94 protein-coding genes, 1 tRNA gene and 2 pseudogenes are annotated in these 115343 nt (G+C 64.1%); 52 read left to right on the top strand and 45 right to left on the bottom strand.

The window, feature by feature from the left end:
- Window positions 1–293: 293 nt before the first annotated feature.
- On the top strand, window positions 294–1262 hold the full coding sequence (locus XH84_RS08050) for an NAD(P)H-dependent flavin oxidoreductase (RefSeq protein ID WP_128922332.1): 969 nt from the start codon (window positions 294–296) through the stop codon (window positions 1260–1262).
- A gap of 145 nt (window positions 1263–1407) precedes the next feature.
- Window positions 1408–2181: a thioesterase family protein gene (locus XH84_RS08055; RefSeq protein WP_128922331.1), complete on the top strand. Its 774-nt coding sequence runs from the start codon at window positions 1408–1410 to the stop codon at window positions 2179–2181.
- Between the two features lie 480 nt (window positions 2182–2661).
- Here XH84_RS08055 and XH84_RS08060 read toward each other — a convergent pair whose 3' ends face one another.
- The gene (locus XH84_RS08060) at window positions 2662–4224 is read right to left on the bottom strand and encodes an AMP-binding protein (protein WP_128922330.1); all 1563 of its coding nucleotides are present in this window, start codon (window positions 4222–4224) and stop codon (window positions 2662–2664) included.
- Window positions 4225–4349: 125 nt separating this feature from the next.
- Between XH84_RS08060 and XH84_RS08065 the strand changes: the two genes are divergently transcribed.
- The 4 genes from XH84_RS08065 to XH84_RS08080 all read left to right on the top strand — a co-directional run bounded on the left by XH84_RS08065 (window position 4350) and on the right by XH84_RS08080 (window position 7368).
- Window positions 4350–5324: an NAD(P)H-dependent flavin oxidoreductase gene (locus XH84_RS08065; RefSeq protein ID WP_164936620.1), complete on the top strand. Its 975-nt coding sequence runs from the start codon at window positions 4350–4352 to the stop codon at window positions 5322–5324.
- A 140-nt stretch (window positions 5325–5464) separates the two neighbouring features.
- Complete coding sequence (locus XH84_RS08070) at window positions 5465–5713, top strand: hypothetical protein (RefSeq protein WP_128922329.1); 249 nt, start codon at window positions 5465–5467, stop codon at window positions 5711–5713.
- 135 nt (window positions 5714–5848) lie between these two features.
- Window positions 5849–6565, top strand: coding sequence for a hypothetical protein (locus XH84_RS08075; RefSeq protein WP_164936619.1), 717 nt, complete (start codon window positions 5849–5851; stop codon window positions 6563–6565).
- Between the two features lie 86 nt (window positions 6566–6651).
- Window positions 6652–7368 carry a hypothetical protein gene (locus XH84_RS08080; RefSeq protein WP_128922328.1) on the top strand — a complete coding sequence of 239 codons (717 nt, stop codon included), beginning with the start codon at window positions 6652–6654 and terminating at the stop codon, window positions 7366–7368.
- Window positions 7369–7428: 60 nt separating this feature from the next.
- Here the strand turns inward: XH84_RS08080 and XH84_RS08085 are convergent, their stop codons facing one another.
- Entirely contained in the window at window positions 7429–9000 is a 1572-nt protein-coding gene (locus tag XH84_RS08085; protein WP_128922327.1) for a winged helix-turn-helix domain-containing protein, read from the bottom strand.
- 304 nt (window positions 9001–9304) lie between these two features.
- Here XH84_RS08085 and XH84_RS08090 point away from each other — a divergent pair, with 304 nt between their 5' ends.
- A complete protein-coding gene (locus tag XH84_RS08090) occupies window positions 9305–10666 on the top strand; it encodes a class-II fumarase/aspartase family protein (RefSeq protein WP_128922326.1) in 1362 nt (453 codons plus the stop codon).
- Window positions 10667–10778: 112 nt separating this feature from the next.
- Window positions 10779–12035: an aminopeptidase gene (locus XH84_RS08095; RefSeq protein WP_128922325.1), complete on the top strand. Its 1257-nt coding sequence runs from the start codon at window positions 10779–10781 to the stop codon at window positions 12033–12035.
- Window positions 12036–12102: 67 nt separating this feature from the next.
- Here the strand turns inward: XH84_RS08095 and XH84_RS08100 are convergent, their stop codons facing one another.
- Entirely contained in the window at window positions 12103–12657 is a 555-nt protein-coding gene (locus XH84_RS08100) for a hypothetical protein (protein ID WP_128922324.1), read from the bottom strand.
- A 238-nt stretch (window positions 12658–12895) separates the two neighbouring features.
- On the opposite strand from XH84_RS08100, the gene XH84_RS08105 reads away from it, so the two are divergent.
- On the top strand, window positions 12896–13351 hold the full coding sequence (locus XH84_RS08105; protein WP_128922323.1) for a cupin domain-containing protein: 456 nt from the start codon (window positions 12896–12898) through the stop codon (window positions 13349–13351).
- Between the two features lie 83 nt (window positions 13352–13434).
- Here XH84_RS08105 and XH84_RS08110 read toward each other — a convergent pair whose 3' ends face one another.
- The 6 genes from XH84_RS08110 to XH84_RS08135 all read right to left on the bottom strand — a co-directional run bounded on the left by XH84_RS08110 (window position 13435) and on the right by XH84_RS08135 (window position 18676).
- On the bottom strand, window positions 13435–14487 hold the full coding sequence (locus tag XH84_RS08110) for an amidohydrolase family protein (RefSeq protein ID WP_128922322.1): 1053 nt from the start codon (window positions 14485–14487) through the stop codon (window positions 13435–13437).
- Window positions 14488–14598: 111 nt separating this feature from the next.
- Window positions 14599–15120 (bottom strand): hypothetical protein, encoded by a 522-nt coding sequence (locus XH84_RS08115; protein ID WP_164936618.1) that lies wholly within the window; start codon window positions 15118–15120, stop codon window positions 14599–14601.
- A 65-nt stretch (window positions 15121–15185) separates the two neighbouring features.
- Window positions 15186–16001, bottom strand: coding sequence for an MBL fold metallo-hydrolase (locus XH84_RS08120; RefSeq protein ID WP_128922320.1), 816 nt, complete (start codon window positions 15999–16001; stop codon window positions 15186–15188).
- A 94-nt stretch (window positions 16002–16095) separates the two neighbouring features.
- The gene (locus XH84_RS08125) at window positions 16096–16347 is read right to left on the bottom strand and encodes an AbrB/MazE/SpoVT family DNA-binding domain-containing protein (protein WP_128922319.1); all 252 of its coding nucleotides are present in this window, start codon (window positions 16345–16347) and stop codon (window positions 16096–16098) included.
- 56 nt (window positions 16348–16403) lie between these two features.
- On the bottom strand, window positions 16404–17930 hold the full coding sequence (locus tag XH84_RS08130) for a permease (RefSeq protein WP_128922318.1): 1527 nt from the start codon (window positions 17928–17930) through the stop codon (window positions 16404–16406).
- Complete coding sequence (locus tag XH84_RS08135) at window positions 17927–18676, bottom strand: ABC transporter ATP-binding protein (protein WP_128922317.1); 750 nt, start codon at window positions 18674–18676, stop codon at window positions 17927–17929. Before XH84_RS08135 ends, XH84_RS08130 begins: the two co-directional genes overlap by 4 nt.
- Before the next feature lie 262 nt (window positions 18677–18938).
- On the opposite strand from XH84_RS08135, the gene XH84_RS08140 reads away from it, so the two are divergent.
- The 6 genes from XH84_RS08140 to XH84_RS08165 all read left to right on the top strand — a co-directional run bounded on the left by XH84_RS08140 (window position 18939) and on the right by XH84_RS08165 (window position 25792).
- Window positions 18939–19814 (top strand): branched-chain amino acid ABC transporter permease, encoded by an 876-nt coding sequence (locus tag XH84_RS08140; protein WP_128922316.1) that lies wholly within the window; start codon window positions 18939–18941, stop codon window positions 19812–19814.
- Window positions 19815–19819: 5 nt separating this feature from the next.
- Window positions 19820–20971 carry a branched-chain amino acid ABC transporter permease gene (locus XH84_RS08145; protein WP_128922315.1) on the top strand — a complete coding sequence of 384 codons (1152 nt, stop codon included), beginning with the start codon at window positions 19820–19822 and terminating at the stop codon, window positions 20969–20971.
- Window positions 20968–21726, top strand: coding sequence for an ABC transporter ATP-binding protein (locus tag XH84_RS08150; protein WP_128922314.1), 759 nt, complete (start codon window positions 20968–20970; stop codon window positions 21724–21726). Before XH84_RS08145 ends, XH84_RS08150 begins: the two co-directional genes overlap by 4 nt.
- A gap of 3 nt (window positions 21727–21729) precedes the next feature.
- Window positions 21730–22518: an ABC transporter ATP-binding protein gene (locus XH84_RS08155; RefSeq protein WP_128922313.1), complete on the top strand. Its 789-nt coding sequence runs from the start codon at window positions 21730–21732 to the stop codon at window positions 22516–22518.
- Between the two features lie 94 nt (window positions 22519–22612).
- The gene (locus tag XH84_RS08160; RefSeq protein ID WP_128922312.1) at window positions 22613–24451 is read left to right on the top strand and encodes an AMP-dependent synthetase/ligase; all 1839 of its coding nucleotides are present in this window, start codon (window positions 22613–22615) and stop codon (window positions 24449–24451) included.
- A 141-nt stretch (window positions 24452–24592) separates the two neighbouring features.
- Window positions 24593–25792: an ABC transporter substrate-binding protein gene (locus XH84_RS08165; RefSeq protein ID WP_128922311.1), complete on the top strand. Its 1200-nt coding sequence runs from the start codon at window positions 24593–24595 to the stop codon at window positions 25790–25792.
- Between the two features lie 248 nt (window positions 25793–26040).
- Here the strand turns inward: XH84_RS08165 and XH84_RS08170 are convergent, their stop codons facing one another.
- Both XH84_RS08170 and XH84_RS08175 read right to left on the bottom strand, forming a co-directional pair.
- On the bottom strand, window positions 26041–27093 hold the full coding sequence (locus XH84_RS08170) for a lysozyme inhibitor LprI family protein (protein WP_128922310.1): 1053 nt from the start codon (window positions 27091–27093) through the stop codon (window positions 26041–26043).
- Window positions 27094–27209: 116 nt separating this feature from the next.
- Window positions 27210–27938: a transglutaminase-like cysteine peptidase gene (locus XH84_RS08175; RefSeq protein WP_128922309.1), complete on the bottom strand. Its 729-nt coding sequence runs from the start codon at window positions 27936–27938 to the stop codon at window positions 27210–27212.
- A gap of 619 nt (window positions 27939–28557) precedes the next feature.
- On the opposite strand from XH84_RS08175, the gene XH84_RS08180 reads away from it, so the two are divergent.
- Complete coding sequence (locus tag XH84_RS08180) at window positions 28558–34845, top strand: VCBS domain-containing protein (RefSeq protein WP_128922308.1); 6288 nt, start codon at window positions 28558–28560, stop codon at window positions 34843–34845.
- A gap of 164 nt (window positions 34846–35009) precedes the next feature.
- A complete protein-coding gene (locus XH84_RS08185) occupies window positions 35010–37241 on the top strand; it encodes a CHASE2 domain-containing protein (RefSeq protein WP_128922307.1) in 2232 nt (743 codons plus the stop codon).
- Window positions 37242–37650: 409 nt separating this feature from the next.
- Here XH84_RS08185 and XH84_RS08190 read toward each other — a convergent pair whose 3' ends face one another.
- Window positions 37651–39246, bottom strand: coding sequence for an ABC transporter substrate-binding protein (locus tag XH84_RS08190; RefSeq protein WP_128922306.1), 1596 nt, complete (start codon window positions 39244–39246; stop codon window positions 37651–37653).
- Between the two features lie 198 nt (window positions 39247–39444).
- Here XH84_RS08190 and XH84_RS08195 point away from each other — a divergent pair, with 198 nt between their 5' ends.
- The 13 genes from XH84_RS08195 (at window position 39445) to XH84_RS08255 (ending at window position 53599) form a co-directional block, all read left to right on the top strand.
- Window positions 39445–41103: an ABC transporter substrate-binding protein gene (locus XH84_RS08195; RefSeq protein ID WP_128922305.1), complete on the top strand. Its 1659-nt coding sequence runs from the start codon at window positions 39445–39447 to the stop codon at window positions 41101–41103.
- A 192-nt stretch (window positions 41104–41295) separates the two neighbouring features.
- Entirely contained in the window at window positions 41296–42249 is a 954-nt protein-coding gene (locus XH84_RS08200; RefSeq protein ID WP_128922304.1) for an ABC transporter permease, read from the top strand.
- A gap of 208 nt (window positions 42250–42457) precedes the next feature.
- Complete coding sequence (locus XH84_RS08205) at window positions 42458–43360, top strand: ABC transporter permease (protein ID WP_128922303.1); 903 nt, start codon at window positions 42458–42460, stop codon at window positions 43358–43360.
- Window position 43361: 1 nt separating this feature from the next.
- Entirely contained in the window at window positions 43362–44423 is a 1062-nt protein-coding gene (locus tag XH84_RS08210) for an ABC transporter ATP-binding protein (protein ID WP_164936616.1), read from the top strand.
- Window positions 44420–44617 carry a hypothetical protein gene (locus XH84_RS08215; protein ID WP_018321359.1) on the top strand — a complete coding sequence of 66 codons (198 nt, stop codon included), beginning with the start codon at window positions 44420–44422 and terminating at the stop codon, window positions 44615–44617. Before XH84_RS08210 ends, XH84_RS08215 begins: the two co-directional genes overlap by 4 nt.
- Window positions 44614–46029 (top strand): amidase, encoded by a 1416-nt coding sequence (locus XH84_RS08220; RefSeq protein WP_128922302.1) that lies wholly within the window; start codon window positions 44614–44616, stop codon window positions 46027–46029. Before XH84_RS08215 ends, XH84_RS08220 begins: the two co-directional genes overlap by 4 nt.
- Window positions 46026–47003: an ABC transporter ATP-binding protein gene (locus tag XH84_RS08225; protein ID WP_128922301.1), complete on the top strand. Its 978-nt coding sequence runs from the start codon at window positions 46026–46028 to the stop codon at window positions 47001–47003. Before XH84_RS08220 ends, XH84_RS08225 begins: the two co-directional genes overlap by 4 nt.
- Window positions 47004–47116: 113 nt before the next feature.
- The gene (locus XH84_RS08230) at window positions 47117–47386 is read left to right on the top strand and encodes a GlsB/YeaQ/YmgE family stress response membrane protein (protein ID WP_128922300.1); all 270 of its coding nucleotides are present in this window, start codon (window positions 47117–47119) and stop codon (window positions 47384–47386) included.
- A 258-nt stretch (window positions 47387–47644) separates the two neighbouring features.
- Window positions 47645–49393, top strand: coding sequence for a type I secretion system permease/ATPase (locus tag XH84_RS08235; RefSeq protein ID WP_128922299.1), 1749 nt, complete (start codon window positions 47645–47647; stop codon window positions 49391–49393).
- Entirely contained in the window at window positions 49390–50724 is a 1335-nt protein-coding gene (locus XH84_RS08240) for an HlyD family type I secretion periplasmic adaptor subunit (RefSeq protein WP_128922298.1), read from the top strand. Before XH84_RS08235 ends, XH84_RS08240 begins: the two co-directional genes overlap by 4 nt.
- 264 nt (window positions 50725–50988) lie before the next feature.
- On the top strand, window positions 50989–52458 hold the full coding sequence (locus tag XH84_RS08245; RefSeq protein ID WP_128922297.1) for an AMP nucleosidase: 1470 nt from the start codon (window positions 50989–50991) through the stop codon (window positions 52456–52458).
- 121 nt (window positions 52459–52579) lie between these two features.
- Entirely contained in the window at window positions 52580–53194 is a 615-nt protein-coding gene (locus tag XH84_RS08250) for a tetratricopeptide repeat protein (protein WP_128922296.1), read from the top strand.
- Window positions 53195–53323: 129 nt separating this feature from the next.
- Complete coding sequence (locus XH84_RS08255) at window positions 53324–53599, top strand: DUF1488 family protein (RefSeq protein ID WP_128922295.1); 276 nt, start codon at window positions 53324–53326, stop codon at window positions 53597–53599.
- 186 nt (window positions 53600–53785) lie between these two features.
- Here the strand turns inward: XH84_RS08255 and XH84_RS08265 are convergent.
- Window positions 53786–54268 (bottom strand): annotated as a pseudogene (locus XH84_RS08265) (CinA family protein).
- Window positions 54269–54412: 144 nt separating this feature from the next.
- Here XH84_RS08265 and XH84_RS08270 point away from each other — a divergent pair.
- From XH84_RS08270 to XH84_RS08280, 3 genes are read left to right on the top strand one after another with little or no spacing between them, the layout of a single operon-like run.
- Window positions 54413–55471, top strand: a complete 1059-nt coding sequence (locus XH84_RS08270; protein WP_128922293.1) for an amidohydrolase family protein — start codon at window positions 54413–54415, stop codon at window positions 55469–55471.
- 24 nt (window positions 55472–55495) lie between these two features.
- Window positions 55496–56605 (top strand): amidohydrolase family protein, encoded by a 1110-nt coding sequence (locus XH84_RS08275; protein ID WP_128922292.1) that lies wholly within the window; start codon window positions 55496–55498, stop codon window positions 56603–56605.
- Window positions 56605–57018, top strand: a complete 414-nt coding sequence (locus XH84_RS08280) for a Rieske (2Fe-2S) protein (protein WP_128922291.1) — start codon at window positions 56605–56607, stop codon at window positions 57016–57018. The genes XH84_RS08275 and XH84_RS08280 overlap by 1 nt, the downstream gene beginning before the upstream one ends.
- Before the next feature lie 120 nt (window positions 57019–57138).
- Here the strand turns inward: XH84_RS08280 and tcuC are convergent, their stop codons facing one another.
- The gene (tcuC, locus tag XH84_RS08285) at window positions 57139–58470 is read right to left on the bottom strand and encodes an MFS transporter (protein ID WP_128922290.1); all 1332 of its coding nucleotides are present in this window, start codon (window positions 58468–58470) and stop codon (window positions 57139–57141) included.
- 141 nt (window positions 58471–58611) lie between these two features.
- On the bottom strand, window positions 58612–59511 hold the full coding sequence (locus XH84_RS08290) for a transcriptional regulator GcvA (RefSeq protein ID WP_128922289.1): 900 nt from the start codon (window positions 59509–59511) through the stop codon (window positions 58612–58614).
- Window positions 59512–59621: 110 nt separating this feature from the next.
- Here XH84_RS08290 and XH84_RS08295 point away from each other — a divergent pair, with 110 nt between their 5' ends.
- Complete coding sequence (locus tag XH84_RS08295; RefSeq protein WP_128922288.1) at window positions 59622–59825, top strand: DUF1127 domain-containing protein; 204 nt, start codon at window positions 59622–59624, stop codon at window positions 59823–59825.
- A gap of 69 nt (window positions 59826–59894) precedes the next feature.
- Window positions 59895–60518, top strand: coding sequence for a GNAT family N-acetyltransferase (locus tag XH84_RS08300; RefSeq protein WP_128922287.1), 624 nt, complete (start codon window positions 59895–59897; stop codon window positions 60516–60518).
- 227 nt (window positions 60519–60745) lie between these two features.
- Here XH84_RS08300 and XH84_RS08305 read toward each other — a convergent pair whose 3' ends face one another.
- Entirely contained in the window at window positions 60746–61576 is an 831-nt protein-coding gene (locus XH84_RS08305; RefSeq protein ID WP_128922286.1) for an enoyl-CoA hydratase, read from the bottom strand.
- Between the two features lie 154 nt (window positions 61577–61730).
- Entirely contained in the window at window positions 61731–62432 is a 702-nt protein-coding gene (locus XH84_RS08310; RefSeq protein WP_128922285.1) for an SDR family NAD(P)-dependent oxidoreductase, read from the bottom strand.
- A gap of 230 nt (window positions 62433–62662) precedes the next feature.
- Between XH84_RS08310 and XH84_RS08315 the strand changes: the two genes are divergently transcribed.
- Window positions 62663–64450, top strand: coding sequence for an acyl-CoA dehydrogenase family protein (locus XH84_RS08315; protein ID WP_128922284.1), 1788 nt, complete (start codon window positions 62663–62665; stop codon window positions 64448–64450).
- A gap of 43 nt (window positions 64451–64493) precedes the next feature.
- The gene (locus XH84_RS08320) at window positions 64494–65582 is read left to right on the top strand and encodes a Zn-dependent alcohol dehydrogenase (protein ID WP_128922283.1); all 1089 of its coding nucleotides are present in this window, start codon (window positions 64494–64496) and stop codon (window positions 65580–65582) included.
- Between the two features lie 112 nt (window positions 65583–65694).
- On the opposite strand, the gene XH84_RS08325 is transcribed toward XH84_RS08320, so the two are convergent.
- The 9 genes and pseudogenes from XH84_RS08325 to XH84_RS08365 form a co-directional block, all read right to left on the bottom strand.
- The gene (locus XH84_RS08325) at window positions 65695–67212 is read right to left on the bottom strand and encodes a hypothetical protein (RefSeq protein WP_245471653.1); all 1518 of its coding nucleotides are present in this window, start codon (window positions 67210–67212) and stop codon (window positions 65695–65697) included.
- Window positions 67213–67388: 176 nt separating this feature from the next.
- Window positions 67389–67487 (bottom strand): annotated as a pseudogene (locus XH84_RS08330) (nuclear transport factor 2 family protein); the annotation flags it as partial.
- Window positions 67488–67573: 86 nt separating this feature from the next.
- Window positions 67574–69046: an amidase gene (locus tag XH84_RS08335; protein WP_128922282.1), complete on the bottom strand. Its 1473-nt coding sequence runs from the start codon at window positions 69044–69046 to the stop codon at window positions 67574–67576.
- Between the two features lie 235 nt (window positions 69047–69281).
- Window positions 69282–70253 (bottom strand): iron exporter MbfA, encoded by a 972-nt coding sequence (mbfA, locus tag XH84_RS08340; RefSeq protein ID WP_128922281.1) that lies wholly within the window; start codon window positions 70251–70253, stop codon window positions 69282–69284.
- Window positions 70254–70320: 67 nt separating this feature from the next.
- Window positions 70321–71469 carry an alpha/beta hydrolase gene (locus tag XH84_RS08345; RefSeq protein ID WP_128922280.1) on the bottom strand — a complete coding sequence of 383 codons (1149 nt, stop codon included), beginning with the start codon at window positions 71467–71469 and terminating at the stop codon, window positions 70321–70323.
- Between the two features lie 135 nt (window positions 71470–71604).
- Entirely contained in the window at window positions 71605–72474 is an 870-nt protein-coding gene (locus tag XH84_RS08350; RefSeq protein ID WP_128922279.1) for an MBL fold metallo-hydrolase, read from the bottom strand.
- Window positions 72475–72488: 14 nt separating this feature from the next.
- Window positions 72489–73100, bottom strand: coding sequence for a glutathione S-transferase family protein (locus XH84_RS08355; protein WP_128922278.1), 612 nt, complete (start codon window positions 73098–73100; stop codon window positions 72489–72491).
- Between the two features lie 184 nt (window positions 73101–73284).
- Window positions 73285–74127: a fumarylacetoacetate hydrolase family protein gene (locus tag XH84_RS08360; protein WP_128922277.1), complete on the bottom strand. Its 843-nt coding sequence runs from the start codon at window positions 74125–74127 to the stop codon at window positions 73285–73287.
- Between the two features lie 247 nt (window positions 74128–74374).
- Entirely contained in the window at window positions 74375–75223 is an 849-nt protein-coding gene (locus XH84_RS08365; RefSeq protein WP_164936625.1) for an MBL fold metallo-hydrolase, read from the bottom strand.
- A gap of 114 nt (window positions 75224–75337) precedes the next feature.
- Between XH84_RS08365 and XH84_RS08370 the strand changes: the two genes are divergently transcribed.
- Entirely contained in the window at window positions 75338–75814 is a 477-nt protein-coding gene (locus tag XH84_RS08370; protein ID WP_128922276.1) for a DUF3775 domain-containing protein, read from the top strand.
- 91 nt (window positions 75815–75905) lie between these two features.
- Here the strand turns inward: XH84_RS08370 and XH84_RS08375 are convergent, their stop codons facing one another.
- The 4 genes from XH84_RS08375 to XH84_RS08390 form a co-directional block, all read right to left on the bottom strand.
- Window positions 75906–76688, bottom strand: a complete 783-nt coding sequence (locus XH84_RS08375) for an SDR family oxidoreductase (protein ID WP_128922275.1) — start codon at window positions 76686–76688, stop codon at window positions 75906–75908.
- Between the two features lie 127 nt (window positions 76689–76815).
- The gene (locus XH84_RS08380; protein WP_128922274.1) at window positions 76816–77328 is read right to left on the bottom strand and encodes a CvpA family protein; all 513 of its coding nucleotides are present in this window, start codon (window positions 77326–77328) and stop codon (window positions 76816–76818) included.
- Window positions 77329–77638: 310 nt separating this feature from the next.
- Window positions 77639–79237 carry a GMC family oxidoreductase gene (locus XH84_RS08385; protein ID WP_128922273.1) on the bottom strand — a complete coding sequence of 533 codons (1599 nt, stop codon included), beginning with the start codon at window positions 79235–79237 and terminating at the stop codon, window positions 77639–77641.
- Window positions 79238–79357: 120 nt separating this feature from the next.
- Window positions 79358–80791: a coniferyl aldehyde dehydrogenase gene (locus tag XH84_RS08390; protein ID WP_128922272.1), complete on the bottom strand. Its 1434-nt coding sequence runs from the start codon at window positions 80789–80791 to the stop codon at window positions 79358–79360.
- A gap of 313 nt (window positions 80792–81104) precedes the next feature.
- Here XH84_RS08390 and XH84_RS08395 point away from each other — a divergent pair.
- Window positions 81105–81181, top strand: a tRNA-Met gene (locus XH84_RS08395).
- Window positions 81182–81302: 121 nt separating this feature from the next.
- On the opposite strand, the gene XH84_RS08400 is transcribed toward XH84_RS08395, so the two are convergent.
- Both XH84_RS08400 and XH84_RS08405 read right to left on the bottom strand, forming a co-directional pair.
- A complete protein-coding gene (locus XH84_RS08400) occupies window positions 81303–82196 on the bottom strand; it encodes a complex I NDUFA9 subunit family protein (protein WP_128922271.1) in 894 nt (297 codons plus the stop codon).
- A gap of 31 nt (window positions 82197–82227) precedes the next feature.
- A complete protein-coding gene (locus XH84_RS08405) occupies window positions 82228–83124 on the bottom strand; it encodes a DUF2189 domain-containing protein (protein WP_128922270.1) in 897 nt (298 codons plus the stop codon).
- A 542-nt stretch (window positions 83125–83666) separates the two neighbouring features.
- Between XH84_RS08405 and coxB the strand changes: the two genes are divergently transcribed.
- From coxB to XH84_RS08430, 5 genes are all read left to right on the top strand, one after another.
- Window positions 83667–84500 (top strand): cytochrome c oxidase subunit II, encoded by an 834-nt coding sequence (coxB, locus tag XH84_RS08410; RefSeq protein WP_128922269.1) that lies wholly within the window; start codon window positions 83667–83669, stop codon window positions 84498–84500.
- 74 nt (window positions 84501–84574) lie between these two features.
- The gene (gene ctaD, locus XH84_RS08415; protein WP_128922268.1) at window positions 84575–86350 is read left to right on the top strand and encodes a cytochrome c oxidase subunit I; all 1776 of its coding nucleotides are present in this window, start codon (window positions 84575–84577) and stop codon (window positions 86348–86350) included.
- A complete protein-coding gene (locus XH84_RS08420) occupies window positions 86347–87051 on the top strand; it encodes a cytochrome c oxidase subunit 3 (RefSeq protein ID WP_128922267.1) in 705 nt (234 codons plus the stop codon). Before ctaD ends, XH84_RS08420 begins: the two co-directional genes overlap by 4 nt.
- A gap of 15 nt (window positions 87052–87066) precedes the next feature.
- Complete coding sequence (locus XH84_RS08425) at window positions 87067–87789, top strand: heme-copper oxidase subunit III family protein (protein WP_128922266.1); 723 nt, start codon at window positions 87067–87069, stop codon at window positions 87787–87789.
- Window positions 87790–87797: 8 nt separating this feature from the next.
- Window positions 87798–88205, top strand: coding sequence for a cytochrome C oxidase subunit IV family protein (locus tag XH84_RS08430; RefSeq protein ID WP_164936615.1), 408 nt, complete (start codon window positions 87798–87800; stop codon window positions 88203–88205).
- 337 nt (window positions 88206–88542) lie between these two features.
- Here XH84_RS08430 and XH84_RS08435 read toward each other — a convergent pair whose 3' ends face one another.
- Both XH84_RS08435 and XH84_RS08440 read right to left on the bottom strand, forming a co-directional pair.
- A complete protein-coding gene (locus XH84_RS08435) occupies window positions 88543–89865 on the bottom strand; it encodes an MFS transporter (protein ID WP_347338783.1) in 1323 nt (440 codons plus the stop codon).
- Complete coding sequence (locus XH84_RS08440; protein ID WP_164936614.1) at window positions 89862–90839, bottom strand: 2-hydroxyacid dehydrogenase; 978 nt, start codon at window positions 90837–90839, stop codon at window positions 89862–89864. The genes XH84_RS08435 and XH84_RS08440 overlap by 4 nt, the downstream gene beginning before the upstream one ends.
- Window positions 90840–90934: 95 nt before the next feature.
- On the opposite strand from XH84_RS08440, the gene XH84_RS08445 reads away from it, so the two are divergent.
- The gene (locus XH84_RS08445; RefSeq protein ID WP_128922264.1) at window positions 90935–91555 is read left to right on the top strand and encodes a helix-turn-helix domain-containing protein; all 621 of its coding nucleotides are present in this window, start codon (window positions 90935–90937) and stop codon (window positions 91553–91555) included.
- A 479-nt stretch (window positions 91556–92034) separates the two neighbouring features.
- On the opposite strand, the gene XH84_RS08450 is transcribed toward XH84_RS08445, so the two are convergent.
- Together XH84_RS08450 and XH84_RS08455 are read right to left on the bottom strand one after the other, a co-directional pair.
- Window positions 92035–92874, bottom strand: coding sequence for a hypothetical protein (locus XH84_RS08450; RefSeq protein WP_128922262.1), 840 nt, complete (start codon window positions 92872–92874; stop codon window positions 92035–92037).
- A 462-nt stretch (window positions 92875–93336) separates the two neighbouring features.
- The gene (locus XH84_RS08455; protein ID WP_128922261.1) at window positions 93337–93828 is read right to left on the bottom strand and encodes a hypothetical protein; all 492 of its coding nucleotides are present in this window, start codon (window positions 93826–93828) and stop codon (window positions 93337–93339) included.
- Window positions 93829–94051: 223 nt separating this feature from the next.
- Between XH84_RS08455 and XH84_RS08460 the strand changes: the two genes are divergently transcribed.
- Window positions 94052–97108 (top strand): ATP-binding protein, encoded by a 3057-nt coding sequence (locus XH84_RS08460; protein ID WP_128922260.1) that lies wholly within the window; start codon window positions 94052–94054, stop codon window positions 97106–97108.
- Between the two features lie 142 nt (window positions 97109–97250).
- On the opposite strand, the gene XH84_RS08465 is transcribed toward XH84_RS08460, so the two are convergent.
- The 4 genes from XH84_RS08465 to XH84_RS08480 all read right to left on the bottom strand — a co-directional run bounded on the left by XH84_RS08465 (window position 97251) and on the right by XH84_RS08480 (window position 103643).
- Window positions 97251–98363, bottom strand: coding sequence for an ABC transporter permease (locus XH84_RS08465; protein WP_128922259.1), 1113 nt, complete (start codon window positions 98361–98363; stop codon window positions 97251–97253).
- Between the two features lie 2 nt (window positions 98364–98365).
- Window positions 98366–101137, bottom strand: a complete 2772-nt coding sequence (gene rbbA, locus XH84_RS08470; RefSeq protein ID WP_164936612.1) for a ribosome-associated ATPase/putative transporter RbbA — start codon at window positions 101135–101137, stop codon at window positions 98366–98368.
- Window positions 101134–102201, bottom strand: a complete 1068-nt coding sequence (locus XH84_RS08475) for an HlyD family secretion protein (protein ID WP_128922257.1) — start codon at window positions 102199–102201, stop codon at window positions 101134–101136. Before XH84_RS08475 ends, rbbA begins: the two co-directional genes overlap by 4 nt.
- Window positions 102202–102452: 251 nt before the next feature.
- Window positions 102453–103643 (bottom strand): ABC transporter substrate-binding protein, encoded by a 1191-nt coding sequence (locus tag XH84_RS08480; protein WP_430641882.1) that lies wholly within the window; start codon window positions 103641–103643, stop codon window positions 102453–102455.
- 227 nt (window positions 103644–103870) lie between these two features.
- On the opposite strand from XH84_RS08480, the gene XH84_RS08485 reads away from it, so the two are divergent.
- Window positions 103871–105484 carry an acyl-CoA synthetase gene (locus XH84_RS08485; protein WP_128922255.1) on the top strand — a complete coding sequence of 538 codons (1614 nt, stop codon included), beginning with the start codon at window positions 103871–103873 and terminating at the stop codon, window positions 105482–105484.
- Between the two features lie 14 nt (window positions 105485–105498).
- Window positions 105499–106506: a zinc-dependent alcohol dehydrogenase family protein gene (locus XH84_RS08490; RefSeq protein WP_128922254.1), complete on the top strand. Its 1008-nt coding sequence runs from the start codon at window positions 105499–105501 to the stop codon at window positions 106504–106506.
- 125 nt (window positions 106507–106631) lie between these two features.
- Here XH84_RS08490 and XH84_RS08495 read toward each other — a convergent pair whose 3' ends face one another.
- Window positions 106632–107834, bottom strand: coding sequence for an MFS transporter (locus XH84_RS08495; protein WP_128922253.1), 1203 nt, complete (start codon window positions 107832–107834; stop codon window positions 106632–106634).
- 175 nt (window positions 107835–108009) lie between these two features.
- Between XH84_RS08495 and XH84_RS08500 the strand changes: the two genes are divergently transcribed.
- The 3 genes from XH84_RS08500 to XH84_RS08510 all read left to right on the top strand — a co-directional run bounded on the left by XH84_RS08500 (window position 108010) and on the right by XH84_RS08510 (window position 110931).
- The gene (locus tag XH84_RS08500; RefSeq protein ID WP_128922252.1) at window positions 108010–108813 is read left to right on the top strand and encodes an MBL fold metallo-hydrolase; all 804 of its coding nucleotides are present in this window, start codon (window positions 108010–108012) and stop codon (window positions 108811–108813) included.
- A 136-nt stretch (window positions 108814–108949) separates the two neighbouring features.
- Entirely contained in the window at window positions 108950–109966 is a 1017-nt protein-coding gene (locus tag XH84_RS08505; RefSeq protein ID WP_128922251.1) for an alpha/beta fold hydrolase, read from the top strand.
- 17 nt (window positions 109967–109983) lie between these two features.
- On the top strand, window positions 109984–110931 hold the full coding sequence (locus XH84_RS08510) for a fatty acid desaturase (RefSeq protein ID WP_128922250.1): 948 nt from the start codon (window positions 109984–109986) through the stop codon (window positions 110929–110931).
- Between the two features lie 55 nt (window positions 110932–110986).
- Here the strand turns inward: XH84_RS08510 and XH84_RS08515 are convergent, their stop codons facing one another.
- The gene (locus tag XH84_RS08515) at window positions 110987–111229 is read right to left on the bottom strand and encodes a hypothetical protein (RefSeq protein ID WP_100180952.1); all 243 of its coding nucleotides are present in this window, start codon (window positions 111227–111229) and stop codon (window positions 110987–110989) included.
- A gap of 137 nt (window positions 111230–111366) precedes the next feature.
- Complete coding sequence (locus XH84_RS08520) at window positions 111367–112347, bottom strand: helix-turn-helix transcriptional regulator (RefSeq protein WP_128922249.1); 981 nt, start codon at window positions 112345–112347, stop codon at window positions 111367–111369.
- A gap of 90 nt (window positions 112348–112437) precedes the next feature.
- Here XH84_RS08520 and XH84_RS08525 point away from each other — a divergent pair, with 90 nt between their 5' ends.
- Complete coding sequence (locus XH84_RS08525) at window positions 112438–113082, top strand: glutathione S-transferase family protein (RefSeq protein WP_128922248.1); 645 nt, start codon at window positions 112438–112440, stop codon at window positions 113080–113082.
- A 221-nt stretch (window positions 113083–113303) separates the two neighbouring features.
- Here the strand turns inward: XH84_RS08525 and XH84_RS08530 are convergent, their stop codons facing one another.
- Entirely contained in the window at window positions 113304–114089 is a 786-nt protein-coding gene (locus XH84_RS08530; protein ID WP_128922247.1) for an enoyl-CoA hydratase/isomerase family protein, read from the bottom strand.
- 13 nt (window positions 114090–114102) lie between these two features.
- Window positions 114103–115209, bottom strand: coding sequence for a cyclic nucleotide-gated ion channel (locus XH84_RS08535; protein WP_128922246.1), 1107 nt, complete (start codon window positions 115207–115209; stop codon window positions 114103–114105).
- Between the last annotated feature and the right edge of the window lie 134 nt (window positions 115210–115343).

Consider the following 115343-nt stretch of genomic DNA (forward strand, 5'->3'; position numbering starts at 1 on the left):
CACCGCAGACACTCGGCTATCGGCTATATCAGCCCGGTCGAGATGGAGCTAAAATCGGCTTGAACCCTGTCCACTTTTTTGGGGGAAGATCAGGAGTGCTTCCGCGGAGACAGCCTGGATTGCTTCGCTGCGCTCGCAATGACGGAGGAGACGGATGGGCTAGAATTCCGCTGCTTGGAATTGCGGCCGCCGCATCCTCCCGGCGGCAAAACGCAATACTTGACAGTGGAAAGATTGCCTTGTTGGTATGGCGCCAACCTTCCATTGACCGACCAACAGAGGATCGTTTCGCAATGTCCATGCCTGCCTTGTTCAAGGGGCGACTGTCGATCCCCGTGATCGGCTCGCCGCTCTTCATCATCTCGGTGCCAGATCTCGTGATCGCGCAGTGCAAGGCGGGGGTGGTCGGTTCGTTTCCGGCGCTGAACGCGCGGCCGCCGGAGCTGCTCGACGAATGGCTGGCACGGATCACCGAGGAGCTCGCGGCCTATGACCGCGCGCATCCGGAACGGCCGTCGGCGCCGTTCGCGGTCAACCAGATCGTGCACAAGTCGAACAACCGGCTCGACCACGACATGCAGCTCTGCGCCAAGTACAAGGTGCCGATGATCATCTCCTCGCTCGGCGCCCGCGAGGAGCTGAACCAGGCGGTTCACGGCTGGGGCGGCATCGTCTTCCACGACGTGATCAATCAGAAATTCGCCCACAAGGCGATCGAGAAGGGCGCCGACGGCCTGATCCTGGTCGCGGCCGGCGCCGGCGGCCATGCCGGCACCATCTCTCCGCTCGCCTTCGTTGCCGAGACGCGAAAGTGGTTCGGCGGCCCGATCGCGCTGTCGGGCGCGATCGGCAACGGCAAGGCGATCCGCGCCGCGCGCATCCTCGGCGCTGACTTCGCCTATATCGGCTCGGCCTTCATCGCCACCAAGGAAGCCAACGCGGTCGAGAAATACAAGGAGATGATCGCGGGATCGAGCGCCGACGACATCGTCTATTCCAACCTCTTCACCGGGGTGCACGGCAACTACCTGAAGCCCTCGATCCTCGCCGCCGGCATGGATCCGGAGAACCTTCCGACCTCCGATCCCTCCAAGATGAATTTCGGCACCGACGCCTCCGGCGAGCGCGCCAAGCCGAAGGCCTGGAAGGAAATCTGGGGCTCGGGCCAGGGCATCGGCAGCATCGACGGCATCGTGCCCGCGGCCGAAATGATCGCGCGCTTCAAGAAGGAATACGACGAAGCGATCGATCCGCCGTTGTAGTTCTCGTGTCCCGGACGCGGTGCAATGCGCAGCATTGCTCCGCAGAGCCGGGACCCATCGCCGCGATGCATGGACCCCGGCTCAGCAGCGCGCCGCTACGCGCTGCGCAGCGTCCGGGGAACGCCAACCGAGACTGATTGAAACGATGACCGCCATCTACCGCGTCGACGGCAACAGCGTCGTCACCAGCCCGGATGCCGCCGGTCCCTGGGACCGGCGCATGCAGCACGGCTCGGCGCCGGCCTCGCTGGTGACATGGGCGGCCGAGCGTATCCCGACGCCTGCTCCGATGGACATCGCGCGCGTCACCATCGACCTGATGCGACCGGTGCCGGTGGCGCCGCTCACGATCGTGACCGAGGTCTTGCGCGAGGGCCGCAAGATCCAGCTCTGCAATATCAAGCTGCTGGCCGACGGCGTCCAGGTCGTCGGCGCCACCGTGCTCAAGATCAGGCGCCAGGCGCTGAACCTGCCCGACGACGTCGAGGACCTGCCGGTCACGCTGCCGTCGCCGGAGGATTCGCTGATCGAAGACGGCCACGCCGCCACCAGCCCGTTCGTGCGTTTGGTCTCGATGCGTGCTGCACGCGGCCGCTTCGGCCAGGCCGGTGCCGGCGCGATCTGGTTTCGCGTCGATCATCCGCTGATCGAAGGCGAAGCGATCTCGCAGGCCATGCGCGCCGTGGTCGCCGCCGATTTCTCCAACGGCACCGCCTCGACGCTGGACTTCCGCGCCTGGACCTACATCAATGCCGACCTCACCGTGAGCTTCGCGCGTCAGCCGGTCGGCGAGTGGATTTTGCTCGACGGTGAATCCTGGATCGGCCCTGATGGCTGTGGCCTCGCAATGTCGCGCCTCGCCGACCGCCGGGGCTATTTCGGCCGCGCGGTCCAGAGCCTGGTGATCGAGAAGCGGTGAGCGGCGAAGGTACGACGCCCGCGCCTCGTTCTCACTGTCATGCTCCGCGAACGCGGGGGCATCCAGTACGCCGCGGCCTCTCGATTCAATAACGACTGTCTCTGGAATGCTGGATCGCCCGGTCGGGGCCGGGCGATGACACCAACTGCGTGAGCGCCATGTCGCGCATTGCCAATTGAACGGCAGGCTTCCGCCGCCGCGGAAGGGATGCATGGTCGTGTTCGACCGGGGCATCCTGCCAGTTCACATTCCGTAGAAGATCTTGATCTCCCACAGCACCACAATGATAGCCGTGATCAATGTGACCGCGGCGACTGCACTTTCCAGGGAAGCGACTCTCATCTCTTACTCCGCTTCCCAGCCCCGTCAGCGGTCTAGGTGATTCCCCGATTCGCCGGCAATTGCGCGGGCACTGCGCGCGCACACTCCGTTGCTCTCTGTGGTGTCCGGGCCACAATGACACCGTAGAATCCCGGGGATTTATCCCACCATCCGGTCCTGGCCGCTCCAAAAGCCCGCGCGGAGCACCTTCTTGTCGACCTTGCCGACGCCGGTCATCGGCAATTGCTTGACGAACTGGATCTGCTTGGGCGCATGGGCTGAGCCTTTTCGCGTCTTGACCAGGTTGATCAGCTCGTCCGGATCAGGCCTTGCGCCCTCGCGCGGCACGACGATGGCGGTGACGGCTTCGCCCCATTTCTCGTCGGGTATGCCGACCACCGCGACCATGGCGACATCGGAATGTTGCGACAGCACGTCCTCGACCTCGCGCGGGAAGATGTTGAAGCCGCCGGACACGATCATGTCCTTCTTGCGGTCGAGGATGAACATGTAGCCGCGTTCGTCCTGGCGCGCGATGTCGCCGGTGTGGACCCAGCCGTTCTTCAGCGTCTCGGCGGTGATGTCGGGCCGCTTCCAGTACTCCGCCATGACATGCGGCGCGCGCACGCAGATCTCGCCGGCCTCGCCCGTCTTCACCTCCGCGTCGTTGTCGTCGAGGATCCTGACCTCGCAGGCTGCGATCGGGAAGCCGCAGGACAAAAACAGCTCCGGCGTCTTGGGATCGTGATCCGCCTTGCGCAGCACCGAGACCGGATAGCATTCGGTCTGGCCGTAGAGCTGCGAGAACACCGGTCCGATGCGCTCGATGCCCTCGATGAGCCGGCTCGGCGACATCGCCGATGCCCCGTAGAGCACCAGCTCCAGCGAGGAGAGATCGGTCTTATCCAGCGCGGGATGATCGAGCAGCACGTAGATCATGGTCGGCACGAACAGCGTGAAATTGATGCGTTCGCGTGCGATCGTCGTCAGCACCGCCTCGGGATCGAATCCTTTCAGCATGTGCACGGTGCCGCCGCGCATCAAGGTCGGCAGCACTTTCGTGCCGGCGACATGACTGATCGGGGCGACGGTGAGGTAGCGTGCCGCGTCGGGGATCTCGAAATCGGCGAGGATCGCGGCCGCGGCTCCGGCATTCTCGCGGTGATAGCGCAGCGCGCCCTTGGATTTTCCGGTGGTGCCGCCGGTGTAGTTCAGCGTGGAGAGATCGTCGAGGCCGGCGAGGTTCTGCGCGCTGGCGTGTCCCGCGCTCTCGACCGCCGCCAGCAGATCGACACCGTATCCGGCCGGCCCCATGGTGAAGATCGCTTTCAGCCGGGGCGCTCTCGCCGCAAGCTCGCCACCGCGATCGCGGAAGGCGGCCGCATCGACCACCAGCATTTCGGCCTCGGAATCCTCGAGCTGGAACAGCTGGTCCTCCAGCGATCCCAGCGGATGCAGCCAGGTGATGCAGAGCCGCGACAATTGCGAGGCGACGCCGGCGCACCAGGTGTCGGCGCGGTTCGCGGTGAGGAAGGCGACGCGCGCGCCGGCCTGCAAGCCGAGCCGCATGAACACGCCCTGGATGCGCCCGATGAGGTCGACGGTGCCTTGATAGCTCAACGATCCGCCGGGCCAGGCGAAGGCGGTGCGGCCGGGATAGCGCGACAGCGCCCGTAGCGTCTGCGCACAAGTCGGGGACGATGCGTGGAGCGAATCGGACATATGTTTCCTCGTTGCTTTGTCACCGGCTTCTGACGTGCCAATGTTGCCGATGACGCTAGCACAGAGACTGCGGGAGGAAACGACAAAGCCCGCAAGGACGAGGCAACAGCGACAAGGAGATTGGCGTGCGCTCAGATCGACTGCAACGCTTCGGCGATCGTCTCGCTCTGCCTTTGATCGCAGCTCCGATGTTCCTGGTGTCGGGCATCGAGCTCATGGTCGCGGCCTGCCAGAGCGGGGTGATCGGCAGCTTCCCCACCGCGAATTGCCGCAGCACGGACCAACTCGATGAATGGCTGACCGTGATCGAGACGCGGCTGCGCCAGCACGAAGCTCAAACCGGCCGCAAGGCAGCGCCGCTCTGCCCGAACCTGATCGTGCATCGCTCCAATGCGCGGCTGGAGCAGGATCTCGCCGTGCTGCTGCGGCACAGGCCGGAGATCGTCATCACGTCGGTCGGCTCGCCCGCAGCCGTGGTGAAGCCGCTGCACGATGCCGGTGCGCTGGTGCTGGCGGACGTTGCTTCCATCCGTCATGCCGAACGCGCGGCGGAAGCAGGTGCCGACGGGCTGGTGCTGCTCACCGCGGGCGCCGGCGGCCAGACCGGCTGGCTCAACCCGTTCGCCTTCGTTCGCGCGGTGCGCGCGTTCTATGACGGCGTCATCGTGCTCGCGGGCGGCATCAGCGACGGCCATGCGCTGCATGCGGCCGAAGTGCTCGGCTGCGATCTCGCTTACATGGGCACCAAGTTCATCGCGACGCGCGAGAGCATGGCGGACGACCGCCACAAGCGGATGCTGGTCGACAGCAGCGCCGACGACATCCTGCTCACCACCGCGTTCACGGGCCTGCAGACCAGCATGCTGAGGCCGTCGATCGTGGCCGCCGGGCTTGATCCCGACGATCTGCCGGCGCGCGGGGCGATCGACATCGCTGAGGATATCGACGTCGCCAAGCGCGAGAGCCGGCCGAAGCGCTGGCGCGATATCTGGAGCGGGGGACATTCCACCTCGGGTGTCACCGACGTGCTCCCTGTCGACGATCTCGTTGCGCGGACACTGGTCGAATATCGTGAGGCGAGGGCGCGCTGCTGCCCGTAGGATTGCGGAAAGGGCAGGGTCTGCCCATCCCGATCACGGTTAATCCCGCGCTGTTCCGCCCCGCTCACTTAACGGCAGATTAACCATCGCCCGCCAAGAATCCTCTCACGGCCGCCAATCAGGACCGAGAGGGACAGGCGATGGATTTCGATTATCTCAACACCAAGATTGCGGCTTCGCTGGACGAAATCCGCGTTCGCGTCGCTCATGCCCTGGCCCGCCACCCGCTGTGCCGCAACGTCCGCTTCGACATCGTCAGCGTCCCCCGCACCCGCCGGGGCGGCAACTGGACGGTGGCGCTGCAATCGGTCGAGCCGCGTGCGGTCTGGGAGGCCTCGGAGATCGTCGCGGACATCCAGGACGCCTACGATCTGGCCGCAGCTGCCTGATTTCCTTTGCCTTTTGCGCCGAATGTCGCTGCACACATGCTGATTGTCGCAACCAAGGCACACTCAAGCCATAATTCGTGCCCTTTTCCCGGCCATCGTTAACAAACTCGTGAAGCGTCCGTTCCGGAGAGACGTTTGTCCAAAGCCATCACCATCGTTGTGCTGACCTGCTTCCTCGTCCTGGGCGCCGCCACCACCGCCATCCTTGGCCGCGACAGCGTCCCCAGCGTCAGCGAGGACATGATCGCGCAAACGCCTCCGCCCAAGCCGCTCGCAACCAACCGCGCCGCCAAGGCCGACCGTCTGGTCCCGACCCTCGCCCTGGCTTCGGCCGCGATCGAGCCGGTCCAGGTGCCGGCCGACAGGCTTTCGCAGGCGCCCGTGCTGGCCGAGCCGCTGCGCCAGGCCTTTGCCGCCGCCACGCCCACCGATTTCCCGATGCCCAAGGCGTCGCCGGGCCTGTCTGAAGCGCCCGCTGCGGCGGAGGTGCCCACGGTCGAGGTTCCGGCCAAGCCGAAGGTGGTGGCTAAGCCGCAGCCGCAAAAGAACTATGCGCTGCTGTCCGACGTGCAGATCGCAGGCATCAGGGACCGCCTGAAATTATCGTCGTCGCAGGAATATTATTGGCCCTCGGTCGAGACCGCGCTGCGCAATGTCGTCCGCAAGATCTCGGCGAACAAGCTTTCCAATCCGCATGCGCCGGGCGTGCCGATCGATCCGAATTGCGACGAGGTCCAGCAGCTGAAGTCGGCGGCAATGCCGCTGCTGTTCCAGCTGCGTGACGACCAGAAAGAGGAAGTGCGCAAGCTCGCCCGCATCATCGGCCTCGAAAAGGTCGCGCAGCAGATCTGACGCTTAAGTTCCTTCAGGAACTGCTTCCACACCAGGAACATCCCGCAATCAACGCGCGTTGCTCGCCCCAAAGAGGGAGTGGATCAATGCGCGCCTCGACAGCCTATTTCGTCGGTGCCGGAACCATTGTCGCAGCCATCGCCATTGGTTTGGGCGGCGGGATCGTTGCCGGCAACATCATGAATCCGGTCACGTCCAAACAGGGCCCGGACACCAGCAGGATGGCGCAGCGCGCCGAATCCGCCGGCGCGCCGGCGGCGACAAACGCACCCTCGGAGCGCGTCAATTATCTCACCGGCTCGCAAGCCTTTGGCGCGATGATCGCCGCTCCGGCGCAGGCCGAAGCCAAGCCTGAAGCCGCCAAACCTGACGCCACAAGGCCTGACCCGCAGCCCGCTCAGGCGAATGCCGAACCACCGGCGCCGCCGCCTTCACAGGCGGCCGCGCTTGAGCCACCCAAGGAACAGTCCAAGCCGACAGTTGCGTCGTCACCGAAAGCCGCAAAACCCGGCGAGCAGCAAGCATCGGTCGATCCAGCCTCTTCACCTGACAACGCCTATGCCAAGGCGAAAGATTCCGACGTGAAGCGCACCGCGTCCGAGCGGCGCCGGATCGAGCGCCGCGAGCGCTGGGCCGAGCGCCGCCATTACTACGAGGGCCGTGAGCAGCGCGGCCTGCGCGACCGCACCGATTGGGACGACGTCGCACGCAACATCCGCGAGGATTCCGATGCGCGCGATTACGCCGGCCGGCCGCGCGGCGGCTTCCCGCAGATCAAGCTGTTCGGGCCCGACGACGATTAGCGCTTCGCCTGCGACTGCGGCGGCAATGGGAGACGATGAGCGCTCATTGTCGCGCCGTCATCACTTCATTCCAGCGCGCCGCAATCCTTCCAGATAATGCGCACGATCCTCATCCCGCAGCATCGGCAGCTCGCGCGTGATCCAATCGAGCGAGACCTCGGGCTGAGCGCGGCGCAGACCTTCCAGCGCGGAAGCAGCGAGCGCCGGATCTCCTGACATCCCGGCCGCTGCCGTCAGCACGCGGTGCGCGCCGACGAAATCGCCGCGCTGTCTCATTGATTCCCGCGCCATCTGCACGGCTCCCTGGTAGTCGCGGCCGACGAACCGGGCATAGGCCGCAACCCCGCAATAGATCGCCGCGAGCGGATCGCGCGGGCTGAGCCGCAGCGCGCGGCGCGCGGCGGCGTCGCCGTCCTGCCATCGACCGGCGTAGCACAGCGTCACGCCGTAGAAGGCATGCGCCATTGCGAAGTTCGGATTGAGCTGCAGCGCCAGCTCGAACTCCGCCAGCGCGTCGTCGAAGCGGCGGCGGAACAGGTAGGCATAGGCAAGGCCGTGATGAGCGAAGGCGTCCTCGCGATCGGCCGCCACCGCCGCGAGCGCCGCGCGTTCGGCAATCGGTACCGTTGCTTCCATGTCGGCCCAACCCATATGCGCGCCGAAGATGTGGCTGGTCGCGAGCAGGCCCAGCGCCTTGCCATAGGCGGGATCGATCGCGACGGCCTGTTCGAGCAGCCTTTGCGCGGCGGCGTTGTCTTCGCGGGTGATACGCCAATGATGCGACAGCGCGCGCATCACGAGGTCCCAGGCGTCGAGACTGCCCGGCGGTTTCTGCTGGGCGCGAAAGTTTTCGGCGGCATAGAGCTGTGGTTCGATCGCGGCGACGATCGCCTCGGTGATCTCATCCTGCACGGCGAAGATGTCGGCCAGCTCGCGATCGTAGCGCTCGGCCCAGAGATGGCTGCCGGTCGAGACGTCGTTGAGCTGGGCCGAGATGCGCACCCGCTCGCCGCTCCGCCGCACGCTGCCTTCGACCACGTAGCGCACTCCGAGCTCGCGCGCGACCTCGCGGATGTGCACGGCCCGGCCCTTGTAGACGAAGGACGAGTTCCTTGCGACCACGAAGAACCAGCGCAGCTTCGACAGCGCGGTGATGATGTCCTCGCTGATGCCGTCGGAGAAATAATCCTGTCCGGCCTCGCCGCTCATATTGGTGAAGGGCAGCACGGCGATCGCGGGCCGCTCGGGTAGCGCCAGCGCAGCGCGCGGCATAAAGGCGGTGCGGTCAGGCTCCGGCGCGATCGCGCCACCCACCGCGCCATTCTTGGCCTCGACATCGCCGACGAAGCGAAAGCCCTTGCGGGCGATGGTGCGGATCAGCGCCTGGCTCGCGCCGCTGTCGCCGATCGCCTTGCGGGCGGCGTTGATCCGGCTGGTCAGGGTGGATTCGGAGACGCTGCGCCCGTGCCAGATCTTGTCGATCAACTCGTCCTTGCTGACCACCCGGTCGCGGTTCTGCATGAGGTGGACGACGAGATCGAAGACCTGCGGCTCCACGGCAATTGGAACCTGCGCGCGGCTCAGCTCGCGCAAGTCGGTATCGAGAAGGTGGTCCCGGAACAGAAACTGCACGTCGAAAACTCAGGCCTCACAACGACATCAGGCAATGATCAAATCAAAATGAATTTTCACTAGACGTCTGTGAGTCCGCTGAAAGGTCTGTCAGGTTCACCACGATCGCGTGATGGCAGCCATGCTGTTGCGGATCGGAATAAACGGGATTTGACGATTTTGGCCGACTTGCCGGGCGTCGACATTCCGGGGCGCGTCCCTCGGCGCGAGCCCGGAATGACGGGGGTATCGGGCTTTGTCCATTGCCGAACAGCGCAGCCTGCGTAAGCTGCGTTCCACATAAAACCACCACGAAGAAACGCCCATGCCCGCCTTTAGCGCATCCACCACCGTGCTCGATTCCATGCTGTTCCGCGACGCCTTCGGCACGCCCGAGATGCGCGTGGTGTTTTCCGACGTCACGACAGTCGCCCGCTATGCCGAGGTCGAGGTGGCCCTGGCGAGGGCGGAGGCGAAGTGCGGCGTGATCCCGCGAGAGGCGGCCGAGGCGATCGCGGCGCGGACCAACGTCGCCGCGCTCGATTTCGAATTGTTGCGGCAGGAGACCGACATCGTCGGCTACCCCATCCTCCCCTTGGTGCACCAGATGGTGAAGCAGTGCGGCGAGGCCGGCCGCTACGTGCATTGGGGCGCGACGACGCAGGACATCATGGACACCGCCGTGGTGCTGCAGCTCCGTGCTGCGCTGGAAATCGTTGCGCGCGACATCGACGAGCTTCGCGGCATCCTGGCGAACCTCTCGAGACGCCATCGCGACACGCCGATGGCCGGTCGCACCCACTTGCAGCAGGCGCTGCCGGTGACGTTCGGCTACAAGACTGCGATCTGGCTCGCGATGTTCGATCGCCATGCCGAGCGGCTGGCGCAGCTGAAGCCGCGCGTGCTGGTCGGCCAGTTCGCCGGCGCGGCCGGTACGCTGGCCTCGCTCGGCGACAAGGGTTTCGAGGTGCAGGAGGCACTTTGCGCCGAGCTGAAGCTCGGCATTCCCGCCTCGACCTGGCACGTCGCGCGCGACGGCTTTGCGGAAGCCGTGAACTTCGTTGCGATTGTCACCGGCTCGCTCGGCAAGATTGCGCTCGACCTCATGATCATGGCCTCGACCGAGTTCGCCGAGGTTTACGAGCCTTTCGTCAAGGGGCGCGGCGCCTCCTCGACCATGCCGCAGAAGCGCAACCCGATCTCGTCGGAACTGATGCTGGCGGCGTCCAAGGCGGTGCGCCAGCACGCCGGCCTGATGCTCGACGCCATGGTGCAGGATTTCGAGCGCGCCACGGGTCCCTGGCACGCCGAATGGATGGCCATCCCCGAAAGCTTCGTGCTGACCGCCGGCGCGCTGCATCAGGCGAAGTTCGCGCTCGCGGGTCTGATCGTGGACGAGGCGAAGATGAACGACAATCTCGCCATCAGCCGCGGCCTGATCGTGGCCGAAGCGGTCATGATGGGGCTCGCGCCGCAGCTCGGCCGGCAGGAGGCCCATGACGTGGTTTATGACGCCTGCCGTCAAGCCAACGACAAGGGAATGAGCCTGGCCGATGCGCTGTCGGCGGACTCGCGGATCGCGAGCCGCATCGATCGCGCCACAATCGAGGCGCTCACCTCACCGAAAAATTACCTCGGGCTCGCGCCTGACATGGTTGACCGGGTGCTGAAATCGGCAACGCGTTGAAAACCAATATGCGTGAAACTGCGTATCTCTCCGTGTCGCAAGGTGCTCGCGCACTTGCGCCTCGCGATGCTAGACTTAGATTGAACGAGAGACTTTCGGCAGAGGGCCCCGCATGACCGATCACCGCAATTCCACCGCTCCCATTGATCCCGTGAAGCTCGACAGGCTGGCCGAGGTGGCGGTGAAGGTGGGCTTGGGCTTGCGGCCGGGGCAGGATCTGCTTCTGACGGCGCCCGCGATCGCGCTGCCGCTGGTCAGGCGGATCGCCGTGCATGCCTACAAGGCCGGCGCCGGTATCGTGACGCCGATCCTGTCGGACGAGGAGATGACGCTGGCGCGCTACCGCCACGGCCACGACAGCAGTTTCGATCGTGCCGCCGGCTGGCTCTACGAGGGCATGGCCAAGGCGTTCTCGGACAACACCGCGCGGCTGGCCATCGTCGGCGACAATCCGATGCTGCTGTCGGGCGAGGATCCTTCCAAGGTGGCGCGCGCCAGCAAGGCGAACTCGATGGCCTATCAGCCCGCCCTGGAGAAAATCGTCAATTTCGACACCAACTGGAACATCATCGCCTATCCGAGCCCGTCCTGGGCCAGGCAGGTCTTCCCCGATGATCCAGAGGACGTCGCTGTCGGCAAGCTCGCGGATGCGATTTTCGCGGCGTCCCGCGTCGATCGTGAGGACGCGATGGGCAATTGGGCGAGCCACAATGCGGTGCTGCGCGAGCGGACCAACTGGCTCAACGGCCAGCGCTTTCGCGCCTTGCAATATTCGGGACCGGGCACCGACCTCACCATCGGCCTTGCCGACGGGCATGAATGGGAGGGCGGTGCCTCGCTCTCCAAGAACGGCATCAGCTGCAACGCCAACATCCCGACCGAAGAGGTCTTCACCACGCCGCATTGCCGTCGGGTCTACGGCCATGTCGTGAGCTCGAAGCCGCTGTCCTATCAGGGCACGCTGATCGACAACATCGCGGTGCGCTTCGAGGACGGCAAGATCGTCGACGCAAAAGCCTCGCGCGGCGCGGAGGTGCTGAACAAGGTGCTCGACACCGACGAGGGTGCCCGGCGCCTCGGCGAAGTGGCGCTGGTGCCGCATTCCTCGCCGATCTCGCAGAGCGGGCTGTTGTTCTACAACACGCTGTTCGACGAGAACGCAGCGTCTCATATCGCGCTCGGCCAGTGCTATTCGAAGTGCTTCGTCAACGGCGCGCAGCTCACCCCGCAGCAGATCGCGGCGCAAGGCGGCAACCAGAGCCTGATCCATATCGACTGGATGATCGGCTCGGCCGAGACCGATATCGACGGCATCTTGCCCGATGGCAGCAAGGTACCGGTGTTCCGCAAGGGCGAGTGGGCGAAGTAGGCCGCTTCACCTCTCCCGGCTGGGGAGGTGGACAGCGGAGCGGCACCAGGCATTTGTCGCGCTAGGCTCACGCCGCTGCATTGCGCAGCATCGGATTGTTGTCGATGCTGAAACGGTTGAACAATGTCGTGAACGGGCTGCCGTCGGTGGCCCGCACGATGGCGTCGGAAGCAGCGATCGCCTCGTAGAGCGCGCCGACGGGATCATCCGCCTCGCGAAGGTCGAGGCTCTTGCGGATCTCCTCGCGGGCCTCGTTGATCTCGTCCTCGTCGTCGAGTGTCGCCTCCAGGGCCTCTGCCGCGCGCCGCATCTCCTGAAGGTCGCCGCCGCCGGAAAATTTGAGGATGTCGAGCCAATAAGGGCGGGCGACGACGAGCTGGACGAAGGCCTCGAAAGTGCCAGCGATAATTCCCGCGCGGCCCTCCGATGACACGTAGAGCACATTCAGCGACGGCAGCAGCACCAACGCGCCGCCGGAGCCGTCACTGCCGATCTGCCGGGGGGTTTCGACGCCGTCGACGGTGAACCAGGGCTCCTCGTCCGGCACGAAGGAGACGTCGAGGCTGGCGAGCCGGCCGACGACCGCGCGATTGGCTGTCACAACCTCGGGCGTGAGGGGCATCCGAGTGGCTCCGTTTTGGTGCTTTCCGCGCACTTTGTCGCACCCCAAAAAGGATGGGTTCATGTGCGCGAATTTGCAGGGGAATCGCGACGTTAACCGTTTCGCGCCTGCAACTTCCGGCTGATTTTCGAGGCCTGCGTAAGAAAGAATTAAAAGCGGATGACTAGCGTTCCCGACATCTTTCGAAACAATCCGGGCCGAGACCCGGCCATACTTATTATATCCCCTGGGGAAGAAGATGTCGCGCTCATTGATTGAAATCGGTAGTTGTAACGTCGACCTCGAGCTGCGGCCGATCGAGCCGTCCTGGATCATCGAAGGCAACCCGGTGTCGCGCTCGCACATCCTGTCTACCAGCGCCGACGGCACCGCCTCGACCATCATCTGGCACTGCACCGAAGGACGATTCAACTGGTACTACGACATCGATGAAACGATCATGATCATGGAAGGATCGATCGTGCTCGAAAGCGATGGGCTCCCGCCGAAGCGCTACGGCCCCGGCGACGTCATCTTCTTCCGCGACGGCGCGCATGCCAAATGGCATGTCGAGGGCTACGTCAAAAAGATCGCCTTCTGCCGCAAGACCAATCCCGTGATGATCGGCTTCCTGATCCGGGTCGTGAACAAGCTAAAGAAGATCTTCACCGCCACCGGCGAGCGCCGGCCGGCCTCGCTGATGGGGGCAGGCTAGAGCTCACAACAACGTTTCAAGGACGCTTCCCAGCGGCCACGACGAAGAGGGGTCGGGATTCAACATCCCGGCCCCTCTTCTCGTCATGATGGCAGCGCGAGCCGGTAGACATCGGTTGCGGTCTGCGAGAACAGTGCCGTCTTCTCGACCTCGCTTAGCGGCGATGCGATACGCTTGAAAGCGTTGAAGATCACCTGGTAGCTGCACTGGCCCTTGTCCGGCGGGAAATTGCTCTCGAACATCGCGCGCTTCACGCCGAACGCCTCGATGCAGGTCTCGACATAGGGCCGCCAGGCCGCGGCGAGCTCTTCGGATGTCGGCGGCCTCTCGCGCAAATGGAAGTCGTAGCCGAGCAGGCACATCGCGAGGCCGCCGAGCTTCACCGCCACGTTCTCGCATGTCGCGATCTCCCGGATCGACGCGCGCCATTGCGCAAACACCTCCTCGCGCCGTCCTGCGAAGCGGCCTATCCCGGCCGGGCCGCCGCAATGGTCGAGCACGATCCTGGTGTCAGGGAAGGCGCGCGCAAGCTCGGTGAGCTCACCGAGCTGCGGATGGAATAGCCAGGCATCGAAGCTGAGGTTCAGGGGCGCAAGACAAGCAAATCCCTTGCGGAAGGCCGGATCCTGCAACAATCCCTTCGGCCGGTTCGCATACATGCCGGCAACGACAGGGTCTTCGTCCCAGGCGGAGGAATGCCGGATGCCACGGAAGCGGCCGTTGCCGGCCGCGATCTCGGCTTCCAGCACGGGCCTTGCGGCGTCGCCGAGCAGCAGATTGACGTGGCTGACGATGCCGGCGCAGATCGCGGCCTTGCCGTAGGCCCCGCTCGCGCTCATGGCGGCGACGCCGTTGGCGAACTCGACTTCGCCGACGGGCCGGAATGCTTCCGGTCCATGCGCGCGATACATCGAGCGGCAATCGACATAGACGGTGGCGACGATGTTGTGGCCGGAAGCGATGTCGGCGGCTATCTCCTCGATCAGATAGCGGTGTCCCCGATTCCAGAGATGGTGATGGGGATCGACGATCGGCCGCGCGGGATCGATGATCTCCTCCTGGTGCAGCGCAAGCCAGTCCTCGCGCGGCTCGACGAATAGCCCGCTCGTGTTGGCGGGCACACCGCTTGCAGCCATCGGCGTTTGCTCCCTCATGTTTTTGTACCGGGAGCCTATCATCTCGTCTCGTCACGCAGCAGCGCGCGTTGCGCAACCGCACCCGTCGCCGCCGGCAAAGCGGCGCTGTCGTCAGCTCTTGCGTCGCTTGGCCCTCACGTCGACGATGAGCCGCCAATCGGATACGGCGGCCGGCCTCACTTCCCCGAGCCAATGGAAGGCGTCCCTGGTGATCTCCGTAAAGCTCCAGCGCGTCAGTTCGCCGGCTTCGGTCGTGCCTTCCTGCACGATGTCCTGCCCGCGCGCACGGCCGATTTGCTGGCGGAAGACGCTGCGGCCCGGATCGAACCAGGAAATCCGCCACGCATCGATGGTCGGATCGTAAACGCGCAGCGTCGTGCCGTACCAATTGCCGGCGATCGGAAAGGCCTGAGAGCCTGCGGGGCGGGGAACGATCCAGACGTCCTGGACGGCACGGCCCTCCAGCACCCAGCCGAAATGGATCTCGCCAGGTGCCGTGTGTTTCGTGCCATCGGATCCATGGGCGGTGATCTCGGCGTCCCAGTCGCCGACGAAGCGGCCATAGAGTTGAAGCGCCGCTGCATGCTCGGGGTTCGGTCCGTTCGCGTGCAAAAGTCTGGCAAAATCAGTCATGTCGATCTCCTGTCGCAACGAGATCAACACGGCCGGCCGGCGGGCAGCTTGGAGAAAATTGCGGCTCAGACCCCGTCGAGGATGATCACCGTCGGCTTCGGCGGCAGGGCATCCCGCGACATCCGGAACGACCGCTCGGAGCGCCGGTCGATTTCGAACTGCTGGCCGATCCGGCGCATGAAGTCGTCGAGCGGGGTGGCGAAGCGGTGCATCGGCAGCACCACCGAGGCGCGCAGCCGCTTGGTGATTTCGGAGATGCCGTCCAGCGACATGGTGTAGGTGCCGTCGATCGGCACCATCACGATATCGAGCCGTCCGATCTGGGCGAAATGGCTGTCGTCGAGCTTGTGGTGGAGGTGGCCGAGATGGCCGATGCAGAGGCCGGCGACCTCGAAGATGAAGATCGAATTGCCGTCGCGGATCATGTCGGCACCGGCATCGTCGCCGAAATAGCGGCGGATGTCGGTCGTGACGTTGCGGATGAAGGTATCGCCGATGCGTTCCGACACGATGGCCGGCTTGCCGTCCTCGCCCCAACCATGCAGCACGTGGGGAATGCGCTTGTCCGGAAAAAGAGTGTAGTGCGTGCTGTGGGCCCGGTTCATGGTCACGACGTCGGGCAGCCGCCCCACCTGATAGGCGCCGCTATAATCGGTCGCGATGCGCAAGCCGCCGGGCGTGTCGATGAAATAGGTGGAATGGCCGGCATAGGTGATCTCGACCTCGGCGGTGCCGGCGGCCTGCCGGAACGCGACCGGCAGGATGCGCGGGGTCGCGTTGGCCATCGCCAGGCATTCGCTGCGTTGAGGTGGCTGCTGGGCGAGGGCAGGGGCGAGGGATACGCCGAACAGCGCCAGAGCCGCCGAAACCAGTCGCCGCATAAGTCCGTTCCCGATGATGTCACGGGGAAAGTCTAGCGTGCAACGCCGCGCATCGCCAACAGATCACGATCAACAGCGCGTCAATGTCGCAGGTCTACCGCTCGCCTGCCCATGCCGCATCTATGATTTCATTCATCTCCTCGATCGAGAGCGGAGGGCCCTTTCGCTTCGCGTGCAGGAGACCAAAAGTATCTGAAATCTTGCCCTTCGGGGCCGCTCTCAATTCGATGCTTCCGTTGGGAAGTGTATTTGCGACAAGCCTATCGCCCGGCTGCACACCAAGGTGCTCCAGCAACTCGGCCGTCAGCGTGACTTGCCCCTCAGCGGCTACCTTGAACGTTCGCATGTCTCTCAATGAGGCAGAATAAGTCGGCCTCAAAGGGACAAATGAGCACTGGCACCTCACTCCCGTTTTGGGCTGAACTTCCAGGTGATGGCGACGAGGCTCGTCGTGATCAGAGCGCTGATCAAGCCTGCCAGAGGCAAAGCGAGCAGCAGCGCAGCACTCGCGGCCCAGCCGATCGAGGAGAAGGCTTCGGCAATGGTCGCCAGCCGCGACGAGGTCTGGCGGCGTCGGAATTGGCTGCGGCGGGCCTGCACTCGGAACCAGAGCTGGATCGCAGTCGCGGAGGCCGCGCTGATGATGATTGCTCCGGCGCTGATCGCTGCCTGGTAAGGCGAGGCGAAAGCCAGTGCCGCGACCAGCGGGCAGAAGATGATGGCGATCGCGATCAGCACCACCTCGATCTTGGCGCGGATGACGCTGGAGGGCGTCAGCGGCGCCGTCGCGACCAAATCGGGAGCGTCTTCGCCCGAGATCGTCAGCCAGGCAAGTCCACCGGCAAGCTGTCCGGCCGCCATCACGATGACAGGCGTGATCAGCGTCAGCGCCGCGGCGCTATCGGCAAAATTGCGCCAGAGCAGCAGTGCCGGCGGCACCAGATAGAGCAACTGCATCAGGGTCTGCGAGATCAGCCAGGGATCGCGCCAGAGCAGCGAAAACTCCTTGTGCCGCAGCGCTTGTTGCCGCGAGCCGGCGCGGAACGGGCGCTCCTTCGCGCGCCTGCCGCCGGACGCACCGTAGGCTGCGGCATCGATCGCCGTGTCGGCAAAGCGGTGAGAGAAGATCGCCATGACGCTTCCGAGCAGCATCAGAGCGAGCGCCAGGAGCAGCAGCAACGCCTCGTTGTCGCCCATTACCGCCTGCGCCGGCCACCACCAGATGCTGTCGACATCGGGCGCGTAGGCCGCCATGGTGCCTGAGGTCAAAATGGTGAAGCGTGACAGGGTGCCGTAGGACATGATCGCGGCGACCTGGAGCGCGATGACGAAGCCGGCGCCGATGATCGCGGCGAGGATCTGGGCAATCAGGCGCGTCCGCGCCGGGCCGATCAGACGAAACAGCAGGATGGTGACGGCGATCGCGATCGCCGCGGCCGACAGGCCCATGGCGACGACGACCCCGAATGAAGCGAGCCAGCGCGCGCCGCCGCCGATCACGAGCACGTCGATGAAGGGCGTCGAGAACAGCAGCGCCATCACGGTGACGGTCAGCGCGATCGCGGCGATGCGGACCGAGAACAGATTGGCCAGCCGCGCCGGCGAGGACATGATCAGGTCGAGATCTGCGCGAGCGTAGAACACCCGCGTCACCGATTCGATTGCCTGCGACAGCATCAAGGTCCAGGCGAGAAAAATCGTCGCCGTGATCACGATCAGCGAGGATTTGTCGAGCGGCAGTTGCAGATTGGCGAAACGGCCGATCACCGCCCAGGCCGGCAGGTGCAGCAGCGCGGCGAAGCAGACGAGGCCGATGATGGCGGCGCGCGTCCGCTTGCGCCGCCCGCCGGTCATCATGGCGAACCATTCGCGCCAGGCGAGCCGGAGCTCGTGGCGGGCAAACCAGGAGAGCGCGGTCGCCGAGCTCATGCGGCTTCCGGAAGCGTCACCAGCGCGATGAAGAGATCCTCCAGGCTGGTGTCGGCATGGCCGTTCTGCTGGCGCAGCTCGGTCAGCGTGCCTTCGGCGACCAGACGGCCCGAGGCAATCACGCCGATGCGGTCGGCCATGCGCTCGGCCACCTCGAGAATATGCGTGGTCATGATCACGGTGCAGCCGGCGCGGACGCGCTCGCTGAGCAGCCCCTTCACATGGCGGGCCGAGACGGCATCGAGCCCGGTCAGCGGCTCGTCGAGGATGATGAGGCGGGGATCGTGCACCAGCGCGCCGGCCAGCGCCACCTTCTGGCGCATGCCCTTGGAAAAGCCCTCGCAGCGCTCGTGCCGGTGCGGGGCAAGGCCGAGCGAATCGAGCAGGTCCTGCGCGACGGGCTCCGAGACCGACGGCGCGATGCCCCAGAGGCCGGCGACGAATTCGAGATATTCGAGCGGGGTCAGCTTGTCGTAGATCATTGGCTCGTCGGAGACCCACGCCGTCACCTGCTTGGCGGCGACGGGGTCTTGGAGCGCATCGATGCCGAAGATCGAGACCGCGCCGGCATCGGGGCGCAGCAGGCCCGCCACCATGCGCAAAGTCGTGGTCTTGCCGGCGCCGTTGGGGCCGACCAGCGCGTAGAATTCGCCGGCGTGGATGGTGAGATCGAGGCTATCGACCGCCAGACGGTCAAAACGCTTCGTTAACCCCACCACTTCCAGCGCCGAGCTGTCCGGCTTCATGACGGTCACACCATCCGGTTTTGCATCGCCCCGCGACCATGACCCGAAGATGTTTCGGCGCGGTGAATCGCGTGGCGGCAAATTCCGTCATCCGGATTGGACTAATGGCAAGTCACCGTTTGTTGACAGCGCTGAGCGGTTCAGGCTGAATTGGTTCCGGACAAATGGCGCTGACGCGGCGAAACTACTGCGTAGCGACTGGACACAAGATGCGGCAAGGCGGCCAAAAGAGCCGCCGGTTGCATCGGGAGGAAGCGCGGCGATGCTGGATTTCGTTCAGCAGCTGGTCAGCGGTGTTGCGCTCGGCTGCGTCTACGGCCTGATCGCGCTCGGCTTCGTGCTCGTCTACAAGGCCACCGAGGTCGTCAATTTCGCCCAGGGCGATCTGATGATGCTGGGCGGCTTCTTCGCCTTCACCTTCATCGGCATGATGGGTCTGAACTACTGGGTCGGCTTTGCCGGTGCGGTGGCCGCGATGGCGCTGTTCGGCATGCTGGCGGAGCGCGTGGTGGTGCGGCCGATCCTCGGCTATCCGCAATTCTCCATCATCATGGCGACCATCGGCCTCGGCTATTTCCTGCGCTCGATCGCCGGCATGATCTGGGGCACCGACGATCTGAAGATCGAGACGCCGTTCAGCCAGGGCGTGCTGCGGATCGGCTCGCTGGTGCTCGCCTACGACAAGCTGTCGGTGATCGCCGCGACGATGATCCTGTGCACGCTGCTGTGGCTGTTCTTCAACAAGACCACGCTCGGCACAGCGATGCGCGCCAGCTCCGAGAACATGCTCGCGGCCTACTATATGGGCATTCCGGTCAAGCGCGTGGTGTCGATCGTCTGGGCGATCAGCGCGGCGGTCGCGACCTGCGCCGGCGTGCTGCTGGCGCCGATCACCTTCATCCATTCCAATGTCGGCCTCGTGCTCGGCCTGAAGGCGTTTCCGGCCGCGGTGCTCGGCGGCTTCGGCTCGATCCCGGGTGCGGTGGTCGGCGGCGTCCTGATCGGCGTGATCGAGAGCATGGCCGGCTTCTACCTGCCCGAGGGCTGGAAGGATGTCGCGCCCTATCTCGTGCTGCTTGCCGTGCTGCTCTTGAAGCCCGAAGGTCTGTTTGGCCACCACGTCCGCAAGAAGGTCTGAACGCCATGCGCTTTCTGTTCAAGACCGACTATGAGGACGACATCAAGCTGTTCCCGCATTCGGGCTATTGGGTCTCGTACGGCATCCTGCTCGCGCTGCTGCTGATCGCGCCCTATGTGCTCTCCAGCTATCTGATGAGCCAGCTGGTCTTCGTCTGCATCTATGCGACCGTCGGCGTGGCGCTCCTGATCCTCACCGGCTTCACCGGCCAGGCCTCGCTCGGGCATGCCGCGTTCCTCGCCATCGGCGCCTACACCGCCGCCTACTTGCAGAAATACAACGTGCCGTTCCCCGTCTACTTCTTCGCCGCCGGCGCCTTGACCGGCATCATCGGCGCAATGGTCGGCTTTCCCGCGCTGCGCCTGACCGGCATCTACCTCGTCATCGCCACCATCTCCTTTGCCCTGATCGTCGAGGAGATACTGGCGCGCTGGGAGAGCGTCACCAACGGCAACGAGGGCATGCGGGTCAAGACGCTGTCGCTGCTCGGCGTCACGGTGCCGCGCGACAGTCCGACTTTCTATTATCTGTGCCTTGCCGTGCTGGTGCTGACCATCGTCGGCACACTCAATCTGCTGCGTTCGCCGACCGGCCGCGCCTTCGTCGCGATCCGCGACAGTGAAACGGCGGCGCGCAGCATGGGCGTCAATGTCGCGCTCTACAAGGTGAAGTCCTTTGCGATCTCGGCGGCGATCACCGGCTTTGCCGGCGTGCTGTTCGCCCACAAGCTCTCCTTCATCTCGCCGGAGATGTTCACGCTGCAGCTCTCGATCGAGTTCATCATCGTGATCCTGATCGGCGGCGCCTTCAGCCTGCACGGCGCGGTGCTGGGCGCGATCTTCATCGTGATGATTGATCCGTTCCTGACCTATCTGAAAGACGACGTGCCCGGCATGATCGCCGGGATCGCGGCGGCATTCGGCGCCGGCAAGGCGACCGCGGGGAGCATCCAGTCGAACGTTGCGGCCTTCGCCTCGCTCAACGGCCTGAAGGGCGCGATCTACGGCATCATCATCGTGCTGTTCGTACTGTTCGAGCCGCTCGGGCTCTACGGCCGTTGGCTGAAGATCAAGCTCTTCTTCCAGCTGTTTCCGCTCTACAAGCGCGCCACCTTCAAGCGGCAGAAGATCTACGTGAAGTCGGAGCGGAACCGATGAGCTATTTCCGCGCCGAGAACCTGTCGCTGCATTTCGGGGGCCTCAAGGCCGTCGATGCGGTGTCCTTCGCGGTCGAGAAGGGCGAGATCCTGTCGATCATCGGCCCCAACGGTGCGGGCAAGAGCTCGATCTTCAATTTGATCTCGCGGATCTACCGGCCGACCTCGGGCCGCATCTTCTTCGAGGACCAGGACATCACGGAAGAGCCGCCCTACGACATCGCCAAGCTCGGCATCGCCCGCACCTTCCAGAATATCGAGCTGTTCGAGAATGCGACCGTACTCTCCAACTTGCTGGTCGGCCGCCATCGGCATTCGACCACGCAGCTCTGGCAGGAACTGCTATTCCTGCCGAGCGTGCGGGCCAACGAGAAGATGCACCGCCGCAGGGTCGAGCAGGTCATCGAATTCCTCGATCTCGAACCCTACCGCGACAAGCTGATTTCCGGCCTGCCCTACGGCGTGCGCAAGGTGATCGAGCTGGCGCGCGCCCTGTGCTCGGAGCCGAAGCTGATCCTGCTCGACGAGCCGTCATCAGGCCTCAATGTCGAGGAGACCGACGACATGTCGTTCTGGATCCGCGACATGAAGAGCGAGCTCGGCATCACCGTGCTGATGGTCGAGCACGACATGTCGCTGGTCAATCGCGTCTCCGACCGGGTCATCGCGCTGAACTACGGAAGGGTGCTGGCGATGGGCTCGCCGACTGAAGTTCAGCAGCACCCCGACGTCGTCGCCGCGTATCTGGGAGCCTGACGCATGGATGCCGCGGTGACACCCGATATCATCCTGAAACTCTCCAACATCGAGAGCTATTACGGGCCGATCATGGCGATCCGCGGCATCTCGCTGGAAGTGCCGCGCGGGCGCATCGTCACGCTGCTGGGGGCAAATGGCGCCGGCAAGACCACGGTGCTGAAGACCATCTCCGGCATTCTCGACCCGCAGAAGGGCTCGATCGAATTCCTGGGCAGGCCGATCCAGCGCATGGAGGCCGACCGGATCGTGCGGCTCGGCCTCAGCCATGTGCCGGAGGGGCGCGAGGTGTTCCCGTTCCTGTCGGTGCGCGAGAACCTGATGATGGGCGCCTATCCGCGCAAGGACCGCGACGGCGTCGCGGAGGATCTGGAGCGGGTCTACGGCTATTTCCCGCGTCTGAGGGAGCGCATCAACCAGCCGGCCGGCCAGCTCTCCGGCGGCGAGCAGCAGATGCTTGCGATCGGACGCGCCCTGATGAACCGGCCGACGCTGCTGCTGCTCGACGAGCCCTCGCTCGGCCTGTCGCCGCTGCTGGTGAGGGAGATCTTCACCATCATCCGCCGCGTCAACGAGGAGCAGGGCATGTCGATCCTGCTGGTCGAGCAGAACGCCAAGGTGGCGCTGGAGACGGCGCATTATGGCTATGTGCTGGAGATCGGCCGGATCGTGATGAACGACAGCTGCGACCGCTTGATGCATTCCCAGGACATCCAGGAGTTCTACCTTGGCGCCAAGGAAGCGGGCGCGCGCGGCGAGCGGCGCTGGAAAAAGAAGAAGACGTGGCGGTGAGGAAGAGCTGGCAGTAAGATGGATTGCCCATCCGCAAGCAAAGACCGCCGGCAAGGCAGGCAGCGGAGGGGAGAGCGACAAGGAGGAGACGCGCATGGCCCGACCGGCGATGCTGACGGTCGCTGATACGATCGCAAGGAGCTTTCTGCGCGCTGCGGAGACGCGGGGCGATCGGCCGGCTATCCGCGAGAAGAAATTCGGGATCTGGCAGCCGACCAGCTGGCGCGAATGGCTCGCGACATCGAAAGAGATCGCCTACGCGCTTCATGCGACCGGCTTCATGCCCGGCGACGTCGCCTCCATCATTGCCAACGCCATCCCGGAATGGGTCCATGCCGACATGGGCATCTTGTGCGCCGGCGGCGTCTCGTCGGGCATCTACCCGACCGACGCATCGTCCCAGGTCGAATATCTCGTCAACGATTCCAGAACCAAGGTGATTTTCGCCGAGGACGAGGAGCAGCTCGACAAGATCCTCGCCTGCCGTGCGCGTTGTGCGAGCCTGCAGAAGATCATCGTGTTCGACATGGAAGGGCTCAGCGGCTTCTCCGACGACATGGTGATGTCACTCGACGAGTTTCGCGCGCTCGGCCGCAATCACATGGTCGGCCGCGAGGCGCTGTGGCAGGAGATGATCGACAGCCGCAGCGCCGGCGATCTCGCGATCCTGGTCTATACGTCCGGCACGACCGGCCCGCCCAAGGGCGCGATGCATGCCAACCGCAGCGTCACGCACCAGATGCGCCACGCCAATGATTTCATCCCGGCGCGAGAGGACGAGGACAGGCTGATCTTCCTGCCGCTCTGCCACGTCGCCGAGCGCATCGGCGGTTACTACATCTCGGTCGCGCTCGGCTCGGTGATGAATTTCGCCGAGAGCCCCGAGACCGTGCCGGACAATCTGCGCGAGGTGCAGCCGACCGTCTTCCTCGCGGTGCCGCGCATCTGGGAAAAGTTCTATTCCGCCATCACCATTGCACTGAAGGATGCGACCCCGCTGCAGCAATGGGTCTATCGCCGCGCCATCGGCATCGGCTACCGCATGGTCGACTACAGGCTCGAGGGCAAGGCGCCGCCGTTGTCGCTGCGTATCGCCAATCGTCTCGCCTACCGGGCCGCGTTCCGCAACATCCGCCGCATGATCGGGCTCGACCGCTGCCGCATCGCCTTCACCGGCGCGGCGCCGATCGCGCCGGAGCTGATCCGCTGGTATCTCGCGCTCGGTATCGACATGCACGAAGTCTACGGGCAGACCGAGAATTGCGGCGTCGCCACCATGATGCCGGCGACGCACATCAAGCTCGGCTCGGTCGGCACCGCCGTGCCCTGGGGCGAGGTCGCGCTGTCGCCGGAGGGCGAGATCCTGATCAAGGGCGACTTCCTGTTCATGGGCTATTTGAACCAGCCAGAGAAGACCGCCGAGACCATCGATTCCCGCGGCTGGCTGCACACCGGCGACGTCGGCACCATCGACAATGAGGGCTTCGTCCGGATCACCGACCGGATGAAGGACATCATCATCACCTCCGGCGGCAAGAACATCACGCCGTCTGAGATCGAGAACCAGCTCAAATTCTCGCCCTACATTTCCGACGCCGTCGTGATCGGCGACAAGCGGCCGTATCTCACCTGCCTCGTGATGATCGACCAGGAGAATGTCGAGAAGTTCGCCCAGGACCACGACATTCCGTTCACCAATTATGCCAGCCTTTGCCGGGCCGTGGAGATCCAGGACCTGATCTGGCGGGAGATCGAGCAGGTCAACGGCAATTTTGCCCGCGTCGAGACCATCAAGAAGTTCTACCTGATCGAGCGCCAGCTCACGCCGGAGGACGAAGAACTGACGCCAACCATGAAGCTGAAACGCGGCTTCGTGAACAAGCGCTACGCCGCCGAGATCGAAGCGATGTATCGCCAGCGCGCCGTGGCGTGACGCATGCGCATGGCCCGGAAAAGTGGGAACCGGTTTTCCGAGAAGGGGCATGCGCAAAGAAGAGAAGTTGCATTTGAGAAAGCGAAGGAGCGACGGCCCCCGCCCTCCGCGTAACACGGGCCTTTAGGAGAGGAGACGTCAATGTCGAAATCGTTCAGCGCGTTCGGCCTTGCTGTGAGTGCCGTGGTGCTCACCTGTCTGCCGGCCGCGGCGCAGACTAAGGTCACCAACGAGGGCATCTCGGCAAGCGAGATCGTCGTCGGCACCCACCAGGATCTGTCGGGTCCGATCAAGGGGTGGGGCGTCCCGGTCGCAAACGGCATGAAGATGGCGACCGAGGAGATCAATGCGTCCGGCGGCGTCAACGGCCGCAAGATTCGTCTGGTTATCGAGGACAGCGGCTATGATCCGAAAAAGGCCGTGCTGGCGTCGCAAAAGCTGATCGAACGCGACAAGATCTTCGCGATGGTGGGCCCGATGGGATCGCCGACAGTGCTCGCCGCGCAGGACATCCTGTTCGACGCCGGCGTGCTGCAGCTCTTCCCGCTGACGGCGGCCGAGTTCACCTTCAAGTTCGATCCGGCCAAGCCGCAGGAGCGATTGAAGTTCAACAATTTGCTGCCATACGTCGAGAGCACGCGTGCCGCGCTGAAATACATGATGGAGTGGAAGGGCTTCAAGAAGCCCTGCATCATGCATCAGGATGACGAGTACGGTAAGAACGTGCTCGACGGCTTCAATCAGCAGCTCACCGCCATGAAGGCGCAGCCGGCTTCCATCACGAGCTACAAGCGCGGCGCCTCCGATTTCAGCGCGCAGATCGCCAAGATGAAGTCCGATGGCTGCGACCTCGTCGTGCTCGGCACCGTGCTCCGCGAAACCATAGGAGCAATGACCGAAGCCAAGAAGCTCGGCTGGGACGTCACCTTCCTCGGTGCCACCCCCACCAATGTGATGGAGGTTCCGGCGCTGGGCAAGGATGCCGTCGAGGGGCTCTATGCCGCCAGCGGTTTCGAGATTCCCTATGAGGACACCGCCAAGGGCAAGGTGAAGGATTGGCTCGTCAACTATAAGAAGATGTTCAACTCAGACGCCAACACGCAGGCGATCATCGGCTACAACGCGATGATGACGTTTGCGTTCTACGCGAACAAGGCGGGCAAGGATCTCACGGGTCAGAAGATGCTTGATGCGCTGGAGTCGGGCGAGAAATTCCTCGACATCTTCAACTCGCCGCCGACCAAGTTCTCCAAGACCGACCACCTCGCCAACACCATCACCCAGGTGCAGCAGGTCAAGGGCGGCCGCTGGGTGCTGGTGAAGGACAATCTGATGTTCTGATGCTGTTGCGGCATTGACGGTGCACCCTCTCCCCTCGTGGTAGAGGGTGGCTTCGCGAAAGCGAAGCCGGGTGAGGGGTTCTCTCCCCACAAACGATCTTGCGAGTGGAAAGAACCTCATCTGGCGCTTCGCGCCACCTTCTCCCGCAAGGGGAGAAGGAAGAAAGAGCCAGGCGCGGCGAGAAAGGCCTACGATCCCCCGCCCGCTGTTCCCGAATTCACCGGCGTCAGCTCGTCCTCCCGGCAACGTCAGCCGTCGGCGGTTTTGACGAACGCAAAGGTCCGCTGGATCCGCAGCCGGCGCGCCACGTTGAAGGCTTCCGCTGAGCGCCCGTTGTTGGCGGCGCCTGGCTGCGGACGGCCCGTCCTGGCGTCCCAGCAGGTGCCGGTGCAGGTGGTCGCGACCTTGCTGCACATCGTGAAGGGCGCCAGCACGGCCATCTCGATTTCGCCCGTGACCTGCGCCTCCTGCTCGGTCACCTGGCTGTCGAGCGCGTAGACGCGGTTGATGCGCAGAAAGTTGCCGCAGGAATTGGCCGCATGGATCCGCGCCGCGCAGAAGTCGACCGCGTCGGTGTCGGGGATGCGGGCCGCCACCTGCCGGCCGAACACCTTCTTGGGGTCTTCCTTCGCCGCGCGGATCTCGTCAGTCTTGCGCTTCAAATGGTCCGCAAGGCAGTCCTCCGCTGATTCGAGATCCTGGAGCGGCACGTTCTCCTTACCGACGAGATTGCATTTGCGGTCGCGCTCGCGGGTCCACCTGCCATATTCGGCGAAGGCAAAGCGTGCTGCGGTCGGGTCCAGCTTGCCGATCAGGCCGAGCACCTGGCCATTGAGCTCCGTTTCGGCCAGCGCCAGCGATGGGTCCGCACAGATCAGCGCGCCCGCCGCGGTGTTGGCTGCCAGGCAGTCGAAGTCGGGATCGCGCACGATCGCGGCGCGCTCCTCGGTGACCTTGAGCAGGCACGCTTTCACCCGGTCGAAATCGTCGGGGCGGATCGCGGTCTGTCCGACGATGCCGCAGCTGAGATTGCGCTGGCGGACCCAGATCGCGTTCTCCTCGATCGCAGGCAGGCGATCGGGCAGGCGGGCGAGCCGCGCCTCGATCGCCGTGCTCAGCTTCTCGGCTGCGGCCGCAAGCGTGGCATCACCGCAGAACAATTGGTTGCCGGGATCGCGAATCTGCTGGCAGTTGTTCTGGGCGAACAGCGGCAGTCTGTCGGCAATGGAGCGGTCGGACTGCGCGGACCCAGGCGCGGCGAGCGCCAGCAGCGCAAGCACAGACAGCACGATGAACCGCATTCCCGACGCCCCCGCATGGAAGGCGCCATGCTAGCGTTTGGGATCGCGCGGTGGAATGGGGTTGTGTGGGAAGGTCTGGTCCGTAGCCCGGTGGCTCCATCCGGGGCTACAAGCAATCAGCGCGCGTCTGCCGCCATCGAGAACCGCACCGGCTCGTCGACATATTTCAGCACGGCCGACTGGTAGAGTGCGAACAGGGGCTGATAGCTCCGCGCAGCGTCGTCCTCGACCATTGCCATGCGGCGGTTGTCGAGCATCAGCCAGTGGCCGTCGAGCTTTGCCGCGGCAACCGCATGGTCTTCGCCGGCCCTGACGTCGCGCACCACGACGATGCGGAGGTCTTCGGCGGCAATTCCTGCCAGCCGCAGCGCGGCCAGCTTGGCGATGGCATAGTCCTCGCAATCGCCGGTGCCGTTCGCGAAGGTCGCAAGCGGGGAGCTCCAGACGTCGTCAATGCCGTCATTGGCGGCCCGGATGGCGAGGTTGATGGCGCGGTTGGTCTCGCCGAGCCGCGCGCGGCCGTCGCGCGCGCGGGCCTGGTCGACGACGGCGAGCAGCTTCAGGGCCGCAGGCGATGCGCAATTGTCCCGGTCGCCGTCGCACAGCGCAAGCTGCACCATGTCGTCGTCGAGCCTGTCCTTCAGCGCAAGCCATTTCTGCCGCAGGCTGCCGGACGAAATGGCGAAGGCGAACACGCCGAACGGCTCGGCGGATTTGCGCACGAGAAGGCCGGCGCCCGGCGACAGCAATGAGCCGGCGCGAAGCTCGGCGGCCGATCCGAGAAGGATCAATCCGCACAGGACAAGGATTGCGCGCCAGGCGCGCGAGCGAGCAGCGGTCTCCATCTGACATCCCCTTCCCTGGCTTAGCCGGGTCCCCCTCGACCTCGACGTGCCGGGCTTTGTTGCTTTCGGGGAGATAGTGCGAGACGGGCCGTTTTGTTCTGCTTAACGCGCCCGGCTGGGGTTGCAAAACCGGGGAACAGGCTGAAATGGATCTGCCTAGATTGCGTAAAATTTTACGATTCGCCGCTAGGAGGTATCTTGCTGCCGCCAAAACGGAGCCAATTGCAGACAGACGTTATGGGAGTGCCGGATCTGCGCGCGATGGCTAACGCCCCCTATTTCATGGGGTTCTGTTAGTTGGGTCACAGATTTAACTCCATATTTGCCGCAGGATGTGGCGGGACTTCGCGAAGGAAAGATGACGCAAGTATCTGCGCCGCAACTATACGATAGATTACTTTGGGTGACTGGAAATGCGTGTAAAAAGGCCGGATTCGACTTCAGAATATTTGAGGAATTACTTCAGCTTCTCCCACGGGGTTCCGACCCATCGGGCTTCTGAAGCCAAGTGATGCGAAATCACACAAGCAATAGATGGTATCGCTAAGGACTTGCTAATGCTATGCAAGCTTAGGCAGTCGATACTTACTTAAATTTTAACCCTTTTTACGGTGCCCCGTTGAATTACGCTGGCCAATTTGACGGCGCGATTTCCTTGGACGGCCAGGGTTCCCGCTCGCCCGGCAATGCCCATGTCGATTCCTTTACGGCGAAAGCGCACGTTCACGTGCCTGACGGCGCGTTCGTTGTTCCCGACCCCAACCTGATCTTCAGCGGCGAGTTCAAGCGCGCAGGCCTCGACCTCGTCTTGTCCCACGAGGGGCACGAGTTCGTCGTTCACGATTATTTCCGGGGTGACAAGCGCTCCGCGCTCGCCTCGCCCGACGGCGCCCACCTCACCGGCGAAATCGTCAGCGCGCTCACCGGCTATGTCCAGGTTGCGCAGGCCGCACCCGGCGCTGCCGCCGTGGCCCAAGTCATCGGCCACGTCACCAAGCTCGTGGGCAGTGCCACCGCGATCCGCAACGGCGTCTCGGTCATCCTGAACAACGGCGACAACGTCGAGAAGGGGGACGTCGTCTCGACGGGGGCGGATTCGACCCTCGGCGTCACCTTCATCGACGGCACCGTGTTCGGCCTGTCCTCCAATGCGCGGATGGTGCTGAACGAAATGATCTACGACCCCAACGGGTCGAGCAATTCCTCGTTGCTGAGCCTCGTCGCCGGCACCATCACCTTCGTCGCCGGCGAGACCGCCAAGCACGGCGACATGAAGATCGACACCCCGGTCGCCACCATGGGCATCCGCGGCACCGCCGTGCTTACCCAGATCAACTTCGTCGTTCCCGCCGGCGGCGGCGATCCGCAGCCGCAGGCGAACTTCCAGGTGCTGGTCGAGCCGAACGGCACCACGGGCTCTTACATCCTGTTCGACAAGGTCACGCTGCTGCCGATCGCGACGGTCAATCAGGCCGGCCAGATGATCCAGATCAGCGGCGGCAACGTCTCGATCTCCAATGCATTGATGTCGCCGGACGTGCAGAAGCTGATCACGGACGTGTTCACGCTGAAGTTCACCGACAACAACACCAACACCAAGCTGACCACGAACTTCACCGACACGCTCACGCCGACGAGCCTGGACGTCGTATTCAAGTCTGCGTCCGGCCCCATCGTGACCGCGACCTTCGTCAACCTCAATACGCAGGGATCGGCGGGACCCACCACGTCCACGCCGACCCCCGAGCGTATTCCCGGCCAACCGATTGCGCAGAGCTTTGACGCCAGCGGAATTCTGAAGACGGCGTTCGCGTTGACCGAGCGTGCCGGCACCACGGGCGATACGACGCCCGACAAAGTCATCGGCCTGATCAGGTTCGTCGATCAAAATCTCGGCGACCGGCCCACGGTGAGCGTCAGCCTCGCCGAAGCGCCGAACTTTGTCTACAAGGACGCCGGACAGCACGACGTCACCGGGTTGCTGACCGCTCTTCAGAAGCAGGACATTGCGGCGACGCAGATCCAGATCAGCGTCGTCCCCGACGCCGGCAACGACAACAACGGCTCGGCGGTCTGGACCTACACGATCCCGGACCACGTCTTCGACTTTCTCGCCGCCGGCGAAACCCTGACGCTGACCTACATGGTCCGCGTCGATACCAATTTCGTGGTCAACCCCGAGTCGAAGGTCATCCCGATCACCATCACGGTCACGGGGACCAACGACAAGCCCACCGTCGCGACGTCGGGCGGAACCGTCATCGAGAAGATCGGCACCGGCAACGAGGCTCTCGACACCATCACGGGAACGGTCACCTTCACAGACGTCGATCTGACGGACCGGCCCATCGTGAGCGCCGCGCTCTCGTCCACCCAACCCTTCAAATATCTCGATGCGCAGGGCCACGATATCAGCGGGACGCTGACGCCGCAGCAGCTCGCGGCGATCGCCGCCGTCGAGGTGCCGCTCACCGTGCTGCAGGGTGCGGGGAACGGCAACAACGGCTCGGCCATCTGGACCTACAGCGTTTCCGACCATCTCTTCGATTTCCTCGCCGAAGGCGAGACGCTGAACCTCAACTATGTCGTGCAGGTTGATGACGGGCACGGCGGCGTCGTCAGTACGCCGATCACCGTGTCCATCAACGGAGCGGACGTCAATGTCGAGGGCACCAACGACGTGCCGACGATCGTCGATGATTCGACCACCCCGACGGGTGCGGTGACGGAGGATAGTGCGGCCACGCTCGCCGCGAGCGGCACCGTTGCGTTCAACGACCCTGATCTCACCGATACGCATACCGCGAGTTTCTTGCTGAAGTCGACGATTTCGAGCGTGCATCTACCCGGCTTCAGCGACGGCACGTCGCATATCGGCACCTTCGCGCTTGATCCAGTCGTTGAAAGTCCGGGCGTCAGCTCCCGTGGCTCGGTGAAGTGGACCTTCACGCTCGACGATAGCGATCCGGTGCTCCAGTCGCTGGCGGAAGGCCAGACCATCACCCAGGTTTATACGGTCAAGGTCGACGATCATCACGGTGGAACGGTTACCCAGGACGTGACGGTGGTCATCACCGGCAAGAACGACGCGCCGACCATTACGAGCGATGCAGAGGCGGCAACAGGGGGCGTCATCGAGGATGCCGTCACGCCGACGCTGTCGACCGGCGGTACGCTGGCGATCCAGGATCTCGACCTGATCGATACTCACACCGCGCAGGCGGTGTTCAAGTCGTCGACCTCGAGCGCACATCTGCCGGGCTTCGACGACGACACGCCACTAGGAACGTTCACGATCGATCCGTCGGTGACGGAGTCGAGCAGCGACACCAGCAACGGCGCCACGCTGGGCTGGCATTTCGCGGTCAACAACAACGACCCGATGGTCCAGTCGCTGGCCGAGGGACAGACCATCACGCAGGTCTATACCGTCACCTTCACCGACGATCACGGTGCACAGGTCTCGCAGGACGTGACCGTCACCATCACCGGCACCAACGACGCACCGACGGTGACCAGCAGTGCCGCGGACGCCGCCGGAGAGGTGACCGAGGACGACGCCAGCGTGACGCTGTCGATCGACGGCACATTGGCGATCCAGGATCTCGATCTTATCGATGCGCATACGGCGCAGGCGGTGTTCAAGTCGTCGACGTCGAGCGCGCATCTGCCGGGCTTTGCCGACGGCACGCCCCTCGGCAGCTTCACGATCGATTCCGCCGTCGCCGAATTCAATGACGACACCGACAATGCCGCGACGCTGGGCTGGCACTTCAGCCTCGACAACAACGATGCGGTGCTGCAATCGCTGGCGCAGGGCCAGACCATCACCCAGGTCTACACGGTCACCTTCACCGACGATCACGGCGCGCACGTCTCGCAGGATGTGACCGTCACGATCAACGGCGCCAATGACGCGCCGACGATGACCAGCAGCGCCGCGGACGCCGCCGGAGAGGTGACCGAGGACGACGCCAGCGTGACGCTGTCGATCGACGGCACGCTGGCGATCCAGGATCTCGATCTGATCGACACCCACACCGCGGAGGCCGTGTTCAAATCGTCGACGTCGAGCGTGCATCTGCCTGGCTTTTCCGACGATACGCCGCTCGGCACCTTCACGATCGATCCGTCAGTGCTGGAGTCGCCCATCGACACCGGCAACGGTGCGACGCTGGGCTGGCACTTCAGTCTCGACAACAGCGATGCGGTGCTGCAATCGTTGGCACAGGGCCAGACCATCACCCAGGTCTACACGGTCACCTTCACCGACGATCACGGCGCATACGTCTCGCAGGACGTGACCGTCACGATCAACGGCGCCAACGACGCGCCGACCATCACCAGCGACGCCGCCGCGGCGATGGGCGCGGTGATCGAGGATGGGGGCTCCTCGCTCACGACCGGCGGCACGCTTGCGATCCAGGATGTCGATCTGACCGACACCCACACGGCGGAATGGTCGTTCAAATCCTCGTCCGTCAGCTCGGACCTGCCGGGCTTCGGATCCAGTTCGCATATCGGCACGTTCTCGATCGATTCGTCGGTGTCCGAATCCGGCAGCGACACCAGCAATGGCGCGACGCTCGGCTGGCACTTCACGCTCGACAACAGCGATCCGGTGCTGCAGTCGCTGGCGCAAGGGCAGACCATCACCCAGGTCTACACCGTCACCTTCACCGACGACCATAATGCGACCGTGAAGCAGGACGTCACCGTCACGATCACCGGCACCAACGATGCGCCGACGGTTTCCTATGTGACGTCTGACCACATGAACTTCGACGGCCAGACCATCGCGGTCGGCGACGTGCCGACGGTCGCCACTGATGACGTGACGCTGGACGGCTGGGTGAACTGGAGCGGGGGCGCCGAGACCGGCCACGGCCAGATCCTGTTCTACAACGGCAACACCTCGACCACCGGGTTCGGTCTGCTCGGCACGGTCAATGCCGATGGCACGATGGAGCTGCAGATCCTCGCAGGCGGCGTCCAGATCGCCGATACCGGCGTGGCGCTCACCGCGTCGCAATGGCATAACGTCGCGCTGACCCACGACAACGGCACTTTCACGCTCTATCTCGACGGCAATCTCGAATATTCGCAGACGTGGTCAGTCAATCAGATCGACGGCAGTCCGTCGAATCCGTCGCACTCCTACATGATGATCGGCGCCGCGAGCGAGTCAGGCGCGGCGGGCTTTGGCGCGGAAGGCTTCTTCGGTTCGATCGCCGATGTCAGCGTCTGGACCGACGCGCTCACGCACGCGCAGATCCAGTCGATCGATTTCACCGCGCTCACCGGCAACGAGGCGAATCTTGCCGCGTATTACCAACTCGGGGACGGCAGCGGGACCACGGCTTCCAATGCGGTCGATCCCGCCAAGAGCCTTACCATCGATGGCGATGCGGACTGGGCAAGCAGCACCACCGGACCGGGCGGCGCCGTTGCCGACCTCGTGGAAACCAATGCCGGCCAGCTTGCGCATGGCGCCGTCGCGGTCTCCGACGTCGATGCCGCCGATCACGTCACAGTGTCGGTCAGCGAGATGCATGTTACCCTCGACGGCGTAACGCAAACCGGTAGCATCGGCGGGCTGTCGCAGACGGACCTGCTGAACTATCTCTCCGTCCCGTCCGGCGACATTCTCGACGGCACTGCCACCCACGCCCAGTTCACGTGGCAGTTCAATTCGGGAAGCCAGGCGTTCGATTTCCTCGCCGCCGGCCAGACGCTGTCGCTGCAATACACGATCGTTCCGGATGACGGGCACGGTGCGGGCGCGGGCGCGGTCGTCACGGTCAACATCGTCGGCACGAACGACGCGCCGACGCTCGCCGATCTCCACATCGGCCCCCTCTCGGATACGGCGGCCGCCGACACCTTCTCCGACCTGACCGGGACGCTGACGGGGAACGATGCCGATACCGGCGAGACGGCGACCTTGACCTATGCCGTCCTCGATGCGGATCACCACGCGGCGACGACGGTTGCGGGACTCTACGGCTCGCTGACGGTCAACTCCGACGGCAGCTACAGCTACGTTGCCAATGCAGCAGCGATCAATGCGCTGCCGGAAGGCCCCTACACCGATACGTTTGCGGTCCAGACCACGGACGTGCACGGTGCGACCGGCACGGCTACGCTTACCGTCGACGTGACCGGTGCGAACGATGCCGGCGGCCCGGTCATCGACACGACGAACTTCCAGGTCTGGCACGACCACGAGATCAACATCGATACCATCACTGGTCTCTCGGTGGTGGACACCGATCCCGACGCCGCGACGGATGACTTCAAGGTCACGGCCGTGACCGCCCATGATCCGGACAGCACTGTCTCTCCGGAAGAGACGTGCGGTAATCTCGACAACATCAATACCGCCCTCGCGGATGGCGTCACCTACGATCCGGGTGAGACGCCGCCGGACACCGATCGGGTCACGCTGACAGTTACGGACAAGACCACCGGACTGTTCGATACCGTCAACTTCATCTTCAACGAAGCCGGCGACGCCGGCGAGGGCATCACTCTGGAAGGCACCAGCGGCAAGGACGTCATCTTCGCGACCGATACCAACGACACGCTGACCGGCGGCGGCGACAAGGACCAGTTCGTGTTCACGCCGGGCTGGATGTACGACGGCCAGGGGCATCCGGTCACCGACTTCACGCACACCATCACCGATTTCCAGGCGGACGTGGACAAGATCGACCTGCGGCAGTTCTCGGACGTTGCCTCCATCAACGATCTGACCTTCGCGCCGCAATCCGGGGGCATATTGGTCTCGTGGACTCAGGAAGTCAGCCAGCCCGAAGGCGATCCGATCGTGGAGCACGAGTCAATTCTCCTGAAGAATGTCACTGCAAATCTCAAGACCAGCGATTTCATCTTCCACGTCACCTGATGAACGTCAGATGCAGGAGAGCGGTTCGCTCTCCGTCGATCGGCTCGCAGTTTTGACCCGAACAAAAAAGTCATAATTCTCCGCATCCAGGGAATAGCCAATCGCGCGCCGACGCTCCATGATTGGCGCGCCCGGCGCGGTCCGGGGCAGGAAGTCCGATCGAAATGAAGCGTCTCAAGATCCTGCGGCGGTGGTTTGCGCGGAAGCTGGGCTTTGCGCGCCTGACGTGCCTTGCGCTGCTGGTGCTGTTTGCCGGCGCCCGCCTGTGGGATCCGCCGCCGATCCAGGAATTGCGGCTGCGCACCTTCGACATGTTCCAGCTGATCGATCCCCGCCACAAGGCGGCGCGGCCGGTCGTCATCGTCGACATCGACGACAAGAGCCTGGCTAAGCTCGGCCAGTGGCCGTGGCCGCGCACGCGGATTGCCGACCTGATCCTGAACCTCACCAATAGCGGTGCGGTGGCGATCGGCTTCGACGTGGTGTTCTCCGAACCCGACCGGCTCAATCCGGATCTGGTTGCGGGCCAGATGCGCTATCTCGACGACGCCACGCGTGCCAAGCTGCGTGAGTTGCCAACCAACGACCAAATTCTCGCCGAGGCGATCGAGCGCTCGCGTGTGGTCCTGGGCGAGACCGGGCTTCCGTCCGTCTTGTCCGAGCTGGACAGATCGCTTCCGTTTACGGGGGTGGCGACGGTCGGGGAGGAGGGGGCCGAACGTTTCCTGTTCGAATTTCCAGGCTTGCTGCGCAACGTGCCGATCATCGAGAACGTTGCAGCCGGCCGCGGCCTGTTTTCAATCAGGAACGAGCGGGACGGGTTCATCCGCCGCGTGCCGATGATCATGCGCGCACAGGGCAACATCATGCCCTCGCTCAGCCTCGAGATCCTGCGCGTCGTCACGGGCACGCCGACGCTATTAGTCCGGACCGACAAGACCGGTATCAGGTCGATCCGCCTCAAGGGTGTCGAGATCCCCACCGACAAGAACGGCCAGTTCTGGGTGCACTACGCGCGCCGGGATCCCTCGATCTACGTCTCGGCGGCCGACGTGCTCGACAACACCGAATCGCCGAGCAGGTTCGCCGGCAAGCTGGTGCTGGTCGGAACCTCTGCGGCCGGACTCAACGACATCAAGACCACGCCGGTCTCCGCGACCATGCCCGGGGTCGAGATCCACGCCCAGGTGCTCGAAAGCGTGCTGAGCGGCGCGGTGATCTCGCAGCCGAACTATGCGCTCGGGGTCGAATTGCTCGCCGCGATGATCATCGGCCTGCTCGTCATCATCTTCACGCCCAATCTCGGTCCCGTGCGCCTCGTGCTCGCGGGGGCGGCCTTCGCCGCCATCCTGGTCGGCGTGTCCTGGTTCTTCTACGCGCAGTACCGCTACCTCATCGATTTCACCTATCCGCTGCTCTCGACCACGGCGGTTTATCTGACGCTGATCTTCGCCAGCTTCGTCCGCGAGCAGCGCCAGCGTGTGCAGATCCGCGGGCAGTTCGCGCAGTACATGTCGCCGGTCCTGGTCGAGCAGCTGGCGCAGTCGCCGGAAAAGCTCGTGCTCGGCGGCGAGGAGCGCGAAATGACGATCATGTTCTCCGACGTGCGCGGTTTCACCACGATCTCGGAGAGCTACAAGCACGACCCGCAAGGTCTGATCGCGCTGATGAACCGCTTCCTGACGCCGCTGACCGACGTCATCATCGAGCGGAAGGGCTACATCGACAAATACATGGGCGACGCCATCATGGCGTTCTGGAACGCGCCGCTCGACGATGCCGAGCACGAGGTCAACGCCTGCGAGGCCGCGATCCAGATGCTGGAGCAGATCGACGCGGTCAACAGGGAGCGCGAGCGGGAAGCCGCCGAAGGCGGCCACGTCTACATCCCGCTCAATGTCGGCATCGGTCTCAACACCGGCATTGGCGTGGTCGGCAACATGGGCTCCGACCTGAAGAAGAACTATTCGGTGCTCGGCGATAGCGTGAACCTCGCCTCGCGCCTCGAGGGTCAGTCGAAGGAATACGGCTTTCCCATCATCGTCGGCTCCCGCACGGCCCTCGCCGCCAAGGACAAGTTCGCGATCCTCGAGCTCGACTTCATCATGGTCAAAGGCAAGACCGAGCCGGAGGTGATCTACGCCATCGCCGGCCGCGAGGACGTGATGCATTCGGCTGCCTTCCAGCGCCTGCGCAACATCAGCATCGAGATGCTCGCCTGCTACCGCGGCCGCGACTGGCAGGGCGCGCTGGACGCGATTGAGCGCGGCCGTCGAAGCGAGGACGCCGACACGCTGGAGAAGCTGTTCAAGCTCTACGAGGCGAGGATCGAGAATTTCCAGCTCAACCCGCCGCCGGAGAACTGGACCGGGGCGTACGCGCTGTTGACGAAGTAGAGATCACACACTCGCTGTCGTCTCGAACAAGCGCGCCTAAAGCGCGCGCCGATCCGGGACCCATACCCCAGGGAGAAGTCGTGGCGCGAGATCGGAAACTGCAGGTCTTCGCCAAACCGCTCCCTGTGGTTATGGGGCCCTCGTCTGCGCTGATACTTGCCCGGGACGACAGGCGTGTTTGGCGCGGCGGTGTGCCCGAAGCGGTAACTCCTGAAGGGTGGGGGGCTTCGCTGGCGCCTCAACAATGGTGTCGTCCCTGCGAACGCAGGGACCCGTAACCACAGGGAGTGGTTATGGAGCGAGCTGGTAACTCCCGATCTTCGCCAAACTACTCCCTGTGGTTATGGGTCCCGGGTCTGCGCTTACGCTTGCCCGGGTCGACAGCTGTGTTTGACGCGGTAGACTGTCCTCACTCCATCCCGATCGTCGTCAGATCCTGAAACCAGTGCTGGGCCTGCACGAACTGCTTCACCTTCGGCGACAGCGCGTGCGGGTTGGTGTCGTGGACGACCCAGACCAGCGTGGCATCATCGACGATCAGGGCGTGCGCCTGCGCCAGCAGCTCGTCCTGTTTGACGGAATCGAAGGTCTGCTTGGCCTCGTCGATCAGCGCGTCGACTTTAGGGTTCTTGTAGCCGCCCCAGTTGACGCCCACGGGCGCGATCTGACCCGAATGGAAGAAGCGGACGATGGCATAGAGCGGGTCGGAGGTGACATAGGCGATGTTGTTGGCGGTGATGCCGGCGTTCATCTCGTCGGCCGCGCCCTTGCGCCAGTGCGTATAGAGCGTCTCGAGCTCGACGACCTTGAAGTCGATGTCGATGCCGATCTCCTTGAAGCTCTGCTGCAGGAATTCGTTCATCGGGAGCGACAGCATCTGGCCGGTGCCGCCTTGCGCGATGATGAAGGTGGCCTTCAGCGGTTTCGCCTTGGAGTAGCCGGCCTCCTCGACCAGCTTCTTCGCCGCAGCGAGATCGTATTTCAGCTCGAAGCTCGGCTTGCCGAACCATGGGCTCGACGGATCGACCTGGCCCTTGGCGGGTTTCGCGAGGCCATTCATCAAGCCGACCACCGCGTCGCGGTCGATCGCGAGGTTCAGCGCCTTGCGCAGGCGGACATCGGTCCAGGGCGAGCCCGGCAGCACGGACAGGTGATAATTCCAGACATGCGGCGTGACGTTGTCGACGAGCTTCATGCCGGCGGCCTTGAGCTGCGGCACGGCATCGGGTGCCGGCGTCTCGATCAGATCGACTTGCCCCGCAAGCAGCGCATTGGTGCGCGTCAGCGCTTCCGGCATCGGCACCAGCACGATCTTGTCGGCCTTGGGAATGCGCTTCTTGTTCCAATAGTCCGGATTTTTGCTGAGCTCGGCGAGCTCGCGCGGCACCAGTTTGGTCAGCTTGAACGGGCCGGTGCCGGAGGGCTGGCTGGCGAACTTGTCCCAATCCTTGCCGAGCTTGTCATACTGTGCCGGGCTCGACACCAGAAACCACAGCATCTGATAAGGGAAGAACGAATCGACGGTCTTGGTGGTGATCTCCACCGTGAAGTCGTCGATCCTGGCGTAGCTGGCGACGGAGGGCAGGCGGGTCTTCACCTGCGCGCTCTGCCGTTTGTCGAATTGCGGCGCCTTGTCGTTGAGCACCTTGTCCAGATTCCAGATCACCGCATCGGCATTGAACGCGCTGCCGTCGTGAAAGGTCACGCCCTTGCGCAGCGTGAAGCGCCACTTGGTCTTGTCGGCGTCGTCCACCTTCCACTCGGTCGCAAGCCCCGGCACCAGCTTGCCGGGGCGGTCGGCGACGTCCATCTCCCAGGCCACCAACGGATCGTAGATCGTGTACGCCGTGAACTGATAGGCGCCGGCGCCGCGATCGGGTTGACCCGTGGTCAGCGGAATGTCCGCCATCGAGATGCCGTAGCGCACCACGGTTTCTGCGCGCGCCGAGATTGCGGACGACGCCAGCGCAAGCACGGCGAGACAAATCGATAGACGAATACGCATGGCTTAGAGCTCCCAGGGATTTCGAGAGCGAACTTGCAATCTTGATGCCAGAATAGGCAGCGCGGCGCGTGAACCCGCCTGCGAGCCACAAGGACTTGTCGTCGCAGGCCTAAATTGCAGAATAAGTTTCTCTTTGGCATAGCCATTGCATGCGATTGCATCAAAAATAGTCATCGAAGCCGGAAAAGGATTGAGGCGATGCTTACGAAGAAGAACACGCGCGCGGCATTGATCGCGGTGCTCGCTCTAACGACGGCGGCTGCCTGGCCGCGTGCGGTCAGCGCGGAGACCGTGCTGCGCATCGGCATGACCGCTGCCGATATTCCGCGCACGCTGGGCCAGCCCGATCAGGGCTTTGAAGGCAATCGCTTCACCGGCCTTACCATGTACGACGCGCTGACCGGTTGGGACCTGTCCTCTGCGGACAAGGCGAGCGTGGTGATCCCTGGCCTTGCGACCGAGTGGAAGGTCGATGATGCCGACAAGACCAAGTGGGTCTTCAAGCTGCGCCCCGGCGTGACCTTCCACGATGGCTCGCCGTTCAACGCGGACGCGGTGGTGTGGAACGTCGAGAAGGTGCTGAAGCAGGATGCGCCGCAATTCGACGCCAGCCAGGTCGGCGTTACGGCCTCGCGCATGCCGACGCTGGCCTCGGCGAAGAAGATCGACGACATGACGGTCGAGCTTACCACCAAGGAGCCCGACAGTTTTCTGCCGATCAATCTCACCAATTTGTTCATGGCGAGCCCGGCGAAGTGGCAGCACTTCTACGACAAGGCGGAAGGCGCCGATGCCAAGGCGAAGTCGCAGGCCGCCTGGACTGCGTTTGCGAAGGACGCCGCGGGCACCGGTCCGTGGAAAATGGCGAGCTTCACGCCGCGCGAGCGGCTCGAGCTGGTGAAGAACGCGAGCTATTGGGACAAAGCGCGCGTGCCCAAGGTCGACAGGATGGTGCTGCTGCCGATGCCCGAAGCGAACGCGCGCACCGCGGCGCTGCTCTCCGGGCAGGTCGATTGGGTCGAGGCGCCCGCACCGGATGCGCTGCCCGAGCTCAAGCAGCGCGGTTTCAAGCTCTACGCCAATGAGCAGCCGCATGTCTGGCCCTGGCAATTCTCGCGGGTCGAGGGCTCGCCCTGGAACGACATCCGCGTGCGCAAGGCGGCGAACCTCTGCGTCGATCGCGAAGGCCTCAGGGACGGCCTGCTTGCCGGACTGATGGTGCCGGCGACCGGCACCTTCGAGCCCGGCCATCCCTGGCGCGGCAAGCCGACGTTCGAGATCAAATATGACAAGGCCGCCGCCCAGAAGCTGATGCAGGAAGCAGGCTTCGGTCCCAGCAAGAAGCTGACGGTGAAGACGCAGACCTCGGCCTCCGGCTCCGGTCAGATGCAGCCGCTGGCGATGAACGAATATCTGCAGCAGGCACTCGCCGAATGCTATTTCGACGTGAAGCTTGACGTCATCGAGTGGAACACGCTGTTCACCAATTGGCGCCGCGGTGCCAAGGATCCCAGCGCAAACGGCTCGAACGCCACCAACGTCACCTATGCCGCGATGGATCCGTTCTTCGCGCTGGTGCGATTCCTGCAATCGGGCATGGCACCGCCGGTCTCGAACAATTGGGGCTTCATCAACAATCCCAAGTTCGACGAGCTGGTGAAGAAGGCGCGTCAGACCTTCGATCCCGCCGCACGCGACGCCGCGCTCGCCGAGCTGCACGCGGCCTCCGTCGACGATGCCGCCTTCCTCTACGTCGCCCACGACGTCGGCCCGCGCGCGATGAGCCCGAAGGTCACAGGCGTCGTGCAGCCGAAGAGCTGGTTCATCGACTTCTCGCTGGTGTCGATCGCGCAGTGAGGCGGCCTTCGCTCTATCAGCGCGTCATGCCCGGGCTTGACCCGGGCATCCACGTCGTTCTGCTAGCTCTGTTATTCCGGGTTCTCCCTGCGGGCGCTCTGGAGTGACCTTGCTGGCGGAAAGACGTGGATGGCCGGGTCAAACCCGGCCATGACGGCTGGGATAATTTCGCTCCAAATTGAGTAGCCTAACGTGCTCGCCTATATCGCCAGACGCATCGTCTATGTCGTCCCGATCGTCATCAGCGTCGCGCTGGTGTGTTTCCTGCTCGTGCACATCACGCCGGGCGATCCGCTCGTCGCCGTGCTGCCGGCCGACGCGTCGCAGGAGCTCGCCGCGCAGCTGCGCGCCGCCTACGGCTTCGATCGCCCGCTGCCGGTGCAGTTCGGGCTTTGGCTGCTTCGAGCCTTGCATGGCGATCTCGGCAATTCCATCGCCACCGGCCGTCCCGTGCTGGCCGAGGTCTTGCGCGCGGTCGGTAACACCGTCACGCTGGCGATCGCCGCGGCCATCATCGGTTTCACCATGGGCATCCTGCTCGGCCTGATCGCCGGCTATTTTCGCGAGACCTGGATCGACAAGGTCGCGACCTCCTTCGCCATCGCCGGCGTGTCGGTGCCGCATTACTGGCTCGGCATGCTGCTCGTCATCATCTTCTCCGTGCAGCTGAACTGGCTGCCCGCGGTCGGCGCCGGTCCCAACGGCTCGAACTCCTGGGCCTGGGACTGGGCGCATCTGAAATATCTGGTGCTGCCGGCGATCACGACGTCGGTGATCCCGATGGGTATCGTCACCCGCACCGTGCGCGCGCTGACCGGCGACATCCTCAGCCAGGATTTCGTCGAGGCCTTGCGCGCCAAGGGGCTGCACGAGCGCGGCGTGTTCCGCCACGTCGTCAAGAACGCCGCGCCCACGGCGCTCGCGGTCATGGGGCTTCAGCTCGGCTACATGCTCGGCGGCTCGATCCTGATCGAGACCGTGTTTTCCTGGCCGGGCTCGGGCTTCCTGCTCAACTCTGCGATCTTCCAGCGCGACCTGCCGCTGTTGCAGGGCACGATCCTGATCCTGGCGCTGTTCTTCGTCTTCCTCAATCTCCTGGTCGACATCGCACAAGCCGCGATCGACCCGCGCATCAAGCGGGGCTGACGATGAGCGCAGCCGTGACCACGCAAACGCTGCGCTCCCTCCCCCGCTTGCGGGGGAGGGTTGGGGAGAGGGTGTCTCCTCATTCGAGACCCCCCCAGAGGAGAGAGCCCTCACCCGCCGCTTCGCGCCGACCTCTCCCGCAAGCGGGAGAGGTGCACTGCCTTCTTGGCTTACATCTATCAAATCAATCTCTGCCGGGAGCCAGCCGATGAGCGAGCTTCCGCTATCCGCCACCGCCGACGCCGCGCTGCAGGCCGCGCCCGCGACCAAGGCGCGTGGCTATTGGGCGACGGTCGGACGCCGCATCCGGCGCGACAAGGTCAGCATGGCCTGCGCGCTGGTGCTGCTACTGATCTTCCTCTCGGCGATCCTCGCACCATGGCTGGGCCTCGATGACCCCTACAAGGGCTCGATGATCCGCCGGCTGCGCCACATCGGCACATCAGGCTATCCGCTCGGCACCGACGAGCTCGGCCGCGACATGCTCGCGCGGCTGGTCTATGGCGGACGGCTGTCGCTGGTGATTGGCATCCTGCCCGTGATCCTCGCCTTCGGCATCGGCACCTCGCTCGGCCTCGTTGCCGGTTATGTCGGCGGCAAGCTCAACACGGCGATCATGCGCACGATCGACGTGTTCTACGCTTTCCCCTCGGTGCTGCTCGCCATCGCGATTTCCGGCGCGCTGGGGGCCGGCATCCTCAATTCCATCGTATCGCTCACGGTCGTGTTCGTGCCGCAGATCACCCGCGTCGCCGAAAGCGTCACCACGGGCGTGCGCAACATGGATTTCGTCGAGGCCGCGCGCGCCTCCGGCGCGGGGCCCTTCACCATCATGCGTGTGCACATCCTCGGCAACGTGCTCGGCGCGATCTTCGTCTACGCCACCAGTCTCATTTCGGTCTCGATGATCCTGGCCGCCGGTCTCTCCTTCCTCGGCCTCGGCACAAAACCGCCGGAGCCGGAATGGGGATTGATGCTCAACACGCTCCGCACCGCGATCTACGTCAATCCCTGGGTCGCAGCGCTGCCAGGCGCGATGATCTTCGCGGTCTCGATCTGCTTCAACCTGCTCTCGGACGGCCTGCGCAGCGCCATGGACATCAGGAACTAGCATGAGCGAGAGCAACACATCCGTCGAAATGCTCGAGCCGGTCGAAGACCGCGGCGGCGTCGCGCAGCCGCTGCTGCAGGTCAACGGGCTGACCAAACACTTCCCGGTGCGTGGCGGGCTGTTCGCCGTCAAGCGCACCGTGCGCGCCGTCGACAACGTCTCCTTCACTGTGGCCAAGGGCGAGACCGTCGGCATCGTCGGTGAATCCGGTTGCGGCAAGTCGACCACCGCGCGGCTATTGATGCATCTGATGCCGCGCGATACCGGCGACATCATCTATGACGGCATGACCGTGGGGCAATCGCTGAGCTTGCGCGAGCTGCGCCGCGGCATGCAGATGGTGTTCCAGGATTCCTATGCCTCGCTCAACCCGCGTCTGACGATCGAAGAGTCCATCGCCTTCGGTCCAAAAGTTCACGGCATGGCCGCTGGCGCGGCGCGCACGCTCGCGCGTGAGCTGCTCGGCAAGGTCGGCCTGCGCCCGGAAAACTTCGCCAACCGTTATCCGCACGAGATCTCCGGCGGCCAGCGCCAGCGGGTCAACATCGCACGGGCGCTTGCGTTGTCCCCGCGCCTGGTGATCCTGGATGAAGCCGTCTCCGCGCTCGACAAATCCGTCGAGGCGCAGGTGCTGAACCTCCTGGCGGATCTCAAGCGCGAGTTCGGCCTCACCTATCTCTTCATCAGCCACGATCTTAACGTCGTCCGCTACATCAGTGATCGCGTGCTGGTGATGTATCTCGGCGAGGTCGTCGAGCTCGGTCCGGTCGATCAGGTCTGGGATCATCCTGCCCATCCCTACACGCGCGCACTGCTTGCTGCGATGCCGTCCTCCGACCCTGACAGGCGCACCGAGACGCCGCCGATCACGGGCGATCCGCCCAACCCGATCGACCCGCCGTCCGGCTGCCGCTTCCACACCCGTTGTCCGTTTGCGGAGCCGCTCTGCGCAAATGCGACACCAAAGCTCACAGCGCTCGATAAGATGGGGCACGAGGCCGCGTGCTACATGGCGATACCGGGTTCAGGCCATAGCCGCGCGCCCAGGGAGACAACCGCATGACGAGACCGACACCGAAAGAGATCAAGCCGATCGCGCAGATCGCCGGCGTGCCCGTGGATGACGAGATCGCGACCCGCATCTCCAATTCCATCGGACCTGCCTTCGAAGGCTTTGCCGCCATTGCCGGCACGCTGCCGTTCGACCTCGAGCCGGCGCTGTATCCGATCGCGCAGACGCAGAAGGTGTCGAAATGAGCACCGAGCCGGCATTAATGACGCTGACCGAGGTCGCGCGCGCGATCGCGATGAAGCAGGTCTCCTCGCATGAGGTGACGCGCGCCTTGCTGCATCGCATCGCGCAGTGGCAGCCGCATCTCAATGCCTTCATGTCGATTGAGGAAGAGTCCGCGCTGAAGGCGGCCGAGGCCGCTGACGCCGAGCTCGCTAAGGGCGATGTCCTTGGCCCCTTGCATGGCGTGCCGCTCGCGCACAAGGACATGTATTACGATGCCGGCAAGGTTACGACCTGCGGTTCGCTGATCCGCCGCGACTTCGTGCCGACCGTGACCTCCACCGCCTTGCAGCGGCTGAAGGATGCCGGGCAGGTCCGGCTCGGCACGCTGCATCTGGCCGAATTCGCCTATGGCCCGACCGGCCATAACGCCCATTACGGCCCCGTGAGCAATCCCTGGAACGTCGCCCATATCACCGGCGGCTCGTCCTCGGGCTCAGGTTCGGCGGTTGCGGCGCGGCTGACTTATGCGGCGCTCGGCTCGGACACCGGCGGCTCGATCCGCATGCCCGCGCATTTCTGCGGCGTCACCGGCCTCAAGACCACGGTCGGCCGCGTCAGCCGCGCCGGCGCAATGCCGCTGTCGCAATCGCTCGACACGGTCGGTCCGCTGGCCCGCACCGCCGAGGATTGCGCGCTGTTGCTAGCGCTGATGGCCGGCCCAGATCCCGCCGATTCGACGTGCAGCCACGAGCCGCTGTCGGATTACGTTGCGGCGACTAAGGGCTCGTTGAAGGGCCTGAAGATCGGCGTACCCGCCTCGTTCTATGTCGACGATCTCGACGTTGAGGTCGCGCGGGTGCTGGACGAGACCATCGCGGTGCTCAAGCGCGAGGGTGCCGACATCGTCAAGGTCGAGCTGCCGGATCAACGGCAATTGTCCTCGGCGAGCCAGCTCGTGCTCGCCGCGGAAGCTGCCGCCTTCCACAAGCGCTGGATGATCGAGCGTCCGCAGGATTATGGCCCGCAGGTCCTGATGCGGCTTCAGAACGGCCTCGCCGTTCCGGCCATCACCTATCTGGAGGCCATGCGCTGGCGCGGTCCGGCACTGGCTGCGCACAACGCCGCCACTGCCGGCGTCAATGCGGTGATCGCGCCGGCCTCGCCGGTGCCAGCGCCGACGATCGAGGAGAGCGATGTCGGCGGCGGCCCCAACGCCCCGGCGCTGCTGCAGCGGCTGACGCTGTTCACCCGCCCGGTGAACTTCCTCGGTCTGCCGTCGCTCACGGTGCCCTCCGGCTTCACCAAAAGCGGCCTGCCTGTCGGCATGCAGCTAATCGGCCGCTCCTTCGATGAAGCGACCCTGCTCACCATCGGCGCCGCCTTCCAGCGTGTCACCGACTATCACGATCGATTGCCGAAACTGCCGTCATGACCAAGCTCGTCGAGATCTCAGGGCTCAACATCCGCTTCACCGGTGAGCGCACGGTCTATGCCGTGAACGACCTCAGCCTGTCGCTGGGGAATAGCGAGGTGCTGGGCCTGCTCGGCGAGTCCGGTTCGGGCAAGAGCGTGACGCTGCGCGCGCTGATGCGGCTGTTGCCGAAGAAGCGCGCACTGATTTCCGGCAAGGTCAGCGTCATGGGGCAGGACGTGCTCGCGATGAACGACGAGCAGCTGTCGTCGTTCCGCGGCCAGACCGTCTCGATGATCTTCCAGGAGCCTGCGCTCGCGCTCGATCCGGTCTACACGATCGGCGCGCAGATCGCCGAAAGCGTCGTGCGCCACGAAGGCAAGAGTTTTGCGGAAGGGCGCGCCCGGGCATTGGAGATGCTCGAGGTCGTGCGCATCCCCTCGGCGAAACGGCGGCTGGATGTCTATCCGCACGAGATGTCCGGCGGCATGCGCCAGCGCGCCATGATCGCGCTGGCGCTCGCCTGCCGGCCAAGAATCCTGCTGGCGGACGAGCCGACCACGGCGCTCGATGCCACCGTGCAGATCCAGATCCTGCTTCTGCTCCGCGAGCTGCAGCGCGAGTTCGGCATGTCCGTGATCTTCGTCACCCACGACATCGGCGTCGCCATCGAGATCTGCGACCGTGTCGCGGTGATGTATGCCGGCCAGATCGTGGAGCAGGGCAGCTTGCGCGACATCGTTCGCACCCCCGTGCATCCCTACGCCAAGGGCCTGCTTGCTTCGACCGTTCACGGTGCGAAGCGCGGGCAGCGCCTCGAAACCATCCCCGGCACGCCGCCCTCGTTGGCCGAAAAGCCCCACAACTGCTCCTTCGCCCCCCGCTGCAAGCTCGCCGGGCCGCGCTGCCTGGAGCAACTGCCTGCCAATGTGGAGGTCGGGTCGGGCCGAGCGGCGCGGTGCGTGCTCGCGGAGCCGGTCACTGCGGTGTCATAGTTTCGGACGAGATGAACCAAGCTCGCGGCAACGCGAGCCTCATCATGCCATTCACACTCCATTCATCCCGGTTCCCGTTCCATGCCGGGCATTGAAGGAGAGGGATCCCACCGATGTACATTTCCAACGAAGGCTTGCTTGTCATCCTGTTCGTCGGCCTGGTCGCCGGCTGGCTGGCCGGGAAGATCGTGCGGGGCGCCGGGTTCGGCATTATCGGCGACATCGTGATCGGCATCTGCGGTGCGCTGGTGGCGAGTCTTCTCTTTCCAAAGCTCGGCATCCGGCTCGGCACGGGCCTGGTCTCCGAGATCGTCTATTCCGCCATCGGCGCGGTCATCCTGCTGCTGGTGGTGCGGCTGGTGCGGGGTGGCGGCCGGCTCTAGCAGCCGCCCGGTTCGATCAATCGGAACTTGCCGCCTCTCCAGACCTGGGGAGGGGCGGCTCAGCACCAAAAAGCCGCAAAGACTGCGAAATACCGGACTTGCGTGCCGGGCTGTCGGGAGTAGATGTGGCGCATCGGGGTTCTGAATGAACCCGGCCCGTGTTGGACGCAGCGCCAACATGATGTTAATTCGGGGCGCGTACCCTGAATTGCCCGTGAATCAGGGGCTTCGGCCCCCCACCTGAAAGAGATCAGATTGATGGCAGCCGGTCCTGGCGTCCGCCGTTCGGAGCTCGGTGACGCCTTACGCGCGTGTCGCACGGCGTTCCTCGGCGTCGGCTTGATGAGCTGCATGATCAACCTGCTCTATCTGACCGGGTCGATCTTCATGCTGGAGGTCTACGACCGGGTGCTGCCGAGCCGCAGCATTCCGACCCTGGTCGGCCTGATCATGCTCGCCGGCTTCCTCTACATGGCGCAGGGCGTGCTCGACATGATCCGCAACCGGATCCTGGGCCGGATCGGCACCGCGCTGGACGAGGCGCTCAACAAGCGCGTGTTCGACACCATTGTGCGCCTGCCGCTCCTGGTCGGCAGTCGCAACGAAGGTCTCCAGCCGCTGCGTGACCTCGACAATGTCCGCTCCTTCCTTGGCGGCATGGGCCCGAGCGCGTTCTTCGATCTGCCCTGGCTACCGCTCTATCTCGCCATCTGCTTCGCCTTCCACGTCATGATCGGCGTCACCGCATTGATCGGCGCCATCATCCTGGTCAGCCTGACGCTGGTCACCGAGTTCATGTCCCGCCAGCCGGCGAAGGAGGCGATGGGCCTTGCCGCCCAGCGCAACGATCTCGCCCAGGCCAGCCGCCGCAACGCCGAAGTCATGGTGTCGATGGGCATGGCCGGCCGGATGAACCAGCGCTGGAGCGAGGCCAACGAAAGATATCTCGCCGGCAATCAGCGCGCGAGCGACGTCGCCGGCGGTCTCGGCGCGGTCGCAAAGGTGCTGCGCATGATGCTGCAATCGGCCGTGCTCGCGGTCGGCGCCTATCTCGTCATCCACCAGGAGGCGACCGCCGGCATCATCATCGCAGGTTCAATCCTCTCCGCCCGCGCGCTGGCGCCCGTCGATCTCGCCATTGCGCACTGGAAATCCTTCGTCGCCGCGCGCCAGAGCTGGCATCGTCTCACCCGCCTGTTGGAGCAGATGCCGGCGCAGACGATGCCGACCCAGTTGCAGGCGCCCACCAGCCGGCTCTCGGTCGAAGGCGTCGCCATGGTGCCGCCTGGCGACCAGCGCCTCATCGTGCAGGACATCACCTTCACGCTCGCCGCGGGCAACGGCCTCGGCGTGATCGGCCCGAGCGGCTCCGGCAAGTCGTCGTTGATCCGCGCGCTGGTCGGTGTCTGGCAGCCGGTGCGCGGCAAGGTGCGGCTCGACGGCGCGGCGCTCGATCAATGGTCGTCCGACATGCTCGGCCGGCATATTGGTTATCTGCCGCAGGACGTCGAATTGTTCGGCGGCACCATCGCCCAGAACATCAGCCGGTTCGATCCCGAGGCGACGTCCGAGGCCATCATCGCGGCCGCTAAAGAAGCCGGCGTGCACGAGATGATCATCAAGATGCGCGAGGGTTACAACACGCAAGTCGGCGAGCAGGGCACCGCGCTCTCGGCAGGCCAGGCGCAGCGCGTAGCGCTGGCGCGCGCGCTCTACGGCAATCCGTTCCTGATCGTGCTCGACGAGCCCAACTCCAACCTCGATACCGAAGGCGATGAGGCGCTGACTCGCGCCGTCCGCGCCGCGCGCGAGCGCGGCGCCATCGTCGTCGTGGTGGCGCACCGTCCGATCGGCGTCGAGGCGGTCGACCAGGTGCTGGTGCTGCGCGACGGCCGCATGCAGGCGTTCGGCCCGAAGGAACAAGTGCTCGCCCAGGTGCTGCAGCCGCGCGCGACGCCGCCGGCGCCGATCAAGATCGTCAGTGAAGGCGGAGTGGCCAAGCCATGAGCACGATGGCCATCGGCGGCCCGAAGCCTGCCGCGAAGAAGACCGTTCGGGACTCGATCAAGTTTCACCTCTTGCTCGGACTTGGCATCGTGCTGGTGCTGATCGTCGGCCTCGGCGGCTGGGCCTCGACCGTGCTGATCTCGGGCGCGCTGATCGCGCCGGGCCAGATCGTGGTCGAATCCAACGTCAAGAAAGTGCAACATCCGACCGGCGGCGTAGTCGGCGAGGTGCGCGCCCGCGACGGTGACCTGGTCAAGGCCGGCGACATCGTTGTGCGGCTCGACGATACCGTCACCAAGGCCAACCTTGCCATCGTCACCAAGAATCTCGACGCCGCGCAGGCGCGCGCGGCGCGCCTTCAGACCGAGCAGCGCGGTGTCGACAAAATCGAATTTCCGCAAAGTTTGCTCGAACGCGCTGACGATCCCGACGTGAAGCTGCTGCTCTCCGCCGAAACCAAGCTGTTCGACGTCCGCGTCAACGGCCGCGCCGGACAGAAGGCGCAGCTGCGCGAGCGCATCACGCAGCTCAACGAGGAGATCGCGGGTCTCAGCGCCCAGGAGAAGGCCAAGGACCAGGAGATCGCGCTGGTGCAGAACGAGCTCACCGGCGTGCGCGATCTCTACGACAAGCGTCTGGTGCAGCTCTCGCGCCTGACCCAGCTCGAACGCGACTCGGCGCGCCTCAACGGCGAGCGCGCGCAGTACATCGCTTCACGCGCCCAGGCCAAGGGCAAGATCACCGAGACCGAGCTGCAGATCATCCAGGTCGACAAGGACGTGGTGAGCGAAGTCTCCAAGGACCTGCGCGAGACCAACGACAAGATCGGAGAGCTGATCGAGCGTAAAGTTGCCGCCGAAGACCAGCTTCGCCGCATCGACATCCGCGCGCCGCAGGACGGCATGGTGCTGCAATCCAATGTGCACACGGTCGGCGGCGTCGTCACCGCCGGCGACGCTCTCATGCTGATCGTGCCGCAGGCCGACGACCTCCAGGTCGAGGCCAAGGTCAATCCGGTCGACATCGACAAGCTCCAGATCGGCCAGAAGACGCTGCTGCGCCTCTCCGCGTTCAACCAGCGCACCACGCCCGAGCTCAACGGCCTCGTCAGCCGCGTCTCGCCCGACGTCACCACCGACCAGCGCACCGGCCAGAGCTATTACACTATCCGCGTCTCGATGCCGGCCGAGGAGATCGCCCGCCTCGGCGACGTCAAGCTGATTCCCGGCATGCCCGTGGAAGCCTTCGTCCAGACCGGCGACCGCACCATGCTGTCCTATCTGTTGAAACCGCTGCACGACCAGTTGATGCGCGCGTTCAGGGAGAAGTGACGCGCGAAAGCGCGTCATCCCGGAGCGCGCTTGGCGCGCATTCGGGATCTCGATCGGCACACTCGCTGTCATCGCCCGGCTCGACCGTGCGATCCAGTATCCCAGAGACAGCGGTGATTGAGCCGAGAGGCCGCGGCGTACTGGATGCCCCGGTCGAGCCGGGGCACGACAGTTGTGGGTGTGGCGTGCAATCCGTCCTTCGCTGACGATTGCCATCGTCTTTGCTATAGTTCGACTCCAGCACAGCAAATCCGGCGGTCGACCATGCAATCTCCACCCCCCATCGCCACCGAATCCTTCTCCGACGCGTCCCTCGCCGTCGCCCGCCTCGAGGAGATCTACGAGCGCAACACCAAGTTCCTGCGCGACCGGTTCGAGGCCTATGTCGGCGGCGAGGGGATCGCGACGCGGGTGCGGGCCTACTATCCTTTTGTCCGTATCACCACCGCGACGCATGCGCGGCTGGATTCGCGTCTCGCCTACGGCTTCGTCGCCGGGCCCGGCGTGCATGAAACCAGCGTGACGCGGCCGGATCTGTTCCGCAGCTATCTCGTCGAGCAGATCGGATTGCTGATCCAGAATCACGGCGTGCCCGTCGAGATCGGCGAATCGGCCGAGCCGATCCCGATCCATTTCGCCTATCGCCGCGACATCAATATCGAGGCCGCCATCACCACCAGCGAGAATTCGTCCGTCGCGCGATCGCTGCGCGATGCGTTCGACGTGCCTGATCTCGCCACCATGGACGATTCCATCGCCGACGGCACGTTTGAGCTCCGACCCGGTGCGCCCGAGCCACTGTCGCTGTTCCGCGCCGCCCGCGTCGATTACTCGCTGCGCCGGCTCTATCACTACACCGGCACCGATCCCGAATATTTCCAGAACTTCGTGATCTTTACCAACTACCAGTTCTACGTCGATGCATTCGCGCAAGCCTGTCAGCAGCGGCTTCAGTCGGGTGAGGCCGGCCTCGATGCCTTTGTCGCGCCAGGCAACGTCATCACGCAGAGCGGCGGCGCGATCAGCGGCACCGCGCCGTCTCGTGCGCCGCAGATGCCGGCCTTCCATCTGGTCGTATCGGGCTATCGCGGCATCAGCCTGATCAACATCGGCACCGGCCCGTCCAACGCGCGCAACGTCACCGACCACGTCGCCGTGCTGCGCCCGCATGCCTGGCTGATGCTCGGCCATTGCGCAGGCCTGCGCAACACGCAGCGGCTCGGCGACTACGTGCTCGCGCACGGCTATGTGCGCGAGGATCATGTGCTCGACCGCGAGCTGCCGCTCTGGGTCCCGATCCCGGCGCTGGCCGAGATGCAGGTCGCGCTCGAGGAGGCCGTCGAGGACGTCACCGGTCTGGAAGGTTTCGAGCTCAAGCGCCTGATGCGCACCGGAACGGTGGCGAGCGTCGATAACCGCAATTGGGAGATCTCCGGACCTGAGGTGATCCGCCGCCTGTCGCAGTCGCGTGCCGTGGCACTCGACATGGAATCGGCCGCGATCGCCGCCAACGGCTACCGCTTCCGCGTGCCCTACGGCACGCTGCTGTGCGTGTCCGACAAGCCGCTGCACGGCGAGATCAAGCTTGCCGGCATGGCCAGCGAGTTCTACCACCGCCGCGTCGGCCAACACCTCGAGATCGGCCTGAAGGCGCTGGAGCGGCTCAAGCAGCAGGAATCGGAGCGGCTACATTCGCGCAAGCTCCGCAGTTTCGCCGAGGTGGCCTTCCAGTAAAGGACACCGGAACTGCCGTACGAACGCTGACGTCTCCGTGAGCGCAGCGCCCCGGAATATTGCCGCCAAGGCAGGGTTATCAATTCGTCCGGGGCCGCTTGAAACAGTACAGGAGACAGACATGATCGCAGCGATGATCAGACTGGTCGCGTTGGGTACGTTCGCGGCAGCCCTGTTGAGCTCGCCGGCATTTGCAGCGGGCGGAGGCGGCGGTGGCGGAGGCGGGGGCGGCGTCAGCTCCACGGATCCCTACGCCGGAGCCTATTCAGACCAGAAGCCGCAACCGACCTATCCGAAGCGCCCGGGCGCCAAGGCAACCCAGAAGGGCAAGAAGCCGAACAACCAGTCCAGTATCGACGATCCCACATTCGCGGCCGGCTATCGCATGGCCTATGACACCATCTACGGGCGCAACGACTATGCGGCGGCGATCGCGCAATTGAAGTCGCTCGGCCATGACGACCATCCGAACGTCGCCAACCTCATCGGTTACTCCTATCGCAAGCTCGGCGACTACGAGCAATCGCAGGTCTGGTATGAGCGCGCATTGAAGGCAGATCCGAACCACGTGCTGACGTGGCAATATTACGGGCTGTGGCAGCTCGAGCGGGGCAATCGCGAGCAGGCGCTCTATCACCTCGGCCGCATTGCAGCCATTTGCGGGACGAATTGCGAGGAATATCGATCGCTGGCCGCGGCACTCGACAAGCCGACTGGCACGGCGCTCGTCTACTGAAGCTGAGGAGCAGCCGGTTCATCGAGCCGCGCTGCTGTCGGGCTTCGGACGAACCCATGTCCTTGCGCGGATAGTGACAAGGCGTCAGATTTTCAGCATTGTCCCGTTCGGGGGGAACGGGACAATTGGATGCCGCTGACGCGCGACAGGATCATCGGCCATGACCTCGAACGGCTGGCCTTTCGCTTCACCATGCTGAACGAGGGCGAGGTCGTGCAGTGCCAGATCAGCGACGCCGCGATGGACGAGCTCGCGGGCATGCAGGGCACCGAAAGCAGCGCGCGGCAGGCGCAGTTCCTGTCGCTGCGCGAGACGATCGAGCGGATCGCGTCGGAGATTTATGACGAGGCGCCGCGGGTGCCGGGCTACGTGGTGCGGATTTTCATGCGGCATTTGGGGCGGTAGGCTCACATACTCCGCTGTTGCGGCTCGATCTCCGCTGTCATGCCCCGGCTTGACCGGGGCATCCAGTACGCCGCGGCCGATCGACTCGATTACAACTGCCTCGGAGTACTGGATCGCCCGGTCGAGCCGGGCGATGACAGTGGTGTTGGTGGCGAGACTATCCGACACACTCACAGCAGTAGCCGCTCACCCTTCCAGCTTCCTCAGCAGCAGCCTCATCGCCTCCGCCGCGAACACTTGCATGTTGCCGAGCCGGTCATTGTTGCCCGTCTCCAGCGTCATCACCTCTGACGCAGGCCCCGCCACCGCCATGCAGTTATGGCCGGCGGCATCGCCGTAACGGTTGCCGGTGGGGCCGGCAGCGCCGGTCTCGGACAGGCCCCAGTCGCTGTTGAAGCGCGTTCGCATCTGCTCGGCCAGCAGTTGCGCGTAGGGCTCCGAGGAGGAGCGAAAGCCCTTCATTCCTTCGTCCGAAATATCCATCAACAGGCGCCTGGCATCGCGGGTATAGACCACCGCGCCGCCGAGGAAATAGGCGGACGCGCCGGGCACTGCGAGCAGGCTGGCGGCGATCAGGCCGCCGGCGGAGGACTCCGCCACTGCAATGGTCTACTTGCGCGCGATCAGTTTAGCGGCGACCTGTTCCGCAATGCCGACGAGCTCTTTCATTCCCTGAACCTCCCATTTCCCGCAACCGAGCTGCGCCTTCCTAGCATATGCCAGAAGCCCTGGCCGAGTTGCGGGCGCCGGGCAGGCCTGCTTGAATGATGGTACGAGAAAAGACATGCGAGGAAACGTGACAAGGGAGACGTCATGGCGTCCCTGATCGCCGGTGGCATCGATTGCGATGTGCATCCGGCCGTGCCGCATCTGACCAGCCTGCTGCCCTACCTGAACGATTATTGGCGCGATCAGGTGACGACGCGCGGCATGGTCGACCTCGTCTCGCAATCCTATCCTCAAAATTCGCCGATCACCGCCCGCCCGGACTGGCGCCCCGAAACGGGAAAACCCGGCGAGAGTCTGGAGGCCATGCAGCGTCATGTGCTCGATCCCTTCCAGCTCAAGCATGCCATCTGCAATCCGCTCTACGGCGTGCAGATGGTGTTCTCCGAGGACATGCAGGCGGCCTTCTGCCGTGGGCTGAACGACTGGCTCGTGAAGGAATGGCTCGATCGCGATCCGCGGCTGCGCGGCTCGATCGTGATTCCCACCCAAAGCGTCGAGAAGGCCGTCGCTGAGATCGAGCGCTGTGCGCAGGACGAGCGCTTCGTTCAGGTGCTGATGCTGGTCATGGGTGACACGCCGCTGGGCAAGCGCGCGCTGTGGCCGATCTACGAAGCCGCGGAACGGCTGGAACTACCCGTCGGAATCCACGCGGGTTCCGCCTATCACAATCCGCCGACCGCCGTGGGGTGGGGTTCCTATCACATCGAGGATTATGTCGGTCAGGCCCAAGCGTTCCAGACGCAGCTTACCAGCCTGATCGTCGAGGGCGTGTTCGTCAAATATCCGCGCCTGAAAATGGTGATGCTGGAGTCGGGCGTCTCCTGGATCTCGCCCTATCTCTGGCGGCTGCACAAGTTCTGGCGCGGGGCGCGGATGGAAACGCCGTGGGTCGATCGTGCGCCGCTGGACATTGTGCGCAGCAACATCCGCTTCTCGTTACAGCCATTTGATGCACCGCCAGATGAGGCGACATTAAATCGCCTGTTTGAGCATATGCAGTCTGACGAATTGGTCCTATTCTCCACGGACTATCCGCACTGGCAGTTCGATGGCCCGGACGCGCTGCCCGAAGGTCTGTCCCCCGATCTCGTGCGCAAGATCATGATCGACAATCCGCATGCAACCTATCCCCGCCTGACGTAAGCCGCTGCCAGAGGAGGCAAGGCGATGAATATCCAGTTCCGCGAGAACCAAGAAGCCGCTTCCCCACTGACCGTCAAAACCGCGATCGCGGACTGCGACATCCATCCGGCGCGCGCCACCCGCACTGAGCTCTATCCCTACCTCGCCAAACGCTGGCAGCATCATCTCGAAGTCTACGGCGTCCATGCCTATCAGGGCATGATGGAAGGTCCGCCTTACCCTAAGGCGCAGCCCAACGCTTCGCGCCGCGATGCCTATCCGCCGGAGGGCGGGCCGCAAGGCTCCTCGCTGTCGTTCATGCAGAAGCAGCTGCTCGATCCCAACAACGTGCAATTGGGCGTGCTCAATCCGCTGGGCACCGGGCAGGGCATCCGCAATCACGAGCTCTCCGCGGCTTTGTGCTCGGCGATCAACGACTGGCAGATCGACAAATGGACCAGCAAGGACAAGCGCCTGAAGGCCTCGATCGTCGTCGGCAATGAGGACGGCCTGTCGGCCGCCGCCGAGATCCGCGAGCGCGCCGGCGACAAGAACTTCGTGCAGGTGCTGCTGCTCAGCCGCAATGTCGAGCCGCTCGGCCAGCGCCGCTATTGGCCGATCTACCAGGCCGCGGAAGAAGCCGGCCTTCCGGTCGGCGTCCATGCCTTCGGCTTCGGCGGCAACCCGATCACGCCGTCGGGCTGGCCGAGCTACTACATCGAGGAGATGGTCGGACATTCGCAGTGCCAGCAATCGGCGCTGGCGAGCCTCGTGCTCGAAGGCGTGTTCGAGCGCTTCCCGAAATTGAAGATGGTGATGATCGAGGCCGGCTTCGGCTGGGCGCCGTCGCTGGCTTGGCGGCTCGACAAGGTCTGGCAACGGCTGCGCAGCGAGGTACCGCATGTGAAGCGGCCGCCGTCGGAATATATCCGCGAGCAGGTGTGGTGGACGACGCAGCCGATGGAGGATCCGGAGCGACGCGAGGATCTGTTCGACGTCATCAACTGGATCGGCTGGGACCGGCTCCTGTTCGCCACCGACTATCCGCATTGGGACTATGACGAGCCGTCCCGCGTCTTGCCGGCCGGCGTCAGCGAGGCCAATCGCGAGGCGTTTTACCTCGGCAATGCGCGCAAGCTCTATGGAATAGCTTGATGGCGCGTCATGTGATTGCCGCGGTCGAGGAGCTTCCGCCGGGCACGCGAAAATTCCTCGAGATCGACGGACGGCCGATCGCGGTCTTCAACATCAAGGGCGAATATTTCGGCCTGATGAACCGTTGCCCGCATCAGGGCGCGGCGCTGTGCGAGGGCCCGCTGATCGGGCTCGCGCAGTCAAAGGACCCCGGTGAGATCGAATACACCAAGCAAGGGGAGATCATCCGCTGCCCCTGGCACGGCTGGGAGTTCGACATCCGCACCGGCCAGTCCTATTGCGATCCCCGCCGTTTCCGCGTGAAGGCCTATCCGGCGCATATCGAGCCGGGCGCCAGCGTGGTGAAGGGGCCGTATGTCGCCGAGACGATTCCGGTGAGCGTCGAGAGCGACTACGTGGTGGTGGAGCTGTAGCCTCCCCTGTCATTCCGGGGCGGTTCGAAGGACCGAGCCCGGAATCAATCGTGCAATAGGAATGTTGGGAGAAATGGATTCCGGGCTCGCTTCTGCGAGGCGCCCCGGAACGACATCCAGCTAATGCCCCGCAGCCGGCTCCGCCACCGCATCATAAGTCGGCACCGCCTTGCCTCCGCCGCGATACACCGTCGACGCCGCGATGATGCCGAGCAGCGCGGCGAACATCAGCCAGAAGCCGGGTGAGGCCTTGTCGCCGGTGCGCTCGATCAACCAGGTCGAGGCGAACGGCGTGAAGGTGCCGAACAGGGCGGCGGCGAGCGCAAAGGCGAGCGAGAAGCAGGTCGTGCGCACATGCGCCGGCACGATCTCGACCAGCGCACCCAACATGGTGCCGCTGTAGACGCCGAAATAGAACGAGAACATCATCTCGACCGCGAGCAGCTTGCCGAAGGTCGGCGCCGCCACCAGCCAGTGCAGCGCCGGGTAGGCGGTCGCCAGCGACAGGCAGGCGATCACGATCAGCACCGGCTTGCGGCCGATGCGGTCGGAGAGCGCGCCGCCGACCGGATTCCAGAAGAAGTTGGTGACGGCGACGAGCAGCGTGACCAGCAGTGCGTCCTGCGTCGACAGCTTCAGCACGGTCTTGCCGAAGGTCGGCGTGTACACAGTGACGAAGTAGAACGTCGTCGTGGTCAGGATCGCGATCATCATGCCGAGGATGACGATGCGCCAGTTGGCGAGCGCGGAGGCGAATACCTCGCTCGCGGTCGGGTGCTTCTTCATGGCGAGGAAGGCCGGCGTCTCCTCCAGCGTCCGCCGCAGGACAAAGATCAGGGGAATGATCAGGCAGCCGACGAAGAAGGGAATGCGCCAGCCCCAGGCGGCGACGGTGTCGGCCGGCATCACCTCGGAGAGGAGATAGCCGAGGATCGAGGCCACGAAGATCGCGACCTGCTGGCTCGACGACTGGAACGAGGTGTAGAAGCCGCGATTGCCGGGCGTGGAGATCTCGGCGAGATATACCGATACGCCGCCGAGCTCGACGCCGGCGGAGAAGCCCTGCAACAGGCGGCCGATCAGCACGATGACTGGCGCTGCGATGCCGATGGTCGCATAGCTCGGGCAGAACGCGATCACGACGGTGCCGATGGCCATGATGCCGAGCGTGACGATCAGGCCCTGGCGACGGCCGATCCGGTCGATATAGGCCCCGAGCACGATCGCACCGACCGGCCGCATCAAGGCACCCAGCCAGAACACGCCGAAAGTGTTGAGCAGGGACGCCGTCTCGTTGGTGGAGGGGAAGAACGCCTTGCCGATCGCGGCGGCATAGAAGCCGAACAGGAAGAAGTCGAACTGCTCGAGGAAATTGCCGCTCGTTGCGCGCAGGATGGCGCCGATGCGCGACTTGATCGCGGGCGGATTGGTCGAGGTGGCTGGTCCAGCCATGGCGTTTGCTCTCCTGGGAAAGGGGTGGCCGGACCGGGAAATCATCTCACGGTAAGGCGACAGACTGCGACAATCTGCCCTACCCCTTCCCGCGCAAGACCTGGCGAGTCAATCCGTTTTGCGGAGGAAGCTGCTGATTTTTCAGGCCTTATTTTGCGTTGCAGCAATCAGCCATTGGCGGAACGCGGTCAGCTTGGGCGCCTCCCGGCGGCCTTCCGGCGCGACCAGGTAGAACCCGGCATCGGTCGGCAGCGCAATCCTGAAGGGAACCAACAGCCGGCCCTTGGCAATGTCATCCCGGACATAGGAGGTCCGTCCCATCGCGACGCCAATGCCGTCGATTGCGGCCTGGATGGTCATGAAGATCATGTCGAAGGTGATGCCGGGGTGCCTCGCGATGTCGGCCGGCAGGCCCGCTGCGGTCAGCCATAGCCGCCAGTCGTCGCTGTTGGTGTTCGAGGTGTGCAGCAATGCGTGGTTACGCAGATCTTCTGGCCGGCGCAGCGGCTTGTCGCCGCGAAGCAGCGAAGGACTGCACACCGGAAACAGCTCATCCGCCATCAGCCAATCGGCACGCAGGCCCGGCCACTGGCCGCGGCCGTAGCGGATCGCGGCATCGACATTGTCACGCTGGAAGTCGACGAGGCTGGTCGAGGTGGTGATGCGCACGTCGAAGCCGGGATGCTGCTCCTGGAAATCCGTCAGGCGCGGCAGCAGCCATTTTGCCGCGAGCGAGGCCAGCGTCGACACCGTCAGCACCTTGTCGTCGTCCTTGCGCAGCAACCGGTCGGTCGCAAGCCGGAGGTCGTTGAAGGCGGCACGGACGCCCGGCAAATAGTCGCGCGCTTCCGGTGTCAGGGCGAGCGCGCGGTTCTGCCGGATGAACAGGCGGATGCCGAGCTCCTCCTCGAGCCTTCGGATTTGATGGCTGATCGCAGTCTGCGTCACGTTCAGCTCGGCGGCCGCCAGCGTGAAGCTGAGATGGCGTGCGGCGGCCTCAAACGCCCGCAATCCGTTCAGGGACGGCAGTCTGGCAGTCATTTGGCAGCAGGATGCATGACGTTATTTCATGCGAAAGAGTACAAATTGTCGTTTGTCGCAGTGCAATATAGGGCAGATATTAGCTACCAAGCTAGCTCTAGGAGCTGAAGATGTCTACCTTGACCCACAACTCGATGACAAATCATCATGTGCCAGGCCTGATCCAGCAGGTCAGTGAGACCCTTCATCTGTGGCACGAGCGCTATCGCACCAGGCGCGAGCTCACCCAATGGACCGCGCGTGACCTCCAGGACGTCGGACTGTCCTGGAGCGACATCGCCTTTGAGGCCGACAAACCCTTCTGGCGGGCCTGATTGGCCGCCAGGCCGGCGCCGCCTGAACACAGGGGCGCCGGCGGACCCTTTTCTTTTTGGGCATGTGTCATGAGCACTCTCCGCCTGGAAGACCTGAAGCAATATTCCGACACGCTGCGCACCCGATATGGCACGGCGCTCAACGTGCGCTTTGTCGAGCCGCGCGACACCGACGAGCTCCAGCACTATTTCCGTTCGCTCTCGACCCGCTCCCGCTACAACCGCTTCTTCGGGGCCATCAGCGAGCTGCCGAACGGGTTGCTGCACGATTTTCTCCAGATCGGCGATCGCGAGCGCTTCACGATCGTTGCGACCATGATGGTCGACGGCTTCGAGACCATCGTCGCCGAGGCGCGCTACGCGCTGCACGCCGAAACCGCGATGCTCGAATTCGGCCTCTCGGTCGGCGACCGCTGGCAGGGCCACGGCATCGCCACCGCACTGATGAAGAATCTCGAATGCCGCGCCGTCGCGCTCGGCGCCGAGCACATGTTCGGCGAGACGCTGCGCTCCAACGAGACCATGGTCTCGCTCGCCCGCAAATCGGGCTTCAGGTTCGTCAATCACCCCGACGACTGGAAGCTGGTGCGCTTCGACAAGGAGATCACGATCGCGCCGAAAGAGATTCCCTGCGCGAGCTGGCGTCTCGCCGCCCTTTCCCGTCAGGCCGAACGCCCCTCAGCCTCGGCCTGACACGACTGAGAGCCCGGCGTGGTGAAGACCAGCCGGGCTTTTTTTTGATCTCCTAATCCGTCATCCTGAGGCGCTCGTTCTGCGCCCTTTCGCAGAACGAGCCTCGAAGGATGAACGGCTCCGCTGTTTCCAAGCAGTTCCCACAGCAACAGTCGGACCGTCGCCCTTCGAGGGCCGCTGAAGAAGCGGTCGCCTCAGGGTGACGGTTGATAGATTTCGGATGCCGCCTACTTCCCCGTGAACACCGCTTTCCGCTTCTCGATGAACGCCTGCACCGCCTCCTTGTGATCGGCGGTCGTGGTCAGGCGGACCAGCCGCTCGGCCTCGTGGTCGCGCGCGGTCTCGAAGTCGAACAGCACGGCCTCGTCGAGATTGTCCTTCATGTAGCGCAGGGCCAGGCGCGGGCCTTCGGCGAGCGATTTGGCCAGCGCGAAAGCCTCAGTCTGCAATTTGTCGTCGGGCACGACGCGGTTGACGAGGCCGATCGCCTCGCAGCGCGCCGCATCGACGCGGTCGCCGGTGAACATCAATTCGCGCGCCCGCGCGGTGCCGACCAGCCGCGTGAGCAGCCAGGCGATGCCGTAATCGCCAGAGAGCGCGATGCGGGCATAGCCGGTCGCAACGAAGGCGGATTGCGCGGCGATGCGGATGTCGCAGGCCATGGCGATGGCGAGCCCGGCGCCGACCGCGGGGCCGGGCAGGGCGGCGATGGTCGGCTTGCGTACCGACACCAGTGCGCCGGTGAGCAGCCGCTGCCGCTCCTGCAGATCGGCGATCCGCTCCTCGAGCGACATGTCCAGCTTCTTGGGGTCGCGATGCGCACCCATGCCCTTGACGTTGCCGCCGGCGCAGAAGGCGTCGCCTGCGCCGGTAAGCAGCAATGCGCCGACGTCGCGATCCTCGCCACAGGTCCGGATCATCGTGCGCAGCGCCGGCGTCAGCGCGTCCGATAGCGAATTGCGCGCCTCCGGCCGGTTCAGCGTGATGACAGCGACGCGGTCGCGGATCACGCAGAGGAGCTCGTTGGTGCCGGTGTCGATTTTGGTTTCGGTGGTCATGTCACCTCCCTGTTCTTGTATCGCTCTCGTAGGGTGGGTCAGCCCTGCGGATGCGCGAAGCGCATCTGCTCGGCATAACCCACCGCCTCTCGGACACGCGGTGAATAAAGAGGTGGATTACGCCTTCGGCTAACCCACCCTACGGCCGCTCGCTTCAAAACGTCTCCACCCAGGGCCGCAGCTCGAGCTCCCAGCTCCAGGCGCTGCGCGGTTGCTGCAGCACGCTCCAATAGCTCTGCGCGATTGCATCGGGATCGAGCATCGAATCCGGCTTGTCCGCGGCTTCCGTGCGCGCCGCGCTACGGATGCCGCCGTCGATGACAAAATGCGCGACATGAATGCCCTGCGGCGACAGCTCGCGCGCCAGGCTCTGGGCGAGGCCTCGCAACGCGAACTTACCCATCGCGAAGGAGGCCGACTGCGCATAGCCCTTGACGCTGGCCGAGGCGCCGGTGAACAGGATCGCGCCGTGCTTGTTCGGTAGCATGCGTTTTGCGGCCTGTTGCGCCACCAGAAAACCGCCATAGGCGCTGACCGCGATCGCATTGGCGACATCGACTGGGACGAGCTCGACGAACGGCCCGCGCGTGCGGCCGCTGGCATTGTAGACCACGAGATCGGGCGTGCCGATCTCGCGCTCGACCAGGCCGAACAGCCGCTCGACCTCCTCCGGCTCCGCAGCGTTGCAGGCATAGGCTTTCGCGCCGGTCTCGCTGCAGAGCGCGCCAAGCTTCTCGATTTTTCGTGCGGCCAGCGCAACGCGAATATTCTGGGCGGCCAACAGCCGCGCCAGCGACGCGCTCAGGCCTTCGCCGGCGCCGACGATGAGGGCGATCTTGTATTTCGGATGTTCCATGGCGTGATCTCTCAGGGCTGGGAGCCGTTGATCTATGCATGGGTCGCGCGAACAACCAGCCGGCGCGATCACAATTCCGCAGAGCGAATTGCTCCATCATTGCGATCATGCCTCCCTGACAATTTGCGGCTTTATCGCTCTCCGCGGCTGGAGCATGATCGACATCATTCCAAGCGGCAAGCGCCAAATCAGCGCAGAATGTCCGCAAGGCTGAAACGAAGAGGACGATCATGCACAAGCCGGCCACAGCACAGCCGAACAACGTCGCGGCCGAGCCATCCGGCGGCCTGCTGGCGCCCGATACCACTGGCATGAACTTCTACCGCGCCGATCCCGCGCTGACGGATCTCTTGCGCATCCATCTGCCTGAAAGGCTGTTTCGCCACATCGAGCCGCATCTCGACCGGCTCGGCGAGCTTGCCGGCGGCCGGCTCGACGAATGCGCCCGGCTTGCCGACCGGCATACGCCGGTGCTGCACCAGCGCGACAAGTTCGGTCGCGACGTGCAGTCGATCGAGTATCATCCGGCCTATCGTGAATTGGAGAACGCCGCGTTCGGCGAGTTCGGCATTCATGCGCTCTCGATCCGCAAGGGCATCATGGGCTGGCCGGACAAATATCCTGTGGTGGCCAAGCACGCCTTCACCTTCCTGTTCAACCAAGCCGAATTCGGCATGGGCTGCCCGATCAACGTCACCGACGGCTGCGCCAAGCTGCTCGCAAATTTCGGTAGCGAGGCGCTGAAGGCGAAATATCTTGACGGCCTGACCTCGATCGACATGAGCAAGCTGACGCAAGGAGGCCAGTTCATGACCGAGAAAGAGGGCGGCTCCGACGTCGGCACGCTGACCACGCGCGCGGTGCAGGACGGCGACCATTGGCGGCTCTACGGCGAAAAATGGTTCTGCTCGAATGCCGACGCCAAGGTCGTGATGCTCTTGGCGCGCCCCGAAGGCGCCGGCCCCGGCACGCGCGGTGTCGGCCTGTTCCTGATGCCGCGCTTCCTCGACGACGGCTCGCAGAACCACTACCGGATCGTGCGTTTGAAGGACAAGCTCGGCACGCGCTCGATGGCCTCGGGCGAGATCAAGCTGGAAGGCGCGATCGCCTATGCGGTCGGCAAGCTCGACCGCGGCTTCGTGCAGATGGCCGAGATGGTGAACTCCTCGCGGCTTTCCAACGGCGTCAAATCCACCGCGCTGATGCGCCGCGCCTATCATGACGCCATGACGGTGGCGAAGAACCGCGTCGTGTTCGGCAGCCGCATCATCGACCTGCCGCTCGGCCGCCGGCAGATGCTGAAGATCATGCTGCCGGTCGAGCAGGCGCTGTCGATGAGCTTTCTCACGGCGGAAGCGCTCGATCGCGCCGAAGCCGGTAGCCAGGACGCAGCGGCGTTGCTGCGCATCCTCACCCCAACTTTGAAATTCCGCGCCACCCGCGATGCCCGAAAGGTCTGCGGCGACGCGCTCGAGATGCGTGGCGGCATCGGCTATATCGAGGAATTCGCCACCGCGCGGCTCTTGCGCGATGCGCATCTCGGCTCGGTCTGGGAAGGCACCGGCAACATCGTTGCCATCGATGCGCTGCGGCGCGCGGTCGGCCGCCATGGTGCGGAATCCGCACTATCAGCCGATCTACATGCGCGGCTCGATGACAGCGCGTCCGTGCCGCAGGCCTGGCGCGACACGCTGCGCGGTCTCGTTGACCGCGCCGTGGGGTTCGCGCGCGAGGTCGCGGGGAAATCCGAGAACGAGGCCGATGCGCGCCGTGCGACAAGCCTGCTCTATCATGTCGCCAGCGCGGTGGCGCTCGCCTGGGAAGCGCACCGCATCCACGACATGCGCGGCGATGCACGCCGGCTGCTGTTGTCGCGTCTCGTGGTCGACCATCGCGTATTGCCGAGCGATCCGTTCCGGCTGACGGAAAATGCCGCGCAGGCGAGGATTGCGGAGCTGCTGCTTGGGGATCGCGATGCCGGCATGAGCGAGGTTGGCGAACTGGTTCTGACAGCGTAGGCTGCTCGCCATCCAACCAAAGAAAAGCGATAGGGAGTGCTCGATGAAGGCCGCCGTCCTCTATGAAGTCAACCAGCCGCTCGTCATCGAGGATGTCAGCCTGCCCAAGCCCGGCCCGCGCGAGGTGCTGATCCGCACGGCGGTCGCCGGTCTCTGCCATTCCGATCTGCACTTCATGGAAGGCCTCTATCCGCATCCGCTGCCCGCGGTGCTCGGGCACGAATCCGCCGGCGTGGTCGAGCAAGTCGGGTCCGATGTCACTTACGTCAAGCCGGGCGACCACGTCGTCACCTGCCTGTCGGTGTTCTGCGGCACCTGCGACAATTGCACCACCGGCCGCACGGTGCTCTGCACCGACACAACGGTGAAGATGCTGCCCGGCGTTTCCAACCGAATGCAATGGTCGAAGCCCGAAAAGCTGCACCAGTTCCTCAATCTATCCTCCTTTGCCGAGCAGATGCTGGTGCACGAGAACGCCATCGTCAAAATCCGCAGAGAAATGCCGCTCGATCTCGCCGCCCTGATCGGCTGCGGCGTCATCACGGGCTACGGCGCGGTGGTGAACACGGCGAAGGTGACTGCGGGCGAGACTGTCGCCGTGATCGGCTGCGGCGGCGTCGGCATGGCCGCGATCAACGGCGCGCAGATCGCCGGCGCCGGCCGCATCATCGCGATCGACACCAATCCCGCAAAACTCCATCTCGCCACCAAGCTGGGCGCGACCGATATCATCAACCCCGCCGACGGCGACGTCGTGAAGCAAGTGCGCGATCTCACCAATGGCGGCGTGCATCATTCCTTCGAAGTGCTCGGCCGCAAGGAGACCGCCGAGCAGGCCTTCGCCATGCTCGCCTCCGGCGGCACCGCCACCATCGTCGGTATGATCCCGTTCGGTCAGAAGATCGAGCTACACGGCTTCGATTTCCTGCGCGAGCGCAGGATCCAGGGCTCGTCGATGGGCTCGAACCATTTTCGCGTCGACATGCCGCGCCTGGTCGATTTCTATTTGCGCGGCCGGCTGCACCTGGAGGACTGGATCTCGGCGAAATTGAAGCTCAACGAGATCAACGAAGGCTTTGCCAACATGAAGGCCGGCAAGACCTTGCGTAGCGTGATCGTGTTCGACAGCTAGCACAGCTGATGCTGGCGTCGCCCGGTCAGGTACATGCCCGGCATTCTGCTCGAGGAGCTGGGATTCTTGAACGGTCCCGCCCGAGACGCGCGCCTTGCTCCGAAAATCAAGCTCAACGCGACGAGGTCGCGCCGTCGGCTGAGACGCGACGCGACTCCTTCAGGAGCAGCAGCGTCATGGCCGCGGAGAGACTTGCGGCGAGCAAATAGGCAGGGGATACGTTCAAGCTTTCACCTGCGAACAGCAGGTAGGAGAACAATCCCGTCATCGACGCGATGAAGCCAAGCCAGGCCAGGCTCGGTTGGCGAGATGCACTTTCGCCGTGACGGAGATCGAGCACGAGGTAGAACACGAGAGCGGTGTTGCAGAGCGCCGCCGGCAGCAGACCCATGGTGATCCCGCGATCAAAAGCGAGATAGGACAGCACGCCGTCGACTTGGGCAATCACCGCGAACGGCAGATAGCGTAGATTGATGCAGGCCAGGCCAATGGACGCAAGTTCGAACCCATAGAAATAGCGCTCGTGCATCTTCGGGAGCAAGTACGGCATGAGGATGAGCGATGCGCACGCGACGAGCAGAATGAACTCGGGCCCCGTCCGCTTGGACTGTGCGATGAAGATCGATAGGGCGAGCCCGCTCGCTGTCGCGAGCACGAGGCCAATGGCAACTCCGGCGGAGTACGGCGTTCCACCCGCTAAAACCCAGGCGTTCGCTGCATTCATGTTCAGCTGATGATATGTGTTGGCCTGGCCGAGATAGATGCCGAGCACGGAGACCAGAGATCGGCCCGCAACGAGGACCGGAATGGCGAGGATCGCATAGACTCCCGGAATGGCGGCAAGCCATGCCGGGTGAATCTTGCGGCGCAGAAGCATGCCCAGCACGAACGGCCCCAGGAAGACGCCTTGGGCTTTCACCGAGCAGGCCGCTGCGAATGGTAAAACGCCGTTTCGGTTCCGCATGAACGTCGCCACGGAAACCAGCACGAAGAAGGTCCAGATCGAGTCGGCCTGCCCCCACATTGGGCCGTTGAAGAGCACCGTCGGCGCAAGCCATATCGCGCAGAAGGCGAGGGACGCGCGCAACGGCACCTTTGTAGATCGCCAGACCATCTGGGCCACGACGGTCGCGCAGCCGAGCTCGAATATGGCCGAGATCGTCTTCACGAGGGAAAGTGGCTGGCCGAGCCAATCAAAAGGGGCCGCGATCAGCAGGAGGTAGCTGTAGAACGGCGTGTAGTTGGTGAAAGCCTCGGCCAGCCCGCCAAGACCGTGATCCCGAGCAAAAGCATACCACGGGATCAGGAACTGAAAGGCGTCGCTGTTGGCGTATTCCCGGACAAGGTACCTGAGCACAAGGCCAATGAGCCCGCATACCAGCGCGAGGGCGATCGCCAGCGGCTTGGTGCGCAACACCTCGTCTGGATGGATGCTGCGGTCGAACTCGCGCGGCGTACCGACCTCGATGGTGATGTTTGTTGCGCCATCGCTCTTTGCAGAACTTGTGCGCGACCATCGATGATCACAGGTGGGGTCCGCGCAATCGGGAGGAGATGGATATCGGTATTCAGAACGTGGTTGGTTCTTGCTGCCCTCTGGAACACAGAGGCGCTCAGAGCTTCGATCCATGGCAAGACAAGACGTTGGAGTGTCATATCTTGTCTACCTATACGAGTATTCATTTCGAGTTCTGTAAATATCGGTTGCGCAATCGTCTGAAGGCTCGAGAAAGTATTGTTTGGTTAGCGAATGCTTTAGGTGAACTGGCGATCATCGGAAATGATTAGGAGCAGGAAAGCTACCCCGGGCGCGAGGATCTCATCGAAGCGTTTGACGTCGCGATTCTGCACGGAGGCGACGTAGTCGCGGTTGAGTGCGGTGAGCTGTTCGAGGTCGTTGCTCATTGCGTTTCGCTCTCTGTCATTCCGGGGCGCGCGACGCGCGAACCCGGAATCTCGACATTGTCCTGCTCCTCGCAACGACGAGAACGTCAATCATCGAATGATGGCGGCGGCAAGAATCCGCCGAATTCGCGCTCGATCAGCTCGGCGAGTTTCAGCGGCGTGCGGTCTTCGAGAAACGGGCCGATGATCTGGACGCCGACCGGCAGGCCGTCCTTCGACAGGCCGAGTGGAACGGCCGTGGCCGGCAGTCCCGTCAGCGTGGCGATCCCGGGCCAGGCAAGCTGGTCCGGATAGACGTGATCCTTGCCGTCGATATTGATCCGCCGCTTCTCCTGCTCCGGCGAATGATCGTGCGGATAGGCCGGCGTCGGCATGATCGGGCAGATCATCGCATCGAACGTCCTGAACAATTGCCGCCATTGCGCGCGTAAGCCCGCGCGGGCGCCCTCGTCGAACACCCAGGCCTGATGGCTAGAGGTCATGCCGCGCAGCCGCTCGGCCGCAAGGCTCGTGTCGTCGGGTGAGAGCTGCGCCGCGCCGGCGCGTGCGCCGGCGAGAATGTCGGGCGGAAAGAACGCGCCGAGAAAGCTCATCAGCATGCGCATGTAGAGGCGCGAGGCCTCGCGGAAGTCCGGAAACAGGGGGCTTTCGCGCGCGACGTGCGCGCCGGCGCTCGTCAATCGTCCGGCCAGCTGCTCGATCGCGCCGCGAACGTCGGCATTCGCGGGCAGCAGCGGATGGCTGTCGATCACCAGCAGGCGGAAATCCTTCAGTCCGGCGTGGCGTGCCTCCGGCAGCGCGAGCTTGTATCCGATGCCGAGGTCGAGCGGATCGGGGCCGGCCATCACGTCCAGCAGCAGCGTCAGATCGGCTGCGCTGCGGGCCATCGGACCGATGACCGCCATATCGCGTTCCATCGGGATCGCCGGAAACGGTGGTGGCGTATGGCCGCGCGTGGGACAGAGATTGTAGGTCGGCTTGTGCGCATAGACTCCGCAATGGAACGCCGGAACGCGCAACGAGCCGCCAATGTCGGATCCGAGCGAGAGCGGTCCGTAGCCGGCCGCAAGCGCTGCCGACGAGCCGCCCGATGAGCCGCCGGGCGTGCGGCCGAGATCATACGGGTTGTTCGTCGTGCCGTAGATGTCGTTGTAGCTCTGCCAGTCTCCCAACCCCACGGGAACGTTGGTCTTGCCCAGAATGACGCCGCCGGCGTTCTTGACCCGGCTGATCGAAAGCGCATCCTCCGCCGGCCTGAAATCCTTCTGCGGGGTCCAACCCCAGGTCGTCGGCAGACCGGCGACGTTGAAGGATTCCTTCACCGTCACGGGCAGGCCGAGCAGCGGCTTGCGCTCGCCGCGGCCTAAGGCGGCGTCCGCCTCACGCGCGGCACCGAGCGCGCGGTCGAAATCCCGGACGCAGATCGCATTGACCTTGCCGTCGTGCCGCTCGACGCGGTCGATCGCGTCCCTAGTGAGCTCGACCGCGGAGATCTTCTTCGCGCTCAATGCGGCCGACAGCTCGACCGCGCTCTTGAAACTCCATTCTGATTTGGCCACGGCGCGTCTCCCGTTCTTATTGTCGGAGGATGATGCGCAGTTTGGCCGAATGCTGCAACGGCTGTTTGAGGGGAATTGATGTGCGGGCGGGATGGAATGGACGAAATCGAAGATTCGCGGTCATCGCCCGGCTTGACCGGGCGATCCAGTACTCCAGAGGCTCGTGTTGGAGAACTCGCTCTCACCATATCAGGCGCGGCGTACTAGCCGGGCGATGACACCGTGGGTGAGGCAGCTACGCCGCCCCGATCAAGATTCCCACCGCTAGAACGATCGCGCCGCCGAGCACGATCTGGAACACGGCCTGGAGGAACGGGGTGTCCATATAGCGCGAGCGGATGAAGGCGATCGCCCACAATTCGAAGAACACGACGACGCAGGCGATTCCCGTCGCGATCCAGAACGCGTTGGCCCAACTGTCGGGCACGAGATAGGGCGCGGTGTGGCCGAGCCCGCCGAGCGTCGTCATCGCGCCGCAGGTGACGCCGCGCAGCCAGGGCGAGCCGCGCCCGGTCAGCGAGCCGTCGTCGGACAGTGCTTCCGCAAAGCCCATGCTGATGCCGGCGCCGATCGAGGCGGCAAGGCCGACGAGAAACGTCTGCCAGTTGTGGTGGGTGGCGAAGGCGGCCGCAAACAGCGGCGCCAGCGTCGAGACCGAGCCGTCCATCAGGCCGGCGAGACCCGGCTGCACATATTGCAGCACGAACATGCGGCGGTTGGTGCGATCTTCCTCCGCACGTGCGTCGGTACTCAGGATCTCGCCCGTCAGCTTTGCGGCGGTCTGCTCGTGACCTTTCTCGGCTTCGGCGAGATCGCCGAGCAGGCGGCGCACGCCGACGTCCTGGGCCTGTTCGGCGGCCTTCACGTAGAAGCGCTCCGCCTGCATCTCCATGGTCTCGACCTCCCTGCGGATGGCGTCGAGCGACAGGTTCTTGGTCAACCAGACTGGGCGGCGGCGCAGGAAGCCTTTGACATCCTCACGACGGATCGGCGGCAGATGCGGGCCGAAGCGCTGCTCGTACAATTCCAGCAGCATGTGGCGATGGCCGCGCTCTTCCTCGGCCATCTGCTCGAACAGCTTGGCCGAGTCCGGATAGCGTTCCTTCAAATCCTCGGCGAAGGTCATGTAGATGCGGCTATCCTCCTCCTCAGAGGAGATCGCGACCGCAAGTACTTCGCGCTCGGTCAGATCGGCAAAATTCTTCACGACGGCCCTGTTTATATTGTTTAGAACTATTCTAAACTATATAGAGTGCCGCGGTTCCCGGGTCAAATCAGGCGCTGCGGGTCCGGGCGAGGAAGTCCAGCAGCAGCCGGCTCACTTCCGCGGGCTGCTCCTGCTGCACCCAATGGCCGGCGCCATCGACGAGATGGCAGCCGAGCATCTTCGTGCAGGCGCGCGTCTGCATCGCCTCGAACACGCCAGGACGCTGGTAAGTGCCCCAATCCTGCTTGCCCGAGATGAAGCAGGAGGGCACGTCGATGCTGCGTCCCGAGAATAGTTGCAGTTCGCTATTAAACGCGCCCGAGGTGCCGTAGCGATACCATTGCAGCCCGCCCTGGAAGCCGGTGCGGCGATATTCGGCGGCATAATAGGCGAGCTCGCTGTCCGGCAGCCATGGGTTGGCGGCGATCGCGGCCGCAGGCGGCATTTCTTTCGCAACCGTCTCCGCCATGGTCTCGTTGAGATCCATCACATAATAGGTTGGCAGCTTCGCGAGCTCGCTCGCAGACCACGACGCCAGCGGATAAGGCTTGTTGTCGGTCCAGTCGGCGCTCTTGTGATGATAATAGGCGCGCAGGAAATCATGCACGCCCTGCGGCGCGTGGTGCATGTCGGTGTTCGCCTCACGCGTCGAATAGTACCATTGATAGTGCTTGCGCGGACGCGGCAGCGCGGCGAGTTCGCGATGCACGGGGTCTTCGATCGGCGCCCTCGCCGGTGTGTCGATCGTGTTGAATGGCAGCGGCGGCGGTCCGCCGAACGGCGCGCTCATCATCGTCACCGAGCGAAACACGTCGGGCCTGATCAGCGCGCACCAGGCCGCAACCGGGCTGCCGAAATCATGTCCGACGACATCGATCTGCCTGTAGCCGAACGCCGACACCAGGGCGAGCGCATCGCGCACCAGGTTGAGGAGCGAGAACGGCGCCAGATCGCCGTCATAGTCCGCGCTCCATCCTGTGGTGCGGCCATAGCCGCGCTGGTCCGGCGCGATCACGTGATAGCCGGCCGCGGCGAGTGCCGGCATCACCTTGCGCCAGGAGAAGGCCAGCTCCGGAAAACCGTGCAGCAAGAGAATACAGCGCCGCCCCTTGGTCTCGAAGCCGGCCTCGAGCACATGCATGCGCAAGCCGTTGACGCCGTCGACGTAGCGCGAGCGGATGCCGGCGGGGAGAGGGATTGGCAGAAGATCAGGCATGGTATCTCCTCGTCAGGGCCGGGCTTGTCCCGGCCATCCACGGTCTTCGTTGTCGATAATTGTAAGAACGTGGATGCCCGGGACAAGCCCAGGCATGACGACAAGAATGGGCGGTCTTACGATTGCAGCGTTCCGCTACACCGCCTCACACACGAACGCGCTGCCCTTGCGCCGGATCTTCCCGACCGACGGCGAGGGGAAATGCGCGGTGCAGCACAGCGTATCCGTGTCACAATAGCGTTCGAGAAAGCCGCGGCGCGTCGTCGCCGCCCTGGCAGGATCGACGTCGAACTTGATCGACAGCTCCGGATAAAGCGTCTGCAGCGGCGAGTGCATGAGATCGCCGGAGAACACCGCGTCGTCCTTGCCGCGGCCCATCGTGATGGCGATATGGCCCGGCGTGTGGCCGGGGGTCGGCAGGATGCGGACGTGATCGCCGATCTGATGGTCATTGCCGACGAGCTCGTGGCGTCCCGCCTCCACCACCGGTAGCACGCTATCGGCGAAAGGCGGGATTTCCGCCTTCGCGTTCTGCGCGGACCAATGGTCGAATTCCTGCCTGGCAAAGACGTAGCGAGCCTTCGGGAAGGTCGGCGCCCAGCGACCGTTCTCCAGCCGCGTATTCCAACCGACATGGTCGACATGCAGATGCGTGCACATCACGAAGTCGATGTCGTCGACTGAGAAGCCCGCGGCACCCAGAGCACGCAGATAGGTGTCGTCCGTCTTCATGTTCCATTTCGGCCGCTGCGGTCGCGGCTTGTCGTTGCCGATGCAGCTGTCGACCAGGATGGTGTGGTGCGGCGTCTTCACCACGTAGGACTGGAAGCACAGCAGCAGAACATCCTGCTCGTCCAGCGCCTTCGCTTCGCGCATCCACGCCCGGTTTTCGGCCAGCACTTCCGCCGTCAGTCGCGGCAGCATCTCCAGCGCCGGGACGAACGAAGTTTCCTGCTCGATGATGCGATGGATGGTGAGATCGCCGACCGAGAACTTCAGGCTCATGAGAACTCCAACAATTATGCGGCCGGCGGCACCGAGATCTTCACCGAGGGCCGCTCCAGCATCTTCTCGTGGAAGGCGTCGAGCTTCGGATAGGCCTTGCGCCAGCCGCAATCGGCGAAGCGGAAGTCGGCATAACCGAGCACGCAGACGAGACCGATCTGCGAGATGTCGAACGGACCGTTCAAAACCTCAGGCATGTTCTCGAAGCGGGCCATGCCGGTCCACGCCCTGTTCCAATGGTCGTCCGACCAGGCCTGCCATTGCAGGCCCTGCGGCCGCACCATCTTCTCGTAGCGGCACAGCAGCATGGAATCGAGCATGCCGTTGATCAGGGAGTGATTGGTCTTGGCCTTCCAGCGGCGCGGGCCGTAGTCCGGGATCAGGCTGCCGCCGGCCATCTCGTTGAGATATTCGACGATGACGTAGGAATCCAGGATGACGTCGCCGTCGTTGGTGATCAGCACCGGCAGCTTCTTCAGCGGCGTGATCTTCGAATAGTCCTCGTTGACCGTGCCCGGCGCCACGGTTGCGGGCGTGAGCTCGATCTTGTCGATCAGCCCGAGCTCGATCGCGGCGATGCGCACCTTGCGGGCAAAGGGCGAGGCGGGGGAGAAGGAGAGTTTCATTGGAAATAACCTCTATCCAGACACACAGTCCTCATCCTGAGGAGCGCCCCTCTTGGCGCGCGTCTCGAAGGATGGACAACGAGGGATGGTCTCTCGTCACCCGGCGCGAACGTCGGGCGACTGTGCTTGTGGCGCATCCTTCGAGACGCGCGCGTTGCGCGCTCCTCAGGATGAGGGCGGAGGCTTACGCCGCGATGATCTCCTGGCGCTGTTCGCCGAGGCCCTCGATGCCGAGCGTGACGACGTCGCCGACATTGAGGAAGGTCGGCGGTTTCATGCCGAGGCCGACGCCGGGCGGGGTGCCTGTGGTGATGACGTCGCCGGGCAGCAGCGTCATGAACTGCGACACGTAGGAAATGCACTTGGCCATGGAGAAGATCATGGTCTTGGTCGAACCGGTCTGGCGGCGCTGGCCGTTGACGTCCAGCCACATCGACAGGTTCTGCACGTCCTTGATCTCGTCCTTGGTGGCGAGCCACGGTCCGAGCGGGCCGAACGTGTCGTGCGACTTGCCCTTGGTCCACTGTCCCAGGCGCTCGATCTGGAAGGCGCGCTCGGAGACGTCGTTGCAGACGCAATAGCCGGCGACATGGTTCAGCGCGTCGGCTTCCGAGACGTATTTCGCACGGGTGCCGATGATCGCGGCGATCTCGACCTCCCAGTCGAGCTTGGTCGAGCCGCGCGGCTTCTCGACCGGATCGTTCGGCCCTGATAGCGACGTGTTGGCCTTCATGAAGATGATCGGTTCGCTCGGGATATCGGCGCCGGTCTCCTTGGCATGGTCGGAATAGTTGAGACCGATCGCGACGAATTTCGAGATGCCCGTGACCGGGGCGCCGAACCGCGGCTTGCCGGAGACCGCAGGGAGCGAGGCGGGATCGAGGCCTGCCAGCTTCTTCAGGCTCTCCGGCGAATAGGCCTCGCCGGTGAGGTCCTTCACATGTGCTGACAGGTCGCGCAACTGGCCGGATTTGTCGATCAGGCCGGGCTTTTCCGCACCCTTCTCGCCGTAACGAACAAGCTTCATTCTCGTTTCTCCCTGAAAGATTGGATCGATCGGTTAATAGCTTCATGGAACAGGGCGGCGGGAAATTCAACCGCGGAAAAGCGGTGCATTGCAGGCTTCCGGATTCGATGGGCGGGGCGAGGTCTCGTGCCCCGGACGCTGCGCAGCGCGAAGCGGTGCGCTGCTGAGCCGGGGCCCATGTCGCGGCGTTCTGGGTCCCGGCTCTGCGGAGCAGCGTTGCGCGCTGCACCGCGTCCGGGACACCGGATCACCCCAGCGCCACAAACCGGAACGCGTCTCCATCCCGCTTGATATGCCCGGCCGAGAAATGGCCGCCGATCACCAGCGTCGGCATGTCGGCAAAGCGGCCGAACAATTCGCGCCGTGTCTTGGCCGATTGGCTCTGGTCGGAATCTGCGGTGGAGGACCAGTCGAGATGCGCCATCTGGCAGGGGTGATGGGCGACGTCGCCGGTGAGCAGACCCTGCTCGCCATCCGATTGGATCAGGATGCTCATATGGCCGGGGCTGTGGCCCGGGGTCGGGATCATGCTGATCTCCTCGCAAAGCCGGTGGTCGCTCGGGATCAGATCGGCCCTGCCGGCATCGACGATCGGCCGCACGGAATCTTTGAACACCGCCGCCTTGTCCGGCTCGGTCGAGTGGTCGCGCCAGTGCTCGTATTCGGTCTTGCCGAAGACGTAGCGCGCTTTCGGAAATGTCGGCACCCATTGGCCCTCGACGAGCTTCGTATTCCAGCCGACATGATCGACGTGAAGGTGCGTGCACAGCACGCTGTCGATGCTCTCGGGCGCAAAGCCGGCCGCAGTCATGGTCTCCAGGAATGGCGTGCTGCGATTGTTCCAAGTCGGGACGTTGCGGCCCTGCTTATCGTTGCCAAGGCCGGTGTCGACCACGATGCGGCGCGTCGGCGTCTCCACCACCAGCGAATGGATCGACATCTTCAGCCGGCCCTCTTCGGTGGCGAAATGCGGGATCAGCCAGGGCAACTTCTGGATCTCTGCATGGCCCGCCAGCGGCAGGATGAAGCGGGTCGAGCCCACCGTTTCCAACTCCACCACTTTCGTGATTTTGACCCGACCGACCTTCCACTGCATCCGGCGCCTTCCCATGTTCTTGTTTTGGTGGCGAAACATGCGCCGTTTCCGCCATGATGCGCAATGGATCATCTGGCGCGATACGGCGTTATCGCGGGAACCGGAGGAGGAGCCATGCCAGAGCTTGCGATTTCCGCTGAAAAGGTCGCCTTCATCATCGAGAAGGCGCGTGAATTCGACGTCAAGGAGGGCGATTCCGATCCGGATTCCGGCTCGAACCCGAGCGATGACGATGCGCTCGATGTCCTCGAGGACGACGGCTCCGATCCTGTCGTGCAAGAACTCGGCAGCTTCATGATCGCCTTGAACGAGGACGAGCAGGTCGATCTCGTCGCGCTGACCTGGCTTGGTCGCGGCGATGGCACGATCGATGATTGGGACGATCTGCGCGCGCGTGCGGCGGAGGCGCGCACCGAGTATCGCAGCCCGCGCCGCGAAACCGTGCACTACCTGCTCGGCGAGCCCATGCTTGGCGATCTGCTCGCCGACGGGCTCGACGCATTCGGCATCGACTGGAGCGACGAGCGCACGACCGCCGACTCGTCCGCACCAAGTCAGCAGGACGAAGACGAGCCGACCAAGCAGCGGTGAGGGGCACCCGACACCTCCACATCGTTATGGCCGGGCTTGACCCGGCCATGACGATCTTCCCTGGATTGCGCAGTTGCGGATGCGCTGATGGCTACAGCGTGCCCGGGAACGCACCGCCATCCAGCAGAATGTTCTGCCCGGTGATGAAGCCGGCCTTGGCGCCGCACAGGAAAGCGCAGGCATAGCCGAACTCGTCGGGCTGGCCGAAGCGGCCGGCGGGATTGAGCTTGGCGCGCTCGGCGAGGATCTGCTCCGCCGAGACGCCGCGCTTGTCGGCCTCGGCCTTTGCGGTGCCGGTCAGGCGGTCGGTCTCGAACGGGCCCGGCAAGAGGCCGTTGATGGTGACGTTGTTGATCACGGTCTTGCGCGACAGCCCGGCGATGAAGCCGGTAAGGCCGGCGCGCGCACCGTTGGAAAGGCCGAGGATGTCGATCGGCGCCTTCACCGCGGCCGAGGTGATGTTGACGATGCGGCCGAACTTGCGCGCCATCATGCCGTCCACGGTCGCCTTGATCAGTTCGATCGGGGTGAGCATGTTGGCGTCGATCGCCTTGATCCAGTCGTCGCGGGTCCAGTTGCGGAAATCGCCAGGTGGCGGGCCGCCGGCATTGTTGATCAGGATGTCGGGCTCGGGGCATGCCTTGAGCACGGCCTCGCGGCCCGCCGGCGTCGTGATGTCGCCGACGATCTCGGTGACCTTCACGCTCGGATAGGCTTTCCGGATCTCGTCCGCCGTCTTCTTCAAGGCTTCCGCACCGCGCGCGGTCAGCGTGACGTCGACGCCCGCCTCCGCCAGCGAAATGGCGCATGCGCGCCCGAGGCCCTTGCTGGATGCGCAGACGATGGCGCGGCGACCTTTGATCCCAAGATCCACTGTTTCACTCCCGAAAATAGTAGGCAGGTTTTGGATAGCGGTCACTTTAGCCAATCGTGGCGCCGCTGATAAGGCACGGGCTCGCACCAAAATGCATGGCGCCCGGCGCTAGCGATGCAAATGCGCTCTAGATCCGTCGTTCCTGCTTGAGGCGGTCGATCGCGGAGGCCGCTTCCGGCGGCAGCGACTTGAAGCCCATCTGTCCCGCCATCGAGAACAGCGGCCGCAGATGCGAGCCGGCAAGAAATGGCGGCTGGTGATTGGCCGGCACGATCTTGTCGAACACCAGGACCAGCGTGGTGGCGACGAGGCCGACCCTGATGGCGCCGAGCGCGGCGCCGCCGAGCCGGTCGCCGAAGCCGGCTTCGCCGATGGTGTCGTTCAGCGCGATGCGGCCGATATGCCCGAACAGCATGCCGACCACGACGAAGATACAGAAGAACCAGATCCAGTTCTGCAGCAGCGGTGAGTTCGGGTTGCCTGTCACTTGCGGCGCAATCAGCGGCATCAGTGCGACCGCAATCGGCGCGGCGAGGAGATAGGCAAGAATGGTCATGGCGCTGCGCAATAGGCCGGTCCTGAAACCGAAGCCGATTGCGACGGCGAGCGCGGCATAGACGGCGAGATCGAAACTGTTCATGAGCACAACCTTGCCTTGATGGAGCAAGTGAACGCAAGTCCGATCATTCCGGTTTCAGATCGCTAAAATCGTCTGTATTGATGGCTGCAAAACGCCAGGGGTGCGCTGGCGTCGCAGGCGTCGCGTTACATGACCGGGAGCGTCATCACCGTCGACAGTGGTTTCCTGCTGAATTGAGCCGCAGTATTGCTCGGCAAGCGAACTTAACTCCGTTGTCGTCCCGGATCGGCGCTTGCGCTTGTCCGGGACGACAGCGGAGAGTGCGGCGGCTCCACTCTCCCACGCAGCGGAGAATGACGCGCCAGCGTCGCTAACCTGCCCGCATCTCTCCCCTGATCATATCCGCCGCCTTCTCTCCGATCATGATCGTCGGCGCGTTGGTGTTGCCGCCGATCAGCGTCGGCATGATCGAGGCGTCGACGACGCGCAATCGCTCGACGCCATGCACCTTCAGCGCCGGATCGACCACGGCCATGGCGTCCGTCCCCATCTTGCAGGTACCGACGGGGTGATAGACGGTGTCGACGCGCTCGCGCAGGATGGCGCGGATGTCGTCGTCGGTCCGGACGTCAGACGTGAACATGTCCTTCTTCTGCAGCGCGCGCATCGCAGGCGTCTCCATCAGCCGTCGCGTGGTCTTGAAACCCGCGACTATGGTCTCGACATCCTCTGCCTCGCCGAGGAAATTCGGATCGATCATCGGAGCAGCAAGCGGATCGGCGCTTTTCAGCCATACGCTGCCGCGGCTCTTCGGCCTGAGCAGGCAGACATGGCATGAGAAGCCCGCCTCCTTGTGCTTTTTGCGGCCGTGGTCGTCGAGCATCGCGATGATGAAGTGCAACTGGATGTCCGGTACGTCGAGGTCGGGCCGGGTTTTCAGAAAGCCGCCGCACTCGGCGAAATTGGTGGTCATCAGGCCACGCCGTTCGCGGCGGTATTGCCGGATGGCGCGGAGCAGGGACGGCAGCCGGCCGAGCGAGGCGTGAACGAAGTGCGGATAGTCGGAGGCGTAGACGAACACGAAGTCCGGATGGTCCTGCAGATTGCGCCCGACACCCGGCAGATGACGCACGATGCCAATGTCGTGCGCGGCAAGCGCATCGCCGTCGCCGATACCCGACAGCATCAGCAATTGCGGCGACTGGAAGGCGCCGGAGGCGAGGATCACCTCGCGGCGGGCGCGCAGCTGCTTTTTCTGCTTGCCCTGCACATATTCGATGCCGACCGCGCGGCTACCTTCGAACAGGATTTTCGTCGCGTGCGCGCCCGTCTCGACGCGCAGATTCGCGCGCTTGTCCATGTGGGGCTGCACATAAGCGCGCGCCGCGCTCCAGCGTTCGCCATTGTGCTGCGTCGCCTGGTAGCTGCCGAGCCCTTCATGGTCCTCGCCGTTGAAGTCCTCACGGATGCGAAATTGCGCCTCGCGCGCAGCCTGATGGAAGACGTCATGGATCGGATTGTCCGTTCGCAGCCTGTTGACATGCAGCGGGCCGCCCTTGCCATGGTACGCGCCGTCGAAATCGGCGTTGTTCTCCGAGCGCTTGAAATAGGGCAGCACGTCCGCGTACGACCAGCCGGCGTTACCGAGCGAGGCCCAGTGGTCGTAGTCCCATTTGTGGCCGCGGATGTAGACCATGGCGTTGATTGCCGAGGAGCCGCCGAGGCCCTTGCCGCGCGGTTGATAGCCGATGCGGCCGTTCAATCCCTTTTGCGGCACGGTATCGAAGGCCCAGTTGGCCGTCTTGTAGGGCAGGGCAAGCCCAAATGGCGTGGTGATCCGCCAGCTGTCGTTGCGTCCGCCCGCATCGAGCAGCGCGACGGATGTCCCCGCATCCTCCGACAGCCGCCCCGCAACGGTGCAGCCGCCCGAGCCCGCGCCCACGACGACGAAATCGAATGTGTTGGTCAATGTAGTTTCCCCCCTGCGTTTTCTTTTTCGTGATTGCGAGCGTAGCGAGGCAATCCAGACCGTCACCGCGGAGGGTTTCTGGATTGCTTCGCAGCGCTCGCAATGACGGCGTTCGACGATCTACGACATGAACCGCATCAATTTCTCCAGCCGCGCGATCCTGCCGCCATAGGGCGGATAGAGGTCGGCGAGGCGGTTGAACTTGGAACGATAGAAAACCGGCTTCAGCTTGCTGAACGTGCGAAAGCCCCATTCGCCGTGATAGGCGCCCGTGCCGGATGCGCCGACGCCGCCCATCGGCTGGTTGATTTGCGTGAAGTGAAACAGGCAGTCGTTGATCGTGACGCCGCCGGAGATGGTGCGCGCCAGCACGCTGTCGCGCGCGGCACCGTCCTTGCCGAACCAGTAAAGTGCCAGCGGCCGGTCGCGACGGTTGATGAAGGCGATGGCATCTGTGGGATCGCGATAGGCCAAAACGGGGAGCACCGGGCCAAAAATCTCCTCCTGCATCGCCGCCATCGCTTCGCTCGCGCCGACGATCAGCGTCGGCGGGAATTTGCGGTGCGCCTTCCAGTTCGGATCGTCCGCCTTCGCCGGCTGCAGGATTTTTGCGCCGTGCTGCGCCGCATCGGCGACCAGGCCTTCGAGCCGCGCATAATGCCGGTCCGAGATGATCGAGGTGTAGTCCTTGTTGGAAGGATCGGTGCCGAACATCCGCCGCATCTGGGCGCGCACCTTCTCGGCAAAGGCCTGCAAGGATTGCTCCGGCACCAGCACATAGTCCGGCGCGATGCAGGTCTGCCCGGCATTGAGCAGCTTGGCGTAGGCGATGCGCTCGGCCGCTTCATCGAGGTCGGCCGAGGCGTCGATGATCGCAGGCGACTTGCCGCCGAGCTCGAGCGTGACCGGCGTCAGGTTGCGCCCCGCGGCCTCCGCGACCAGCCGCCCGACCCGGGTCGAGCCGGTGAACACGAGGTGATCGAACGGCAGGCGCGCAAAGGCCTCCGCGATCTCGCCCTCGATGCCGGTGACGAGCAACTCGGTCGCATCGAACCTTTGCCCGACCGTCTCCGTCAGCAGGCCTGCGAAATGCGGCGTCAGCTCGCTCGGCTTGATGAGGACGCGGTTGCCGGCGGCGAGCGCGCCGATCGCAGGCGCGAGCGTGAGCTGGAGCGGATAATTCCACGGCGCGATGATGCCCACGACGCCGAGCGGCTGCGGCATCAGCCGGTTGCGGGCGGGAAGGAATTGCAGCGCGGTGGCGACCCGCTGCGGCGCCATCCAGCCCTTCAGGTGTTTGGTGGCGTGCCGGATCTCGGAGAACAGCAGCATGGTCTCGGCGATATTGGTCTCGACCGCCGAGCGGTGGCCGAAATCGGCGGAGATCGCCTGCCGGAAACGCTCCTCGTTGTCGGCGACGACGCTTCGCAGCCGCGCCAGCCGGTCGAGCCGCTCGGCAAGGCTCGCTGCCGGCTCGTCCCGCGACCGCGCGACCATGGCGTGGAAGGCCTCCTCCAGCGCTCCGACCGGGGCGCTCGTCAGGGATTTGTCCACGGCGTTCCTCCCTCAAAGGGCGCGTTTCAGCCTTAATCTTGTTGCCGCAAGCTGGCCCTTTGTGGAACTTCTGGCAAGAGCGCAGGAAACGCAGCGGAAATTGGTCGCTTGCCCTGTCACAAAGTCGAAAAAAACGTTCCCGCAGCCCTTTCCAAAGCCAGCCCGCCTTGATACATACGCCCCGCACCCGACGGGCTTTGCCCCGGGGTTGCCTTCCAAGGAAGCCTTTGGGACGGACGAGACAAGCCACGCGAACAGCGCCGGCCTCAACCCACCGTCCCCGGGATCTAACCGAAGGCGCGCAAGTGTTTAACGCGGGGTGGAGCAGCCCGGTAGCTCGTCAGGCTCATAACCTGAAGGTCATAGGTTCAAATCCTATCCCCGCAACCAAGTTGATCAAAGCCCCGGCGATCATTGATCGCCGGGGCTTTTTTGGTCTCTGATCTGACCCGACTGGCAACGTCGCCGGCAAGGCGTCAGCCACTCAAGCGGGACCAACGGCGAGCCCCTTTCATCCTCGATTCGATAGCATCCGACGGAGCAGTTCCTCGATCGAATGTGGCGTAATGCCAAGCTCGGCAAATCCAGCCATCCGCGGTGACGACACGGTGTCGATCTGCATAAGCTCCACCTGATTACGAGTAAGGGGGAGGCCAGAAAGGATTTCGGAGGCCCATGCCAGCGCGTGCCAAGCGGCAAAAGGGACTGGGATCAGGAGCGGCGCGAGGCCTGCCTGATGCGCAATCGCCCTCAGCAGTTGCTCGTAAGAATAGACGGTCGGACCACCGAGCTCGAAGATCGCAGGCTGGCGCTCGGCTCGCTCCATGATCCGGGCGACCGCTTCCGCAACGTCTTCCACATAGGCCGGTTGCAATCTGGTCCGGCCGCGGCCGAACATCGGATAGATTGGAAGCCGACGAAGCAGCTTGAGGATGGTGCTGAGAAACGCGTCGTCCGGTCCGAACATCGCAGCCGGACGGACGAGACATGCACCGGCGAATTCCGCGCGGACCGCCTGTTCGCCTTCGCCGCGCATTCGGATGTAGCGGGATGGCGAAGCGGCATCGGCACCGATCCCCGAAACCTGAACAAACCGTTCGACCCCCGCCCGGTGGGCCTGGGCTGCCAATCGCCGAGCCGCCTCGACGTGAACGGAGTAGAAAGTCTCCGCTCCGCGCTCGCGATAAAGGCTGACCGCATTGACGACTCCGGAGATGCCGACCAGCGCTTTCGCGACGGATCGCTCGTCGTGAAGGTCGGCCTCGAAGGATTGAAGTCGTGGATTGTCGGGATCGGGTTGGCCCAGCCCCGCGTCCGGATGCCGTGACGCGATCCGGACGGCAAATTCGTGATCGAGCAGATGGCGGACGATCCGGCTGCCGAGAAAGCCGGTTCCGCCGAACACAATGATGCTGCGACCGTTCGTAGCTGCTCCTTTAGCGCTCGCGACTCCATGGGAAGAGAGAGGCCGGGAAATCTGCCGCGTAGCGGTGACCGATCGGCGAGCGAGGCTCCTCTTGCGGAGGATTCCGGTCGGGCTCCACCACCTTCCGGTAAAGATGCCAGCTGGCATGACCGAGCACCGGCATAACGACGCAGAGACCGATGAAGACAGGCACTGAGCCCACTGCCAGCAAAACCGCGACGACCAGTCCCCATACGGCCATCTCAACTGGATTCGTCTTCACCGCGCGTATCGAGGTTCGGATTGCGTCGATCGCTGTCGCATGCTGGTCCAGCATCAGTGGGAATGAGACAACGCTGATGCACAAGGCTACCACCGCAAACAGGAAACCGACGCCGCATCCGACGATGATGAGGGTCCAGCCCTCGGGCGTCGTCAGCACCCGTTGCGCGAAATCGGGGATGCTCGCAGCCGGCGCATAGCCGAAGGTTGCGGTGTAGATCGCGTCCGCGGCGGCAATCCAGACTCCGAACAGGACGAACAGGAGGACGCCAAGCTCGAGCATCGCACCGAACGACGGCGCGCGCAGCACCTGGATTGCATCCCAGGCGCCTGGCTCCTCGCCGCGCTCGCGGCGGCGGCTCAGTTCGTAGAGGCCGAGTGCAGCGAACGGACCGATCAGGGCAAAGCCGGCCGCGAGCGGAAACAGCAGCGGCAGCACCGAGTAGCCGATGACAAGTCTGAACAGGAAAAATCCGAGAACGGGATACATCACGCACAGGACGATGGCGTGGGTCGGGATGGCCTTGAAGTCTTCCCAGCCCAGGCGCAGCGCATTGCCCAAATCGGAAAGGCTGATCTTGCGAACGACAAAGACGGTAGAGACGCCAAACAATTGCAGTTTGGGTCTTGCGAAGACTGTGGTCATAGCTCCGGTCTCCTTGCTCGTGGCCGCAGAGCGGAGCGTCCTCAAGGCGCACGCAACCGCCTCATGCGCGAAAATCGCGACTGAGTCCGGCAAATCAGGTTCAACGAGAAGGAGCTTGCCGGACGACTTTTATCGCAACCGGTACAGTCAAGTTAGTCCGATGCGCAGGAGAAGCAAGAGAGCGATGCAGTCCGCGAAATCATGGCTTCGCATCGGTCGATTTTGCGACGCACCATCGCCTGGTCGTGCCGAAAGGCGCTCGCCGACGCGCAAGCGCATCCGCCCCAACGCGCGCCGGACAAGGCGCGCAACCTACTCCTCTATTGACGCCGGGCTCGACGGGGACCATCTTAAATGCGTGAACGCCCCCAGCTCCGATGAGATTGCGGTCGTGACGCTGAACCTTAGTCATGTCCAGACGTCGCGACCGGCAAAATGGGCGAGGCAAGAGGCGCGGTGATGGTGAACGTGACACCATCCCTTTGACGTGAGCTCCGCCCTTTCGTTCGTCTCCGTAGCCTTCAAGGCTGGGAGGAGGAGGGATGGCTGTAGCGCTCATACTGCTCTTGGTTGCGATCGCTTCGGTGCTGTTCCACGTCTACAGCCCGTGGTGGTGGACGCCAATCGCCTCGAACTGGCGTTACATCGACGACACAATCAACCTGACATTCTGGATCACCGGGGCGGTGTTCTGCGCGGTTATCGCGTTCATGGCCTACTGCGTCTTCCGCTTCCACCACAAGGAGGGACGGCAGCCCGCTTATAATCCCGAAAACAAGAAGCTCGAATGGTGGCTCAGCGTCGGCACCGCAATCGGCGTCGTCGCCATGCTGGCGCCGGGCCTCGTCGTCTGGCACCAGTTCGTCACGGTTCCCGCCGATGCGACCGACGTCGAGGTCGTCGGACAGCAATGGATGTGGAGCTATCGGCTGCCGGGCAAGGACGGCCGGCTCGGCACCTCGGATGCGCGCCTCGTCAGTTCCGAGAATCCTCTGGGATTGAACCCCAACGATCCGAACGGACAGGACGACGTCGTCGTTCAAAACGAGGATCTGCATCTGCCGGTCGGCAAGTCGGTGAAGGTACTGCTGCGCTCGATCGACGTGCTGCATGATTTCTACGTTCCCGAGTTCCGGGCGAAAATGGACATGATACCGGGCTCGGTGACGTACTACTGGCTCACACCCACCCGCACCGGAACGTTCGACGTTCTCTGCGCCGAACTCTGCGGCGCGGCGCACGCGCAAATGCGCAGCAGGGTCATAGTCGAGGAAGAGAAGGAATATCACGCCTGGCTGGAGAAGCAGCGGACGTTCGCCGCGTTGTCTGGCCAGCGCGACGTCGCGAAGGCGGCGTACAAGACAGGTAGCAAATGAACAGGCCGACGAGGATGTGCCGGAGATTGTGAAGCGAACTCGTCGCTGAACAGAAGACCAAGGAGGGAATTCCGATGGTCGATATCCCGCTTGATCAGGTCGCAGGCATCCCGCCCGCCGAAGTCGGTGAGGTGGAGCTTTATCATCCGCGGAGCTGGTGGACGAGGTACGTCTTTTCGCAGGACGCCAAGGTGATCGCCGTCCAATACTCGATCACTGCGATGTCGATCGGAATGGTGGCGCTGGTGCTGTCGTGGATGATGCGCCTGCAACTGGGATTCCCAGGAACATTCTCTTTCATCGATGCCAACCAGTATCTCCAGTTCATCACCATGCACGGCATGATCATGGTGATCTACCTGCTCACGGCATTGTTCCTTGGCGGCTTCGGCAACTATCTCATCCCGCTGATGGTCGGCGCCCGGGACATGGTGTTCCCCTATGTGAACATGCTGAGCTACTGGGTCTATCTGCTCGCCGTGCTGGTGCTGGCCGCAACATTCCTGGTGCCTGGCGGGCCGACCGGCGCCGGCTGGACGCTCTATCCACCCCAGGCGATCCTCTCCGGTACCCCCGGGCAGGACTGGGGTATCGTTCTCATGCTGGCTTCGCTGATCCTGTTCATCATCGGCTTTACGATGGGCGGGCTCAATTACGTGGTGACGGTGTTGCAGGCTCGCACGCGCGGCATGACGTTGATGCGCATGCCCTTGACGGTGTGGGGCATCTTTACCGCGACGGTGATGGCGCTGTTGGCCTTCCCGGCGCTGTTCGTCGCCTCGGTGATGCTGCTCCTGGACCGTCTCCTGGGAACCAGCTTCTTCATGCCGACGCTCGTCGAGATGGGGCAGCTGGCGAAGTATGGCGGCGGCAGCCCGATCCTGTTCCAGCATCTGTTCTGGTTCTTTGGCCACCCCGAAGTCTACATCGTCGCCTTGCCGGCCTTCGGCATCATCTCCGATCTGATCAGCACCCACGCGCGAAAGAACATCTTCGGCTATCGCATGATGGTCTGGGCCATCGTCGCGATCGGCGCTCTCAGCTTTGTGGTGTGGGCGCACCACATGTATGTTAGCGGCATGCACCCCTATTTCGGGTTCTTCTTCGCCACCACGACGCTCATCATCGCCATTCCGACCGCGATCAAGGTCTACAACTGGGTGCTGACGCTGTGGCGCGGCGACATTCATCTCACGGTGCCGATGCTGTTCGCGCTTGCGTTCATCGTCACCTTTGTCAATGGCGGTCTGACCGGGCTGTTTCTCGGCAACGTGGTCGTGGACGTTCCGCTGTCCGACACGATGTTCGTTGTCGCCCACTTCCACATGGTCATGGGCATCGCGCCGATCATGGCCGTGTTTGGCGGAATCTATCACTGGTATCCGAAAGTGACCGGACGGATGCTCAATGATGTGCTTGGCAAGTTCCACTTCTGGGTGACGTTCATCGGGGCCTATGCGGTCTTCTTCCCGATGCACTATCTCGGCCTGCTCGGGATGCCCCGCCGCTATCACGACATTGGCGAGACGTCGTTCGTCCCGGCATCCGCCCATGACCTCAATGCGTTCATGAGCGTGGCGGCCCTGATTGTCGGCTTCGCCCAGCTCGTCTTCCTGTTCAATCTGGTCTGGAGCCTGCTCAAGGGAAAGGAGGCCGGCGGCAATCCCTGGGGCGCCACCTCGCTGGAATGGCAGACGCCGGAGACCCCGCCGGGGCATGGCAATTGGGGCAAGAACCTCCCCATCGTCTATCGCTGGGCCTACGATTACAGCGTCCCTGGTGCCGCCAGGGATTTCGTGCCGCAAAATGAGCCGCCGTCCGGCGTGGTGGCGCAGGGAGCCCATTCGTGAGTGCCATTGTCCTGTTCATTGCCGCGGTTGCGGCCATCGCAGGATGGTGGCTCTCGCAGCAGCGGCTTGCGGCCAAAACCTGGCTGGAGGAGGGGGTGGCCGTCGATTTTCGCGGCGAGAGGGGATCGGCCGTGCCGCCGGCGAAAATCGGGCTGGGCGTGTTTCTCGCGGTTGTTGGCTCGCTGTTCGCACTCCTGATCAGCGCCTATTCGATGCGCAACACCATGGTGGACTGGCGCGAGCTGCCGCTGCCGAGGCTGTTATGGCTCAATACCGGCGTCCTGATCATCAGCAGCGCGGCGCTGCAATGGTCGCTGATGGCCGCGCGCCGCAACGATGATGAGGACATGCTCGTCGGTCTGCTGGTGGGTGGAGCATCCGCCGTGACGTTCCTGGCCGGGCAACTGGTGGTATGGCAGCAGCTGAACGTCGCCGGCTATGTCGTGGCGTCCAATCCGGCCAATTCCTTCTTCTACCTGATCACCGCGCTCCACGGGCTGCATCTGATCGGCGGTCTGGTGGCCCTCGGCAGAACGAGCGCCAAGGTGTGGCGCCGAGCGCCGATGATGCAGGTGCGCCTGAGCGTCGAGCTCTGCGCCATCTATTGGCATTTCCTTTTATTGGTGTGGCTGGTCTTGCTCGGTTTGCTGACCGGCTGGACCGAAAATTTCGTGAACATCTGTCGCCAGTTGCTCACTTAAGCGAGGGCAGGACCGATGGCAGAGACGGCATTGACGCATCCAGAGGCCGCGCCCGGGACGATCCCCGGATTGCGCGGCATCGCAGCCGACTGGGCCTCAGACCAGCGCGCGTTCAAGAACGTGTCCTGGGGGAAGGCCATGATGTGGATCTTCCTCCTGAGCGACACTTTCATCTTCAGCTGTTTCCTGCTGTCGTACATGACGGCGCGAAGCTCGACGACCGTGCCGTGGCCCAATCCGAGCGAAGTCTTTGCGCTCAATCTCGGCGGCAAGCACATCCCGCTCATCCTGATCGCCATCATGACCTTCGTCCTGATCAGCAGCAGCGGGACGATGGCGATGGCCGTCAATTTCGGCTATCGCCGCGACCGCGTCCGAACGGCAGCCCTGATGCTGGCCACCGCGGCATTCGGCGCAACCTTCGTCGGAATGCAGGCCTTCGAATGGACCAAGCTGATCATGGAGGGCGTGCGGCCTTGGGGTAACCCCTGGGGTGCGCCGCAGTTTGGCGCATGCTTTTTCATGATCACCGGTTTCCACGGCACCCACGTGACGATCGGCGTGATCTTCCTGATCGCGATTGCGCGGAAGGTCTTGCGAGGGGATTTCGATCGCGAACGACGCGGCTTCTTCACGAGCCGCAAGGGCTATTACGAGATCGTCGAGATCACCGGCCTGTACTGGCACTTCGTTGATCTGGTGTGGGTGTTCATTTTTGCTTTCTTCTATCTCTGGTGAGGTGGCGCATGACAAACGCAGCGGTACATGTGGAAGGGCAGGCAGCACAGCATGCGCTACACACTTATGCACACGAGGCCGTCGCATCGGGGGCGACACACGCGGCAGGCCAGCAGCATCCGATCAAGCTTTACCTCGTGGTCTGGGGATGGTTGTTCGTGCTCAGCACCTGCTCCTATCTTGTCGATTACTTGGGCATCCATGGCCATCTCCGTTGGTCGCTGATCCTGCTGTTCATGGTGCTCAAAGCCGGTCTGATCGTCGCTGTCTTCATGCATATGGCATGGGAGCGGCTGGCTCTGGCCTACGCGATCCTGCTTCCGCCGGTGCTGGTGTTGGTATTTGTGGCGATCATGGTGTTCGAATCCGGCTACACCCATCTGCTCCGGATCATGTTCTTCGCCCCAACGGCGTAGCTACCGTTGCCTCGGACAAGGTCCGGCGGCTATGTCCGCCTGCGTCACGCTTGCACATCGCGCGCAGCGGCGCCGGCGTACCTAACCCGGCTAGATCGGAACGATCAGCGAATGTCGGTATCGGTGGTTGCGCCTCCCCGCAAGCAAATTCGGATTTTGCCGGATCCGAGACGAAAATGGCCCGCGTGACGCGGGCAATTCTTGCTTTTGAGACCCACACGGCGGGCGTTTGCCGCGATGAACTCTCAGTGTCCACATACAGTTTGGCCGAGACCCGACACCCTCATGGCGCCGCTGCCGGCGGCAGCACGAGCCGAAGCGGACACGTCGAGCTGCATCAGCGCTTCGGTATCCGCCCGAGAACGGGCCGAATTGTGCGTGGCCCCGCAATCCAGATCGCTATGGCGGACATCAGGCAAAAGCCGATGATGAGAAGAAAAGCCGGTCGGTAGCTACCGGTCGCATCATGAATTGCGCCCGCGAGCCAAGGTCCCGCGGCACCGCCGCCGATCAGTCCGATGGTGATGGTGCCGAAGATCGAACCGTAATGCGGCCCCTCGAAGATCTCCGCCACTATTGGTCCCATGACCGAGGTCAGCGCATACCCGAAAAATCCTTGCGTAAACACCATGCAATAGAGCAGTCCTCTTGACTGCGAATATTCCAGGCCAAGCAGCGTCGCGTATGACATTGCAAAACCGAGACAGCCCGCCGTCCATATCCACTCGCGACCGATACGGTCCGACAACGCTCCGAGCAGAATCTGGCCGGGAATGGCGACGATGCTGACCGCGCCAAGCGCCCAAGCCGCGACCAGCGGCGAGAAGCCGATCTCGACGAGATATTTTGTCTGATGCACCTGCACGGCGTACCATGCAATCAGAGCCAAGAAATAGCCGACTGCGATCCACCAGAACCTGGTGGTGCGTACGGCCCGGCGAAGTGTCCATTCGGTTGCCGCCCAGGCCGGATCGATGATCGCTGCCGCATGCCTTTTGGCCGTCGTGTCCGGCGAGGCGCGCTCGCCATCCGGGTTCTGCCCCACGTCAGCCGGGCTTTTCTTCACGAAGAACGTGAGCGGCGCAATTCCGAACAGTACGAGCCATCCCATCGCGACACAGGATGCACGCCAGCCTTCGGTGAGAATGATGGTTTGCAGCCAGGGCAACAGGAGAACAGCCCCGACGCCGGCGCCTGCGAACGCGATGCTGATGGCGAGCGCGCGCCGGCGCACGAACCAATGCGGCAGGAACTGCGAGTGGACGGTGTATGTCATCAGGTTGGCGCCGCCGCTGACCGCGACGCCGAGCGTGGCATAAAGCTGCCATGGGCTTCTTACATAAGGTGCCAGCAGCAGGCCGGCCGACATGAGGGCGACGCCGCTCCAGATGACGATCCGGGGGCCGCGGGCGTCCACTACCCGCCCGACGAACGGGCTCACGACCGCCGAGAAAAGGAAGCCGAAAGAGAAGGCGCCTGCCGCAAGGCCGCGGTCCCATCTGAACTCTTCGATCAATGGCGGCATTAGCAGGGAAAAGGCCGTGCGCCCCGTCACGCCGATGGCCATCGTCACGAATGCGATGGCCACGATGAGCCAGCCATAATAGAACGGCAGCCGCTCTGACCAGTGCTTTGAAGTTTGCTCCATCAGGGTGATCAATCAGCAGACGCAATCGCGTTGAGCGGCTTCTCGCCGCGCGCCGTCCGCGCGACATTTTCGGCGATCACGCCGGCGCGCGTCTCGAGCATGCCCTCCGTCCACCCGGACACATGCGGCGTCATGATCACATTGCGCAACTCATGGAACGGCGCGGTCGCGGGCGCTGTACTGCCGGCGCTGGTCGGGTAGCGATACCAGACATCGAGCGCGGCACCGGCGAGACGCTTGCTCGCAAGCACATCGTAGAGGGCATGCTCATCGACGATCTCCGCGCGCGCCACATTGATCAGATAAGCCGACGGCTTCATGAGACCGAGCCGACGGCAGTCGATCAGGCCGCGAGTTTCGGCCGAAAGCGACAGGGTGATGGCAAGGTAATCCGACACAGTGAGCAGTTCGTCGAGCCGCTCCGGTCCGCCGACAAATATCAGTCCGTGCGGCGAACCCGGTTGGGCGCGCCGCCGGACCGCGCAGACCTTCATGTCGAAGGCATGGGCGCGTTGCGCCAGCGACTCGCCGATATGCCCAAACCCCAAGATGCCGAGAGTCTTTCCCGCCAGTTCCGGCCATAGCGGGGGCGCGCGGGTGGCGACCGACCACTGGCTTTCCCATTCTCCTGCCCTGAGCTTCTCATCGAGGCGCTGGAAAGAGCGCGTGAGCGCGATCATTGCGCCGATCACATATTCGGCGATACCTGCCTCGTGGCCGTACGCATTGGCAAGCGCCAAGCCCGGGCGCAGCTGGTGCCGGTCGATACGGTCCAGGCCGGCTCCCGGTACCTGCACGAGGCGCAGCCTGTTGCCGGCTGCTGCCATTTCCTTTGTGAAGGCCATTGAAACGAGAACGTCAGCGTCGCCGAGTTGATCGAGGATGCTGGCCTCGTCGCCTGAGACGATCTCGCAGGTAATCGTCAGCCGCTTGCGAACGGGATCGATCAAGCGCTGGGCGAACGATCCGGCGAACGCGGCTTTCAATGTTCGATCCTCTCGCCGGTGACACTTGTCGTGACGATTCCCGCGAGTCACTATCGCGGCACATGTGATTGCAATCAACTACATGCCGGGTAGTCATGGACAAGAAATCGAGCTTCCCCGCGCGGCTCGCCAGTCTTCGGAAATGGCGCGGCTTGTCGCAGCTGCAGCTTGCCTCGGCGGCGAATTGCTCTCAGCGCCACGTCAGCTTCCTTGAACTGGGGCGGACGCAGCCCAGCCGCGAGATGATGCGACACCTGTCGGTGGCGCTCGGCCTCTCGTTTCGGCAATCGAACGACCTGCTTCTGGCTGCAGGCTTTGCGCCGATCTGGTCGGACACTCCCTTTGATGCCGAGACGCTCGCTCCGATCCGGCAGGCGCTCGATTTTATGTTGGAGCAGCAGGAGCCGTACCCTGCCGTTGTTGTGGATCGCCGCTGGAATCTACTTCAAGCCAACAGGGGCGCTGTCGCGATGGTGGATTTTCTGGTCGGTCCGCTCACCCCGGGCGTCGCAGTCAATCTCGCCGACGCACTGGTCGCGCCCGACGTGCTGCGGCGTTACCTGACGAATTGGCAGGAGGTCGTCGCTTACTTTGTGCGAAGCGTCGAGGCGGACGCCGCTGCCGACGCAACCAAGGAGACGGCGGCCCTGCGCGACCGTTTGCTGAGCTACCCGGCGTGCAGGAAAGTTTCGCAACGCCGTCCGCCGAGACCGTAGCTGCGCCCATTCTGCCGATGCGGTTCGCGAAAGGCCGGATCTCGCTCGAATTGTTCACGACCCTGACGATGCTCGGCATGCCGCAAGACGCCACTCTGCAGGAGATGCGCATCGAGTCCTTCTTCCCCATGAACGACGAGACGCGCCAGATCTTTAGGCAGTGGGCCGTCTCGGGCACGGCTACTGTCCACAATTGTCAGTCATGACGGCGATCATGTCCGGTTTCGCGCGTTCGCGCCAAGGCCGGCTTCGGTCATTCGCGTCGGTTGATCGATTTCCTAAAGCATGATCCGGAAAAGTGCGCAGCGGTTTTCCGAAGAGATCATGCTCAAACAATAACTAAAGCGCGATGACGATTCCTCCTAACCTCATCGCGCTTTAGCATGTCGACATTGCCCGCGATTCAAGCCGGATCGCCGCGCCGCAGCGAACCGACGCGATGGGCCATCCACATACAGTTCGGCCGAGAGCCGACGCCCTCATGGCGCAGCTGCCGGCGGCGGCACGAGGCCGGACAGCACGAGGTTCTCATGCGCGGGGTTCACCATATCGAAGTCGATGTCGCCTCCGATCGGCTCATCGTGGACCGGGTCATGGTGGCCCGGCGGCCAATGCTTGGGATAGTCGCCGTAGTACTGCCAGGCGATGACGGGGATGTTCGCGTTGGCATGACCGTGCGTGATCGGATTGGGACTGGGCATGCGATCGTGGTCATTCCACGTGAGTGCGCTGGAGGGCGGCGGCGGCGACGCCTTGTCGTCCGGATTTTGGCGGATATAGCGCGCGGGAAACACGCCGACGCAGGCGGCGCCGGCCGCACACGCGTCGTTGATCCTGAGCCACGACGTCCGGCTATCGCCCTGATTGAGATAGACCGCTGGACGAAAGCGAATAGGGCCTTGCGGGGTCTGCAAGCCTGCCACGATGGTGGCTGACCAGATCGCGTAATATTGCTGATCCAGGATGTAGGCCGCGTTTTTGCTCTCCGGCTCCAGATCGAGATACAGGATCGGCGAGAGGTTGCTGCTTACGAGGTATTGCGCACCGAACGCGTCGACCACGCCCTGCATGTTTCTGCGGGCATGCGCTGCGGCATGGGCGGGATCGCCCACGAACTTCATCTGCCGCGCCAGACAAAGCACGGGAATTCCAAGCTGGTGAAGAACCGCGTTCTCGGACGTCTCGTATTGATAGGTGTTTGACGAGGTGCCGTTGAAATATCTCCCCCAGAACTTCGGCGGGCCGCCGATGAGGGGAGCCGCCTGCACGCTCAAAGCCGGGGTGGCGACACCTGAAGTATCGATGCCAAAGAGAGCCATGAAAGTATTTCCTCTGAATGAAATTGAATACGGATCTGGGGACTACGAATTGAACGGCGCAATTTTTCGGCAGAGCACGTACGGCGACGCAGCTACTGAAAAACGCTGCTCTTCGCGTTGGTCGTGCGTGTCCGCGGCTGATCGTCAGGCCGCGGTGGTTTCAGCATGAAAGTATCAGAACGGCAGATACAACTAAAGCGAGCACTATTTCAGAAGAAGTCTGTCACGGCAAGATTGCGTAGCGTCCCATTCGGAAAAAGAAATCCGGACGTCATCGTCGTACAATAGTCCCACGACAACAGACAGGAGGGGACACGTTGCGGCTGCGGGACAGCATTTTGGCAGACGCAGAGGCGACAGCGGCGGTCTCGCGGTGGACGACTCACAGCAAAAGCCTCCAACGTGCCTTGCGGCGCGCGAGAGGCATGACGCGATTCCGGATCGGCTGAATGCGGCTGAAGATCAGCTGCGGTGCGGGCAGACCATCGTCAGGTTCAGCAGCGTCGGCTTGTCCGATCCCTTCTTGTATTCCCACTCCAGCCGGATCTCGTGGCGGTGGGCGAAAGTATCACTGGCCGCGTGGGCGATGATCTTCGTCTTCATCGGGATCGGCGGCTCGGAGTTGAAGCACTTCCGGACGCAGGCATCGAGCAGATCGCATCGGGTCAGCGGGATGACGCCGGGCTCGTCTCTGGACAGCGGGACCGTGTTCGGCTGGGTGCTGAGGTCGACGCGGGCCCGGCCCTTCTCCTTGTGCCAGTACTTGGCGCTTCCCTGCGGCCACTTCGAGGGCGGGTTCAGGATCAGGTGATACTGGCCGTATTCCAATGTCGGCAGGTCGATGTCGTCGGATGCCTTGAGCTTCGCCACGCTCTTTTTCATGTTCGCCAGGGGATAGTAATTGGAGTTCATCAAGTCTCGAAATGCCTTGCCGCTATATACCAGTCCGCTCATCGCCTTTTCCTTGGTAAGAAATTGCTGGCCTCGCGGCCCAAGTATTTGAGTTTATCGGCCGCTTACTGCCTATTTCTGGACGCTATCACTCGCGACTGCGTTACGTCCAGAGAGCTACCCCAGTAAGTTGTGTTCTGTACGAGACTGATTGCCAGGGATATCCCGATGAGTATTCTTACGCTCAATTGAGCGCGCCATCTCCGCGCCCGGTGAGAACGCAGGAATGATTTGCCAGGCGTGCCAGTCGACGATCGATCCGAGCGATAGCTGGTGTCGCAAATGCGGGGCACCGCTCGGGCAGCGCGTTGATCCCGATAATGAGCGGAGATTTGTGACGATCCTCCGCGCCGACGTCATCGATTCGACCGGTCTCGTTGCCGAGTTGGGACCCGAAGAGGCCGTCTCGCGCCTGGAGCCGGCCTTGGCGGCTATGAGGGGCGCGGTACGGCAGTTCGGCGGCATCGTCAGCAAGGAGCTTGGCGACGGGCTAGCCGCGGTGTTTGGTGCCCCAATCGCAGACGATAACCATGCGCCGCTGGCTTGCCATGCCGCGATCGAACTCGTCCGGCGCGTCGCGAGCCTGGGCGATCCCGGACTTAAGGTGCGCGTTGGACTCCATTCCGGCCATGTCGTCGCCTACATGGTCGCCAGTGAGTTCTCCAAGGTCTACGAGATAGGCGGTCCCGCGCAGCACTTGGCCGCACGGCTGGAGGCGGCGGCAGAGGCGAACCAGATTTACGTGTCCGAAGCCTGCCAGAGCCTTGCGGATGGACATGTCCGCTTTGAGTTTCTGGGCCCCAAGGTGCTGCGCGGCTTCAATGAGCCCCTGCCGGTCTACAGGATTATGGGCGCGAGTGACCTGTCGAGCTGGCGTGTTCGACGGGCGCGGAGCATCTCCCGGTTCGTCGACCGCACCACGGAGCGCACCCTGCTGGCGCGCGCTGCCGAAGGAACGAGCGAGATCCGCCAGACGGTTCTGCTGTTGGGCGATGCCGGTATCGGGAAGTCGCGGCTGGCGCATGAATTCGGGCAGGGCCTGCGGGCCGACGGCTGGAGCCTGGTCGCCGCCGAGTGCAGCCCCAACCTTCAAGGAGCGCCGTTCAGCACGCTCAAGCGCGTGTTGCTTCCGATCCTGGAGGCGGTTGCAAAGGATCCCGATGATCCTGCCGATCCTCGTAAGGACTTACCCGCGATTCAGCAGTGCGCACTCGATGCGGTGCTCGATTTTCCCATATCCGATCCGCAGTGGAACGACCTGGAGCCCGATGCCCGCAGACGCGCGATTTCCGATGCGAGCTGCGCAATCGTCGAAGGTATGGCCCATCGCCAGCGCACAGTGCTTCTGATCGAGGACTTGCACTGGATCGATCGAGCGAGCGACATGGTCGTGGCCATGATCGCTTCGTTACGAACGCCAGGTCTTTTGGTGCTTCTCACCACGCGGCCGGATGGCATGCCGGTCTGGATCGCCAGTTGTCACGCGGAAGTCGTTGCGATGCGGCCCCTCGACGACGATTCGGGATTGGCCATGCTGGCGGACATGCTCGGTCCTTCCGAGACGAATGCCGATCTCAAGCATCGGATCATTTCTCATACGTCCAACGTTCCCCTTTTCATCGAGGAGGTTTGCCGTGGGCTGAAGGATAGTGGAACGCTTCGCGGTCAGTGGGGTGACCTGGCTCTCGTGCGCCCCATTGATGAACTCGGTATCCCCGCTAGCATCCAAGGCGTGATCGCGGCGCGGCTTGATCGCGTGTCGAAGCAAGAGCGTTCCATTCTCCAGATTGCCGCAACGCTAGGTCCGCGGTCGAGCGAAGTGATGCTGCGGAAGGTCGCCGGGCTGCCTGAAGACGCGTTGCAGAATCGCCTTTCTACTCTCGATCGCGCTGAACTGCTGGTCAGGATCGATAGCGAGCTGGAGGACGCTCTCGAGTTTCGGCATGAGATGGTTCGTCAGGTGACCTACGATTCGATGGTCGAAAAGGTGCGCGAGAATTTACATGCACGCGTTGTGACCGCACTTGAGAACGACGAAGCATGGCGCGATGCTCCCGAGAGACTGTGCTATCACGCGACACAAGCGAAGGATTGGCAGAAGGCGTTTAGCCATGGGAGAAGCGCGGCGCGAAAATGTCTGGTGCGCTCGGCTTACGCGGACGCCGCCGACTACTTCGAAATCGCGATGAACTCGCTCGATAAGACTCCGATGACTCGGTCGCGCGAGGCGGATGCCGTTGATCTCCGAATGGAGGCGCGGATGGCTTTCATGTGGTCTGGCTGCGTTGCTCGGGCGTTGGAGCTTGGAAATGAAGCCGAGCAGCGAGCCGACGCAATCAATGACGTCGGCCGTAAAGTCGCGGCCATGACGGTGAGGGCGAGTGCGCAGAACTTCTACGGAACGCCGAGCGAGGCTGTTGCCATCGGCGAGGCCGTCGTGCGCCTGGCGGCGGAGTGGGGCAATCAGGGGTGGAGCAATCTGGCGCAATATGGTCTCGGGCAGGCTTATTTCGTCGCCGGCCGTTACCATAGCGCCGAAAAACTGTTGGCCGCGGTTCGCGCCCGATTGCTCGACCCAGAGGCCCATGCCCCTATCGGAACGACTCCAAAATACCTCCTCCTCCTCTGCTGCATGATGAGCAGCATCACCCACACCGTCATGGGCGAGCTTGAGGCCGCCGAGCAGCTCCAGCAACAGGCTGCCGCGATCGCCGAGGAGACCGGGCGGCCCTACGACCGCGTCGCAGCCGCCTATAGCGGCGGCTGGCTGATGCTCGGCCAGGGCGATCCCGCCGCGGCAGCCGCCATTCTCGAAGACGGCTTTGTGCTGGCGCAGAAGCACGGCATCCGGCTGTTCGTGCCGGTGCTCGCCTGTCACCTCGGCATGGCCTATCTGGAGCAGGGGCTGTTCGAGCGGGCGCGCGGCATGCTGACGGAAGCGCGCGAGGAGGCGAAGGCGGTCGGCTACACCTCGGCGGTGCTGCGCAGCTTGATCTACCTGGCGCTCGCGACCTGGCGTCTCGGCGAGGCGAAGGCGGCGCAGACCATGCTGCGCGAGGCGCGCAACACCGCGCGACAGCAGGGGTTTTCCGGGCTCGAGGCCGAGGCCCTGTTCGGCGAAGCCGTCGTGACGCCTGTTACCAGCGAGGACAACAAGGCGGCCGTCCTCGCGTCCTTGCGCGCGGCGATCGCCATCGCCTCCGAAAGCGGCGCGCGGCCGCTCCAGTGCAAGGCGGAGGCGATGCTGGCCGGGATGCTCGCCCGGGGCAATGAGCTGAGCTGACCCTGCACCCGATCAGATCCGCGATATTGTCGCCGCGGGTGCCGACCTGCCCGACTCGTCAAATGAATCTCGCAGTCAAATCAGTCGGGTAGCTACTGTGCATGGGGTTGTTCTCGCGCTTTTTGCAGCGCGGCCCCGTGCCTCACGCCAGAAACGCGCGGAACCGGCGCAGCGCGATCACGAAGAAGACGCCGCCGATCACCGTGAGTGCGACGAGCTGCGGCCACACCGCCTCCAGGCCCGCGCCGCGGAACAGGATCGCCTGTGCCAGCATCACGAAATGCGTGTTGGGCGCCGCCAGCATGATGTCCTGAACGAATTGCGGCATGCTCTCCCGCGGCGTCATGCTGCCCGACAGCGTCTGCAGCGGCAGCAGGATCATGATCAGCAGCATGCCAAATTGCGGCATCGATCCGGCGACGGTGGCAAGAAAGATGCCCATGCTGGTGGTGGCAAACAGCTGCAGCGCAGCGCCGACGAGGAACAGCGCCAGCGAGCCGTCGATCGTCACCTGCAGCCATCCCTTGACCACGAAGGCGATCGACAGCGCTGAGGCGACCAGCACTACCGCGCCCATCGACCAGACCTTGCTCACCATGATCTCCCAGGGCGTGACCGGCATCACCAGGAGGTGCTCGATCGTGCCGTGCTCGCGCTCGCGGATCAGCGCCGCGCCGGTCAGGATGATCGAGAGCATGGTGATCGAGGTGATCACGTGGTCGATGGCGCCGAACCAGGATTTCTTCAGTTCCGGATTGAACCGCGCCCGCAGCGCCAGCTCGACCGGCACGGTCTGGGTATCGCGCGCGCGGGCCAGGAATTCGGCGATTTCCGCGCTGACGATCTGCTCGATATAGCCGCCGCCGTTGAATGCCTGCGAGATCCGCGTCGCATCGACGTTGAGCTGGATGCTGGGCGATTTGCGCGCCAGCAGGTCGCGCTGGAAGTCGGGCGGGACGTCCAGCGCGAAGGTGTCGAGGCCGGCGTCCATCCTCCGGTCCATCTCGTATTGCGAGATCAGGCGCGGCTCGGAGAAATAGGGCGGCGTGAACGCCATCTCGATGCGGGTCGAGATCGGTGAATGGTCTTCGTCGACGACCGCGATCGCGGCGCGGTTCAACGTTTCCGGCAGCGCCCTTGCGCCGGCATAAACCGCCAGCGTGAAGGAATAGACGATCAGCACGAGCAGCATGGGGTCACGCACCAGGCCGCGCAATTCCTTGATGCCGAGCTGGAGCACGTTGTCGAAGCGCATGGTCAGCGGGCCTGTTTCTTCAGCAGCATCGCGCCGGCAATCACCAGGACGGGGGCCATGATGGCGAGCGCCAGGAGATCGTTGTGGAGGGTGTCGAACGCCAGGCCCTTGGAGAAGGTGCCGCGCGAGATCGTGACGAAATAGGTGGTGGGATAGAGCCGCCCGATCACGGCACCAAGTCCCTGGAGCGAGGACACCGGATCGATCAGCCCGGAATACTGGATGGCCGGAATCAACGTGACCAGAACGGTGCCGAACAAGGCCGCGATCTGGCTGTTCATGAAGGCCGAGATCACCAGCCCCATGCCGGTCGTCGCCGTGACGTAGAGCAGCGCGGCGAGCGCGTAGGTCGGAAAGCTCCCGGTAAACGGCACCCGGAAGACGACGAGGGCAAAGCCGACCAGGAGGAGGAAGTTGCCGAACGCCAGCACGACATAGGGCAGCTGCGTGCCGAGCAGGAATTCCAGCCGCGTCACCGGCGTCACGTAGAAATTGACGATCGAGCCGAGCTCCTTCTCGCGCACCACAGCGAGCGCGGCGAGCACCGCCGGAATCATGACCAGCAGCAGCGGGATGATGCCCGGCGCCATGGCGACGACGCTGATGACGTTAGGATTGTAGCGATAGCGCATCTGGAGCTGAAAGGCGCCGGCGATCGCCGCCTCGCCATAGAGCTCGCGGCCCTTTTGCGCGAGCCAGGTGGCGTGGATCGCCTGGGCGTAGGAGCGCAACGTTTCGGCCCGCGTCGGATTGGCGCCGTCGACCCAGGCGCCGATCTCGACATGGCGGCCGCGGCTGACGTCGCGGCCAAAGCCCGGCGGCAGCTCGATGGCGAGGCCGATCTCGCCGGCGCGCATGCGGCGGTCGAGATCGGCATAGTCGATGATCGGCGACTTCTCGGTGAAATAGCGCGAGCCCGCGATCTGCAGGCTGTAGTCGCGGCTGATCGCGCTGTCGTCGCGGTCGAGCACGGCAAAGGTCAGGTTCTCGACGTCCATGCTGATGCCGTAGCCGAGCACGAACAGCAGCAGCACGCTGCCGAGAATCGCGAGCGTGGCGCGGATCGGATCGCGCCGCAGCTCGAGCGCTTCGCGCCGGGAATAGGCGAGCATGCGGGTCGGGCTGAACGTCATGCCACGCTTGCGCGGCGCCGCTGTCGTCTCGGCCGCCACGGCCGGTCCGGTTGCCGGCTGGCTGTCGGTGTCCGGGGTGTCGGCGATCGCCTCTTCCAGGCAGGCGATGAAGGCCTGCTCCAGCGTCGCGGTGCTGCGCGCAGCCACGATCGCGGCAGGCGTGTCCGACGTCAGCACCTTGCCGGCATGCATCAGCGAGACCCGGTCGCAGCGCTCGGCTTCGTTCATGAAATGGGTCGAGACGAAGATGGTGACGTTGTCCTTGCGCGAGAGCTCGGCGAGGATCTGCCAGAAGCGGTCGCGCGCGACCGGATCCACGCCGGAGGTCGGCTCGTCGAGGATGAGGATGTCGGGCGCATGGATCATCGCGACCGCCAGCGACAATCGCTGCCGCAGCCCGAGCGGCAACGCATCGGGCAGGGCATCGGCGACGTCGGCGAGATCGAATCGCGCGATCATCTCGGCGATGCGCGGGGCGATGGTCTGCGCCGGCAGCTCGAACAGCCGCGCATGCAGATCGAGATTTTGCGCGACCGTGAGTTCCGAATAGAGCGAAAAGCCCTGCGACATGTAGCCGATGCGCCGCCGCACCGACATGTCGCCAGCATCGATGGTGTTGCCGAACAGCCGCGCGGTGCCCTCGCTCACCGGCAGGAGGCCGGTCAGCATCTTCATGGTCGTGGTCTTGCCGCATCCGTTCGAGCCGAGGAAGCCGAAGATCTCGCCCTTCCTGATGCGGAAACTGACGTCGTCGACGGCGACGAAGCCGTTGAACCGCCGGGTCAGGTGATCGGCCTCGATCGCGATCTCGTCATGGCCATCGCTCCGCGGCGGGATGACGACATCGGCATGATTGCGACGTTCCGCATCGGGCAAAAGGCGGATGAAGGCCTCATCGAGCGTATCGGCTCCGGTTTGCTGCTTCAGTTCGGCGGGCGTTCCGGTCGCCAGCACGCGGCCGGCATTCATCGCGATCAGGAAGTCGAACTGCGCGGCCTCTTCCATGTAGGCGGTCGAGACGATCACGCTCATGCCGGGCCGGCTGTCGCGGATCGAAGCGATCAATTCCCAGAACTGGCGGCGCGACAGCGGATCGACGCCGGTTGTCGGCTCGTCCAGGATCAAGAGCTCGGGATCGTGGATCAGCGCGCAGCATAGGCCGACCTTCTGCTTCATGCCGCCGGAGAGATTTGCCGCGGGCCGGTCGGCGAAAGGCGTCAGCCCCGTGTCGCGCAGCAAGCCGGCGATCCGCCTGTTCCGCTCGGCCTTGTCGTGTCCGAACAGGCGGCCGAAGAAATCGATGTTCTCGAACACCGACAGCGTCGGATATAGGTTCTTGCCGAGCCCCTGCGGCATGTAGGCGATGTCGGGACAGACGTTGCGGCGATGGCGCGCGCTCGCCATGTCGCCGCCGAGCACGTGGATTTGCCCCTGCTGGATCGTGCGGGCGCCGGCGATCAGCGAGAGCAGGCTGGATTTGCCGACACCGTCGGGGCCAATCAATCCGACCATGCCGCCGGACGGGAGGTCGAGCGTGATGGCTTCCAGTGCGCGGGTGCTGCCGTAGCTCAAGCCCACGTCGTCGAGATGCACCACGCTGCCGCGCCCGGCAGGTAGCTCGGCTGCGGCCCTCGGGCTCATCTCGTCAGCTTGATGTTGAGATTGCCGGGCCATTGCGCCGCCGGATCGAGCTGCACATAGGCCATGCCGGGAAGGCCGGTCTTCACCTGCTCGATGTGCTGGCGCAGCAGGTCGGGCGCGATATGCGCCTTGATGCGGAACATCAGCTTCTGGCGTTCTTCCTCGGTCTCGACGGTCTTGGGCGTGAATTGCGCGACGTCGGCGACGAAGGTGGCTTTTGCGGGGATCACGTATTGCGGGATGGCGTCGAGCACGAGGCGGACCTCGGCGCCGATTGCGACGCGGCCGGCGTCGGCCGTCGGCAGGAAGAACGTCATGTAGACGTCGCCGAGATCGACCATGTTGAGGACACGGCCGCCGGCGGCGAGCACCTCGCCGGGCTGCGACACGCGATACTGCACGCGGCCGTCGCGCGGCGCCTTCAGCACGCTGTCATTGAGGTCGGCATTGATGCTCTCGATCGCGGCCTTCGCGGCGTCGACCGCGGCGCCGGCGTCGATCACCATGGCGCGGGCGGAGCTGATCGCCGCTTCCGATGCTGCGACCTGAGCGTGCGACGCGGCGAGCGCCGCCTTTGCCGTGGCGTTGGCGGAACGGTCGTCGTCCAGAACCTGCTGCGACACCGCGCTGGTCCTGATCAATTGTTCGGAGCGATCGAGCTTGCGGCTCGTGGTGTCGAGCTGGGCAACGCGCTGGTCGACCACGGCCTCGGCGGCCTTGCGTTCGGCCTCGCGCTGGTTCACCAGGCTCTTGGCGGTCTCGACATTGATCGCCGCGCGTTGAAGCTGCGCCTCGGCCTGGCGGTGCTGCGCCTGCAATTGCTCGGTGTCCATGCGGGCCAGAACCTGGTCTGCGCGGACGAAGTCGCCTTCGCCCACCAAAATCTCGCGGATCCGGCCCGGCGTCTTGGTCGCGATGTCGATCTCGACCGCTTCGATACGGCCGTTGCCGCGGGCGAAGCCCGCCGGCAATGTGTTGGTATCGCGGTGCTGCCAGTAGTAATAGCCGCCGCCTGCAACGAGGACGACGATCGCGGCGATGACGCGACCCGGAGTGAAGTTCATCTGTTCAAAACGCCGTGCGGCGGCGCCCATTGTTGAGAGACTTACGCCCGGCCCGCTGGTCGCGGGGAAGGGCGGCCTCAACATTGCAGCGAAATTTTGCATCGCAACTTGATGCAGATCAGACGGCGGCGCGGGGCGTCCCTGCCTTTATTTTGGGCTGCGCGGCGTCGTTGCCGCTCGTCCGCCCGGATGGGTCAAGCGGACGAGCAGGGCTTGCGGAACGGATTACGATCGGCTCGATCCGGGCCGCCTCATTTCACCAGCGGGCAGCCGCCATCTCTAAGCGGGCGAAACGCCTGGTCGGCAGGAACCTCGGCGAGCAGCTTGTAGTAATCCCACGGCCCCTTCGATTCCTCCGGCTTCTTCACCTGGAACAAGTACATGCTGTGCACCATGCGGCCGTCCTCGCGCAGGGTGCCGTTGTCGGTGAAGGCGTCGCGCACCGGCAGTTCGCGCATCTTCGCCATCACCGTCTTGGTGTCGCGGGTGCCGGCCGCCTGGACCGCCTTGAGGTAATGCAGCGTCGCGCTGTAGGTGGCGGCCTGGTTCATCGTCGGCATGCGCTTGACGCGTTCGAGGAACCGCTTGCCGAAGGCGCGGGTCTTGTCGTTGAGATCCCAGTAATAGGCCTCGGCGATGATCAGGCCTTGCGCGAGCTTCAGCCCTAAGCTGTGCACATCGGAGATGAACATCACGATCGCGGCCAGGTTCTGGCTACCCCCGACGATGCCGAATTCGCCAGCCTGCTTGATCGCATTGATGGTGTCGCCGCCGCCATTGGCGAGGCCGATGATCTTGGCCTTGGAAGCCTGGGCCTGGAGCAGGAACGAGGAGAAATCCGCCGTATTGAGCGGATGCTTGACGCTGCCCAGCACCTTGCCGCCCGCAGCCTTGACGACATCGCCGGTGTCGCGCTCGACCGAATGGCCGAACACGTAGTCGGCGGTGAGGAAGAACCAGGTGTCGCCGCCGTTCTTGACGATGGCGCTGCCGACGGTGTGCGCGTTGGCGTAGGTGTCGTAGGTCCAGTGCGCGGTATAGGGCGAGCAGGATTTTCCCGTGATGTCGGAGCTCGCCGCGTCCGTCACGATCATGATCTTCCCGTATTGCTTCGACAGCTCCATCACCGCAAGCGCGGTCGCCGAAGTCGGAAGGTCGATGATCATGTCGACGCCTTCGGTCTCCCACCATTTGCGCGCGATGGTCGAGGCGACGTCGGGCTTGTTGAGCACGTCGGCCGAGACCATGTCGATCGGCTTGCCGAACATCTGGCCGCCGAAATCCTCGATCGCCATCTTGGTCGCCTCGACATTCCCCATGCCGCCGATGTCGGAATAGACGGAGGAGAAGTCGGAGAGCACTCCGATCCTGAGCGGCGCCTGCTGGGCATGAGAAGGGCAGATGGCAAAGGCAGCGAGTGCAGCCGCAAAGGCGGCGCACATAATCCGGCACATGGTGTTTCCCCCAATATTATAGTTGGTGCACGTCTCCAGACTTGCTGCTCCGGAGTGTCAATTCTTGCGTGTTGACGCCGCGCAGGCCGGTTGATTTGACGCAGGCAATCGCGCCGACTACGTTTGCGTATACGCAGAATACGTTTGAATGCGGCGGGCCGACGAGTGCTCAAGCCGCCATACACGCAGAGTAAAGATCCAGGGGGAAGGAAGACATGACCGGAGACACCGCAGCCACCATCGCGAAGGCTCGCGAGCATTCCATCGGCGATCTCCTGCGCCGCTCGGCGGCCCGCGAGCCGAACAAGCTCGCGCTGAGCTGCGGCGACGCGACCTGGAGCTTTGCCGAGATGGACGCGATCTGCAACCGGCTCGGCCGCGGTTTGCTTGGTCTCGGAGCCAGGAAGGGCGATCGTATCGCCGTGCTCTCGCGCAACTCGCACGCCTTCGCCGCGCTGCGCTTTGCGGTGGCGCGGATCGGCGCCGTACTGGTGCCGATCAACTTCATGCTCAATCCGGACGAGATCAATTTCATCCTGAAGAGCTCCGGGGCAAAATTGCTCGCGGCCGGTCCCGATTTCGTCGAGCCCGCGCGCGCAGCCAGCGCCAAGGATTGCGCCGTCGAGAAGATGATCTGGCTGCCGGGCGAGGATCCCGCATCAGTGCCGGCGGGCCTCACCACCTTCGACGATCTGCTCGATGCCGACGGCTCGTTCCTGGACACGTCGGTCGACAGCCGCGATCTCGCCCAGATCGTCTACACCTCAGGCACGGAATCCCTGCCCAAGGGCGCGATGCTGACCCATGAAGCCGTGATGTGGCAGTATGTCAGCTGCATCATCGATGGCGGCATGAGCGTGGACGACAAGTTCCTGCATGCGCTGCCGCTCTATCACTGCGCCCAGCTCGATGTGTTCCTGGGACCGCAAGTCTATCTCGGCGCTTCCGGCGTCATCACGGGCAAGCCGACGGCCGACAACATTCTGGTGCTGATCCAGGCGCACAAGATCACGTCCTTCTTCGCGCCGCCGACGATCTGGATCGCGATGCTGCGCTCGCCGAACTTCGACAAGACCGATCTGTCGACCTTGCAGAAGGGCTATTACGGCGCCTCGATCATGCCGGTGGAGGTGCTGCTCGAGCTTCAGCGACGCCTGCCCGCCGTCAAGTTCTGGAACTTCTACGGCCAGACCGAGATCGCGCCGCTCGCGACCGTGCTGCGGCCGGAGGACCAGCTGCGCAAGGCGGGCTCGGCCGGCAAGCCCGTGCTGAATGTCGAGACGCGCGTGGTCAATACAGCGATGGAGGACGTCAGGGTCGGCGAAGTCGGCGAGATCGTGCACCGCTCGCCGCATCTGCTGTCCGGCTATTACAACGATCCCGTGAAGACCGCGGCAGCGTTTGCCGGAGGCTGGTTTCACTCCGGCGATCTCGCCACCGTCGACGAGGAGGGCCACATCACCGTGGTCGACCGCGTCAAGGACATGATCAAGACCGGCGGCGAGAACGTCGCGAGCCGCGAGGTCGAGGAGATGGTCTATCGCATTCCCGCCGTGTCGGAGGTCGCCGTGGTCGGTCTGCCAGATCCGCGCTGGATCGAGGCGGTCACCGCCATCGTCGTGGTCAAGAGCGGCGAAAAGCTCGACGAGGACGCCGTCATCAAGCACTGCGCCGGCCAGATGGCGCATTTCAAGGTGCCCAAGCGCGTCATCTTCGTCGATGCCTTGCCGAAGAATCCGAGCGGCAAGCTGCTTAAGCGCGAGCTGCGCCAGCGCTTCGTCGGCGGCGAGACCCTCGACAAGGCGGTGCAGAAGAGCTTTGGCACCTGAGAGGGACGCTTCCCATGAAAGCCTGGCAGGTCGCGCGCGACTGGTCGATCGAGGGAATGGAGCTGGCCGATCTGCCCGAGCCTGCGCCCGGACCCGGCCAGGTTGCGGTGCGGATGAAGACGGCATCGCTCAATTATCGCGATCTGCTCACCGTGCAAGGCAAGGGCGGCGTCACCAGGTTGCCGCTGATTCCGTTCTCAGACGGCGCGGGCGAGGTGGTCGCCGTCGGCGAGGGCGTCACGCGCGTTGCGGTCGGTGATCGCGTCTGTCCGATGTTCTTCCAGTCCTGGATCGATGGACAAGTTTCGGCCGCCAGCCGCCGTCACGCGCTCGGCGGCACGCGGCCCGGCGTGCTGCAGGAGGTGATCGTGCTCGACGCCAAGGGCGTCAGCCGCGTGCCCTCGCACCTGTCGTTCCGAGAGGCTGCGACGCTGCCCTGCGCTGGACTCACCGCCTGGCGCGCGCTGTTCGAAGAAGCGAATGTGAAGCCCGGCGATACCGTGCTGGTGCAGGGCACCGGCGGCGTCTCGATCTTCGCGCTGCAATTCGCAAAGCTCGCCGGTGCAAGCGTGATCGTGACGTCGTCGAGCGATGAGAAGCTCGAACGTGCCAGGGCGCTCGGCGCCGACCACACCATCAACTATCGTTCGGTGCCGGAGTGGGGCAAGGCGGCCGCGGAATGGACCGGCGGAGGCGTCGATCACGTCGTCGAGGTCGGTGGCAAGGACACCTTTGCGCAATCGCTCGAGGCCGCGCGTGTCGGCGGTACCATCCTGGTGATCGGCGTGCTCACGGGCTTCTCGCAGCAGATCGCGATTCCGAGCCTGTTCGCCAAGAACCTGCACGTCATCGGCCTCTCCGTCGGCAGCCGCCGCATATTCGAAGGCATGACGGCCGCGATCGAACGCAACAGCATGAAGCCGGTGATCGATCGCGTATTCAGTTTCGATGCCGTGCCGGACGCGCTACGCCTGATGCAGCAGGGCGGTCACTTCGGCAAGATCGTGGTGGAGTTTCCCTGAAGGGCGCTCGAAGAGATTGGAGCACACCAATCATCTCGTATCCAAAATGCGAGCAACGAGAGGATCCAGAGTTTTCCCGCAGACGCAATCTGGATCGCTGCTCGCTCCGGTTCTTGCAATGGCGATCAATACTTCTTCACCGCCGCCCCGAACGCGAACCACAGCGCCATCGATGCGAGGCCGAAGCCGCCGAGCAGCAGGAAGGTCGGTCCGTAGCCGATCCATTGCGCGATCCAGCCGCCGAGCGCGGGACTGAGGCTGGCGCCGACGCCCTGCACGGTGATCACGGCGCCCTGGCCGAGATTGATGCGGCCGGTGCCGTTGAGCGCGCGCGCGATCATGCCGGGAACGGCGACCGTCTGCAGGCCGGTGCCGATGCCGTCGAGCACCTGCATCGGTATGACGCCCCACCATCCCGTGACGAAGAAGGCCAGCACGCCGCGGATGGGCAGAAACACGAAGGAGACCAGGATCACCGGCCAGTAATTGCGCTTGCTCGCGGCCTTCATCGCGATCAGCGAGGTCACGATCATGACGCCCTGTGCGATCACCACGGTGGTGGCGACGAAGCTCGGGCCGTTGGCCTGCGCTTCGGCCACGGCTGCAAGCCCGTAGAGCGGCACGATGGCGGCATTGCCGAGATGGAAAAGAGCGAGCGCGAGTGCCAGCACGAGCAGCGGCTTGTGCTTGAGCAGCATCGTCATCGCATCCGGCGGAGCCTTCGAGTCGTCCTCCTTGCTGCCGCGCGAGGCACGGTCGTCGATCGCCTTGGCGGGGATCATCAGCACGCAGGCGATCGCGATGGCGCCGAACACGGCCGCCAGCACGAACACGGCGACATAGCCGAACTTGTAGCCGAGATAGCCCGACAATGCGGCGCCGACCATGTTGCCGGCGTGATTGAACGCCTGGTTGCGTCCGTTGACCGCATTGAAACCCTTCTGCTTGGCGATGCCGAGCGTGATGCCCGTCACCGCCGGCACGATGGCGGCGCTCGCCAGCGATTGCGCCACCTGGGAGAACGTCACCGCCCAGAAATTTTGCGAGATCAGGATGATCGCGGACGCAAGAACGACGCAGATGCCGGGAATGACGACCCATAGCCGCTTGTTGCGGCTGGAATCGATGAAGCCGCCGATCGGGGTCGTGATCAGCATGCCCGCGACATTGCCGATCGTCAGCGCGGTGCCGATCAGCCCGGTCGCCCAGCCGCGCTCCTGAAGGAAGACGCCGACGAACGGACCGATGCCCGACTGCATGTCGGCCATGAAGAAGTTGAGCGCGAACAGGGGCCACAGGTGGGACCAGGAGGGAGGCCGCGATGTCATCGATACCTAAACATGCTCTTCGTGTGCCGTGATCCTCGTGGCCAATCGTTCTGGCGTCGATCTGAACGTAACGGGCGCTCGCCGTGTTGGTTCCAGTCACTCCCCCGACGCTCATCGAGCTTGCTGAAAGCGCGTTCGCGATGTCATCCTGCGATCTTCCCACGGAGCTCGAGCCATGCCTCTCTGGACCTGCGAAACCTGCGGCGCGCAATTCCCGAACGGCGGAAATCCGCCCGCCTCCTGCGTGATCTGTGAGGACGAGCGGCAGTTCGTGAACTGGAAAGGGCAGACCTTTCTCACGCGCGAGGAGCTCGCGCGGGGGCACCGACTGGTGGGGCGTGACGATCTCGGCCTCACCGGCATCGGCCTGGAGCCGAGCTTCGCCATCGGACAGCGGGCGCTGCTGGTGCCACAAGGCGACGGCTGCGTGATGTGGGATTGCATTCCGCTCGCAACCGACGACGCTATCCAGCATGTCGCAGCACTCGGTGGACTGAAGGCCATCGCGATCTCGCATCCGCACTATTACGGCGCGGTCGCCGACTGGAGCGACGCCTTCGGCGGCGTGCCGGTCTATCTGCATGCCGACGATCGCGCTTTCGTCACGCGGCCGCATCCCTCGATCGTGCACTGGACCGGGGAAAGCCACCGCATCTTCGACGATGTGCTGCTGCTGCGCACGGGCGGTCATTTCGCCGGTGCCACCGTGCTGCACTCCGCGCGCAGTGCGGACGGCAGGGGCGCGCTGCTCACCGGCGACATCGCACAGGTCACGATGGACCGCCGCTTCGTCAGCTTCATGTACTCCTATCCCAACTACATGCCGCTCAATGCAGCCGCGGTGCGGCGGATCGCGGCAGCCGTCGAGCCGCTCGCCTTCGATCGCATCTATGGCGCGTGGTGGGGGCGCAATATCGCCAGCGGCGCCAAGGTCGCCTTCGCGGCGTCAGTTGCGCGCTATCTGGCGGCCATCGCCTGAGCCAGATATATCTTGCTGGTCTCTAATAACTGTACTATAAGTACATTATAAGCTGCAATGACGCGGATGCGAGTCCGGCATGATCAATGCATCGTGGAAGCCGCGGCGCTCTGCGGCGTGAGCGGGAGTTGGACGCATGACGGGCCTGCAGGATTACGAGATTTTCGACGCCGGCGACGTCACGCTGCAATCCGGGGCCGTCTTCCCCTCGCTGAAGCTTGCCTACAAGACCTATGGCACGCTGAGCCCGGCCAGGGACAACGTCATCCTCTATCCGACCTCGTTCAGCGCGCAGCACATCGACACCGAATGGCTGATCGGCCCCGACGGCGTGCTCGATCCGACGCGCTACTTCATCATCATCCCGAACCTTTTGGGCAACGGCCTGTCGTCCTCGCCGTCGAATTCCGCGGCGCCGTTCCCCGCGGTGACCTATCACGATGCGATCGCAGTCCAGCACCGCCTCCTCACCGAGCGCTTCGGCATCGCCAGGCTTGCCCTCGTCTACGGCTGGTCGATGGGCGGCATGCAGGCCTATCACTGGGCAGCGCTGCATCCCGACATGGTTGAACGGGCAGCCGTGGTCTGCGGCGTCTCGCGCTGCGCGCCCTACAATTACGTCTTCCTGGAGAGCGTGAAGGCCGCGCTTACCGCCGATCCCGCCTTCCGCGACGGCCGCTTCGTGGAAAAACCCGTCGCGGGCTATCGCGCCATGGGCCGCGTCTATGCCGGCTGGGCGATGTCGCATGGCTTCTATCGCGACGAGCTCTGGCGCGAGGCCGGCTTCACCTCGCTGGAGGATTATCTGGTCCGCACCTGGGACGCGACTTTCGCACGGCGCGATGCCAACGATCTTCTGGCGCAGATCGGCATCTGGCAGAACGGCGACATCAGCCGCTGCAAGCAATTTGGTGGCGATCTCGATCGCGCGCTGGCGGCGATCAAGGCGCATATGCTGCTGATGCCGGGTGCGACCGACCGCTATTTCGATGTGCGCGACAACGAGGACGAGCTCGGCCGGCTGGTGAACGCGAAGTCGGCGGTGCTGCATCCGATCCCGTCACTGCACGGCCATCGCGCCGGCAATCCAGCTGGCAATCCGCGCGACCAGGCCTTCATCAAGGCCGAGGTCGCGGCGCTTCTCGGCAAATAGGGCAGGGCATTTCGATCATGACCGACGCGACCGTTTCAGAGTCCGATCACCGCCTAAAGCCGCTGACGCCGGCGATGCTGCGCAAATTGTCGGTCCGCTCCGATCTCAGGGGTGCCGTGCAGAGCCTCGGCCATTATGGCGCGATCGTGCTGGTCGGCGCGCTGATCTCTAAGGTTTCCACGACATGGGGCGTGCTCTGGGCGCTGCCGCTGATGGCAGTGCAGGGCTATGTCGTCGCCTTCCTGTTCATGGCGGTGCACGAGACCGCGCACAAGACCGCGTTCCGGAGCCGCGGCCTCAATCTCGCCGTGGGCCATCTCTCGGCCTTCATCATCGGATTGCCTTACGAATATTACTGCCTGTTTCACTGGGACCATCACCGCTACACCCAGGATCCGGACAAGGATCCCGAGCTGATCGTCGGGGTGAAGCCGGCATCCGACACAGAGCTCGCGATCGCCTATAGCGGCCTGCTCCAGGTCGCCGGCCGTCTCCGGCTGATGCTCGGCCATGCCGGCACCGGCAACGTCACCGTGCCCTGGATCCCCGAGAGCAAGCGCGCCGTCATCGTGAGAGAGGCGCGTGCCTATGCCGCGCTCTATGTCCTGCTGCTCGCGCTCTCGCTGTGGTTCTCGTCGGCGCTGCTGCTTTGGGTCTGGATCGTTCCGCTTGTGATCGGGCAGCTCTTCCTGCGACCCTATCTCTATGCCGAGCACACCGGCTGCGAGCGCACCCGCAGCGCTTTCCAGAACACCCGCACCACCTACACCGCTGCAATCGTCAAATGGTTCGCGTGGAATATGCCCTACCATGTCGAGCACCACGCTTATCCCTCGATCCCGTTTCACGCGCTGCCGAAGCTGAACGCGATCGTCGACGGCGAGATCGTCCACCGCGGCCGCGGCTACATCCGAACGACGCGCGAGACCTGGGCTTGGTTTCGCCGGCAGCGGCAGGCCGGCTAGTCGCGCGCAAAACTCCGGCCGCGGTGCGACCGGAGTTCTATCGTGAAAGCGAGTATCAGTAGATCCCGTAGGCGCAGACGTTCACGACGCGGACGCGCAGGCCGTGGCGGGTCTGGACCACGCGCTCCTGATAGCAATTGCTGACACCGGTATTGACGTAGACACCGCCAAAGCCCCAGCCCGGACCCCAGCCATGGCCCCAATGATGGAAGCCGTGAGCCGAGGCAGCGGTCGGCGCGAGAGCGGCAGCGCCGAGCGAACCGGCGGCGATCAGACCCAGAGCAAGCTTACGAAACATCTTCATTCTCCAGTTTGGCGCTAAGGCCGTTGTTGTGTCCCTGCATCTCGGTCGGGCCGAGACGGGATTGCGTTCACGCGCGACGTGGAGAATCGTGTTTCAGGATTGTTTCGTGGCCCGCGCGGAATGTGCCGCCGTCACGTTTTCCGCGCCGCGCGATAGCGCGCGGCCATTGCCTGCGCCATCTCCATCATCTTGTCGCGGAGATCGGCGGGTTCCAGCACTTCGGCCTCCGGGCCGAGCCGCAACAATTCCGCCGCGGCGTGCCAGGATGTCTTGCCGACAGGCACGCGCGCAACGCGCCAGCCGTCGGCATCCGAAGTCTCTTCGAGCTGCGTGCGCGCCTTGACGTAAGGCTGGCTCAGCGCGTCGAGCAGCTTGACGCCGAACGGCGACAGCCGCACCACCGCGACATTCGGATGCATCTCGGCCTCGAGGCGAAGTGTCGCGGCCTGCCAATAGGCCACGAGATCGAAATCGGCGGGGCGCTCGAAGCGGTCGTCGAGCGCCGTGCAGTCGAGCACACGCGCGACGCGATAGGTGCGCACGCTGGCATCGACCTGGCCCGCGAGGTACCAGTTCCCGCCCTTCAGCACGAGACCGAGCGGGGCGAGGCGGCGCTGCTTCTCCGACCGCCAGCTCTGGTAGCGGATCTTGATCAGCGTCCCGCGCAGCAGCGCGTCGGCAATCGTGCGCAGATGCGTCGGCTCTTCCGCCTCACCGAACCAGCCGGGCGCGTCCAGATGAAACCGCTCCTGCATCCGCCCGGCGTCCTCGCGCAGGTTCGCGGGCAGCGCCGCCATCAGCTTGGTCTGCGCGGCGATCATCGCCGCATCCAGCCCGAGCGCCGCGGCGGGGCCCGGGAGCCCAGCGAGGAACAGTGCGCCAGCCTCGCTCTGCGACAGGCCGTTCAGCCGCACGCGGTAGCCGTCGAGCAGGCGATAGCCGCCCTCCGCGCCACGGTCGGCATAGACGGGTACGCCGGACGCGGCGAGCGCGTCGATATCGCGATAGATCGTGCGCACCGAGACCTCGCAGGCCTCCGCAAGCTCGGGCGCGGTGACCTGCCCCTTGGCCTGGAGGGTGGTGAGGATCGACAGCATCCGGCTCGCGCGCATGATTTCCTTAAACCATACCTGACACAGGATGTCAGGTATGGTCGCGTAGAGATGGGCACCTCGCCAGATGGGCGCCTTAGGAGACCTGCCATGACCGACCCGAACCGCATCGCGCTGTATTACTCGCCGCAAAGCCGTGCCACCGGCACGCGGGTGCTGCTGGAGGAGCTCGGCGCGCCCTACGATCTCCATGTCCTCAACATGAAGGCCGGCGAACAGCGGAAGCCGGCCTATCTTGCCATCAATCCGCTCGGCAAGGTCCCGGCGATCCGCCACGGCCAGGCGCTCGTGACCGAGCAGGTCGCGACCACCATCTATCTCGCCGATCTCTTCCCGCAAGCGGGACTGACACCCGCGCTGAACGATCCCCTGCGCGGCCCATACTTGCGCTGGATCGCCTATTACGGCGCCTCGTTCGAGCCGGCGCTGATCGACAAGTTCATGCAGCGCGAGCCGGCGCCCATCACGCAGTCGCCCTATGCCGACTACGACACCATGCTGGGCGCGCTCGAAGCGCAGCTGTCGAAGGGGCCGTATCTGCTCGGCGAGCGCATGACGGCTGCCGACGTGTTGTGGGGCGTGGCGTTCAATTGGACCATGATGTTCGGCATCGTGCCGAAGAAGGACGTCTTCGTCCGCTATGCCGAGCGCATGACCTCGCGCCCGGCGTTCCAGCGCATCACTGCGGCGGACGAGGAGATGGCCGCGCAGCATGCCAAGGCGGCTGGAGCGTAAGGGCGTTCGCGTTGATGACGAAAGGCGCGCCCCCAATCTCCGCCGTCGTCCCGGGTAAGCGTCAGCGCAGACCCGGGACCCACAGCCCCGGGGAGGTGTTTTGCGAAGACTCGGAGTTATCAGCTTCCCGCTGTAACCACTCCCTGTGGTTATGGGTCCCGGATCTGCGCGCGCTTGTCCGGGACGACACTGACTGTATGGCGCGGTCTCGCCAGCTTCCCTCAAAACCTCGGAGGCCGCTTCTCCGCGAAAGCCTTGATGCCTTCCTTGATCTCGTCGCCGCGCATGCTGTCGCGGTGGCGCTGGTCGGCGGCGCGATCATCGAGCTCGCCGCGGGCGAATTCGTTGATCGCGCGCTTCATGCCGCGCATTGCCTGCGGCGCGTTGCCGGCGAGAGCCGTGGCGAGCTGATCGACCTCCTCGTCCAAAAACTCCACCGGCACCATGGCGGTGAGATAGCCGATGCGCAGCATCTCCGGCGCGCTGATCTTTTGCGCGGTCAGGAACAGTCTTTTGGCGTTGTCGACGCCAAGCCGGGTGACGTAGCGTTTGATGCCGCTCCTGTAATAATGCAGCCCGAGCCGCGCCGCCGGCATGAACATCTCGGCAGTGTCGACGCCAATCCGGAAATCGCAGGCGAGCGCGAGGTCGGTCGAACCGCCATAGACGCCGCCGTTGAGCCGGCAGATCGTCGGCACGCCGAGATCCTCCAACCGGTTGACGACGAGTTCGAAGGCAGAGCCTGCGCTCTGCTGCTCGTTTGCGCTGACGGCGCGCTCGGCGACCGAGTTGAGGTCATAGCCGGCGGAGAAGGCGCGTCCGGTGCCGGTCAGCACCAGCACGCGGAGGGCAGGATCGGCCTCGACCAGGTCGAACAGCCTGACGAGCTCGTCGAGGTCTTCCGCCTGGAGCCGGTTGAGATGCTTCGGCCGGTTGAGGCGGATGGTGGCGCGCGCGCCGTCGCGTTCGAGCAGGGGGCTAGTCGCTGCGTCGGTGATATCCGACATTCTTGTCTCCATCTTACTTGTTTTCGAGCGCGCGGCGTTTCGCCTCGGCGTCGATGGTCTCGGCGAGATCCGGGTGCCGCGCCATCAGTACGCGGAAGTCGACGAGGTCGAGCACCAGAAGCCGCGACACTTTCGTGGTCGAAACGTTGGCGCCGCGCTTGTTGTTGCCGAGCAGCGCCATCTCGCCGAAGAAGGCGCCTTCGCCCAGCTGAATCTTCTTGCCTGGCAGCTCGACCTCGACCTCGCCGGCGGCGATGAAATACATGCAATCGCCCGGCGCCCCCTTGCGGATGATCATGGTGCGCGCCGGCAGCTCCATGGTCCGCAGCATGTGGGTGACGTCGGCAATCGCGGCGGGGCCGAGCGCCGCGAAGAATGGCACCCTGCTGACAGCCTCCCAGGTCCTGAGGAGATTGTCGCGCCGCGTCTCGGCGGCAAATCCGGTCGCCAGGATACCGGTCCAGAGGCCGAACACGCCGAGGCCGGAGATCATCACCGTGGCCGCCACCAGGCGCCCGAGCGGCGTGACCGGCACGGCGTCGCCGTAGCCCGTCGTCGTGAGTGTGACGACGGCCCACCACAGTGCTGCGGGGACGCTGCCAAAAGTCTGCGGCTGCACGTCCCGCTCCAGGAAATATTCGGCCACGGAAGCGAGGAAGACCACCATCAGGAAGATCACGAGCACGCTGACCAGAGGTCCCGATTCCAGCACCAGCACGCGGCGAAGCTGCCGCAGGCCCGGAATGCCCGGCACCACCTTGAGCACCCAGAGCACGCTGAGCAGCCAGGCCGTCCGGGGCTCGACGCCGAGAACCAGCGCGACCGGCACCGCCAGAGCTCCGATCGCGTCAACCAGCCCTGCAGAGGAGGACATGTACAGGGAAAGCCGCCCCTGCTGCGTCATATGGCGCAGCCGGACCAGCCATTCGAATACGAAATAGGCGAGGCAGGTCCAGAGCAGCGCGCTGATCCAGCCGTGCGCCTCATGGGCCCGCTTATCCGACAGCAACACCATGCTGAGCACGCCGATGACGACCGCGACATAGGCCGCCTTGGTCATGTTGCGGCCGGCCGTGACGGCCGCGAACTGGGCCAGAGCGGAAATCAACGGCTTGGACATGGGGGAAGGCGGCTCGGTCTTTGGGACAAGTCTTCGGGCCCCGGCTGGGGACGTCGGCGCCAAAGTGCCCGCCTGGGCGGGGGTCGTCAACGACAGGGGCAGGCTGTGTGATCGGCGCTGCGGCGCCGGGCCCG

Origin of the sequence: Bradyrhizobium nanningense, assembly GCF_004114535.1 — a bacterium.
Lineage (GTDB): Bacteria > Pseudomonadota > Alphaproteobacteria > Rhizobiales > Xanthobacteraceae > Bradyrhizobium > Bradyrhizobium nanningense.

Coding starts and splice junctions, on each gene's coding strand:
- XH84_RS08050 (WP_128922332.1), top strand. CDS start 294: ATGTCCATGCCTGCCTTGTTCAAGGGGCGACTGTCGATCCCCGTGATC.
- XH84_RS08055 (WP_128922331.1), top strand. CDS start 1,408: ATGACCGCCATCTACCGCGTCGACGGCAACAGCGTCGTCACCAGCCCG.
- XH84_RS08060 (WP_128922330.1), bottom strand. CDS start 4,224: ATGTCCGATTCGCTCCACGCATCGTCCCCGACTTGTGCGCAGACGCTA.
- XH84_RS08070 (WP_128922329.1), top strand. CDS start 5,465: ATGGATTTCGATTATCTCAACACCAAGATTGCGGCTTCGCTGGACGAA.
- XH84_RS08080 (WP_128922328.1), top strand. CDS start 6,652: ATGCGCGCCTCGACAGCCTATTTCGTCGGTGCCGGAACCATTGTCGCA.
- XH84_RS08090 (WP_128922326.1), top strand. CDS start 9,305: ATGCCCGCCTTTAGCGCATCCACCACCGTGCTCGATTCCATGCTGTTC.
- XH84_RS08095 (WP_128922325.1), top strand. CDS start 10,779: ATGACCGATCACCGCAATTCCACCGCTCCCATTGATCCCGTGAAGCTC.
- XH84_RS08100 (WP_128922324.1), bottom strand. CDS start 12,657: ATGCCCCTCACGCCCGAGGTTGTGACAGCCAATCGCGCGGTCGTCGGC.
- XH84_RS08105 (WP_128922323.1), top strand. CDS start 12,896: ATGTCGCGCTCATTGATTGAAATCGGTAGTTGTAACGTCGACCTCGAG.
- XH84_RS08110 (WP_128922322.1), bottom strand. CDS start 14,487: ATGGCTGCAAGCGGTGTGCCCGCCAACACGAGCGGGCTATTCGTCGAG.
- XH84_RS08115 (WP_164936618.1), bottom strand. CDS start 15,120: ATGACTGATTTTGCCAGACTTTTGCACGCGAACGGACCGAACCCCGAG.
- XH84_RS08120 (WP_128922320.1), bottom strand. CDS start 16,001: ATGCGGCGACTGGTTTCGGCGGCTCTGGCGCTGTTCGGCGTATCCCTC.
- XH84_RS08125 (WP_128922319.1), bottom strand. CDS start 16,347: ATGCGAACGTTCAAGGTAGCCGCTGAGGGGCAAGTCACGCTGACGGCC.
- XH84_RS08130 (WP_128922318.1), bottom strand. CDS start 17,930: ATGAGCTCGGCGACCGCGCTCTCCTGGTTTGCCCGCCACGAGCTCCGG.
- XH84_RS08135 (WP_128922317.1), bottom strand. CDS start 18,676: ATGAAGCCGGACAGCTCGGCGCTGGAAGTGGTGGGGTTAACGAAGCGT.
- XH84_RS08140 (WP_128922316.1), top strand. CDS start 18,939: ATGCTGGATTTCGTTCAGCAGCTGGTCAGCGGTGTTGCGCTCGGCTGC.
- XH84_RS08145 (WP_128922315.1), top strand. CDS start 19,820: ATGCGCTTTCTGTTCAAGACCGACTATGAGGACGACATCAAGCTGTTC.
- XH84_RS08150 (WP_128922314.1), top strand. CDS start 20,968: ATGAGCTATTTCCGCGCCGAGAACCTGTCGCTGCATTTCGGGGGCCTC.
- XH84_RS08155 (WP_128922313.1), top strand. CDS start 21,730: ATGGATGCCGCGGTGACACCCGATATCATCCTGAAACTCTCCAACATC.
- XH84_RS08160 (WP_128922312.1), top strand. CDS start 22,613: ATGGCCCGACCGGCGATGCTGACGGTCGCTGATACGATCGCAAGGAGC.
- XH84_RS08165 (WP_128922311.1), top strand. CDS start 24,593: ATGTCGAAATCGTTCAGCGCGTTCGGCCTTGCTGTGAGTGCCGTGGTG.
- XH84_RS08170 (WP_128922310.1), bottom strand. CDS start 27,093: ATGCGGTTCATCGTGCTGTCTGTGCTTGCGCTGCTGGCGCTCGCCGCG.
- XH84_RS08175 (WP_128922309.1), bottom strand. CDS start 27,938: ATGGAGACCGCTGCTCGCTCGCGCGCCTGGCGCGCAATCCTTGTCCTG.
- XH84_RS08185 (WP_128922307.1), top strand. CDS start 35,010: ATGAAGCGTCTCAAGATCCTGCGGCGGTGGTTTGCGCGGAAGCTGGGC.
- XH84_RS08190 (WP_128922306.1), bottom strand. CDS start 39,246: ATGCGTATTCGTCTATCGATTTGTCTCGCCGTGCTTGCGCTGGCGTCG.
- XH84_RS08195 (WP_128922305.1), top strand. CDS start 39,445: ATGCTTACGAAGAAGAACACGCGCGCGGCATTGATCGCGGTGCTCGCT.
- XH84_RS08205 (WP_128922303.1), top strand. CDS start 42,458: ATGAGCGAGCTTCCGCTATCCGCCACCGCCGACGCCGCGCTGCAGGCC.
- XH84_RS08210 (WP_164936616.1), top strand. CDS start 43,362: ATGAGCGAGAGCAACACATCCGTCGAAATGCTCGAGCCGGTCGAAGAC.
- XH84_RS08215 (WP_018321359.1), top strand. CDS start 44,420: ATGACGAGACCGACACCGAAAGAGATCAAGCCGATCGCGCAGATCGCC.
- XH84_RS08220 (WP_128922302.1), top strand. CDS start 44,614: ATGAGCACCGAGCCGGCATTAATGACGCTGACCGAGGTCGCGCGCGCG.
- XH84_RS08225 (WP_128922301.1), top strand. CDS start 46,026: ATGACCAAGCTCGTCGAGATCTCAGGGCTCAACATCCGCTTCACCGGT.
- XH84_RS08230 (WP_128922300.1), top strand. CDS start 47,117: ATGTACATTTCCAACGAAGGCTTGCTTGTCATCCTGTTCGTCGGCCTG.
- XH84_RS08235 (WP_128922299.1), top strand. CDS start 47,645: ATGGCAGCCGGTCCTGGCGTCCGCCGTTCGGAGCTCGGTGACGCCTTA.
- XH84_RS08240 (WP_128922298.1), top strand. CDS start 49,390: ATGAGCACGATGGCCATCGGCGGCCCGAAGCCTGCCGCGAAGAAGACC.
- XH84_RS08245 (WP_128922297.1), top strand. CDS start 50,989: ATGCAATCTCCACCCCCCATCGCCACCGAATCCTTCTCCGACGCGTCC.
- XH84_RS08250 (WP_128922296.1), top strand. CDS start 52,580: ATGATCGCAGCGATGATCAGACTGGTCGCGTTGGGTACGTTCGCGGCA.
- XH84_RS08255 (WP_128922295.1), top strand. CDS start 53,324: ATGCCGCTGACGCGCGACAGGATCATCGGCCATGACCTCGAACGGCTG.
- XH84_RS08270 (WP_128922293.1), top strand. CDS start 54,413: ATGGCGTCCCTGATCGCCGGTGGCATCGATTGCGATGTGCATCCGGCC.
- XH84_RS08275 (WP_128922292.1), top strand. CDS start 55,496: ATGAATATCCAGTTCCGCGAGAACCAAGAAGCCGCTTCCCCACTGACC.
- XH84_RS08280 (WP_128922291.1), top strand. CDS start 56,605: ATGGCGCGTCATGTGATTGCCGCGGTCGAGGAGCTTCCGCCGGGCACG.
- tcuC (WP_128922290.1), bottom strand. CDS start 58,470: ATGGCTGGACCAGCCACCTCGACCAATCCGCCCGCGATCAAGTCGCGC.
- XH84_RS08290 (WP_128922289.1), bottom strand. CDS start 59,511: ATGACTGCCAGACTGCCGTCCCTGAACGGATTGCGGGCGTTTGAGGCC.
- XH84_RS08295 (WP_128922288.1), top strand. CDS start 59,622: ATGTCTACCTTGACCCACAACTCGATGACAAATCATCATGTGCCAGGC.
- XH84_RS08300 (WP_128922287.1), top strand. CDS start 59,895: ATGAGCACTCTCCGCCTGGAAGACCTGAAGCAATATTCCGACACGCTG.
- XH84_RS08305 (WP_128922286.1), bottom strand. CDS start 61,576: ATGACCACCGAAACCAAAATCGACACCGGCACCAACGAGCTCCTCTGC.
- XH84_RS08310 (WP_128922285.1), bottom strand. CDS start 62,432: ATGGAACATCCGAAATACAAGATCGCCCTCATCGTCGGCGCCGGCGAA.
- XH84_RS08315 (WP_128922284.1), top strand. CDS start 62,663: ATGCACAAGCCGGCCACAGCACAGCCGAACAACGTCGCGGCCGAGCCA.
- XH84_RS08320 (WP_128922283.1), top strand. CDS start 64,494: ATGAAGGCCGCCGTCCTCTATGAAGTCAACCAGCCGCTCGTCATCGAG.
- XH84_RS08325 (WP_245471653.1), bottom strand. CDS start 67,212: ATGGATCGAAGCTCTGAGCGCCTCTGTGTTCCAGAGGGCAGCAAGAAC.
- XH84_RS08345 (WP_128922280.1), bottom strand. CDS start 71,469: ATGCCTGATCTTCTGCCAATCCCTCTCCCCGCCGGCATCCGCTCGCGC.
- XH84_RS08350 (WP_128922279.1), bottom strand. CDS start 72,474: ATGAGCCTGAAGTTCTCGGTCGGCGATCTCACCATCCATCGCATCATC.
- XH84_RS08355 (WP_128922278.1), bottom strand. CDS start 73,100: ATGAAACTCTCCTTCTCCCCCGCCTCGCCCTTTGCCCGCAAGGTGCGC.
- XH84_RS08360 (WP_128922277.1), bottom strand. CDS start 74,127: ATGAAGCTTGTTCGTTACGGCGAGAAGGGTGCGGAAAAGCCCGGCCTG.
- XH84_RS08365 (WP_164936625.1), bottom strand. CDS start 75,223: ATGCAGTGGAAGGTCGGTCGGGTCAAAATCACGAAAGTGGTGGAGTTG.
- XH84_RS08370 (WP_128922276.1), top strand. CDS start 75,338: ATGCCAGAGCTTGCGATTTCCGCTGAAAAGGTCGCCTTCATCATCGAG.
- XH84_RS08380 (WP_128922274.1), bottom strand. CDS start 77,328: ATGAACAGTTTCGATCTCGCCGTCTATGCCGCGCTCGCCGTCGCAATC.
- XH84_RS08405 (WP_128922270.1), bottom strand. CDS start 83,124: ATGACCACAGTCTTCGCAAGACCCAAACTGCAATTGTTTGGCGTCTCT.
- coxB (WP_128922269.1), top strand. CDS start 83,667: ATGGCTGTAGCGCTCATACTGCTCTTGGTTGCGATCGCTTCGGTGCTG.
- ctaD (WP_128922268.1), top strand. CDS start 84,575: ATGGTCGATATCCCGCTTGATCAGGTCGCAGGCATCCCGCCCGCCGAA.
- XH84_RS08425 (WP_128922266.1), top strand. CDS start 87,067: ATGGCAGAGACGGCATTGACGCATCCAGAGGCCGCGCCCGGGACGATC.
- XH84_RS08430 (WP_164936615.1), top strand. CDS start 87,798: ATGACAAACGCAGCGGTACATGTGGAAGGGCAGGCAGCACAGCATGCG.
- XH84_RS08445 (WP_128922264.1), top strand. CDS start 90,935: ATGGACAAGAAATCGAGCTTCCCCGCGCGGCTCGCCAGTCTTCGGAAA.
- XH84_RS08450 (WP_128922262.1), bottom strand. CDS start 92,874: ATGGCTCTCTTTGGCATCGATACTTCAGGTGTCGCCACCCCGGCTTTG.
- XH84_RS08455 (WP_128922261.1), bottom strand. CDS start 93,828: ATGAGCGGACTGGTATATAGCGGCAAGGCATTTCGAGACTTGATGAAC.
- XH84_RS08460 (WP_128922260.1), top strand. CDS start 94,052: ATGATTTGCCAGGCGTGCCAGTCGACGATCGATCCGAGCGATAGCTGG.
- XH84_RS08465 (WP_128922259.1), bottom strand. CDS start 98,363: ATGCGCTTCGACAACGTGCTCCAGCTCGGCATCAAGGAATTGCGCGGC.
- rbbA (WP_164936612.1), bottom strand. CDS start 101,137: ATGAGCCCGAGGGCCGCAGCCGAGCTACCTGCCGGGCGCGGCAGCGTG.
- XH84_RS08475 (WP_128922257.1), bottom strand. CDS start 102,201: ATGAACTTCACTCCGGGTCGCGTCATCGCCGCGATCGTCGTCCTCGTT.
- XH84_RS08480 (WP_430641882.1), bottom strand. CDS start 103,643: ATGTGCGCCGCCTTTGCGGCTGCACTCGCTGCCTTTGCCATCTGCCCT.
- XH84_RS08485 (WP_128922255.1), top strand. CDS start 103,871: ATGACCGGAGACACCGCAGCCACCATCGCGAAGGCTCGCGAGCATTCC.
- XH84_RS08490 (WP_128922254.1), top strand. CDS start 105,499: ATGAAAGCCTGGCAGGTCGCGCGCGACTGGTCGATCGAGGGAATGGAG.
- XH84_RS08495 (WP_128922253.1), bottom strand. CDS start 107,834: ATGACATCGCGGCCTCCCTCCTGGTCCCACCTGTGGCCCCTGTTCGCG.
- XH84_RS08500 (WP_128922252.1), top strand. CDS start 108,010: ATGCCTCTCTGGACCTGCGAAACCTGCGGCGCGCAATTCCCGAACGGC.
- XH84_RS08505 (WP_128922251.1), top strand. CDS start 108,950: ATGACGGGCCTGCAGGATTACGAGATTTTCGACGCCGGCGACGTCACG.
- XH84_RS08510 (WP_128922250.1), top strand. CDS start 109,984: ATGACCGACGCGACCGTTTCAGAGTCCGATCACCGCCTAAAGCCGCTG.
- XH84_RS08515 (WP_100180952.1), bottom strand. CDS start 111,229: ATGTTTCGTAAGCTTGCTCTGGGTCTGATCGCCGCCGGTTCGCTCGGC.
- XH84_RS08520 (WP_128922249.1), bottom strand. CDS start 112,347: ATGCGCGCGAGCCGGATGCTGTCGATCCTCACCACCCTCCAGGCCAAG.
- XH84_RS08525 (WP_128922248.1), top strand. CDS start 112,438: ATGACCGACCCGAACCGCATCGCGCTGTATTACTCGCCGCAAAGCCGT.
- XH84_RS08530 (WP_128922247.1), bottom strand. CDS start 114,089: ATGTCGGATATCACCGACGCAGCGACTAGCCCCCTGCTCGAACGCGAC.
- XH84_RS08535 (WP_128922246.1), bottom strand. CDS start 115,209: ATGTCCAAGCCGTTGATTTCCGCTCTGGCCCAGTTCGCGGCCGTCACG.